The 115,343-nt window shown below is 52.5% G+C and carries 85 protein-coding genes, 3 tRNA genes and 1 pseudogene (2 of these 89 running past the window's edge); 40 read left to right on the top strand and 49 right to left on the bottom strand.

The features are described 5' to 3' along the window. A protein-coding gene (sbcD, locus tag EO763_RS05830) for an exonuclease subunit SbcD (protein ID WP_161528380.1) crosses the window boundary here: on the top strand, positions 1–323 show its 3' end. Its footprint begins 904 nt before the window's first position; 323 of the gene's 1,227 nt are visible here — the last part of the coding sequence; the start codon falls outside the window, past its left edge; it ends in the stop codon at positions 321–323. Further along, the gene (locus tag EO763_RS05825; protein WP_161528379.1) at positions 320–4,003 is read left to right on the top strand and encodes an AAA family ATPase; all 3,684 of its coding nucleotides are present in this window, start codon (positions 320–322) and stop codon (positions 4,001–4,003) included. Before sbcD ends, EO763_RS05825 begins: the two co-directional genes overlap by 4 nt. Before the next feature lie 3 nt (positions 4,004–4,006). On the opposite strand, the gene mak is transcribed toward EO763_RS05825, so the two are convergent. Continuing rightward, entirely contained in the window at positions 4,007–4,918 is a 912-nt protein-coding gene (mak, locus tag EO763_RS05820) for a fructokinase (protein WP_161528378.1), read from the bottom strand. Between the two features lie 351 nt (positions 4,919–5,269). On the opposite strand from mak, the gene rdgC reads away from it, so the two are divergent. Beyond that, positions 5,270–6,199, top strand: a complete 930-nt coding sequence (rdgC, locus tag EO763_RS05815) for a recombination-associated protein RdgC (protein ID WP_161528377.1) — start codon at positions 5,270–5,272, stop codon at positions 6,197–6,199. A 124-nt stretch (positions 6,200–6,323) separates the two neighbouring features. On the opposite strand, the gene EO763_RS05810 is transcribed toward rdgC, so the two are convergent. From EO763_RS05810 to EO763_RS05785, 6 genes and pseudogenes are all read right to left on the bottom strand, one after another. After that, complete coding sequence (locus EO763_RS05810; protein ID WP_161528376.1) at positions 6,324–8,114, bottom strand: methyl-accepting chemotaxis protein; 1,791 nt, start codon at positions 8,112–8,114, stop codon at positions 6,324–6,326. Between the two features lie 489 nt (positions 8,115–8,603). After that, positions 8,604–9,189, bottom strand: a pseudogene (locus EO763_RS05805) (MFS transporter); the annotation flags it as partial. Positions 9,190–9,381: 192 nt separating this feature from the next. Further along, positions 9,382–9,666 carry a pyrimidine/purine nucleoside phosphorylase gene (ppnP, locus tag EO763_RS05800; protein WP_005975968.1) on the bottom strand — a complete coding sequence of 95 codons (285 nt, stop codon included), beginning with the start codon at positions 9,664–9,666 and terminating at the stop codon, positions 9,382–9,384. Positions 9,667–9,805: 139 nt separating this feature from the next. Next, positions 9,806–10,327 carry a shikimate kinase AroL gene (gene aroL, locus EO763_RS05795; RefSeq protein ID WP_039490454.1) on the bottom strand — a complete coding sequence of 174 codons (522 nt, stop codon included), beginning with the start codon at positions 10,325–10,327 and terminating at the stop codon, positions 9,806–9,808. A 549-nt stretch (positions 10,328–10,876) separates the two neighbouring features. Beyond that, positions 10,877–11,926 carry a type II asparaginase gene (locus tag EO763_RS05790; RefSeq protein ID WP_161528375.1) on the bottom strand — a complete coding sequence of 350 codons (1,050 nt, stop codon included), beginning with the start codon at positions 11,924–11,926 and terminating at the stop codon, positions 10,877–10,879. A gap of 206 nt (positions 11,927–12,132) precedes the next feature. After that, positions 12,133–13,779: a multidrug ABC transporter permease/ATP-binding protein gene (locus EO763_RS05785; protein WP_161528374.1), complete on the bottom strand. Its 1,647-nt coding sequence runs from the start codon at positions 13,777–13,779 to the stop codon at positions 12,133–12,135. A gap of 728 nt (positions 13,780–14,507) precedes the next feature. Between EO763_RS05785 and EO763_RS05780 the strand changes: the two genes are divergently transcribed. The 4 genes from EO763_RS05780 (at position 14,508) to EO763_RS05765 (ending at position 34,043) form a co-directional block, all read left to right on the top strand. After that, a complete protein-coding gene (locus EO763_RS05780) occupies positions 14,508–29,102 on the top strand; it encodes an Ig-like domain-containing protein (protein WP_161528373.1) in 14,595 nt (4,864 codons plus the stop codon). A gap of 134 nt (positions 29,103–29,236) precedes the next feature. Then, the gene (locus EO763_RS05775; protein WP_161528372.1) at positions 29,237–30,685 is read left to right on the top strand and encodes a TolC family outer membrane protein; all 1,449 of its coding nucleotides are present in this window, start codon (positions 29,237–29,239) and stop codon (positions 30,683–30,685) included. 39 nt (positions 30,686–30,724) lie between these two features. Continuing rightward, positions 30,725–32,863 carry a type I secretion system permease/ATPase gene (locus EO763_RS05770; RefSeq protein WP_161528371.1) on the top strand — a complete coding sequence of 713 codons (2,139 nt, stop codon included), beginning with the start codon at positions 30,725–30,727 and terminating at the stop codon, positions 32,861–32,863. A 10-nt stretch (positions 32,864–32,873) separates the two neighbouring features. Next, a complete protein-coding gene (locus tag EO763_RS05765; protein WP_161528370.1) occupies positions 32,874–34,043 on the top strand; it encodes an HlyD family type I secretion periplasmic adaptor subunit in 1,170 nt (389 codons plus the stop codon). A 90-nt stretch (positions 34,044–34,133) separates the two neighbouring features. On the opposite strand, the gene EO763_RS05760 is transcribed toward EO763_RS05765, so the two are convergent. Further along, positions 34,134–35,342 carry a glycoside hydrolase family 28 protein gene (locus EO763_RS05760; protein WP_161528369.1) on the bottom strand — a complete coding sequence of 403 codons (1,209 nt, stop codon included), beginning with the start codon at positions 35,340–35,342 and terminating at the stop codon, positions 34,134–34,136. A 593-nt stretch (positions 35,343–35,935) separates the two neighbouring features. On the opposite strand from EO763_RS05760, the gene pelI reads away from it, so the two are divergent. After that, positions 35,936–36,979 (top strand): pectate lyase PelI, encoded by a 1,044-nt coding sequence (gene pelI, locus EO763_RS05755; RefSeq protein WP_161528368.1) that lies wholly within the window; start codon positions 35,936–35,938, stop codon positions 36,977–36,979. Between the two features lie 235 nt (positions 36,980–37,214). On the opposite strand, the gene uxuA is transcribed toward pelI, so the two are convergent. Together uxuA and EO763_RS05745 are read right to left on the bottom strand one after the other, a co-directional pair. Further along, positions 37,215–38,402: a mannonate dehydratase gene (gene uxuA, locus EO763_RS05750; RefSeq protein ID WP_161528367.1), complete on the bottom strand. Its 1,188-nt coding sequence runs from the start codon at positions 38,400–38,402 to the stop codon at positions 37,215–37,217. Positions 38,403–38,689: 287 nt separating this feature from the next. Further along, positions 38,690–39,424, bottom strand: a complete 735-nt coding sequence (locus EO763_RS05745; protein WP_161528366.1) for an FCD domain-containing protein — start codon at positions 39,422–39,424, stop codon at positions 38,690–38,692. A gap of 210 nt (positions 39,425–39,634) precedes the next feature. On the opposite strand from EO763_RS05745, the gene EO763_RS05740 reads away from it, so the two are divergent. The 6 genes from EO763_RS05740 (at position 39,635) to EO763_RS05715 (ending at position 44,972) form a co-directional block, all read left to right on the top strand. Further along, the gene (locus EO763_RS05740; RefSeq protein WP_161528365.1) at positions 39,635–40,828 is read left to right on the top strand and encodes an alpha/beta hydrolase; all 1,194 of its coding nucleotides are present in this window, start codon (positions 39,635–39,637) and stop codon (positions 40,826–40,828) included. Positions 40,829–41,038: 210 nt separating this feature from the next. Next, positions 41,039–42,283 carry a SpoIIE family protein phosphatase gene (locus EO763_RS05735; protein ID WP_161528364.1) on the top strand — a complete coding sequence of 415 codons (1,245 nt, stop codon included), beginning with the start codon at positions 41,039–41,041 and terminating at the stop codon, positions 42,281–42,283. Between the two features lie 13 nt (positions 42,284–42,296). Next, positions 42,297–42,851, top strand: coding sequence for a SiaB family protein kinase (locus EO763_RS05730; protein ID WP_080726780.1), 555 nt, complete (start codon positions 42,297–42,299; stop codon positions 42,849–42,851). A gap of 1 nt (position 42,852) precedes the next feature. Next, positions 42,853–43,305, top strand: coding sequence for a DUF1987 domain-containing protein (locus tag EO763_RS05725; RefSeq protein ID WP_161528363.1), 453 nt, complete (start codon positions 42,853–42,855; stop codon positions 43,303–43,305). Further along, on the top strand, positions 43,292–43,999 hold the full coding sequence (locus EO763_RS05720) for a GGDEF domain-containing protein (protein WP_161528362.1): 708 nt from the start codon (positions 43,292–43,294) through the stop codon (positions 43,997–43,999). The genes EO763_RS05725 and EO763_RS05720 overlap by 14 nt, the downstream gene beginning before the upstream one ends. Before the next feature lie 79 nt (positions 44,000–44,078). Beyond that, a complete protein-coding gene (locus tag EO763_RS05715) occupies positions 44,079–44,972 on the top strand; it encodes a LysR family transcriptional regulator (protein ID WP_161528361.1) in 894 nt (297 codons plus the stop codon). Here EO763_RS05715 and EO763_RS05710 read toward each other — a convergent pair. The 4 genes from EO763_RS05710 to EO763_RS05695 all read right to left on the bottom strand — a co-directional run bounded on the left by EO763_RS05710 (position 44,969) and on the right by EO763_RS05695 (position 49,491). Beyond that, on the bottom strand, positions 44,969–45,694 hold the full coding sequence (locus EO763_RS05710) for a sulfite exporter TauE/SafE family protein (protein WP_208851988.1): 726 nt from the start codon (positions 45,692–45,694) through the stop codon (positions 44,969–44,971). The genes EO763_RS05715 and EO763_RS05710 overlap by 4 nt on opposite strands. A gap of 489 nt (positions 45,695–46,183) precedes the next feature. Then, positions 46,184–47,269 carry a lytic murein transglycosylase B gene (gene mltB, locus EO763_RS05705; protein WP_161528360.1) on the bottom strand — a complete coding sequence of 362 codons (1,086 nt, stop codon included), beginning with the start codon at positions 47,267–47,269 and terminating at the stop codon, positions 46,184–46,186. A gap of 137 nt (positions 47,270–47,406) precedes the next feature. After that, complete coding sequence (locus EO763_RS05700) at positions 47,407–47,748, bottom strand: zinc ribbon domain-containing protein YjdM (RefSeq protein ID WP_010296489.1); 342 nt, start codon at positions 47,746–47,748, stop codon at positions 47,407–47,409. Positions 47,749–47,868: 120 nt separating this feature from the next. After that, the gene (locus EO763_RS05695) at positions 47,869–49,491 is read right to left on the bottom strand and encodes an EAL domain-containing protein (RefSeq protein ID WP_161528359.1); all 1,623 of its coding nucleotides are present in this window, start codon (positions 49,489–49,491) and stop codon (positions 47,869–47,871) included. Between the two features lie 376 nt (positions 49,492–49,867). Between EO763_RS05695 and EO763_RS05690 the strand changes: the two genes are divergently transcribed. From EO763_RS05690 to EO763_RS05680, 3 genes are all read left to right on the top strand, one after another. Next, positions 49,868–50,497: a glutathione S-transferase family protein gene (locus tag EO763_RS05690; RefSeq protein ID WP_161530347.1), complete on the top strand. Its 630-nt coding sequence runs from the start codon at positions 49,868–49,870 to the stop codon at positions 50,495–50,497. A gap of 400 nt (positions 50,498–50,897) precedes the next feature. Then, entirely contained in the window at positions 50,898–52,130 is a 1,233-nt protein-coding gene (locus EO763_RS05685) for a DUF711 family protein (RefSeq protein WP_161528358.1), read from the top strand. 747 nt (positions 52,131–52,877) lie between these two features. Beyond that, positions 52,878–53,357, top strand: coding sequence for an Hcp family type VI secretion system effector (locus EO763_RS05680; RefSeq protein WP_161528357.1), 480 nt, complete (start codon positions 52,878–52,880; stop codon positions 53,355–53,357). A 202-nt stretch (positions 53,358–53,559) separates the two neighbouring features. Here the strand turns inward: EO763_RS05680 and EO763_RS05675 are convergent, their stop codons facing one another. After that, positions 53,560–54,255 (bottom strand): hypothetical protein, encoded by a 696-nt coding sequence (locus EO763_RS05675; protein ID WP_161528356.1) that lies wholly within the window; start codon positions 54,253–54,255, stop codon positions 53,560–53,562. A 331-nt stretch (positions 54,256–54,586) separates the two neighbouring features. Continuing rightward, a complete protein-coding gene (locus tag EO763_RS05670; RefSeq protein ID WP_161528355.1) occupies positions 54,587–54,970 on the bottom strand; it encodes a hypothetical protein in 384 nt (127 codons plus the stop codon). Positions 54,971–55,389: 419 nt separating this feature from the next. Here EO763_RS05670 and mutS point away from each other — a divergent pair, with 419 nt between their 5' ends. Continuing rightward, positions 55,390–57,954: a DNA mismatch repair protein MutS gene (gene mutS, locus EO763_RS05665; protein WP_208851987.1), complete on the top strand. Its 2,565-nt coding sequence runs from the start codon at positions 55,390–55,392 to the stop codon at positions 57,952–57,954. 58 nt (positions 57,955–58,012) lie between these two features. Here the strand turns inward: mutS and nlpE are convergent, their stop codons facing one another. Both nlpE and EO763_RS05655 read right to left on the bottom strand, forming a co-directional pair. Continuing rightward, complete coding sequence (gene nlpE / locus EO763_RS05660) at positions 58,013–58,711, bottom strand: envelope stress response activation lipoprotein NlpE (protein WP_208852006.1); 699 nt, start codon at positions 58,709–58,711, stop codon at positions 58,013–58,015. A gap of 73 nt (positions 58,712–58,784) precedes the next feature. Further along, positions 58,785–59,339, bottom strand: a complete 555-nt coding sequence (locus tag EO763_RS05655) for a YaeQ family protein (RefSeq protein ID WP_039483887.1) — start codon at positions 59,337–59,339, stop codon at positions 58,785–58,787. Positions 59,340–59,579: 240 nt separating this feature from the next. On the opposite strand from EO763_RS05655, the gene EO763_RS05650 reads away from it, so the two are divergent. Beyond that, entirely contained in the window at positions 59,580–59,780 is a 201-nt protein-coding gene (locus EO763_RS05650; RefSeq protein ID WP_010285748.1) for a YaeP family protein, read from the top strand. Next, a complete protein-coding gene (gene rof, locus EO763_RS05645; RefSeq protein WP_161528353.1) occupies positions 59,767–60,027 on the top strand; it encodes a Rho-binding antiterminator in 261 nt (86 codons plus the stop codon). Before EO763_RS05650 ends, rof begins: the two co-directional genes overlap by 14 nt. A 105-nt stretch (positions 60,028–60,132) precedes the next feature. Here rof and tilS read toward each other — a convergent pair whose 3' ends face one another. From tilS to rpsB, 19 genes are all read right to left on the bottom strand, one after another. Beyond that, complete coding sequence (tilS, locus tag EO763_RS05640) at positions 60,133–61,491, bottom strand: tRNA lysidine(34) synthetase TilS (RefSeq protein WP_161528352.1); 1,359 nt, start codon at positions 61,489–61,491, stop codon at positions 60,133–60,135. After that, positions 61,481–61,870, bottom strand: coding sequence for a VOC family protein (locus EO763_RS05635; protein WP_039506377.1), 390 nt, complete (start codon positions 61,868–61,870; stop codon positions 61,481–61,483). The genes tilS and EO763_RS05635 overlap by 11 nt, the downstream gene beginning before the upstream one ends. Before the next feature lie 107 nt (positions 61,871–61,977). Beyond that, a complete protein-coding gene (accA, locus tag EO763_RS05630; RefSeq protein WP_039490410.1) occupies positions 61,978–62,937 on the bottom strand; it encodes an acetyl-CoA carboxylase carboxyl transferase subunit alpha in 960 nt (319 codons plus the stop codon). 12 nt (positions 62,938–62,949) lie between these two features. Further along, positions 62,950–66,432 (bottom strand): DNA polymerase III subunit alpha, encoded by a 3,483-nt coding sequence (dnaE, locus tag EO763_RS05625; RefSeq protein WP_039490409.1) that lies wholly within the window; start codon positions 66,430–66,432, stop codon positions 62,950–62,952. An 85-nt stretch (positions 66,433–66,517) separates the two neighbouring features. Then, a complete protein-coding gene (gene rnhB, locus EO763_RS05620; protein WP_010296431.1) occupies positions 66,518–67,114 on the bottom strand; it encodes a ribonuclease HII in 597 nt (198 codons plus the stop codon). 20 nt (positions 67,115–67,134) lie between these two features. Continuing rightward, positions 67,135–68,286: a lipid-A-disaccharide synthase gene (gene lpxB, locus EO763_RS05615; RefSeq protein WP_161528351.1), complete on the bottom strand. Its 1,152-nt coding sequence runs from the start codon at positions 68,284–68,286 to the stop codon at positions 67,135–67,137. A 3-nt stretch (positions 68,287–68,289) separates the two neighbouring features. Continuing rightward, a complete protein-coding gene (gene lpxA, locus EO763_RS05610; RefSeq protein WP_161528350.1) occupies positions 68,290–69,078 on the bottom strand; it encodes an acyl-ACP--UDP-N-acetylglucosamine O-acyltransferase in 789 nt (262 codons plus the stop codon). Positions 69,079–69,082: 4 nt separating this feature from the next. Then, entirely contained in the window at positions 69,083–69,556 is a 474-nt protein-coding gene (fabZ, locus tag EO763_RS05605; protein WP_170309992.1) for a 3-hydroxyacyl-ACP dehydratase FabZ, read from the bottom strand. Positions 69,557–69,640: 84 nt separating this feature from the next. After that, positions 69,641–70,663, bottom strand: a complete 1,023-nt coding sequence (lpxD, locus tag EO763_RS05600) for a UDP-3-O-(3-hydroxymyristoyl)glucosamine N-acyltransferase (protein ID WP_039490407.1) — start codon at positions 70,661–70,663, stop codon at positions 69,641–69,643. 3 nt (positions 70,664–70,666) lie between these two features. Continuing rightward, entirely contained in the window at positions 70,667–71,164 is a 498-nt protein-coding gene (gene skp, locus EO763_RS05595) for a molecular chaperone Skp (RefSeq protein ID WP_010296419.1), read from the bottom strand. Positions 71,165–71,375: 211 nt separating this feature from the next. Beyond that, on the bottom strand, positions 71,376–73,820 hold the full coding sequence (gene bamA / locus EO763_RS05590) for an outer membrane protein assembly factor BamA (RefSeq protein ID WP_161528349.1): 2,445 nt from the start codon (positions 73,818–73,820) through the stop codon (positions 71,376–71,378). A 35-nt stretch (positions 73,821–73,855) separates the two neighbouring features. Continuing rightward, positions 73,856–75,211 carry a sigma E protease regulator RseP gene (rseP, locus tag EO763_RS05585; RefSeq protein WP_161528348.1) on the bottom strand — a complete coding sequence of 452 codons (1,356 nt, stop codon included), beginning with the start codon at positions 75,209–75,211 and terminating at the stop codon, positions 73,856–73,858. 21 nt (positions 75,212–75,232) lie between these two features. Next, positions 75,233–76,090, bottom strand: a complete 858-nt coding sequence (cdsA, locus tag EO763_RS05580) for a phosphatidate cytidylyltransferase (RefSeq protein WP_161528347.1) — start codon at positions 76,088–76,090, stop codon at positions 75,233–75,235. Between the two features lie 9 nt (positions 76,091–76,099). Next, complete coding sequence (ispU, locus tag EO763_RS05575; protein ID WP_014914449.1) at positions 76,100–76,861, bottom strand: (2E,6E)-farnesyl-diphosphate-specific ditrans,polycis-undecaprenyl-diphosphate synthase; 762 nt, start codon at positions 76,859–76,861, stop codon at positions 76,100–76,102. Positions 76,862–77,059: 198 nt separating this feature from the next. Continuing rightward, positions 77,060–78,256, bottom strand: coding sequence for a 1-deoxy-D-xylulose-5-phosphate reductoisomerase (gene ispC, locus EO763_RS05570; protein WP_161528346.1), 1,197 nt, complete (start codon positions 78,254–78,256; stop codon positions 77,060–77,062). A gap of 139 nt (positions 78,257–78,395) precedes the next feature. Beyond that, positions 78,396–78,953, bottom strand: coding sequence for a ribosome recycling factor (gene frr / locus EO763_RS05565; RefSeq protein WP_039490400.1), 558 nt, complete (start codon positions 78,951–78,953; stop codon positions 78,396–78,398). A 135-nt stretch (positions 78,954–79,088) separates the two neighbouring features. Continuing rightward, positions 79,089–79,814 carry a UMP kinase gene (pyrH, locus tag EO763_RS05560; RefSeq protein ID WP_010296404.1) on the bottom strand — a complete coding sequence of 242 codons (726 nt, stop codon included), beginning with the start codon at positions 79,812–79,814 and terminating at the stop codon, positions 79,089–79,091. Positions 79,815–79,968: 154 nt separating this feature from the next. Then, positions 79,969–80,820 carry a translation elongation factor Ts gene (gene tsf, locus EO763_RS05555; protein ID WP_039490399.1) on the bottom strand — a complete coding sequence of 284 codons (852 nt, stop codon included), beginning with the start codon at positions 80,818–80,820 and terminating at the stop codon, positions 79,969–79,971. Positions 80,821–80,954: 134 nt separating this feature from the next. Beyond that, the gene (rpsB, locus tag EO763_RS05550) at positions 80,955–81,680 is read right to left on the bottom strand and encodes a 30S ribosomal protein S2 (protein WP_039490398.1); all 726 of its coding nucleotides are present in this window, start codon (positions 81,678–81,680) and stop codon (positions 80,955–80,957) included. Between the two features lie 344 nt (positions 81,681–82,024). Between rpsB and map the strand changes: the two genes are divergently transcribed. The 4 genes from map to EO763_RS05530 all read left to right on the top strand — a co-directional run bounded on the left by map (position 82,025) and on the right by EO763_RS05530 (position 87,047). Further along, positions 82,025–82,819 carry a type I methionyl aminopeptidase gene (gene map, locus EO763_RS05545; protein WP_103159959.1) on the top strand — a complete coding sequence of 265 codons (795 nt, stop codon included), beginning with the start codon at positions 82,025–82,027 and terminating at the stop codon, positions 82,817–82,819. Between the two features lie 232 nt (positions 82,820–83,051). Continuing rightward, the gene (glnD, locus tag EO763_RS05540) at positions 83,052–85,646 is read left to right on the top strand and encodes a bifunctional uridylyltransferase/uridylyl-removing protein GlnD (protein WP_244322082.1); all 2,595 of its coding nucleotides are present in this window, start codon (positions 83,052–83,054) and stop codon (positions 85,644–85,646) included. Positions 85,647–85,674: 28 nt separating this feature from the next. Then, entirely contained in the window at positions 85,675–86,502 is an 828-nt protein-coding gene (dapD, locus tag EO763_RS05535) for a 2,3,4,5-tetrahydropyridine-2,6-dicarboxylate N-succinyltransferase (protein WP_039490396.1), read from the top strand. A gap of 155 nt (positions 86,503–86,657) precedes the next feature. Further along, on the top strand, positions 86,658–87,047 hold the full coding sequence (locus EO763_RS05530) for a DUF3461 family protein (protein WP_010284811.1): 390 nt from the start codon (positions 86,658–86,660) through the stop codon (positions 87,045–87,047). A 73-nt stretch (positions 87,048–87,120) separates the two neighbouring features. Here EO763_RS05530 and EO763_RS05525 read toward each other — a convergent pair whose 3' ends face one another. From EO763_RS05525 to syd, 4 genes are all read right to left on the bottom strand, one after another. Continuing rightward, positions 87,121–87,576, bottom strand: a complete 456-nt coding sequence (locus EO763_RS05525; RefSeq protein ID WP_039510960.1) for a flavodoxin — start codon at positions 87,574–87,576, stop codon at positions 87,121–87,123. Positions 87,577–87,643: 67 nt separating this feature from the next. Further along, positions 87,644–88,432, bottom strand: a complete 789-nt coding sequence (gene truC / locus EO763_RS05520; protein ID WP_119880791.1) for a tRNA pseudouridine(65) synthase TruC — start codon at positions 88,430–88,432, stop codon at positions 87,644–87,646. Further along, a complete protein-coding gene (locus EO763_RS05515; RefSeq protein ID WP_161528344.1) occupies positions 88,425–88,775 on the bottom strand; it encodes a YqcC family protein in 351 nt (116 codons plus the stop codon). The genes truC and EO763_RS05515 overlap by 8 nt, the downstream gene beginning before the upstream one ends. Positions 88,776–89,523: 748 nt before the next feature. Further along, positions 89,524–90,072 (bottom strand): SecY-interacting protein, encoded by a 549-nt coding sequence (gene syd / locus EO763_RS05510; protein ID WP_161530345.1) that lies wholly within the window; start codon positions 90,070–90,072, stop codon positions 89,524–89,526. A gap of 70 nt (positions 90,073–90,142) precedes the next feature. Here syd and queF point away from each other — a divergent pair, with 70 nt between their 5' ends. The 3 genes from queF to xni all read left to right on the top strand — a co-directional run bounded on the left by queF (position 90,143) and on the right by xni (position 93,528). Continuing rightward, complete coding sequence (queF, locus tag EO763_RS05505; protein WP_161528343.1) at positions 90,143–90,991, top strand: NADPH-dependent 7-cyano-7-deazaguanine reductase QueF; 849 nt, start codon at positions 90,143–90,145, stop codon at positions 90,989–90,991. A gap of 318 nt (positions 90,992–91,309) precedes the next feature. Beyond that, a complete protein-coding gene (gene ppnN / locus EO763_RS05500) occupies positions 91,310–92,674 on the top strand; it encodes a nucleotide 5'-monophosphate nucleosidase PpnN (RefSeq protein ID WP_039490387.1) in 1,365 nt (454 codons plus the stop codon). Between the two features lie 71 nt (positions 92,675–92,745). Continuing rightward, positions 92,746–93,528 carry a flap endonuclease Xni gene (gene xni, locus EO763_RS05495; RefSeq protein WP_161528342.1) on the top strand — a complete coding sequence of 261 codons (783 nt, stop codon included), beginning with the start codon at positions 92,746–92,748 and terminating at the stop codon, positions 93,526–93,528. A gap of 53 nt (positions 93,529–93,581) precedes the next feature. On the opposite strand, the gene rlmM is transcribed toward xni, so the two are convergent. The 4 genes from rlmM to EO763_RS05475 form a co-directional block, all read right to left on the bottom strand. After that, entirely contained in the window at positions 93,582–94,682 is a 1,101-nt protein-coding gene (rlmM, locus tag EO763_RS05490; protein WP_103157900.1) for a 23S rRNA (cytidine(2498)-2'-O)-methyltransferase RlmM, read from the bottom strand. Then, entirely contained in the window at positions 94,675–95,070 is a 396-nt protein-coding gene (locus tag EO763_RS05485) for a DUF423 domain-containing protein (protein ID WP_010296354.1), read from the bottom strand. The genes rlmM and EO763_RS05485 overlap by 8 nt, the downstream gene beginning before the upstream one ends. A 255-nt stretch (positions 95,071–95,325) precedes the next feature. Then, on the bottom strand, positions 95,326–96,249 hold the full coding sequence (locus EO763_RS05480; protein ID WP_010296350.1) for a transcriptional regulator GcvA: 924 nt from the start codon (positions 96,247–96,249) through the stop codon (positions 95,326–95,328). Between the two features lie 786 nt (positions 96,250–97,035). Next, positions 97,036–97,257, bottom strand: coding sequence for a YgdI/YgdR family lipoprotein (locus EO763_RS05475; RefSeq protein ID WP_005975888.1), 222 nt, complete (start codon positions 97,255–97,257; stop codon positions 97,036–97,038). A gap of 183 nt (positions 97,258–97,440) precedes the next feature. Here EO763_RS05475 and csdA point away from each other — a divergent pair, with 183 nt between their 5' ends. Next, the gene (gene csdA, locus EO763_RS05470) at positions 97,441–98,646 is read left to right on the top strand and encodes a cysteine desulfurase CsdA (RefSeq protein ID WP_161528341.1); all 1,206 of its coding nucleotides are present in this window, start codon (positions 97,441–97,443) and stop codon (positions 98,644–98,646) included. A 3-nt stretch (positions 98,647–98,649) separates the two neighbouring features. Then, on the top strand, positions 98,650–99,105 hold the full coding sequence (gene csdE / locus EO763_RS05465; protein ID WP_039506354.1) for a cysteine desulfurase sulfur acceptor subunit CsdE: 456 nt from the start codon (positions 98,650–98,652) through the stop codon (positions 99,103–99,105). A gap of 15 nt (positions 99,106–99,120) precedes the next feature. Here the strand turns inward: csdE and tcdA are convergent, their stop codons facing one another. Both tcdA and EO763_RS05455 read right to left on the bottom strand, forming a co-directional pair. Beyond that, positions 99,121–99,939 (bottom strand): tRNA cyclic N6-threonylcarbamoyladenosine(37) synthase TcdA, encoded by an 819-nt coding sequence (gene tcdA, locus EO763_RS05460; RefSeq protein ID WP_044206328.1) that lies wholly within the window; start codon positions 99,937–99,939, stop codon positions 99,121–99,123. Between the two features lie 68 nt (positions 99,940–100,007). Beyond that, positions 100,008–102,266 carry a molybdopterin-dependent oxidoreductase gene (locus tag EO763_RS05455; RefSeq protein ID WP_161528340.1) on the bottom strand — a complete coding sequence of 753 codons (2,259 nt, stop codon included), beginning with the start codon at positions 102,264–102,266 and terminating at the stop codon, positions 100,008–100,010. A 414-nt stretch (positions 102,267–102,680) separates the two neighbouring features. Between EO763_RS05455 and EO763_RS05450 the strand changes: the two genes are divergently transcribed. The 7 genes from EO763_RS05450 (at position 102,681) to EO763_RS05420 (ending at position 110,954) form a co-directional block, all read left to right on the top strand. Continuing rightward, positions 102,681–104,267, top strand: coding sequence for an ABC transporter substrate-binding protein (locus EO763_RS05450; RefSeq protein WP_161528339.1), 1,587 nt, complete (start codon positions 102,681–102,683; stop codon positions 104,265–104,267). Positions 104,268–104,319: 52 nt separating this feature from the next. Continuing rightward, positions 104,320–105,306: an ABC transporter permease gene (locus EO763_RS05445; RefSeq protein ID WP_119888363.1), complete on the top strand. Its 987-nt coding sequence runs from the start codon at positions 104,320–104,322 to the stop codon at positions 105,304–105,306. Between the two features lies 1 nt (position 105,307). Further along, positions 105,308–106,243 carry an ABC transporter permease gene (locus tag EO763_RS05440; RefSeq protein WP_161528338.1) on the top strand — a complete coding sequence of 312 codons (936 nt, stop codon included), beginning with the start codon at positions 105,308–105,310 and terminating at the stop codon, positions 106,241–106,243. After that, the gene (locus EO763_RS05435; RefSeq protein WP_161528337.1) at positions 106,240–107,961 is read left to right on the top strand and encodes an ABC transporter ATP-binding protein; all 1,722 of its coding nucleotides are present in this window, start codon (positions 106,240–106,242) and stop codon (positions 107,959–107,961) included. Before EO763_RS05440 ends, EO763_RS05435 begins: the two co-directional genes overlap by 4 nt. Then, positions 107,954–109,207 carry a M20 aminoacylase family protein gene (locus EO763_RS05430; protein ID WP_208851986.1) on the top strand — a complete coding sequence of 418 codons (1,254 nt, stop codon included), beginning with the start codon at positions 107,954–107,956 and terminating at the stop codon, positions 109,205–109,207. Before EO763_RS05435 ends, EO763_RS05430 begins: the two co-directional genes overlap by 8 nt. Before the next feature lie 84 nt (positions 109,208–109,291). Next, entirely contained in the window at positions 109,292–109,993 is a 702-nt protein-coding gene (locus tag EO763_RS05425; protein WP_161528336.1) for a TetR/AcrR family transcriptional regulator, read from the top strand. A gap of 43 nt (positions 109,994–110,036) precedes the next feature. Then, a complete protein-coding gene (locus EO763_RS05420; protein ID WP_161528335.1) occupies positions 110,037–110,954 on the top strand; it encodes a 4-hydroxy-tetrahydrodipicolinate synthase family protein in 918 nt (305 codons plus the stop codon). Between the two features lie 88 nt (positions 110,955–111,042). Here EO763_RS05420 and mltA read toward each other — a convergent pair whose 3' ends face one another. Further along, positions 111,043–112,173 carry a murein transglycosylase A gene (gene mltA / locus EO763_RS05415; RefSeq protein ID WP_161528334.1) on the bottom strand — a complete coding sequence of 377 codons (1,131 nt, stop codon included), beginning with the start codon at positions 112,171–112,173 and terminating at the stop codon, positions 111,043–111,045. A 272-nt stretch (positions 112,174–112,445) separates the two neighbouring features. Here mltA and EO763_RS05410 point away from each other — a divergent pair. The 3 genes from EO763_RS05410 (at position 112,446) to EO763_RS05400 (ending at position 112,791) form a co-directional block, all read left to right on the top strand. Continuing rightward, positions 112,446–112,522, top strand: a tRNA-Met gene (locus EO763_RS05410). Between the two features lie 68 nt (positions 112,523–112,590). Beyond that, positions 112,591–112,667 (top strand) — tRNA-Met (locus EO763_RS05405). A gap of 47 nt (positions 112,668–112,714) precedes the next feature. Then, positions 112,715–112,791, top strand: a tRNA-Met gene (locus EO763_RS05400). A gap of 159 nt (positions 112,792–112,950) precedes the next feature. On the opposite strand, the gene amiC is transcribed toward EO763_RS05400, so the two are convergent. Next, positions 112,951–114,195, bottom strand: a complete 1,245-nt coding sequence (gene amiC / locus EO763_RS05395; protein ID WP_161528333.1) for an N-acetylmuramoyl-L-alanine amidase AmiC — start codon at positions 114,193–114,195, stop codon at positions 112,951–112,953. 259 nt (positions 114,196–114,454) lie between these two features. Between amiC and argA the strand changes: the two genes are divergently transcribed. Next, on the top strand, positions 114,455–115,343 hold the 5' portion of the coding sequence (argA, locus tag EO763_RS05390) for an amino-acid N-acetyltransferase (RefSeq protein ID WP_169743505.1). Its footprint extends 455 nt past the window's final position; only the first 889 of its 1,344 coding nucleotides appear in the window; the start codon lies at positions 114,455–114,457; its stop codon lies beyond the right edge, outside the window.

The following is a 115,343-nucleotide window of genomic DNA, read 5'->3' as shown; positions in this document are numbered from 1 at the left end:
TTCAGCACTATCAGGGCGATAAACCCGTGTGGCTGGATATTGAACTCAACACGCAGGATTATCTGAGCGACATGCAAAAACGCATTCAGGCGATGACCGAGCACCTGCCCGTTGAAGTACTGCTGCTGCGCCGCACGCGCGAACAGCGCCTGCAAGCGATTACCCAGCAGGACAAGGAAACGCTAAACGAATTAAGCGTGCATGACGTTTTTGAACGTCGTCTGGCAACGGAGACAGACATGGAAGACGGTCGCCAACAGCGTGTTCGCACGCTGTTTAATCAGGTTATTGATGAACTGGAAAATAGCGAGCCTGCCCAATGAAAATCCTCAGTCTGCGTTTAAAGAATCTCAACGCGCTGAAAGGCGAATGGAAAATCGACTTCACGCAGGAGCCGTTTTCCAGCAATGGCTTATTTGCCATTACCGGCCCGACCGGTGCGGGAAAAACCACGCTGCTGGATGCTATCTGTCTGGCGCTGTATCACGAAACGCCACGGCTTGGCCTGCTTTCCGCCAGCCAGAATGACCTGATGACGCGTAATACCGCAGAGTGCCTTGCCGAGGTCGAGTTTGAAGTTAAAGGCGTCGGATATCGCGCCTTCTGGAGCCAACGCCGGGCAAGAAACGCCCCAGACGGCAACTTACAGTCGCCCAAGGCCGAACTCGCGCTCATTGAAGACGGCAAAATTCTGTGTGAAAAACTCAATGATAAGAAAGAGATGATCACACAGCTCACGGGGCTGGATTTCGGCCGTTTTACGCGATCCATGATGCTGTCGCAGGGACAATTTGCCGCCTTCCTCAACGCAAAAGCAGACGACAGAGCGGAACTGCTGGAAGAACTAACTGGCACGGATATTTACGGCCTGATTTCCGAACGCGTCTATGACAAACACAAACAGGCAAGCGTCGTACTGAACACGCTACAGGCGCGCGCATCAGGCATTCAACTGTTAACTGATGAACAGCGCCAGCAGGTGGAAGAACAGCTTGCCGAACTGATCCAGCAGGAGCAACGGGGCAACGTCGAACGTGAGCAAGTGCTGACTACGCAGCGCTGGTTTGAGCAACTGACGCAGCAGCGCACGCAGCTAACCAACACGCAGGCGCAACATGAAAGTGCCGAATCCGCTATTCAGCAGGCTAAACCGCAGCTCGACAGGTTAACTCACAGCGAACCGGCAGAAAAACTGAGGCCGCTACATCAGGAACGCGAGCGCTATCGCCAGGAATCTCTTGTTCTGGCACAGCATATTGAACAACTGACCGGGAAACAGGCCGCCGAGCAGGTGACGTTAACCGCGTTACGCCAGCAGGAAGAAAAAGCAGAGCGGGATGTTAGTGAGCACAAACGGGTACGGCAGCAACAAGAGCAGGTGATCAACGAACAGGTTGTGCCACTTGACCATCGCATTACCACGCTGGTGCAGCAAAAAGTACAGCAACAGGACGAGCTGGCAAAAACGCAGGCTCATCTGCACGCGAATGAAAGTAAACAAACACAGACAGCGGCGGAACAGCAGCAGGCTAAACAACAGCTTGAACAGATCCAGTCTTACCGCCAACAATACGCACATCATCAGCAGTGGGGAGAACAACTTCCTCTGTGGCGCACCCAGTTTCGGCAGTTGCGCCAGCTTCAGGACGAGCAGCAGAAGCTGAAACAAAAACAGGCGCAGCATAGCGAACAGTCAGCAACGTTACAGCAAGAGGCAGTGACGCTGGCGGCACAGCGGCGTGAACAACAAGCGGCCGTTGATGCAACCCGTCAGCAGTTCCTACAACACGATGAGACACGGCAACATCAGGAGGCGCACCAGCCGCTTTCCGCCCTGCAACAGCAGTTTAATCAACGCATTGACCAGCGCACTGAACGCCAACAGCTCGCGACAATCAGCGACCAGTTCCAGCGTCTGCATATTCGCAAGCAGCAGTACCTCGCCAAACAGGGTGAGGTACAAGAGCATATCAGCCAGTCAGAAATTTTAAAGAAACAGCAGCAGTCTGAGCATGAGCAACGCAGCCAACATCTGGTCGATCTGGAGACGGTGTATCGACAGGAAGAACGGATCGTTAAGCTGGAAGCCGAACGGCAACGGCTACAGGCCGGAGACGCGTGTCCGCTATGTGGTTCAACCGAACATCCAGCCATCGAAAGTTATCAGGCACTACAGCCGTCTGAAACCCAACAGCGCCTGACGACGCTACAGCAGGAAGTGAATCGGTTAACAACGGCGCTGGCAAATACGACAGCACAATTGGCCGCACGAGAGCAACAGCGGGAACAGTTGCAACAGGACATCGCTCAGCTCGATAGCGAGCATCACGCCCTGCTGCAACAGTGGCAAGATGTCAGTAAGCACTTACAAGTTAACTACTCGCTTGAACAGCCAGACGAGGTCGCAGCTTGGCTTGCGCAAAATGAAGCAGAAGAACAGGACATTCGACAGCAGATTACTGCACGCGAACAATTGCAAAAACAGTGGCAGGAAAGTAAGGATTTACTGACTGCCGCAGAGGGATTGCAGCGGGAACTCGACCAGAGAATCGCACTCAACACCCAGCAACAAACTTCGCTAAACGTTACGCAGCAAGAGACCGAGCAGTCGCTGCAAAACGTGCAGCGGCTGCTCATGCAACACATTCAGGAAATCACGCAGGCGCTGGCAAATGTCGGGCTTCTGCTACCGGAGGCCGACGCACAGGATGGCTGGCTGGCGCAGCGCGAAAGCGAATGGCAAGACTGGAAAGCCAAAGAGCAGGAGCAATCTCGCTTAATTCCTCTGTTAGCCACGCTGGACAGCGATCTTCAACATCTGAATCGCAGCGTGACCGAGGCAAAGCAGCAATCACAGACGCAGCAACAGCGGTTGGAACAACACCTCGCGCTCCTCAACACAAGCCAGCAGGAACGACTGGCACTTTTCGGCGACAGGCAAATCGCTGCTGTGCGCGAACAGCTACAGCGAACCAGCCAACAGTATGACGATGTACTCCACCTAGCCCTGTCCGCTCGGCAGCAAACCGAAACAACGTTGAGCCGTCTGACAGGAGAGCTAGCGAGCACGCAACAGCAGTATGAACAGAGCACGCGCCAGCGTGAAAGTGCGACAGAGCGCTTTAGTCAGGCTTTACAGCAAAGCACTTTTACTGATGAAACGACGTTCCTCAATGCGCTGCTTGATGAGCAGGAACGTCAGGCGTTGCAGTCATGGAAGGAAAAACTGAACCAAAGCTTGCAGCAGGCGGCGGCACTTCACCAGCAGGCTGAGCGGGATCTGCTTGCCCATCAACAAAAGCGCCCCACCTCCCTAACGGAAGACGCTACACAAGAGGCGGCACAGCAGCAGTTGGCAGCGCTGGATGAAACGCTGAAAACCAACCTGCGGCAGCAAGGCGAGTTCCAGCATCAGTTAGCTGACGATCGACAACATCGCCAGAACCAGCAAAATTTACTTAATGAGATCGCCCAAAGCCAGCAAATGTATGACGACTGGAGCTGCCTTAATACGCTCATCGGCTCACAAAGCGGGCATAAATTCCGTAAGTTTGCTCAGGGGCTAACGTTGGATCATTTGGTTTATCTCGCCAATCTCCAGCTTTCTCGCCTGCACGGGCGCTATATGCTGAAACGGAAACCCGGCGACGAACTGGAGCTGCTGGTGATGGATACCTGGCAAGCAGACGCCGAGCGTGATACGCGTACGCTGTCTGGTGGCGAGAGCTTTCTGGTGAGTTTGTCGCTGGCGTTGGCGCTATCCGATTTGGTCAGCCACAAAGCCAGCATCGACTCGCTGTTTCTGGATGAAGGCTTCGGCACGCTGGATGCCGAGACGCTGGATATCGCGCTGGACGCGCTCGATAACCTGAACGCCTCCGGTAAAACCATCGGCGTCATTAGCCATGTTGAAGCCATGAAAGAGCGTATTCCGGTACAGATCAAAGTGCAGAAGGTTAACGGCTTAGGCGTCAGTCGGCTGGCGCCGCAGTACGCCGTTTAGCCATTATTCCGTCTTCGGCCAGAGCCAGGCGGCTCCGCGTACCCCGCTGGAGTCGCCGTGTATAGCCTGACGCACGGGCGTTTCGCACTCACCGCCGAAGATCCACTGTTTAATCTTTTCCGGCACAGTCTGATAAAGGCGAGAAACGTTGCTCATTCCGCCCCCCAGCACCACGACATCAGGGTCGAGCAGGTTAATCACATGCGCCAGCGATTTCGCCAGACGATGTTCATAGCGCTGTAACGCCAGTTCTGCGATGGGGTCGCCCTGCTCCGCTAAGGCAATGATTACCTCACCTTTGTGCGGCTGGCCGCTCAGGCGCTGGTAATCCTGCGCAAACCCCGTACCGGAAATAAAGGATTCAATGCAGCCAGATTTGCCGCAGTAGCAGGGAACCGTCTGCCGATAGCGTAGCTCATCATCATCCATCCAAGGCAGCGGATTATGTCCCCACTCGCCCGCAATACCGTTGCCGCCGACGTGAGCCTGACCGTTCAGCGCAATGCCCGACCCGCAGCCGGTTCCAATGATGACCGCGAAGACGCTCTGCTTCCCTGCCCCAGCACCGTCAACCGCTTCTGAAACCGCGAAACAGTTCGCGTCATTGGCAACCCGCACGGGCCGATTCAGCAGAGTGGCGAGATCGAGATCCAGCGCCTGACCGTTGAGCCAGGTGGAGTTGGCATTTTTTACCTTACCGGTAAACGGCGACAGCGTACCGGGGATCCCCACGCCAACGCTGCCACGGCTGCCAGTCGCTTTTTCAGCCATCTCTACCAGCGTAGCGATAGTCCGCAGCGTTTCCGGGTAGTCATTTCTTGGCGTCGGCATACGCTGCCGAAAACGTTCCTGCCCCTCATCATCCAGCGCAATGACTTCCGTTTTCGTCCCGCCTAGATCGATACCGATTCTCATGATGTCTCCCCGCGTGTTGTAAATAGGCCGAGTAAATTTGTCACCGACCTGAAACGTTCTTACTTATAGATAGATACCCTAAATAATTCGAATTGCAGGCAGGCGCCGACGCAGTAAATCTCCAGAAGCTTACATCAGTAAGCGACCGAGGTGAGCAAGTGTTGCCAACGCACATGCAGCTTGAAGTATGACGGGTATAACCAGAGAAACCAATCAGCTGCAACTCAAAGCGTGATAGGTATTCCTCTGAATCCCAGTATTTTATTCCACATAACCGCGTCGAATTCGTTATCATGCGCGCAACATTACAAACCCGCGTGCAAACCTGCGCGCCCAGTCAGGGATAACACCATGTTGTGGTTTAAGAACTTAATGATTTACCGCCTAAGCCGGGACAGCGTACTGTCCAAAGATAACGTTTTATCTGCGGATGAACTGGAAAAACGGCTCAGCGCTTTCGCGTTCACCCCGTGCGGCAGCCAGGATATGATGAAGACGGGTTGGGTATCGCCGATGGGATCCCATAGCGATGCATTAACGCACGTCGTTAATGGTCAAATCGTTATCTGCGTCCGCAAAGAAGAAAAAATCCTGCCGTCCCCGGTTATCAAGCAAACCCTTCAGGCCAAGATTGAACGTCTGGAAGCGGAACAGCACCGTAAGCTGAAAAAAACCGAAAAAGACTCGCTGAAAGACGAAGTGCTGCATAGCCTGTTACCGCGTGCATTCAGCCGTTTCAGTCAGGTTTGGCTGTGGATCGATACGGTTAACGGCCTGATTATGGTCGATGCCGCCAGCGCCAAAAAAGCGGAAGATACGCTGGCGTTGCTGCGTAAAACGCTGGGCTCGCTGCCTGTTGTGCCGCTGACGATGGAAAACCCCATCGAGCTGACGCTGACCGAGTGGGTTCGCTCCGGTGAACCGGCAGCAGGTTTCGTGCTACAGGATGAAGCAGAACTGAAAGCCATTCTGGAAGACGGTGGCGTTATCCGCTGTAAAAAACAGGATTTGGTCTGCGACGAAATCGCCGTACACATTGAAGCAGGCAAGCTGGTCACCAAGCTGGCGCTGGACTGGCAGGAACGGATTCAGTTGGTCTTGTCCGAGGACGGTTCGGTAAAACGGTTGAAGTTCTCTGATACGCTGCGGGAACAAAATGACGATATCGATCGGGAAGATTTTGCTCAGCGGTTTGATGCCGATTTTATTTTGATGACCAGCGAGCTGGCGGCATTGATTGCGAATCTGATTGAAGCGTTGGGCGGAGAAGCCCAACGTTAATGCTGTCGATTGTTAATACCATTGATTGTTAATGCCATCGATTGTTAATACTGCCGATTGTTAATGCAGTCGGTGATTGCCCGCCAATGTTCGGCGGGCAATACCTCTTCAGTATCTGACCCCGTTAGACTCGGAATGCCCCGACAACGGCGTTCAGTTCTTCAGCCTGTGACTGTAACGCACCCGACGCAGCGGCAGATTCCTGCACCAGCGCGGCGTTTTGCTGCACCATCGAATCCAACTGTGCGACCGCTTTGTTGATCTCGTTGATCCCACGCATTTGCTCATCTGCCGCATGCGTGATCTCAGACATCACCGAGCTTACCGTAGAGACGCCGCCGACAATTTCATTCATCGTGTCACTGGCCTGACGAACCTGCACGGAGCCAGAGGTCACGCTGGAGACCGTCGATTCAATCAGCTCTTTAATTTCTTTTGCAGCCTGTGCGCTACGCTGTGCCAGACTGCGCACTTCACCAGCAACAACGGCGAAACCACGGCCCTGTTCGCCTGCTCGCGCAGCTTCTACTGCGGCGTTAAGCGCCAGAATATTAGTCTGGAATGCAATGCCATCGATCACACCGATGATATCGCCGATTTTTCCAGACGCGACCACGATCTCTTCCATCGTGACAATGACATCGGACACCACTTTTCCGCCCGTACCGGCATCTTTCGACAGCAGCAACGCTTTCGCATTAACCTGCTGCGCCGATCCTGCCGACTGCGTCACCGCCGCAGAGATTTCTTCCAACGAGGCCGCGGTTTGCTGAATGCTCGATGCCGCAGATTCAGTACGCGCAGAGAGATCGTTGTTCCCCGCCGAGATTTCATCCGCCGCGACCTGAAGCGATGCGCTGATATCGCGAATCTGCATCATTACCTGACTGATTTTGTCGACAAAGATATTAAACGAGCGCGCAATTTGTGCCACTTCATCATGCCCTTCATCCGGCAGACGCTGCGTCAGATCGTTATTACCGTTGCTGATATCATCCATTGCGTCGCGGATTTGCAACAGACGCTTGAGTGCTGACGCGATGATGAAACCAATCACCAGCGTGCCCAACAGTGCAATAACGACCAGCGTGATCACAGAGGTAGACAGCAGAGAACGCATGCCCGCTGTCGCTTCGGCTTTATCCAACGCCACCAGCATGAACCAGTTCGTGCCAGCAATCGGTTTTGCCACCACGAGCTTTGTCGACCCAGAAAAATCCACATCGCGGGCGCTATCTGCTGAAAGAATGTCGTTCAGATCAATCCCAGGGGCAATGTCGGTGATATTTTTCAGCGTCAGTTTTTCATCTGGGTGAGCAATGATCAGACCGCTACGCTCGATAAGAACACCGAAACTATCTTTGGCTGGGTTAATCGCTTTGACGTTTTCAATCACGCTTTTCATCGTGACATCGCTACCGACTACGCCTCTGACCGTTCCGCCGTCCACCACGGAAGCAACGAAAGAAACCACCAGCGTATTCGTCACCGCATCAACGTAGGGGGCAGTGACCAGCGGTTTGCCCTCTTTCACCGCCTGCTGATACCAAGGTCGGACAGTTGGGTTGTAATCGGCAGGAATACCGCCAGAATCGGCAAACTTGGCCGTGCCGTTGGCATAGCCCATGTACACATTCAGGAGTCCACCGGATGCCGCAATCTGTTTAAACAGCGGAATCGGATCCTCATCAGTAATGACACGATCGTGCAATGCAGAGATCATCTGCGTTTTAGACGCCACCCAGTCGCTAATAGCGATACTATGGCTAGTGGCTACCGCATTCAGCGTATTCTGGATCGATTCCTTATTCGCGTTATTGGCGATGGTGTAGTTAAGAAAGGTATTAATAACAAGCGAAAGCACAACAATGGTCGAACAGGCCGCAAGAATGCGGGAGCGCGTCGTTTTTAGCATAAAAGACTCTTTGCGTAGAATAGTTATACTATCCATAACGGCACAGCAAAATAAAACTTGAATACGATCACATTCCACCGCAGCCATTTATCTTAAAACCCGAAAAAATATTTAATATGTTCAACCAAGTCGTGATGTAAAAGAAGACATCAAATAGAATTAAAGTTAACAAATCAACATAAGAAACCATAAAAAATAAAAACAAAAGAATAAAAAACTTATCATTTTCCATAAGTTAAAATTATCGATGAGCATCATAAGCTATTACATTTTAACAATTAAGGGATTATTCCTAATAATCTCATCATTGTTTTATACAGATAATTAATAAAAAACATTCAATAAAATAGCTCATATATGGAAGTAATGCGTGGAGTTACAAAAAAGCGGGAGATGCTTCGGCAGAGCATTATGCTGGAAATGATTTCATTTAATTTATTTTTATGCGGTGAGATAGCTGAACATTTTCAGTCTATGTTGGCTGGCAAGGATCAGAGAAGAATGGAACACGCGCATATGTACCGACGCTTTTTTATCAACATAGATATAGGCGGTCACATAGTAGAAGTCGTAACTCACGCCGTGCAGTAAAATGCCGAGGAACAGCAGTGCGTACGTGAAGTAATGATAAGCATCACCGTAGACGAAGAAGACATGACGGATAGCCGGCAGCGCCAGCATGACTTTAACATCCATCTTGCCGGTGCTTTTCGGTGGCGTATTGGGCAGGAAAAACGCAGACGATACCGAAGGCGATCCAGCCAATCGTTCCCAATACCCGAATGCGTGGGAAATTCCGTTCCACATCGGCCACATGCGTGAAGGCGATACTGTCAGTCAGTGCAATCGTCGGCGTGTAGGTTAACGAATAGGCCAACAGCAGCAGGAAGAAATACATAAATTCTGTTTGCTGAGCCGCGAAGTACATCAGTATCGCCCCAGCGAACATCAGCACCGCCAGCACTTTTTGCGCGGCAAAGAAGCGATCGGTGAGCGATCCCACCAGAATCGCGGCAATCGCAGTGCGGGCATACGACCAACCGATTTCACCCGCCGTAAATCCACTTTTGCTCAGATAAAGCTAAAGTGGAACGAACCAAGCTCCCCAGATAAACCATTCAACGAACATCATGAACGACAGCTTTGCTAAGGCGCTAACCGCGTTGGGGGAACAAGAGGAATGAATCAGGATGAACATAAAAAAACACCGCATTATGTAACACACAATGCGGCGAGAATGATCTACTCTACAGAGATAGAATAGAAATTACAGGTATTTACACAGATAAGAGGTCGGTTCGACCACCTGTAAGTTGAACTCACTTTTTCCCGGAACGAAAAACGTTTCTCCCGGTGTGAAAACCTGCCAATCCGGTGCGCCAGGCAGCAGGACTTTCAATGCTCCGGTGATCACCGTCATTTCTTCTGGCTGCCCAGTTCCAAAGGTGTATTCACCCGCATCCATGACGCCGACACTGGCGCGGCCAATGCTGTCGCCTTCAAAACCGATTGATTTGACCTTCCCTGCAAAATACTCATTTACATTCAGCATAGCGCGGCACCTATCATCGAAAAAATTCAGGAAATTCATCTTAAAAGGAGAGTTGAGCCACTGTCACGATCTATTCATTGAAAGTTGGTGTTCGGTAACACTGACTGGTGATTATTTTGCCAGTATCCGCCTCACCAACCTATGCAGCCGACGAGCGCAGCGCTTTCAACACGCTTGCCACAATCGCTTCCGGCGTCTGCGATGCATCAATAACGTGATGCGCGACACCGCGATAAAGCGCTTCACGCGCGGCTAATACATCAGCCATTTCCTCTGCGATAGGGCGACCCGTTAACGTCGGGCGCTGGTTATCCTGCGGATTTTCTTCCAGCCGCTGAGCCAGTAGCTCCGCATCCGCATGGAGGTAAATAACCGTGCCTTTCTCATGCATAAAACGCCGATTGGCTTCCGCCAACACCATACCGCCGCCTGTCGCGACGATGCAGCGGTTGGACGTCACCTGCTGAAGCGCCAGACTTTCACGCTGGCGGAACCCATGCCATCCTTCCTGCGCAACCACATCAGCCACCGTCATATTGGTGGTCTGCTGCATAAACAGGTCAGTATCGACAAAGTCATATCCTAACGCCTGTGCCAGTTGATGCCCAACGGTGGTCTTCCCACAGCCTCTGGCACCAACCATAAAAATGGGGTGTGTCATGTAATGACGTATCCTTCTTCTTTATTCACCCACTCCGTCATACTTCAAGCTGGACGCGCGTAGGCAGTCCCGCCACTCGAATTATTTCGGGTATCAAGATAAATAAGGGTGATTACCTGCTTTGTCGTGAGCTGAATCATACCGATAAAATCAACAGAGAGGGAAGTGACTTCTCAGTGGAAACGAAAAGTTGAATAACCAAAAGTCAAAATGGGATGACAGGAAATATACCCTAAATAATTCGAGTTGCAGGACAAAACGTTAGCGTTTTGAACAACGCAAAGCGTTGGCCCCGAAGGGGTGAGGCCATAAGGCCGAATAACGCGGCGAGCGAGGGCATCCCGATGAGCTTACTCAAGTAAGTGATTCGGGTGACTGACAAATCTGCCATAGGCAGGTTTGAACGCTGCTTGCAGCGGCCCCAACGGGGAGAGGCACACGTCAGCGTGCCGAGTAACGACGCCAACGCACATGCAGCTTGAAGTATGACGGGTATAAAAAGCCCCGCGTTTAAAGGCGGGGCTACCACACTACAAACCGATCGGACGATTAATACGCGTGGAAATAATCCTGAATCACCGCAGGATTCGTCGTTTTCGTCAGCGCCAGCATCAGCAGAATGCGTGATTTAGCTGGGCTCAGAGAATCGGCAACCAGACCAGGCTGGCCTGCATCCGGTGGCACGATGCCGCTGCCGGTACGGCTGGAACGTACGACAACAACGCCTTCGCTTTCCGCTTTACGGATGCCTGCATCGCTGCGTTTAGATACGGTGCCTGCACCCATGCCCGCATAGACAATCCCTTTCACGCCGTGTTTGATGGCTGCGTCATACATGTATTCAGGGTCATCCTGATAGCCATAAATAATGTCAACGGCTGGCAGTTTATCGACGTTGGTCACGTCAAATACGGAACGCGTGGTGTGAACTTTATCCAGACGCGTCTGGTAGTAAACTTTGTCACCGATAATCACGCCCAGATAGCCTTCTTCCGGCGCTTTAAAGGTATCCAGCGTAGAAGCGTTGGTTTTGCTGATGAAACGAGCAGAGCCAATACGGTCGTTCAGCACGACGAGAACGCCGCGGCCGCGAGAGTTTTTATCCGCAGCCACTTTTACTGCACCGTACAGGTTCATCGGGCCGTCGGCGCTGATGGCCGTTGCCGGGCGCATCGCGGCGGCAAAAACGACCGGCTTGTCACTTTTCACCGTCAGGTTTAGGAAGTAAGGCGATTCGTCGAGCGTATCCGTACCGTGCGTAATGACCACGCCATCAACATCGCTGCGTGCCAGCAGCTCGTTCACGCGCTTGCTCAGCTTCAGCAGCACGTCGCTGGTCATATTTTCACTGCCGATGCTGGCAACCTGCTCGCCTGAAATATTGGCAAGCGTTTTCAGCTCTGGCACTGCTTGAATCAGCGTCTCTACGCCCAGCGCACCGGCTTTATACCCCGTGGTTTGCGTATTGGCCGCAGCGGAACCGGCAATCGTACCGCCCGTGGCCAGAATGACAATGTTAGGCAGATTTTCTGCCGCATTTGCCAGAGACGAAAAACAAACAAAAACAACAACGAATAATGCGTTAAATATCCTTTTCATAACCGATACCAACTTATTGAGTTAAGTGGCAGACCAGATATGTCAGGCACCTGATCTGTAAGTAAAAAACGCCCACTCTGTTAGCAGCCTGCCAACATTGGCGCTTATTCTGCCCCAGAATTTAACGAATTAATATATGCCTGCCAGACTTCACGCTAACGGTGTGCCATGGCTCACAGCACAGCATTCAGGCACGCTAATCTGAACTAGCGGCTAATCTGCGCGACGGCATCCTGCGAGGCCTGTTCGCGCGCGTCGCCCGTCAGTTCTGACAGCGTTCCCTGATGCATTTCAAGCAGGCGATCGGCGTGTTCAAAGTAGTGATCGTCATGGCTGATCGCCACAATCGTTTTCCCCAATGCACGTAGCTGCGGTAACAGCTCAAGATAGAACACGCGGCGGAATTGCGGATCCTGATCGGCCGCCCATTCATCCAGCAGCAGAATGTCCCGCTGTTCGGCGACGGCCAACAGCAGCGCCACACGTTTACGCTGCCCTTGAGAAAGCTGTAAGTTCATCACCTGATGATTATCCAGCGTCAGCTTATGCCGCATGTTCAGACGATCCAGCCAGCTATCGACCAGCGCTGTATCCGGCTCCGTTCCCTGTGGCCCCATCATCTGCCCGAACAGGTGAAAATCGGTAAAAATGGCAGAAAATAGCTTTTGGTAATCCTCTCGCGCTTCCGCCGTAACGGGGCGGTTATCCAGCAGCAACGAGCCGGAAACCGGGGTATAGAGCCCTGTCAGCAGCATCGCCAGCGTAGATTTCCCACTCCCGTTGCCGCCAATCAGAAACACCAGTTCGCCACGCGTTATCACCAGATTGATCGGTCCGACTTCAAAGCCGGAGTCATCATAGCGAAACACCACGTCACGCAGTTCCAGCGTGTGCCAGCCAGCAGGGGCAGCCGCTGCGGAAAACGCTTCCTGATAATCCGCCAAATCGAAACATTTTAACTTATTAAACGCGACTTGCGCGCTCAGCAGTGTCGGCAGTGCGCCAACCGCCTGAAGCATCGGCGTGCGTAAAAACAGCAGCGTCAGTGAGTACGTTGCCGCCACGTTGGTATCCGCCCAGCCGAGATTGTTTGCCATGAAAAAGACCGCGCCAATCACACCCAGCATCATAATATTCGACCAGTTCACCGCGCTGAGGTGGAAGGTGTCGGCACGAATCACGTTCTGTCGGTAATCCTGCGCATTGGCCTGATAAACCTCTTCATACAGCTTCTGCGCCCGCTCACGATTGAGCGTCAGCTCTTTACGCCCGTTAATCACGGTTTCGTAATCTTTCTGGAGACGATCTTCCGCTTCCCTCACCTGAGTCAGGTGGCGATACACGCGGGAAACCAGCATAAAACCGCCCCAGAGCGTGACTGCAATCCAAACGGACGTCACGACCAGCATCTTAGGGGAGAGCCAAGCCAGATAAGCGGCCGAACCAATGGTGAGCACAATGCCCTGAATCAGCTCCGGCAGACGCACAAATGCAATCGTGATATTGCGGATATCGCTGGACAGGCTGGCAAGCAGTTGGGCACTGCCGATCTGTTCGATACGGGTAATGTTAGTGTCCAGAATACGCTTGATAAATTGCCCACGCAGGCGGTAAACGAAATGGTGCCCCAGCGTAGTCAGCGCCAGTTGCGACACCAGCGTCACGCCCATCAGGAGCAGCAGCAAGCCCAGAAATTGCGGCAATACGCTCAACGACTGATTGACCGTTTCAATCAATTGCAGGTTGATAAAGGCAATAAGCCCAATGCCCAGTGCGGCACTCAACAAACTTAGCAGGATAACGGCAAGAAAGGGCCAACGGTACTGCTGGTAAACAATGCGGAGCAACTCCATAACAACCTGGTCTCTCAGATGAAAACAATCGCCCGCAGTGTAATGGGGATGACCGTGATATCAAGAATAATTCTCATATCCAGCACTACGCCAGACGGCATCTATTCAAAAACCACGCTTGATATCGTCAATACAACGCATAAGAAAATATGATTAATCATCACACTTCGTTATCATTTTTCTGTCAACACATCCCGCTTAACGCTCACCTATTACCGCTAACAAAAATAAACACAAATTGATACAACAAATCCAGATAAAACCTCTCTCTTCACGATGAGCAACTCATAGCACCTCACTCAAGTGTGGACAAAGGCGCATTACCAAGCCACCAGATGCGCTAAGGAATGGTAATTTAACATTATAGTTAGTGTGGTAATAATTAAATAAGGAAAGTAATGCCGATAAGCCATTTAATACGTAAGAATATTGTCATATTTTTTATTTTCAAAACATTTCAAAAAAGTTGGATTTTTAGTTAAGCCACACCTATAAATATCAAGAATTGGGTGAATATGATCCCGATAACCTAATCCTCACGGAAGAGGGAACCACAGCAATATATTTAGCCATATTTGACTATTACTGCTTTTTTGTCTCTGAACCAGGTCGGCTTTAGCACCCCGCTTTTTGTTGGTGGTGCATATCCCCATACGTCTTCCGTTACGGCCCCGATCCGCCGGAAGAGGTATTAAGACAATGGTTGCAGATAAGCAAGAGGCTATTTCATGTCAGATATGAATGTTATTGCGGGAAATGCAAATATCCTGTCGCGTCAGGGTGGTCAATTTATCAGAGCTGTACCGGAAGGAACCACAAATGTCGAGCTGCTGGAAAGCAGCACCGTCAGAATCTATGGCACACCCGACGTGGTGTCTCGCTATGAGCGTGTCGGCAACGATCTTATCTTGCACATGAGCGACGGTACCACCGTCCGCTATGAAAGCTTCTTTACTCTGGATGCCGCGGGCTATCACAGCGAGCTGGTTTTTGACGATGGCACCCGACTCATCCATGCGCAGTTTTCCGGTGCGGCGGCAGCAGAAGGTGCGGCCCTCGCGGCGGAAGCCATTGCCCTTACACCCGAATACACCGCGCTGGGCGATATGACGTCATTGCTGATTGGCAGCACCACCACCAGCACGTTATCAGCAACCACGTTGGGGGGGATTCTGGGTGCAATCGCCATCGGCGGAGCAGCAATCGCCGTGGGTTCATCAAGCGACGACAATAAGCCCACAACACCTACAGCGCCAGAATCCTTAACCATTGATACTTTCGCTGGGGATAATATCCTGAATCGTGTGGAGATCGGTCAATCCCACATTCTCAGTGGGAAGACTGTCGGCGTCAGCGAGGGGCAGACGGTCACTATCACGTTGAACGGCGTGGTCTACACCACCACCATTGCAGCCGACGGTAGTTGGCGCTTTACGCTGCCAGCAGATGCGTTTACTGGGCTGCAGGACGGCATTTACACATTAAAAGTGAGCGTGCCGGGTGCTAATGGTGTTATCCATGAGAAAATCCTCGACCTCACCATTGATACCCTGCCTCCAAATCTAACCGTTGATAAATTTACGGGCGACAATTATCTCACCGTCGGAGAACTGGCAAACGGCCAGATCCTCAACGGAACCGGTGAAGTAGGCCAGCGCGTAACCATCACGCTCAATGGGAAAACCTATACTACGACCATTAATGCAGACGGTAACTGGACCCTGACCGTGCCCGCCGCAGACCTTCGTGCACTGAGCGAAGGTGAACACGCCTTGTCGTTCACGATCAGCGATAATGCTGGCAATATCACCGTGGTCAACCGCACCATTATTGTCGACACCACGCCACCGGAGCTGTCCCTGTCACCGTTTACCGGAGACAACAGACTCACAGCCGACGAGCTCCAGTCCTCACAAGTTGTCTCCGGTACGGCTTCCTTATCAGATGTCGGCCAGACCGTGACGATAACGTTTAACGGCACAACCTACACGACGACAGTGGGAAGCGACGGCGCCTGGAGCGTACTTATTCCTTCCGGTGATATCCAGGCGCTGACTAACGGCACCTACAATCTGGTGGCGTCATTAACGGATAAAGCCGGCAACACCACCACGCTGCCGCCACAAACCATCACGGTGGATACCAGCGCCGAAGCAGTCAACATCAGCATCGTCTCGACAGATGACCGTCTGAATGCCGTGGAAGCGGGGCAGCCGCTAACGATTGATGGCACAACGGCCAACGTTGCCGCTGGCCAAACCGTCACAGTCACATTGAATGGAAAACCCTATACCACTACAACAGGCGCAGACGGCAAATGGTCTTTGAACATCCCCAGCGCCGACCTGCTTCTGTTATCAGACGGCAGTAACACCATCAGTGCCAGCGTACAGGGAATCAGTGGTGATACCGTCACCGTCGACCACACGCTGGATGTACATATCAACACGCTCCCTTCCATTACGCTGACACCACCGTTCACTGACAGCGTATTAAACGCCGCCGAAGCCGCGCAGGATCAGGTCATCCGCGGGGAAACGGGGATTATCGGCAGGGGCCAAACCGTCAGCCTGACGATCGGCGGGTACTATGTGACAGGAACAGTGGATGCCAACGGGCACTGGACAGTCACTGTACCTAAAAGCGTGCTGCAAAATCTGCCATCAAACAGCATCAGCGTGCTGGAGATCGTCGTCCGCGATATTGCAGGCAACGAAGCGACCATAACGCAAAATATCACCGTGGATACAACGCCACCGACGCTCACCGTCTCCGCTATCGCTCAGGACGATGTCCTCAATGGCACAGAACTGGCCGTCAATCAGGTGGTCAGCGGGACAGCATCGCTTAGCGAAGCCGGACGCACAGTCACCGTTACGCTGAATGCCAAACCCTACACCGCCACCGTCGGCAGCGACGGAAACTGGAGCGTCACGCTGCCAACAACCGATCTGGTCGCTATCGCAGACGGTAATCATACCCTGACCGTTACGCTGACCGATGCCGCAGGCAATACCACAACGGTTACCCGCCCGCTGACCATTGACAGCGGTGCAACCACCGTGCCGACCATTACCATCAATAATTTCGCAGGCGATAATGTCATTGATGGCGCGGAAGCAAAAGTTAGTCAGCAGTTGAGCGGAACCACCACCAATGTCGAAGCGGGACAGGTTGTCATCATTAGTCTGAATGGAAAAACCTATCTTGCCACCGTGCAATCCGGCGGTGTCTGGAGCATCAACGTTTCAACCGCAGATATCGCCCTGCTGGCGGATGGCGCGCACAGCATTAGCGTTAATGTGAGTAACAAAGCGGGCAACGCCGCGAGCGGAAGCCAGAATATCAACGTCGATAAATCTGGCGACAGCATCGCCATCAACATTGTCGCCAGCGATAACTTGTTAAGCCGGGCAGAATCCCTGCAACCGCTGGCGATCAGCGGGAATACTGCCAATGTCCCTGCGGGGCAGACGGTGACCGTGACGCTGAACGGAAAGAACTACACCACGAACGTTGCCGCCGACGGCAGTTGGACGCTGCAAATCCCCAGTGCCGACCTCCAGTTGCTGTCTGATGGCAATGCCACCGTGACCGCCAGCGTGAATGTGGCGGGAAGCGGTGCCGTAACGGACAATCACACGCTCGGCGTTCACATTCATACCCTGCCGCAACCGACGATTGATACGCCATTCGGCAACGGTTCACTGAACGGTGCAGAGGCGCAGGTCAGCCAGACGATTACTGGCCACACCGGCATCAGCGGTGCGGGGCAGACCGTCATCCTGTCGCTCGGCGGGAAATCTTATACGGGAACGGTTGATACGGCAGGTAGCTGGAAAGTCACCGTCCCTGCGGCCGATCTCCAGCAGTTACCGGAAGGCAACAACACGCTGTTGGTGACCGCGCAGGATGCCGCGGGCAATCAGGCGGGCAAAACGTTTGTTAGCCCAACCGACTTTACGGCCCCTACCCTGACTATCGGCACTATTGCAGGCGATGACACCATCAATATGGTCGAATCGCAAAGCAACCAGACCGTCAACGGCACCGCCTCAGTCAGCGAAGCGGGTCGCACCGTCGTTATCACCTTCGATGGGCAGTTCTATACCGGCGTTGTTGGCACTAATGGCAACTGGAGTATCAATTTACCCACGGCGGCCCTGCGCGGCATGGCCGATGGCAGCTACACACTGTCTGCCTCGCTAACCGATGCAGTCGGCAATACCGTCAGCGTCGAAAAATCCATTGAGCTCAGTGCGGATCCCGCGTTCCAACCGACGATCTTCGTTAACCCTTTCGTCAATGAGAACAACGTCATCAGCGCGGCCGACCTCAAAGTCAGCCAGTGGCTAACGGGCACCAGCGCCAATGTGGAAACCGGTCAGATTGCGACCATTCTTCTCAACAAAAAATTCTACTTCGCCACTATCAGGAGTAGTGGGAACTGGAGCGTGGAAATCCCTGCTGAAGACATGGCACAACTCTCTGAAGGCACCGTGTCCATCAGTGCGCAGGTTTCAGATCAGGCAGGAAATGCGGGAAGCTATGAGAACTGGTCCAATGTTGATATGGACAATGACAGCATCTCCATCAGCATTGTCGCGATTGATAACCAGATCAACCGCCTCGAAGCCTCACAGCCGCTGACGATTTCGGGTTCGACGGTCAACGTCACCCCAGGAGAAAGTGTCACCGTTACGCTCAATGGCAAGGCCTATATCGGTACGATCGCCGCAAACGGGAGTTGGAGCGTTACGATCGGCAGCAGTGACATACTTGCCTTACCGGATGGCACAGCAACCATTACCGCCAGCGTCGCCAACCCCGGTGATGCCCCTGTCACCGCCAGCCGCGATGTTGATATCCATATTAACAACCTACCACAGCCAACGATTGACCAGCCTTTCGGCGACGGCATACTGAACATCATCGAATCAGCCAGCGGGCAGAACCTGACAGGGAAAACCGGGATTGCCGGAGGGGGCCAGAGCGTCATTGTCACGCTGAACGGCAAAACCTATACAGCAACCGTGGATAATCAGGGGAACTGGAGTGCCGCGCTTCCCGCCGCCGACCTGCAACTTCTGCCAACCGGCGTACAGACCATCCGCGTAGAAGCGACGGATACCGCGGGCAACAGCATACAGGGCATTCGCGATATTACCGTCGATATGGTTCGCCCTCTTCTAACGCTGAAACCACTGACCAGCGACGGCATCATCAACGCCGCCGAAAGCCTGAACGATCAGGTGATCTCCGGTAACGCGCTACAGTCAGAAGCCGGGCGCACCGTCACTGTCACGGTCAACAATAAAAATTATCAGGCGCAAATTCAGGTTGACGGTAGTTGGAGCACCACCATTCCCGCCGCCGACCTTCAGGCTCTGGCTGACGGCAATTACACGGTGACAGCATCATTGACTAGTGCATCAGGCAACAGCGCCACCAGCACAGGATCATTAACGCTGGATGCCAATCCGGCCAATTTGCCGCTGCTCACCGTCAATGCCATCGCGCTCAATAACATCATCGACGGGGGGGAAATCAACGTCGCGCAAATCATCAGCGGCAGCAGCCTGAATGTCGAGGCGGGGCAGCGCGTTACCGTGACGCTCGGCGACAACACCTACACCGCAACGGTTGACAGCAACGGCCAATGGCGCGTCAGCGTACCGTCTGTCGATCTCCTTCATCTGGCACAAGGCGCGCATACCGTCACGATTGGCGTCAACGACGTCAGCGGTAACCCCGCAACGCTTAGCCAGACAATTACGGTGAACACCTCCCTGAGCGGTATCGCCATCGATACCGTCGCGGGCGATGACAAACTGAATCAAGCCGAAGCCTCTCAAGATCTCACCGTCAACGGCAGCAGCCAGAACGTGGCAGCAGGCACCGCCGTCACGATTACGCTGAACGGGAAAAGCTATGCTGGCGTCGTACAACCGAACGGCACCTGGAGCATCACCGTATCAGCAGCGGATGTCAGCACGCTGGCCGACGGCACCTCAACCTTGACCGTCACGACGGTAGACAGTACAGGGAATGTGTTAAGCGGCAGCCGTACGATCGAGGTCTTCACCCACAGTAGCCCGACGCTGACGCTGAACACACCGTTCAGCGACGGCATACTCAATGCCGCAGAAGCGGGCGTGACTCAGACGCTCAGCGGCACAACCGGTATCGCCTCACCAGGGCAAACCGTCACCGCCACACTCGGCGGCGTGACGTACACCGGGATCGTGGATGCGGCAGGTAACTGGACGATTTCTCTGCCTGCAAATGGCCTGCAAAATCTGCCGAATGGCACCACCGCATTGCAGGTGAGCGTCAGTGACGCGGCCGGAAACAGCAGCACCCTAACCAGCAACATAACCGTGGCACGTACGCCGCCTACGTTGACAACCACCAGCGTTACGGCTGACAACATCCTGAATAGCACCGAGGTTCTGAGCAATCAGTTGCTAACCGGTACCGCCTCACCGTCCAGCGCGGGTCAAACCGTGACCGCCACGCTGAATGGGAAAACCTACAGCGGCACCGTCGGCAGTGACGGCACCTGGAACATCACCATTCCGTCAGCCGATCTGAGTAACCTGTCCGATGGCAATTACAGCATCGTGACACGTCTGACCGACGCCGCAGGTAATACCACCACCACCACGCAGACTATTAGCGTCGATGCCAGCCCGCTCAATGCACCGGTCGTTACAATTGGTACTTTCGCTGGCAACAACATTATCGACGGAGCAGAAGCGCGCGTCAGTCAGGTGATCAGCGGTACCAGTAAAAATGTTGAACAAGGCCAGACGGTAACGATTAGCTTCAATGGCAAAGCGTACACCGCACAGGTTCTGTCGAACGGGAGCTGGAGCACCACGATCTCAGATGCCGACATGGCACTGCTGGTTAACGGCAGCCAGACGATTACCGTCAGCGTGAGTGATGTCTCTGGCAATACCGCGACATCCAGCAGCACCGTCACGGTGAATACCAACGCGAGTGGGCTGTCTATTGCGCCAATTACCGGGGATAACCAGCTAAATGTGCAGGAAGCGGCAAGCGGCATTACGATTAACGGCGGTGCCGTCAACGTCGCTGCGGGCACGGACGTCAACGTCATACTTAACGGGAAAACCTATACCGTTCAGGTACAGCCAGACGGGACCTGGAGCGCCACCATTCAGCCAGCCGATCTGCAAGTGCTGGGGGATGGCATCATCACGGTTAACGTCACGGCGGTCGATCAGGCGGGTAATACCCTGTCAGGTACGCAACAACTGGGCGTCAGCATCAATAATCCACCAGTGGCATCGCTGCATATGCCATTCAGCAACGGTTACCTGAATCTCAGCGACGCACAGACCGGACAAACGCTTTCCGGTACGACGGGCCTGCGCGGCTCCGGGCAAACCGTCAGCATCACCATTGGCACCACGGTCTATTCCGGCATGGTTGACAGCAACGGTAACTGGAGCCTTCAACTGTCACCGAGCGTTCTGACTCCGCTGGCAGACGGACTACTCAATATTTCCGTTACCGTCAGCGATGCGGCAGGCAATACGTCCACCGTTCAGGGCAGCGCATTTGTTGACTTGACGCCGCCAGTGCTGACCATCAACCCGATTGGCATTGACGATATCATCAACATCGCGGAAAGCCTGCTGCCGCTGGAAATCACCGGCACATCGCCCCTCAACGACAGCGGCCGCCCCATCATTGTTAACGTCACTATCAATGGGCAGATCTATCAAGGGCTGGCGCAGGCCGATGGTACCTGGCACGTTACCGTGCCTGCCGGCGACTTGCAAAACATGCCGAACGGCATGACGGCAATCACCGCCACCTTGACCGATGTCGCCGGAAACACCGGTACGGTAAGCCATTCGATTACGCTGGATACCGATCCGGCTAAAGCACCGATCCTGACGATAGCCACACTGTCGACCGATGATTACCTCAATCTGGCCGAATCTGGCTTACCGTTGACCATCAGCGGCAGCAGCCAGAATGTGGAACAGGGCCAGCAAGTTACTATCACGCTCAACGGTGGAATTTACTTCGCCACCGTGGGGGCCGATGGCAGTTGGAGCGTACAGGTGCCCGCAACGGATGTCGGCAACATCCCTGATGGTAAACAAACCGTGAGTGCCAGCGTAACGGATGTGAGCGGCAACCCCGGTTCAGCGACGCATAGCATTACCGTCATCACCGATGCGACTAACCTGCCAGCCATCACCATCGCCACCCTATCTGGTAACGATGTCGTCAGCGCGCAGGATACGCAGTCTGACCTGCTCATCTCTGGTTCAACAACGAATGTTCAGGTGGGGCAGCGCGTCACGGTGACGCTGAATAGCAAAACGTATCTGGCGACCGTTGGCGCTGACGGTAGCTGGAACACGACCGTTCCCGCCAGCGATGTACAAAATCTGCCGCAGGGCAGCCAGGATGTGACCGCAACGGTCAGTGACATCGCGCAGAACCCAGCCACCGCAACGCATCCGTTTACGGTCGATACCGTTCCACCGCTGCTGTCTATCGACATGTTGGTTGACACCAGCGACATCGGTTTGGCGGACGCGCTAGCCGGACTACCGCTGAGCGGCAAGGCCGAAGCGAACCTTCTGGTCACGATAAAAGTCGGTACGGCAGTCTATAGCGCTGTCGCCGATAGCAACGGCGTTTGGCAAATCACCGTTGCGGCAAGCGATCTGCTGGCGTTGGGCGACGGTGTGAAAACGCTGCAAGCCAGCGTGACCGACGGCGCAGGCAATGCCAGCGCCGCCAGCATTGATATCACGCTAAAAACGCAATCACTCCCGACACTGACGCTGGATTCGCTCTATGACAACAACGTCCTGACTATCGCGGAGCTGGCGACGGCAACAACCATTGGCGGCAGTTACACCAACCTGCCCGTCGGGACAGTGATTCAGGTTACGATCGGGGCTTACACCACGACAGGTGTGACGCTCGCGGGCGGCCTGTGGAGCGCCACCATTCCGGCCAATGCGCTTAGCATTCTGGCAGATGGCAACGTACAGGTCAGCGCGACGGTCACAGACAGCGCGGGTAATACCGGCAGCGCGGGCGGTACGTTGGATGTCGTCATCCACACCAATTTCACCATCAGTATCGCCACACCGTTTGTTGACGGCGTACTCAATCAGGTAGAAAGCACGGCGGATCAGCTGCTGACGGGGACAACGGGGCTCATCGATCCAGGCCAGAGCGTGTCTGTCTCGATCACCAACGGCACGTTAACACACACCTACAGCGCCACCGTCGCCGCCAATGGTCAGTGGAATGTGACACTGCCATCTGCCGATTTGACTTCACTCGGTGACGGCACACACACCATCAACGTCACCGTCACTGACCACGCGGGCAACACGGGCACAGGAAACGGAACCTTCACCAGCGTGATTGCGGGGCTTCCCGTCGCCTCGCTGGATACGCCGTTCGGCGATGGCAAACTGAGCCTGGCTGATGCACAGCCGGGCGCGACGCTATCCGGGCAAACGGGGCTAACCAGCAACGTGGGACAAACCGTGTCGGTCAGCATTAACGGCACAAGCCTCCCAGCCACCGTGAATGCTAACGGTAGCTGGTCGTTATCACTGGATCGCCAGACGCTGATCGACCTGCCGGATGGCTCAGTGAATTTCACTGTCACCGTGACCGATGCTGCGGGCAACACCAGTACCACATCAGCCACAGCAAATGTGCTGACCACCACCATGCCAGTGGCAACGCTGGACCTGCCGTTTGGCGACGGTATCCTTAACACCACCGAAATTCAGGCCATCCAGACCTTAACGGGTAAAACCGGTATTACCAGCACAGGCCAGGAAGTCACGATTACCGTGACCAACAAAGCCACGCAGGCAGTCACCACCTTTACCGCCACCGCAGACGGGTTAGGCGGCTGGTCCAGAAATCTGAGCCCTGCCGATTTGGCGCTCTTTACCGAAGGCAATTACAGCATTAGCGTCAAGGTCACCGACTGGGTGGGCAATAGCAATACCAGCACGGCGCTCGATGTCAGTTCGGCGCAAACGCTGCCCGCCCCGATTGTCGATGTACAACCATTTGGCATCGATGGCATCCTGAGCAGCGCCGAAGCCGCATCTGCGCTGACCTTTTCGGGCCGCACGCAGATTGGCGGCAACGGGCAAAACGTTAAACTGGAGATCGACCTCAACGGCATTCGCTATACCGCGACAGTGGATAGTAACGGCAACTGGTCCGTTACACTCCCTCCGAATGCGTTGAATTCGCTGGTCGATGGTCAACATACCATCACGGTGACCGCCGTCGATGCAGCGGGCAACGTCGGTACGACTCCCATCACCTTTACCAGCGATCTCACGCCACCGGCTATCACCTTAACTACCCCGTTTGACGACGGCTACCTGAGTATCGTGGAAGCGGGCACTCTGCTGGGCAGAACGCTGAGTGGTAACGCGGGGGATGCCGTGAACGTAACGGTCACATTTGGTGGAGAAAACCTCTCCACAACGATTAGCGGAGGCGTATGGACAGCCACGCTGACCCCAACACAACTCAGCCAGCTTGCTGACGGAACACATAACATCGTCATCACGGCAACCGATGCTGTGGGCAACAGCACTACGTTGAATTCTCAGGCGATCCTTGCCGTACAAGCCTCACCAACACTGGCAATTACCGCGTTCGCTGGGCTGGATGGCCTCAACTACGCAGAAAGCCGCACCACGCAGACCATCAGCGGCACCTCCACTGGGTTAGAGGTGGGTCAAAACGTGACCGTCACGCTGAATAACGTCGAGTACACGGGAAAAATTCTCGCAGGCGGAACATGGAGCGTAACCATCTCATCAGCCGATTTGCAGGCTCTGGCAAATACGGCGTACACGATCACCGCCGATGCAACGGATAAAGCGGGTAATCCGGCGACACAAGCCAGCGTGGGATTCAACGTCAACCTGACACAACCTCCCATGGTGATGGTGATCGACCCGATAGCAGGCGACAACATCATTAACGCCAGCGAGATAAACGGTAATGTCACCATTTCCGGGCGTTCTATCGGCCCATCATCGGTGATGACCCCGGTATCGCTTAACATTGGAGGGACACCACTTGTCGTCATCACCGACGCCAATGGCTTCTGGAGTACCACCATTTCCGCCAGCCTCTATTTCACCACGCAAGGCAACGTCAATATCACCGCGACGTCGTTAGATGCGAGCCTCACGAGAACGGTGCTGGTCGATACGGTAGCGCCCACGCTGGATATCGTTACTTTTGCTGGTGATAACGTGCTGGGCGGCACAGAAGCCAGTACCGCACAGACGATTACGGGGACGGCATCCACCACGGAGGCCGGACAGTTCGTCAGCGTGGTGCTGAATGGAAAAACCTACAGCGCTCAGGTTTCCGTCACCGGCACCTGGAGTGTGAGTGTCCCTGCCGCCGATCTGGCAAAGTTGACCGATGGCTCCCACACCATTACGGCAACGCTCACGGACACAGCAGGAAATACCGCCACGGATATACAGGTCGTTACCGTCGATACGGGTATTCCACTGCTCAGCGTGACATTGTTCGATGACAATATCCTGACGCTGGCTGAAGCGGTAGCGGGCGCGGCGATTACCGGTACAGGCGAAGTAGGTGCCACGGTTACGTTAACCGCCGGACCGCTGACAGGCACGACAACCGTCGGTTCCGACGGCAACTGGACGATTCCGGTCCTGTCCGCCAATTTACAAAACCTGATCGACGGGCCGCAGGTCATCGGCGTGACGCTGACCGATACCTCAGGCAATAGCGCACACCTTGATGTCACGCTGGATGTCGCACTGAACAAGACGCTCGGCGCAGGCATTACCGATATCTTCGGTAACGATGGCATCCTCAATCTGGCCGAATCACTGTTAACACAAGTCATCAGCGGTAACGCGACTGGCAACTATCTGGGTGCGAAAGTACAGGTCACCGTGTTGGGCACCACAGTGGAAGGCACCGTCGGAGCCAACGGGGCCTGGAGCGTTGCCCTGCCCTCGAACGTGTTCACTGGCTTAAGCAATGGCGTGCTGGCGGTTAACGTCGACATCGTCGATTCACACGGCAATGTGAAGAATCAACTGGTCGATATTGACGTGTTGAAAACCCTACCAGTCATTGATTCTGTTGTGGCCTTCACGGATGGCGCACTGAATGCGGCGGATGTCGCGACCAGCCAGATTATCAGCGGCGTAGTCAGCAATGTGAATATCGGCGCTGGCGCAACGGTTGCCGTGACGTTGGGCACCAAGCTTTACACTGGGATTACCGTCGGTGCAGGCGGAGCCTGGAGCCTGTCCGTTCCTGCCCTTGACTTGCAGGCCTTGCAGGATGGCACGCTGGCGCTGGGCGTCGCGGTCACCGATCATGCGGGCAACACCGCCAGCCAGATCGTGAACGTCCCGGCAGTCATCAAGAATCTGCCGAGTATTACGCTCAATCCGGTCTTTGGCGATAGCCTGCTGAATCTGGGCGACCTGCTGGTCAACCAAACGCTTAGCGGCACAGCCACCGGTCTGGCAGGCAGAACCATTACACTCAGCATTTCAGGTTCACAAATCGCCACAGCCACCGTCGGCTCGGATGGCAAGTGGAGTGCTGCCGTCACCCCTAGCGTACTGGGTATTCTACAAGGGCTCGGCAGCGGTGATTTCACTGTGAGCGCCACCGCGACAGACAGCGTAGGCAATAGCAGCAGCGGCAGCGCTGGCATCAAGTTCGATTTCGCCCAGCCAGTGATTACGCTCAACCCGGTATTTGGCAACGATGGCTTCATCAATGCGGCAGAAGCGCTGGTGGCGCAAACGATCGGTGGCGTGGTCACCAATGCCAGCGCCGGATCGCAGGTTGCCGTTACCCTTGGTGGTAAAACCTTCCTGTCTACGGTTGGAGCGGGAGGCGCGTTCAGCCTGACGCTGCAACCGTCCGATCTCAGCACGCTGCTCGATGGCAGTACCACGCTGAATGTGTCGGTCACAAATGCTTCCGGCAATACCGGCACGGTCAATAACGCTATCAATATTATTGCCAAAAACCTGCCGACAATTAGCCTTGGCTCACTGTTTGGCGGTGACGGTTTCCTCAATGCCGCAGAAGCCGCGTTGACGCAGACGATTAGCGGCACCACCACTAACGCCGTCGCGGGATCGTCTGTCGTGATACGCATTGGCACCCTGACGCTAAATGCGACCGTCGGCAATGACGGCACCTGGAGCACCAGCGTCACGCCGCTGCAACTGTCCGGTCTGGCGAATGGTAACCTCACCGTCAGCGCAACGGTAACCGATCCGGCAGGCAACAGCACGGGTATCAGCACAGGCCTCAACATCGCCATATTGCCGCCGACCATCACCCTTAACCCGCTGTTCAACAACGGTGTCCTGGATCTCCCCAGCCTGTTGAGTACGCAGCTCATCGGCGGGACCACGGCCAATGTCCCCGCGGGCACGGCGATCAACGTCACGCTGGGCAGTAAAACCTACACCACAACGGTCGGTGCAAACGGCAGTTGGAGCCTGCCGGTCCCTAGCCTCGACTTGAAAGCCCTTGCGGATGGCGTCACTAACGTCGGCGTTCGTTTGGTTGATGCGGCGGGTAACGTGGGCACACAAACCAGTACCGTCAGCGTAGCGATTAGCGGCCAACCGACGCTGACCATCAGCCCACTCTTTGGCGGTGACGGCCTGCTCAATGCAGTCGAGGCAGCAGCGGGCCAGGTCATCAGCGGAACCAGTACCAATGCGATAGGTTCCACGATCCAGATTTCGCTGGGTACTAAGACTTACTCTGCCGTGGTGCAAAGCAACGGTAGCTGGTCAGTCAGCTTGCCTCCGCTCGATCTCAACAGTCTGACCGACGGCACGCTTTCCCTCAGCGCCTCTCTGACCAACGCCGCAGGGAAAACGACCAGCGCGGGCGCCTCAATCGGTGTGGGCGTTCATGCACTGCCAACGGTCAACCTCGGTTCCCTGTTTGGCGGAGACGGCTATCTGAATCTGGCCGAAGCGGGCATCAACCAGATCATCAGCGGAACCACAACCAACGCGGCAGGCGGTAACGTCACGCTGACCGTGGGCGGACTCGTACTCAACGCCGCTGTCGCCAGCAACGGTACCTGGAGCATCAGCGTCCCGAGCGCTAACCTGCTCAACATCGCCGATGGCAATTTATCCGTCGGTGTCAAAGTCACTGACCGCTATGGCAACACCAACAATACCAGCAGCAATGTGATCGTGAAAACGCACCAGTTGCCACAGTTGGGTATTGATGCGGTGGGATCGCTGATTGGTAACACGGTTGGCCTACTAGCGAACGGCATCACTGTCAGCGGAACATCGCGCTACGTGCAGCAAGGGGCCAAGGTAACCGTCACGCTGCTCGGCCAGACGCTACAGGGTACCGTCGGCTCCGATGGCAAATGGAGTGCGCAATTCAGCAGCTCGTTACTGGGTATCAACGTGTTCAACGTGGGCGCAATTTTGACCGCGCTGTTGGGAACGGCAGTTGAAGCCTCCGTCACCGATCAGGCGGGCAACTTCACCGGCGTATCCGCAGGATTAACTTCCGGTATCTCCCTCGGGTTACCGCTGATGAGCATGATGGCGCTGGATGTTGACGATAGCAGCGTCGCTCAGGTGTCTTCGCTGTCCAGCGAACAGAGTGACACTGGGGAAAGCGCCGATGTGCAACCCCTTCATGTCAGCTCGAAAATGGCGGCGGTCGCACTCAGCGAGACGCACACCATCGACAACAGCGCCAGTACCGACGTGGAAGAGAGCATTTATGCCATCGGCGGGGTCGTCATCAGTCTGGCCGACGGCAGTGTGCAAACAGGTACAGATGTCGAAGGCGGTGAAGGCGACGATCTCATTACGCTCTCAACGCTCGATTTCACCCAGATCGATGGCGGCAACGGCATTGATACGCTGGTTCTGGATGGTACCGAGCTCAATCTGGATCTCACCGCGCTGGGGCTGAAAATCGACAATGTGGAGATCTTCGATTTAGGCCAAAACGGCACCAATAGCATCACGCTGGATCTCGACCGCGCCCTGAATGTCACTGACCGACCAGAGGATGACCTGCTGATCGTCGGGGGCGAAGGCAATCAGGTGAACCTCATCCCAGGCGAAGGGGCGTGGAGCACGGTAGGACAGCGCGATATTGATGGTCAGCGTTTCGACGTCTACCACCATTCATCGTTAGATAACGCCAACAACTTGGGAGATGTACTGGTGCAGCAAGGTCTGCTCGTCAATATGGTGTAACGGTGTTAACACCTTCCCCCTGCCAAGGGGGGAAGATGTTGAAAGGAGGTCAGTTAGGGAAAACCACTGTTACCAACAGGCTGACCACCCTTTAAAGGAACTAAAACAAAGAGTGATGAAAACAGGGGTCATTGATGCACAAACCATTTTTTATCAGAATTTTTATCAGGGACAGGTTTTTTCCGCGCAATCGCGCTTTTTTGACTCGCACATTACGCCATCACACGCCGCATTGTGTGCTGACGACCGGGCTGGCGCTCGGGCTGGCCTGTGGCCTTCCTTTCCTCTATAGCCCGCCGACGTTCGCTCAGGCTGTCGCGTTTGACTGGTCTGCCGCACCGACAGAACAACAAGTCGAGAGTCTGGATCTCAAACAGGCTATTCTCCGCGCGTTCGCACGTAACCCACAAATCGCACAGGCCTCGGCGCAAATTCGCGTCGGTGAAGCCGATCTGCGCGTGGCGCAAAGCGCCTGGTTCCCGCAAATCGGCCTGAACGGCAACGTCGGCCGCTCAGATCAAAGTGATACTGGCGGTACGATGAGCAACAATTCCACCGCGGGTCTTACGCTGAAACAGCTCCTGTACGATTTCGGTAAGACCGGCGGCAGCATTGATGAGCAGCACAGCCTGTCAGACGCCTACCGCTATCAGCTCTACGGCACCATGACCACGGTCGGCCAGCAAACCTTGCTCACCTACCTGAAAATCAAACGCTATCAGGAACTGAGTCAGGCCGCAGAGCGCAATATCACGTCACTGAGTCTGGTAAAAGACACCGCGACACTCCGCGCCGAAGCCGGTCTCAGTACGCAATCCGACATCCTACAGGCGGAAACCCGCATCGCAGGTATGCGAGCGACGCTGGAACAATATCGGGCACTGGAACGTTCCTCGCTGGCACAGCTCAGCGTGTTGACCGGCGTTCTCCCCAGCGCCCTGCCCGATCTGCCCCGTGCGCTGCTGCAACAAAAGATTACGCTCAAGGCGCTCCCGTACCAGCAGAGTAATGCGGTGCTAAGCGCGCAGTCCAAGCAAGAGGCCTCGCGCCACCGCATTCGTCAGGCGGAAGCGCAACACTTTCCCACTATTGCCGTGCAGGCGGGCCGTACCCGCTATGAAACCGACAGGCGTAATTACTGGGATGACCAGCTACAGCTGGTGGTAGAAGCCCCGCTTTATCAGGGCGGGGCTGTCAGCGCACGCGTTGATGCCGCGTCAGGCACGCGCGAAGCGGCGCAGGCCGAAGTCGAAGCGGCGAAGCTGGATATGAATCAGAAAGCCTCCACGGCCTATGCCGATCTCATCGGTGCGCAGCAGCGTGAAAAAGCCAGCCAGCAGCAAATTACCAGCGCGACCTACACCCGCAACGTCTATCAGGATGAATATAAACTCAGCAAGCGCAGCCTGAACGATCTGCTCAGCGTTGAGCAAGACGTGTTGCAGGCCGAAACCTCACGCATCGGCGCGTTATACGACGGCTGGGAGGCGACAGTTAACTATGCCGCTGCCGTCGATAATCTGCTGGATATGCTGGGTATTGAACGTCATCAAGCTAGTGGCGAGACGCTACCGTCGCTGTAAGCCGGCTTGCCTGCCGGATAAGAATATGCAGGAATATCAATGACACAAGTCACCCAAACTGAAGTCTGGATTGCCGCGATGGCTCGCGCCGCCGCCCACTATGGACAGGTGGTGGATACCCAGTCGGTACGCCAGCAAATGCGCTGGTACGAACAGCAGCCGATTGCCCGCCAGTTAGAACAAATCAGCCACCTGATGGGATTGAGCATCAGCCTGCGACACACGGAGAAACTCCGCTGGCGTAACCAGATCTTACCGGTATTGGCGGAAACCGATGACGGCGGCGTCATCGTCATCGAATCATTGAATGATGAAGGCATTGCCACCTACTGGCTGAATGACGGCGGCGACCTTCAACGCGAAGCCGAACTGGCTGAGCTCATCAAACACAGTCAGGGGATTATCGTGCTGGTCGGCATCGCGGAACGCGGCCGCGATACCCGCATCGATGATTTCGTCAAACCATACCGTAAGCACTGGTTCTGGCAACACTTTCGCGGTGCCAAACGACAGATCGGGGAAATCTCTCTGGCGTCTATCGTGGGTAACGTTCTGGCGCTGGGGGGAATTCTGTTCTCCATGCAGGTATATGACCGCGTGATTCCGGCGCAGTCGATCCCCACCCTGTGGGTGCTGTTTTTCGGCGTGCTGCTGGCCGCCGCATTAGAGTACGCCATTCGTTTGTCACGCACCGTTGTCTCCGATTTGATGGGCAAAAGCATCGACCTGAACGTATCAGGCATGCTGTTCGCCCGCGCGCTGGCGATAAAAAATGAGGCTCGGCCAAAATCTACCGGCTCGTTTATTTCTCAGTTGCGGGAAATCGATCAGGTGCGTGAACTGCTGACCTCAACGACCGTCGGGGCAGCCGCTGACATGCCGTTCGTCTTGCTGTTTCTCGGCATCATGGCGATGATCGGCGGCCCGCTGGTGTTTATTCCCATGCTGGCGATCCCGCTGATTGTGATCCCCGGCCTGATGCTGCAATGGCCGATGGCGAAACTCGCCAAAGAAGGGATGCGTGAAAGCGCATTGCGCAATGCGGTGCTGGTCGAATCCATCGAAGGGATCGAAGATATCAAGGCGTTGCAGGCCGAACCCTACTTCCAACGCCAGTGGGAGCAAACTCACGAAGTCAGCGCCGCCATTGGGATGAAGCAGCGCGTGTGGGGAGCACGGCTCAGCGGCTGGGCATCGACTGTCCAACAGCTCACCTATGCTGGCATGCTGGTCTTCGGCTGCTATCTGGTGATGGCGGGCGATATCACCACCGGTACGCTCGTGGCCTGTAGCCTGCTTTCCTCACGCACCATCGCCCCGCTCATGCAGCTCACGATGGTGTTTTCCCGCTGGCAGCATGCGAAAACCGCGATGACTGGGTTGGATGACCTCCTGCAAAAACCGCTGGATCGGCCGGAAGACAGCAAAATGGCACACTGCCCGATCCTTCAGGGGCACTTCCAACTGCACAACGTGCAATACAGCTACGACCCCGAAAAAGGCGATACCGCCTTGCAGATCGGCAAACTGGAGATCAAACCGGGCGAAAAAGTGGCGCTGCTGGGTAAGGTCGGTGCGGGTAAATCCACCCTGCTCAAGCTGCTTGCCAATCAGGCGACCGCGACGCGCGGCAAGGTCATTATTGATGGCGTCGATATCAGCCAGATCGATCCGGCGGATGTCCGCCGCCAACTAGGCTTCCTGTCACAGGAATCACGCCTGTTCTTCGGCAGCCTGCGGCAAAACCTGATGCTCGGCAATCCACACGCCACCGAACAGGAGTTGTTGCAGGCACTGCGCATTAGCGGCGCGCTCAGCCTGATCCAACAGGATGCCTCCAGTCTGGATCGCATCATTCATGAAGGTGGCCGCGGTTTATCCGGCGGACAGCGGCAGATGATTCTGCTCAGCAGGATGCTGCTACGTAACCCCCAGATTGTACTGCTGGATGAACCCACCGCCTCGATGGATGAACAGTTGGAAAGCCACGTGATCCACCAATTAAGCAGTTGGCTCACGGGCCGCACGCTGGTGCTGGTGACACACCGTCCGGCGCTGCTCAAGCTCGTTGACCGCGTGGTCGTCATGGATGGGGGACGCATCGTGGCAGATGGCCCGCGTGACCAGATTTTGAAGGCGGTCAGCAAACCGGCAGATACCGCACAGAGCGTGGCGTAAGGGGAACACAATGAGTAGCATCACGATCCATGATGACCTGAAACGCCAGGGTCGACGCGTATCCGTTATTATCTGGCTCAGCCTACTGGGGCTGATCGTGTTTTTTATCTGGGCCACCTTCGCCGTGCTGGATGAGGTTTCCGTCGGGAGCGGCAAAGTCACGCCATCGACCCGCGCGCAGGTGATTGAAAGCCTCGATGGCGGGATTATCGGCCAGATCTATGTGCAACAAGGTAACGTCGTCGAGAAGGGGCAGGTGCTGGCGCAGTTGGACATCAACCGCTTCCAGTCCGTCTACGGCGAAGCTTTCTCCCGCGTGCAGACGCTGCGGGCGTCCGCCGAACGTCTGCACGCCGAGCTCAGCGGCGCACCGCTAACATTCAGCGCGGAAACCATGAAGGAACCCGCGCTGGCCGCACGCGAACGTCAGCTGTACGAATCACGCTTACGCAATCGCGATGAAACGGTCGCCAACCTGCAACAGTCTATGCGGCTGGTGGAACAAGAACTGCGGATGACGGAGCCGCTGGTACAGCGCGGTGCCGCCAGCGCCGTCGAGGTGATCCGGTTACGCCGCCAGATTAGCGAAATCCGCGGCAAAATCGACGAAGCCAACAACCAATACGCTGTACGGGCGCGGGAAGAACAGGTCAAAAACAACGCCGATCTAGAAGCGCAGATGGAAGTGGTCAGCGGGAAAGCCGATCAGCTCAAGCGCGCCACCATCACGTCACCGGTACGCGGGATTGTGAAAGACATTCAGGTAACAACCGTTGGCGGCGTGCTGCAACCGGGCGGCAAGTTGATGGAGATCGTGCCGCTGGAAGACCAATTGCTGATCGAAACGCGCATCAACCCACGCGATATTGCCTATATCCGGCCGGGTTTGCCCGCTACGGTAAAAATCACCGCCTATGATTCTTCCATCTACGGCAATTTAACGGGCGAAGTCGAAAGCGTGTCACCCGATACCCTTCAGGACGAAGTCAGGCGCGATCAGTTTTATTATCGAATCTATGTGCGCACCACGCAGGCGGAGCTGACCAACAAAGCCGGGGAAAAATTCCCCATCGTGCCCGGTATGGTCGCCAGCGTGGAGATAAAAACCGGCCAAAAAAGCGTGCTGGACTATCTGATTAAACCACTGAATAAGGTCAATGAAGCGCTGCGTGAGCGTTAAACTCTCGCACGTAACAACGAGTGCACAAACAGCAGCGCCGCACGGGATAACCGTGCGGCGCTGTCATGACAGAACGATTTCGTCACTGCGTTATTTCTTAACGTTGACGTTCTTGATTTGCCATGTGCTGTCGCTCGTCAGTTTGACGTTCTTCATCGTCACTTCTATCGGCTTTTTCGCATTCTCGCCGTTCAGCACCACCACACCTTTGGTTTGAGACGTAATATCCTTAAACGTAATATCGCTCCAGTCAGGAACATTACTTCCCTCTTTTTTCTCATATACCGTGTCAATCACGATCGGTTTCGCCACGTTCTTCATGACTACGTTGCTATACCGAACACCATTGACAACGCCGGCTGCTGATTTGTCGCTTTTAATACGTAAGCCATTCGTGGTGCCAGTCATAACCAGATCATCGACCGTCACGTTATAAACTCCCATCGTTTCGCTACCGATCGACATGCCATGTCCCGTTCCAAATTCATTATGCAAAATGGAAATATTGCGTGTCTCAGAACGCCCTTTATAGGCTTTGATCGCCACATTATCGTCGCCCGTCGAAATATTACTGTGGGCAATGGTGATGTTCTTTGACGACATCGGATCGATACCATCGGTGTTTCTGGCGGTGGACGGCGTTTTGATCGTGGTTTTCCATGCGGTAAAACCATCACCATCGCTGAACACGACGTGGAAATTCGGGGAGTTGATTAAGGAAACGTTATACAGCGTGAAGTTCTTGCTCTTATTAATCTGAATCAGCCGGGGGGTATTCTGTTTCAGCTTTTTCACTTTGGCATCGGCGGCCAGATCCCACCAGCTTACTTTTTTATCCTGAAGCTTCACGCCCCCCTGCCCATCAATGGTGCCCGGCCCATAGATTCCGCTATTCGTCGTGCTTATGGCGGTAATAAATGCATCGCAGCCTTTGCCATTCTTATCGACCACGCCACAGGATGAGGGCGCATTTTCAAAAGACTTGGCGTTATTCACAGCCCGCAGCGTCACCCCTTTGTCGATTAATAAGCTCACGCCAGAAGGTAGAGAAAGCGGACCGCTCAGAAAAATGGATGAACTCCCTGCGCTCAGCTTTACCGCTTTTCCTTGCCCGCAATTATTCAACGCTTTTTGAATTGTACTCGTGGCCGTACTACTGTCCGCTTTCAGTACCGTACAAGAAGACGGTGCTTTCGGTTCACTCACCGTTCGAGAATCAGAAGCAAATGCCGATGCGCTAAACAAACCGATAAGACCCAGTGATAATGATAAAACTCGCTTGCTTGATTGATATTCCATGTCAAACCTTACCTTATAAGCATCCACAATTTTTCCATCCCAAAAAGGCATTACGCTTTCATTTTTCTTAATAAGAAAAATAAAACGCCTTTATAGAAACTAAAAAATTGTCACACATGCCTATGTAGATTAATGAAAAGTCCATTTACATAAAATTATTCCAATGCTTATTCGGAAAGCATCCAACTTTACGCATGGTGAAAATATCACCAGGAAATTAAATGAAACATCAACGAAACGTGGAAACAAAACGAATCCAGTCATGCGCAGAGGCCAGCGGGTGGTAAGCTTTTCTCCTCTTCACAGCATTCATTCATTTTTCTTATTTTTAATAAGAAACCCCATAACATTTATCAATTTGATAAAAAATTATTAAATAAAAAATAATAAATAAATAATAAAATTAAATATAAAATAATCACAGGCTAAATTAAATAATCTGATTAACCTCAATAAAATCGCCGAATTATTATTCATTTCATATTCCCTGCTATTATTCTCTGCTATATAATCCTTCCCGATGCGCAAGGACTCCCTCTTTATTTGGAATAAATAAAGAGAAAAATATCCGTTTAATTTACAAGGAAAAACACATGTTTAAGTATTTAACACCGATATTTTTATGCACCGCTGTTATTTCTTTTCAGGCTCAGGCTGATGACACCATGCTGATGCTGCTGAAAAAAGATAATGCTACCTATTTAAGCTGGTCTACCGATGCAGGCAACGTTGTTCGCCAGGATGTGTATCGCAGCACTAGTAGTGCTCAGGCTGGCAGCGAAAAAATCGCAGAGCTCAACTCCACAGACAGAACCTTTACCGATTTAACCGCCAATCCACAGTCAGACTATTGGTATTGGGTGGATACCGTTAGCGGCAATAAGAGTGTCCTGAAATCTAATGCCGCCTCAACGGCACCAGCACCATTGCGTGCAGCGCCGCTTAAGGCAGCAAGCCCTGAATGTAAAGCCGGCGCGGTAATCAAAAACAAATCTGTCGACTGCGGTGGGATTACTCTGGGTCTGAGCTGTAGCGGTGACAGTGATAAGCAACCTCCTGTTATCACTCTGGAAAACGCGAGTATCAAGAACCTGCGCATCTCGGCAAAAGGCGGTTCTGATGGCATCCACTGCGCAAGCGGCGACTGCCGTATTGAAAACGTGATCTGGGAAGACATCTGTGAAGATGCAGCAACCAACAACGGCAAAACCATGACCATCGTCGGCGGTGTGGCACATAACACCACCAATGGCCCTGGCGGTAAGCCGGACAAAGTGCTGCAACAGAATGCCAAAAACAGCCACACGATCGTTCAAGGTAACTTCACCCTGACCGGTCAACACGGCAAACTGTGGCGTTCTTGCGGTGACTGCACCAACAACGGCGGCCCACGTAACCTCACCATCATCAGCGCAACCGTTAACGGTACCATCGACAGCATCGCTGGCGTAAACCGTAACTTTGGCGATGTCGCTGACATCCGCGATTTGCGTATTAAAGGCTACAAAGAAGGTAAACCGCCGGTATGTGAAGAGTTTAACGGTGTAGAAAAAGGGAAAGGAAAGTCCGATAAATACGGAGAATTCTGGGATACCAAGAACTGCAAAGTCAGCCGTTCAAACGTTAAAGCCCTGTAATTCTGCCAGCAGAATTCACACCTATCCTCTAAATAACTCGAGTTTCAGGCAGGCGGCAAGAGAAAGAATCCCGATGAGCTTACTCAAGTAAGTGATTCGGGTGACTGAACGCAGCCAACGCACATGCAACTTGAAGTATGACGAGTATAAATTAATACCTCCTCTGGGGTCCTGACGCATCCATCTTCAACAGACCGTGCTATCAAGCACGGTCTGTTTCATTTCATCATCCTTGCTACAATTCGGTAAACAGCATGCGCTTCAGCGCCAGCTCGACACCACGTAGTTCTGCCAGCCCTTTCAAGCGCCCGATTGCCGAGTAGCCGGGGTTGGTTTTCTTTTTCAGATCGTCCAGCATCTGATGCCCGTGATCTGGCCGCATCGGGATCGGACGGCGATCGCCCGCCTTCTGACGCCGCAATTCTTCCGCCAAAATGGCCTTGATAATCGCCACCATATCCACATCCCCCTGCAAATGCGCCCCTTCATGGAACGAGTTGGGATTGTCTTCCCGACAGGTGGCACGCAGGTGGGTGAAATGCACGCGATCGCCAAACGTTTCCAGCATCGTCACCAGATCGTTATCGGCACGTACCCCGTACGATCCTGTGCAGAAGGTAAAGCCGTTATGAAGGCTATCGACCGTCTGTTTCAGCCAGCGCATGTCGTCAATCGTGGACATCACGCGCGGCAGCCCAAGGATCGGACGCGGTGGATCGTCTGGGTGAATGGCAAGGCGAAGGCCGACAGCCTCCGCAACGGGCACAATCTCACGGAGGAAATGCCCAAGGTGCTCACGGAGTTTCGCATGGTCGATACCATCATATTCCGCCAGACGGCCACGGAATTGCTCCAGCGTATAGCCCTCTTCGGAGCCCGGCAGTCCGGCGATAATGTTGCCCGTCAGGCGCGCGATATCCTCTTCGCTCATCGCACGGAAGTAGTCGGCAGCCTGTGCCTGTTCATCCGCCGTATAATCTTTTTCAGCACCATGACGCTGTAAAATATGCAGTTCAAAGGCCGCAAAGGCGATATGATCGAAACGCAGCGCCTTTGCGCCATCCGGCAGTACATATTCCAGATCGGTTCGCGTCCAGTCCAGCACGGGCATGAAGTTATAGCACACCGTATCAATCCCGCACTGCGCCAGGTTACGCAGTGATTGCTGATAATTGGCAATATGCTGTTGATAATTCCCCGTCTGCGTTTTGATCTCTTCATGAACCGGCACGCTTTCTACTACCGACCACACCAGCCCTTTCGCCTTCAATTCGGCTTTGCGCTTTTCAATCTCTTCAATCGACCAGATTTCGCCATTCGGGATGTGGTGCAACGCCGTCACCACGCCGGTCGCACCTGCTTGCCGCACATCATCCAGTGAGACAGGATCGTTCGGGCCGTACCAACGCCAGGTTTGTTCCATACTGAGTTACCTTTTTTCGCCAAGTGAGGGAGTTGTTTTCGTCACTTTCTTTCATCAATAAATAAGGAAAAGCCTACCTCACCGACACAGGCTGTCAAACGAAACTCACGAATTGATTGACCAATTACACAAAAAACCCGAACTTTGGACTAACATCATGCGTAATCAGGCTGAAATCGTGAGGAGAAAAGTCAGAAACGGATTATTTGGTCTGATATCTTTTTTCTCCGTACACCAATGCGATGCCGGAGAGAAAAGTTACACAGGAAGGGAAACGCAGGGGGGAATCAGGATTCCAGACGCGAAGGAACGGACTCGAACAGGTAGCCGTCGAAGGCCGGATCGTCCACGTTCGAGATTTCCAGCAGTTTAATTTTTACGTTTTCCAGATGCTGCCACATTGCCTGACGCGCCATGTTCACATCACGACGAGACACGGCACGCAGGATTTTTTCATGATCGTCCAGCCACTGGCGCTGATAGCTGAAATCATCGGTATGGGAGTGAATGCCCTGCCACATTGGGCTGCGTTTACGCGCCTGCCACACCTCATACACCATATTGGCTAAGACGCTGTTTTGGGTAGACTGCGCTAGCAGGCAATGGAATTGTTCATCGGCGCTTTCATCCACGCTGCCGTTCTCAAGCGACGTCCGTTCTTGTTCAATGGCCTGCCGCATTTTCACGATGTCGCTCTTGGTCGCCTGCATCGCGGCAAACGCCGCGACTTCGCTTTCCAGCAGTTGGCGCGCCTGCATCAGCTCGAAGGGGCCATAGCCGCTGTCTACCACGCTGTCTTTTCCCTGTGCGGTCGGAAGCTGCATGACATAAACGCCAGAGCCTTTACGCACCTCAATCAGCTTTTCCAGCTCCAGCATGATCAGGGCTTCACGCACCACGCTACGGCTGACGTTGTAGGTTTCAGCAATATCACGCTCGGGAGGCAAGCGGTCGCCAATCTGATAGTTTCCCTTCAGAATTTCCGCGCGAAGATTGTCGCCAATCTGCTGATATAAACGCATACCGCCATCCCTTTATTCAACATCGGCCATCATAATATTGGCCTGACCAAAAGACAGAAAAAACGCCCAATTTGTCTGAAGTATACCATGAAGCCTTGTAACGCAGCACGTTGAGCAATCTGCATGATAAATAATTTCAGATATAGTGTTGTTGAAACGCCATATCCCATTAGCGATCAGACTGATGTTGCCAGCAGGCAAGGAGCATAAATGACAATAGACGTATTCCGGTTCGTTTCGTGGACAGGCTGGCAACGGGGAGTGGCAGGTTTTTTCGCCATCATCGGCGTATTTTTCATGGTGGGATGTAATAGCAATCCGCGCGACATCACGCCATTAGGGCAAACGTCATTCGAGCGTTACCAGCAAGACACCACGCGCTGGGTAGAACAGCATCGCGCCTTCCAGACCACGGATAAACAGTTGGAATTACGTTGGAATACGCCGAATGAAGCCCGCCCCATCGGCCAGCCACGTAAAGCGATTTTGCTGGTGCACGGGCTGGGTGACTCGCCGGGTTCATTCACCGACGTGACACCACAATTGGTCGAACAAGGCTTTCTGGTCAGAACCGTGTTGCTACCAGGTCATGGCACCCGCCCCTCCGATCTGTTGCACGTCACCGTCGACGACTGGCGCAACGTGGTTGCCGAGCAGGCTGCCATCCTCAGCAAAGAGGTCGATGAAGTTTACCTGGGCGGCTTTTCCACTGGGGGAAATCTGGTACTGGAATACGCCCTACAACACCCTGAAATCAAAGGGCTGGTACTGTTCTCCCCCGCGATTAAATCCAACGAAAAATACGCCTTCATGGCACCGGTATTATCCGTGTTTACCGACTGGCTGATGCCGCCGCGCCCCGGCTATCCCCAGCAGTTGGCAACCCGCTATATGCGAGTGCCGACCAACGGCTTCGCCCAATATTATTATTCCAGCAGCAGCGTGCGCTCACAGCTCGCCAAAAGGCCTTATGACAAGCCGGTGTTAATCGTGCTGGCGGAGCATGATTCCGTCGTTGATACGGATTATGTTGTCAACGCATTCGATAAGCAGTTTACCAACCCGCGCAGCCGCCTGATCTGGTATGGCGATCGCCCTGCCGGTATCCATTCTTCGCGCGTGTTGGTGCGGACAGGTTCACTACCCGACTGGCGTATCAGTCAGTTCTCGCACATGTCGCTCCTGTTTTCGCCAGAGAATAAGGAATACGGCAAAACCGGTGCGATCGTCATCTGTGCCAACGGCCAACCCCTGAACGACCTGAAGCTCTGTCAGGATCGCAGCACGCTGTGGTATTCCGACTGGGGATACGTGGAAAATGGCAAAACCCATGTACGCCTGACGTTTAACCCGTATTTCGACTGGCAAAATCAAATCATGGCCAACGTACTGAACGCGCAATAGCACGAGTCCCCTAAATAATTCGAGTGCAGGACAAAACGTTAACGTTTTGAATAACGCGAAGCGTTAGCCCTTTAGGGCGAGGCCCACGACGGGCCGAGTATTTAAGGGAAGCCAACGCACCTGCGGCTTGAAGTATGACGGGAGCTGTCATCATTTGGTCATCAAGGGCGGGTATTTTGACTTAAAGATAAATACGCCCAAAGATTAACCATGACCGCCATGCCTGTTCCTTGCGCCCGACCACTCCTCCGGGGTACACCGGTGGCGCGAGATCTTTGCATTCCCCTGCCGGATGTTTCTCCTAACACCGACAACGCCACCGTGTTGCAATTATTCAGTAAGAATAAAGAGTGGGTCAGCCTGCCTGTTGTGGAGGATGGACGCCCTTTCGGCTTAATCAACCGCCATATTTTTCTCTCGCAGATGTCCCGGCCTTTTTATCGCGAACTGTACGACAAAAAGAGCTGCATCGCGTTTATGGATAAAAACCCGCTGATTGTCGATGCGCTGTCGTCGTTGAACGACGTTGCCGATCAAACGGTGATTACTGGTGATAAATCGCTGACGGACGGCTTTATGATCACCGAGAACGGGCGTTATATCGGTATCGGATTAGGCATCGATCTGATCAAGGCCGTCTCCGATATGCACCTGCGCCAGCATCAACAAATCATGCAAAGCATCGAATATGCCAGCGTGATTCAGACAGCGATGCTGACGACGTCAACACAGGCGATGTCCCGAACGCTAGCCGACTGGTGTTTAGCCTGGGAACCGCGAGACTGTGTCGGCGGCGACTGTTATGCCTTTAAAACCTACCAGAACGGCTGGCTTGCCGCCGTCGCGGACTGTACTGGGCATGGTGTACCCGGCGCATTTATGACGCTGATTTTCTCTTCCGCGCTGGAACAGGCGCTGACACAGTACGGCCCGATGCTGCCAGCGCAGTTATTACAGGCAATCAACCGTCACATCAAAGATACGCTGGGGCAGCGTGACGAAGCGCGTCAGCTTTCCACCTCTAACGACGGCTGTGACGCGATGCTGGTGTTCTGCGATATGACGCGAAACACGCTGACGTTTTCCGGTGCGCGCATGCCCGCCTTCATGCTGCACCGCCAGACCGGACAGCTGACGCCACTCCAGTGCGATCGTATGGGAGTCGGCTATACCGAAACACCTTATGACTATCAGTGGTCGAGCTATGAATTGCCGCTTCATGATAACGATATGTTTTTCACCACCACGGATGGCTTGACGGATCAAATCGGTGGGGAACGCCGGATTATGTTTGGTAAACGTCGCCTACAGGAGTACCTCCAGCACCATCAACACCAGCCGATGCGCGAACTGGCTAACCAGCTCCTGTCGGCACACAAAATCTACCAGGGCGATCAGACCCGGCGAGACGATTTAACATTTTGGGGCTTCCGACATTGTTCGACTTTTGTTTAATCAGGCAGACAGAATGATGCCAAACATCAAATACACCGAGTTTTTTTTACCCTCACATCAGCATGACATCACGCTGTATTACGTGGGCTATTTTTCACAAAACATCATCAGTTCACTGGCCGAGACCATGCGGCTACAGCTGGAGAAAAAGCAGCTTCCTGCTGGCATTCGCCGCCGACTGTTCTCTACGTTCGTCGAAATGGTGCAGAACATTACTCGCTATTCCGCTGCACCGTTAACGGCTCTCGATCAGCCCGTCGAAGTCCGTCATGGCTCCGTGTGTCTGGGTTACGAAAATGGGAAATACTTCCTGTTGTGTGCCAACCCGATACACCCCGACGATGTCGAGACGCTGCGGGGACGTCTTGAACCGCTGCGCGGTATGACACTTGATGAAATCCGACTCGCCTACAAAGTCTCTCTGCGTGATGAAACCCCGTCATCAAGCAAAGGCGCGGATATGGGGCTATTGACCGTCGCGCGTGATGCCAGTGAGCCACTCCAGTTTACGTTTCGGGCCGATGCATCAACGGGGCTATCTACGTTTTATCTGAAGGCAATCATTTAACATGAAAAATATAACGACCCTAAGCAACCTCCATATTTCGGGGACATCCTGTACCCCGACGGTTGATTTTCACTTTGACACACACCGTCTTTATCTTTCTGGCGAATCTTATCCTGAGAATGCGGCAGCGTTTTATCGCCCACTGCTCACAGAGGTTCAGGCATATCTGCACGCGTTGACGACCCATGCCACATCGATACCGCCGGATGAGGCAGTGCCGAACATCGAAATACACGTCTCCCTGATTTACTTCAACAGCTCCAGTACCAAGATGCTGTTCAGTTTATTCAATCTGCTTAACCAGGCTGCGGAACAGGCGCTATCGATTGCGCTGTATTGGTATTACGACAAAGACGACGACATTGCGGAAGAATTTGGTGAAGAGCTTCACATCGATTTCCCCGCCCTGACCTTTCACAGCACGATTTTGAGTGATAACCATGAGCACAATTGAATTGTTTACACCGGAATACGACATTCTGCTCGCCGCGCGCAACATCGCTAATCAGCAGGAGAGGCCAGCAGAAGTCTATCGCGACACGCTGCTGGCGTTAACCGACCACTATCAGCGTCTGGTACGCGAGTCGCACCGTCTGATTTCACGCAGCGACCGGGCGGAGAAAGAGCTGAACCGTCTGAACGCGCAGCTCAATCAACTGGCGGTCGAGCTGGAGTACAAAGCCAGCCACGATCCGCTGACCAGTGTGTATAACCGCGGGGCGATTATTGAACGCATCAACCACGCGCTGGAACGCAATCAGGCGGCGCTCATCGTGCTGGATATCGATCATTTCAAGCAGGTGAATGATACCTATGGTCACCCGACGGGTGACGCCGTGATCTGCGATCTGGTGTCACGCGTGCAACAGGTTCTGAATACCACGAGCAGCATCGGTCGCGTCGGCGGTGAAGAGTTCACCATCCTGCTGGAAGAACATACGCTCATGCAGGCCGTCTCGCTCGCCAGCCGTCTTCATCAGGATCTCAACAAAATGCCGCTCAGCGTGCTGCCACAACAGCGCGTCACCGCCAGCTTTGGCGTCAGTTGGGCACCGCAGAAAACCCGTTTCGATGCCCTTTACGGTGCCGCAGATGCCGCGCTCTATCAGGCCAAGGAAAAAGGCAGAAATAGAGTGGAGTTTCAGTAAGTCGCCGCTCGGGCGATTGCCGTCGCCCTGACTCACGACCATAATAGTGGATATCGGCTCCTCCGAGACAAACTCCCCTATGCGATTCGATTTAACCGATCTCCGGCTGTTTCTCAATATTCAGAAATCAGGCAGTATTACCGGTGGCGCAGCGGCGTCCAGCCTGACGGTGCAGGCTGCCAGTGAGCGAATCCGAGGAATGGAAGATGAACTTGGCGTACCGCTGCTGCTGCGCTCAAGGGCGGGCGTCTCGCTCACCGATGCCGGCTTTTCGCTGGCGCACCATGCCCACATTATCCTGCGTCAGGTCGAACATATGCGCAGCGAATTACACCAGTACAGCAAAGGGCTGCGCGGCCATATTCCGCTGCTGTGCAACTCAGCGGCGCTGAATGAATATTTGCCTGCCCTGCTGGGTCGCTATCTGGTGGTCTGCCCGCAGATATCCGTCGCGGTAAATGAAAAACTCAGCCGCGATATCGTCAGCGCTGTCCGTAATCAAACTGCCGATCTCGGTATTGTGGCCGATTCCGTGCCGCTCGACGGGCTGGAAACGCGCCCGTTCCGCCGCGATGAGCTGGTCGTTGTGGTTCCCCGAACCAGCATGTGGTCTGACGCACAGCAGCTCAGCTTTTCCGCCATTGCCGATGCCGCATTTATCGGGCTTAGCGAAGGCGCGGCCTTGCAGGAACACATCGACGAGCACGCAAGAAGGCTGGGGAAACGCCTGAATTACCGCGTGCGCCTTGCCAGCTTCGATGCCGTCACGCAGGTGATTCACAGCGGTATCGGCATTGGCATTCTTCCGCGACATGCCGCACAGCGCATGATGGCGCAGTTGGCGATTCACACGATCCCGCTGTCAGACGACTGGGCGACACGCAATCTGGTCATCTGCGCCCGCCAGTTTTCCGCACTGCCCGGCTATGTTCAGGATTTCGTCGCTTTTATTGCAGAAGAGAATGCGGCTTAAAGCAGCCCGCGCGCAGCCATATACCCGCCCAGCGCCACCAGCCCGATGAAGAAACAGCGCCGAAAAACCGGTTCGCTAATCGCGTGGCGCAGGCGTTGCCCCATCATCATGCCCAGCAGCGCGGGAATCAGTGCCAGCATCGACTGCCAGAGATCGATGCCCTGTAGCCCGATTCCCTGCATCAGCTGTAGCGCCAACCCCAACGTAGAAACGGTAAACGCCAGCCCCAGCGCCTGCACCAGATCATTTTTATTGAGCCGCAGGCATTGCAGATAAGGCACGGCGGGAATCACAAAGACGCCCGTTGCCGCCGTGATAGCCCCCGTGATGTAACCCACCAGCGGCGACAGCCAGCTCTCATGACGGCCCGGCTGCGGCAACGTCGTCGCCATGATTCCCCACAGACCGTAAATCACCAAAATGCCGCCGAGCGCTGCGCTCGTCCATGACGATGACGAGGTGAGCGCTGGCAAACCATTCCAAAACGTCCCGATAATGATTCCGACAAACAGCGTCCAAAACCGTTTAATCAGGCTGAGAAAGGCGGGGCCGCAGGCGAGCTGCCAGATGTTGGTCACCAGCGAAGGAACTATCAAAAGCCCCGCCGCACTGGCGGCGGGCATCGCCAGCGTTAACAAGCCCATCGCGATCGTCGGCAATCCCAAGCCAATCACGCCTTTCACCACACCAGCCAGCAGGAACACCACCATCATCGTCGTCATTTATCGCCTCGGTTTGCTGCACCATAGGAAAACCCCTATGCAGGAATAGTCCAATGAGGTCGCTGCTGGTGTCTATGCGGATTGTATTGAGGGTGATTCAGGAAAAATTGGAGGCAAAGGGAAGGTTAGTCGAAGTGAGATTTCGCATCGCATGCGATGCGGCGACTGCTCATGGGGTTGTCGTTATCTGGCGTAAAAAATTATGCAGCGGTGGGCGTGACCGCCGAGTGAGCGACAGGACGTCGCGAAAGCCAGTGCCGCGTAGGGAACGCGTCACTGGCGGCTCGGTTAGCGGTCACGAATGCCGATGGCACCGCGCAGCGGCATAATTTATGCCAGAAGCCTGGGTTCGCAGGGCGGCGGCGACTGAGCGCCCTGCGTCGGGCGCGTATACGGTATAGCATATGAATAGCAGCGTTATGGCGCACGAAACTGTCTCTGCGTCTACATTGAAAATATGACGAAGAGACAGCCTGTAAAGGGAAAAGCTTAATAGCTCTGATTCTGTCGAGCGCGGCCTACAGCCTCACCCAGTTGCCATACAGCCATTGCGTAGTGCGTGCTGTGGTTGTAGCGCGTGATGGTGTAGAAGTTCGGCAGTCCGTACCAGTATTGGTAACCCGTGCCGATGTCCAGTCGCAGCAGGCTAGCTTCACTGTATCCCGCCAGAGAATGCTGTGGAGTCAGACCCGCAGCCTGTAGCTCAGTGAGCGAGTAGCGGGTATTAAAACCGTTCGGGAGCAGCGGCGCCTGACCGTTTGCCAGCACCGCGACAGGTGCACCCTTCACCCACCCGTGTGCTTTGAAATAATTGGCTACGCTGCCAATCGCATCCACTGGATCCCACAGGTTGGTATGTCCGTTACCATCAAAATCCACGGCGTAGTTCTTGAAGGATGACGGCATAAACTGCCCATAGCCCATCGCACCAGCGTAAGAGCCGCGCAGGCTAAGCGGATCGTTGCCTTCTTTACGCGCCATCAGCAGGAAGGTTTCCAGCTCGCCCGCAAAGTAATCGGCACGTCGCGGGTAGTCAAACGCCAGCGTTGCCAACGCATCAATGATGCGCGTTTTCCCCATGACCCTGCCCCAACGGGTTTCAACGCCAATAATGCCGACGATGATCTCAGGCGGGACACCGTAAATGTTCTGGGCGCGCTGTAGCGCATCCTGATATTGATTCCAGAACGCCACACCGTTCTGCACGTTGTCTGGCGTAATAAACTGATTACGGTAGCGGTTCCAGGCACCGTTCGGCCCTGAAGGCGGGCGCGATGTCGGGGCTTGTTTATCCATCAGACGGATCACCCAATCCAGACTTTTCGCCTGAACCAGCACATCATGCAGTTGCTGGCGATTAAAGCCGTGCTCCAGCACCATTTTATCGACAAACCGCGCGGTAGCCGGGTTGGTCGCAAAATCACCGCCTAGCGGATGGACATTGTGTGCGGGTTCAAGCAGGAAGCCACCTTTAAAAGGATTACCTGAAGGTGCATCTGCGGGAGGAAGGGCCGGCTGACTGCTACAGGCCGAGAGCAAAACGAGCAGAGGGAGAAAACGAACCAAATGACGCATCAGTATCCGTATAGCCAAGTAAGAAATTAATACAGACTATGGTAAAGGATTGTCTGATGTGAAAAAACCAGCCAGAGGTGAAAAAATGCAGCGCGCCGATCAAATAGAAGACCGACGCGTATGTCATCACACCCGAATCAGTTTTTCTTCACAAACTCGGACTTCAGCTTCATCGGGCCGAAACCGTCGATCTTACAATCAATATTGTGATCGCCTTCCACCAAACGAATGCCCTTCACACGGGTGCCGATTTTCAGCGGTGTCGAGCTGCCTTTGACTTTCAGGTCTTTAATGACCGTTACCGTATCGCCGTCCGCCAGCAGGTTGCCGTTGGCATCTTTCACCACTAAACCGTCATCCTGCGCTGGCGCATCGCCTGCTGCCGACCACTCATTTCCGCATTCAGGGCAGTTAAGCATCTCGCCTTCTTGCCAGGTATATTCAGAACTGCATTTCGGACAATGGGGTAACTGTTGCATGATAAACTCCTGAAAAATTCACAATAAAAAAGTAATAAATATCATTAGGTAACTCCCCTATTTTCGATATTTTACCCCTTTATGCACATTTTTGATAGTGAAGCCAAGTTTATCGTGACTTTACGGCCCTTCTGCCGCTGTTTCATCTCTTGCCGCCAGAAACGCTATTAATGCTTCTTGCGTTAGCGCTTTGGAATACAGCCAGCCCTGGGCATAGGCGACGCCAAGGCTTTTCAGATAGGCTTCCTGGGCAGGAGTCTCAATCCCTTCGGCAACGATATTCAGATTAAGGCAATGTGCCATGCTGACAATATGAGAAAGCACAATATCAGTCGGAGAATGGTCACTAATATTCCCAACAAAGGACTTGTCGATTTTAAGCTTATTGGCTTTTACCCGCTCAAGATACGATAGCCCGGAATAGCCGGTACCAAAATCATCAATGGCGACATCAATGCCTTTTTGTTGATATAACTCCACCATCGGTGCCGCTTTCTGGGGTTCAATCATGGATGATTCGGTTAATTCGACATTAACATTGGCACCCTCGAGTTCATATACAGCAACCTGCTCCACGAGATAATTGAAAACAGACATGTCCTCAAATTCGGCCGCCTCAAGATTGATGGAGACAAACATGTCAGGGTCACTTTCTTTCAGTACGCTGGCTGTTTGTAGCGCCTCATTAATGACGAACAAGGTTAACTCTTTCATCAACCCAACCTGACGAATCATGGGAATAAAAGAGTCTGGCGTAATCAGGTGACCATCCGAATGACGCCAGCGTATCAGCGCTTCACATCCCACGACCTGAGCGGTATCCAATTTAATAATCGGCTGATAATGCAATTCAAACTCTTTTTGCTCCAGCGCCTGATTGAGAACATAGCGCGGGCTTTGAATGGTCAGAAATTTTCTGGAGATAACCTCTGGCAGCATCAGGGAAATCAACATAAAAATAGGCAACGCAGAGAAAAAAATCGTTAGGTAGAATGAAAATTTCGCAGGTTTATCCGCCCTGACCACCAAAGCAAGATCGCTATTCGGTAGTGGTTCCAGGACATAATATTTATCGTCAATATAAAATCTATCGGGGTTATTTTCCCCAGTGGTCAAACGAGAATATATATTCCCACTCATCAAATCGGACAGAATAACCCGCCCATCCTGCTTATTTTTCTCCAGTAATGCGTATTGGATATTATAGCTATAGGAGGGAACATCCAGAAATGAACGTGGATTTAGCACCACAAGATGACGCGTTGCGCCGACATAAATCATCGGCTTATTTTTATTCAGCGGATTTTCAATTTTATACCAGATGTCATAGACGTCTTTATAGAGAAAATCGGGGACTGGAAGAAATATAGAATATATTTCACTCAGCATCGAAGAACAACGCGGCCGATTCCCATCGATATATATCACATCTTGGATATAATCATTGTCGTAAGCAATTTTACGCAATAAATCTAGATGCGGATTATCACAATAAGGTGGGAACTTTTTTTCTAAAATATCGAGTGCGGAGGTCGCCTGTAGAATGATTTTTCCGGCATGTTCAACCGTGACTGTAGAAAAATCATCCACTTCCCGTTCAAACTGCCTGAGCGAAAATGTCGAGTAAACCGTAAGCACTAAAGCAAAAAGCGCAACCAAAGTAAAAAACAGACTGGAGGATAATAAAAAAAAGCTTTTCTTAAAATAGAGCGTTTGAAAATAGGCTAGCAGGCTTTTTTTCATGGGAGCGACGCATCATCATTATGAGAAATCCAACATAGCACACAACACTTCCCAGTCATGTAGCATTACCTCAAATAATTCTGATGTTAAAGCATCGATAACTGTCAGATTATGCGCATCCTCTCAGGCAAAGATACACGTCGCCCCCGTATCAGGCCAGCCGATGCGCGTGGTGCGGTAGCCGCAGGTCATGTTTTTGTCCATCATTCATGGCCGCCATTATCTCATAAAAATATTTATGTCCCCTCAAAAATAGCCTTGTTGGCCGTGAACCACCGGAACCGCTACTCTGCCTGTATGACATGGAACCCATATAGGCGGAGGGAACCACATCATGGCGACTCGCACGATCCATCAGAATTTAAGGAAAAATAATATGGGATTAACATTGCATCATCTTAATAATTCACGGTCTATTCGTATCCTCTGGTTGCTTGAAGAAGCGGGGATACCTTATGAACTGGTCAGATACCAGCGGGATGAAAAAACGCATTTAGCACCAGCCTCATTAAGAACGATACACCCTTTGGGTAAATCGCCGTTGATTGAAGAAGATGGCAAGATCATCGCAGAATCCGGCGCTATCGTTGAATACCTGATCAATCGCCATGCCAAACATCTGGCTCCAGATGTAAGCGAGGCCGAATACATTGATTATCTTCAGTGGATACACTTTGCGGAAAGCTCCGCCATGCTGCCGGTGTTATTGAAGATCTTTGGCGAGTTTGAAAAGAATACAGGCACCACGCTGAATTTCCTTGAAGGCTACGCCGACAACGAATTCGAGAAAATCTTTTCATTTTTAGACGATATGCTGTCTGCAAAGGAATTTATCGTGGGCAATAAATTGAGCGGTGCGGATATTATGCTGGGCTTCGTTATTAATACCGTCGTAGAACGACTCGTTCCTAGAGAACGATTCCCGAACATTCAACGCTATTCAAAGTGCCTAAAAAACCTACCCAGTTGGCGGAAAGTTCAGGACATTGAATCACGCACAGAATAAATCCTCAGCGCGAGGCATCACTTATTTAATAGATAGACTTGCGAGCCGCCTCGCGCACTTAAGGCATTGTGAAAAAGTCGGATACGCATACTTTTCACCCCATCATCAGCCAAATTAAGAATAACTGACTTTATTTTTGATAACGTAATGGTGAGTACCCAACATGGGGGTTACCTCATGTTTTGTCTAAGGGCTCGCCCCCATATCAAAACTGGCAACATGCTATCTTTTAAGGTCATAAGTCAAACCCCGTCACGGCTAATACACATTAACGCGTAGTATAAGGAAGCAAGACATGTCACCATGTACATAAAATATCATTGTATTTGTCTTGCCACGCCGAGTAGGATGATACGACAGAACCACTCAATGTACGGCACTTTTTTCTGGGGAAAATCTTGTGGATTATAAAGAGAAAGCACTTTGTAAAATACGGACTGTAACAACATTTCTATCATTAAGTCGCGATAAAGAGGGTTGGCAGAAAGAAATTAATAAAGCCTCACAATTTTTATCAGATTTAACGGAGGAGTTTCAACATCACCACTACATGGTACAGTCCATTCGTATTGTTACCAATCCATTTGGGGAATATCTCGACCTAAGCAGTATAGAGAATGCCCGAGCTGATTTACACTATATTAGCAAATTACTGGCTCACAATAATCAGTCAGGAATAAGAGTAAGGTTTGCTATTGGTGAAGCAAAAACAGCAAAAGAAATTGAGATGCTTCCTGAACTCATCAATGAGTTTGGCGATTTGTGCAATGCCTGTGTTAATGTCCCCTTAGATGATTATGGTATTGTCGACAATGAGCTCATTAGAATTGCCGCCTCATGTGTAAAAAAAATCAGTGTGATAACTCCACGAGGAGAGGGGAATTTTAACTTCACAGTCAATTTCAATTGTAAACCGCTGATCCCTTACTTTCCGGCTGGATATCATAAAAAAGAATTAGGGGATTGCTTTGTTATTGGTCTTGAAACCCCCGACCTACTGGTTAATACATTAAAAACCTTCAATAAAGAGATAGATAAAAGAAAACATAATGAACTTTTCAGTAATTATTATACCGTACTGAGCACAGCCCTTCAGTACCATATCTCCGAAATTCAACACATTATTACCCATGCAAAAATAGATTTTCCATTTAAGTTTTCAGGTTTCGATAGTTCGGCAGCACCCTCTAAAAATTGTGCCAGTATGGCCGAAGTCTATGAACAGATGGGGGTCGAATACTTTGGTGCATCAGGCACTGTCGAAGTGTCGGGATTATTAACTAAGGTATTTAAATCAGTAAAAGAGACAGAGTTAGTGGGTTTTTCTGGGCTAATGCTTGCATTAACTGAAGACCAAGGTTTAGCAGATGGATCTGCGAAATCAAATTTTGATATTCGCGCATTGCTGACTTACAGCGCTGTTTGTGGAATTGGGTTGGATACAGTTCCTGTTCCCGGTGATGTATCTATTGATAAACTTTCTGCTTTAATGAGAGACACAGGGACGATGGCTTTTCGCTTAAATAAACCGCTGACTGTTCGAGTCTTCCCTGTTCCTGGTATGCAGGCGGGTGATATAACCAATTTTGAAAGTGATGACTTGTGTAATTGCGCGGTGTTGGCTGTGCCATAACGTTATAAAGATAATCTATTTGGCGGGCTTCAATACCGTCAAATAGATTGGTTAATTTAGCAGTAAGCGATCCAACACTAAGCTCAGCAGCATTGCTTGCTCCCAGATTGCATCCGACCTCCGCTTTATTGACTTAATCCTTCAGGAAAACTTGCGAGCCGCCTCGCGCGCTTAAGCAATAGTGGAAAAATCGGATACGCATCTCCGTTTCAGTCTGGTAACGTCGCTCTGACGCCAAATCGCAGCCATCAATGGTAAGATAGCGCACTCGCAGGTGATGTTTTTCATCTGCCAGCCAGTATACTTCTGGCATTCCATTTCAATGCTCAGGTGACGCGCCATCCGTAAGGTTTTTCATCAAACCCAGCGCCATCACCTGAACGAACAAAAGCGTTAAGACTGAGTAAAATCAATATGAATGAAGCCACAGAGAAGGACTTCACTGCCCATACACCAATGATGCAACAGTATTGATTTTTATATATTACTCATTGATAAATAATTAATAAATTTTTTATCACCGGTTTTTAGTATACCTATGGTCTACATTTTCGATGCATGCCTCACCAAAATAAACCCATTAATGTATAATTTTCACGATAATTATAATCAAAATAACCATTTAAAATCATACACATCGCACGATAACCGCTATTGACTCATTGATTAAAAAATGCAGAAATTCCCCCTCCCACAAGGAAAAAGGATTTATGGGGCAGGATTATGGACAACGTTAAGGAATAAATAATGGCAAATTTGATCTATCTGAAACTCACCGGCATCAAACAAGGTCTGATCTCTGCGGGCTGTTCAAGTGCAGATTCCATAGGCAATAAATATCAGGTTTCCCATGAAGATGAGATTTTTGTTTATGAGTTAATGAACCAGATAACAAGACAAGATAACGTTTCACTGTATCCAGTTGAAATAAGAAAACCAATAGATAAAGCGACCCCACTTATTGCACAGGCATTAAGCGATAACGAGAAATTAACCTGTGAATTCCTTTTTTACAGAACTTCTCAATCCGGTGGTAACGAACTCTATTTTAAACTGGTGCTGAGAGATGCAATTATCACGGGTATACAATTCCATTATCCGAATTCATTAACACATAATGAGGTTCAACCTCACGAAAGTGTCTCTTTCAAATTCGCATCTATAGAGTGGGAACATGTGGTAGCAAGAACTAATTCATACATTTTATGGGAAGCAGTAAAATATTAACATTTAACTGTGAAATATTCTAAACACTATCAATACCATTTAGAATATTTCACATATAAAAAAACAACTATAAATACCCATACAACGGTGAGATAAAATCCATAGTTCGGGAAAAAACTAACAAAAAAAATGCCCCCCAGAACGATGGCAATAACAGGTACAAGATAAAAAAAAGACTGACCAAGCCATTCTATAACCCATCTCATTTTTTTAAAACCTGATTTAATAAATAAACAACATCTTCTTCATTATAAGATCCTGAATTGGTCATATATATTATTTTTGACATTTCAGGCTCAATTAAAAAATACAGCAGTTCTATTTTTTCATTATATAACTCCCAATAATACTCTGGCTCTATATTCTTTAATCGTCTTGCTGCCATTACTGCTTTTTGTATTTTCCCATAAAAACTTCCCACCTGCACAACAGCCAGACTACTTTTATTAATAATTTTGGTATGGGAATCATTAAAATCCTTCGACATTCTTACTATTTTTGCCAGAACATAAGCAAGGGACAGTTTACTGAATTTAATCGAGGCATGTTCAGCAGATTTTTTTGCGACCTCCTGTAAAATATTGTTTTGCTTTTCCTCACTTATTCTTCTTAGCTTTTTCTTGAAAAAAATCTCGACCATATCAAGAATAACATCTTCTCTTAGATATACTTGCTTAACAGCAATAAGCATTCTGTAATCTTCTGTCATTAACTGCTTACAAACATCTTTATAATCATCGAAAAGGCAAGAGCCATACCAGCTTGCTCTTTCTACGCCAGAATATAATGTGTTCGCCGTATCCCTGAGGTCCTGATTAATTTCCACAAGCGCATTCTCGATTTTTAGAGCAATAATTCGGTCTGCTTGCATTTTTTGTTTCAGGTAAGCAATGTTCATCCTACACCTCATAAAAATTGACTTTAAAATCCCTTTACTTAAAATGGTACATCATATGGGTAGAAATAAGAAGAAGGGATAAAGTGAAAAAAATAATTTTATTTATAATAATTAGCATTATATACATAATAACTTTATTTGAGATAGTTTTTAAGCACTTGCCTGAAAAAACTTACTTATCTATTGCAAGGTTAACCAACCCATTTAACATAACGGAGTCATCTTTAGATTCATTAATTATTTCTCTTGTGGTAATAGCAGTATTTTTATCATGGTTAACAACTAAATTAATAGTTAAGAAAAAACATTAAAATAATACACAACAGATTATTTAAAATAAAAACACCATCAATCTAAATTTAATTAACTTTATAACCGTGATCAGACGTATGTTATAATAATTACTCTCAACCTTTAATACGAAAAAAAGAATTATAGAAAAAAGAACTAAAAACACTGTTATGCTTGCAACCACATTCCCATTTTTATAAAAATCATAAATAGAAAAAAATAGACTCATAAATACAGGGAGATACATTGCTTTCCAGCATAAACGAGTAACGATAAAAACATAGTCTGCAAAGGACTCGGCTTTCTTCGCTGGGGTATTAAATTTAAAACCATCACTTTTTACATAGACATAATTATTTTTCAGGCGAAGTAGCTCCCTGACAGTCAGCCCTGATTTTAAGGGTAGTGCTCTTTTATCCATCATCCATTCCCTTGATTGGTTGTTCTTTTACTACGGCAATCTTACCCTATGAATGACTGCAGCATTAGGCAAAATGTCACCCATTATAAGCTCAGCAGCATTGCTTGCTCCCAGATTGCATCCAACCTCCGCTTTATTGACTTAATCCTTCAGGAAAACTTGCGAGCCGCCTCGCGCGCTTAAGCAATAGTGGAAAAATCGGATACGCATCTCCGTTTCAGTCTGGTAACGTCGCTCTGACGCCAAATCGCAGCCATCAATGGTAAGATAACGCACTCGCAGGTGATGTTTTTCATCTGCCAGCCAGTATACTTCTGGCATTCCATTTCAATGCTCAGGTGATGAGCCATCCGTAAGGTTTTTCATCAAAACCAGCGCCATCCCCTGAACGAACAAAAGCGTTAAGACTGAGTAAAATCAATATGAATGAAGCCACAGAGAAGGACTTCACTGCCCATACGCCGATGATGCAACAGTACTTTAGGTTAAAGGCTGAACATCCGGAAATCCTGCTGTTTTACCGCATGGGCGATTTTTACGAGCTGTTCTATGACGATGCCAAGCGGGCTTCTCAACTACTGGATATCTCGCTGACGAAGCGCGGTGCCTCCGCAGGGGAACCGATACCAATGGCAGGCGTTCCTCACCATGCCGTTGAAAACTACCTTGCCAGGCTGGTGCAAATGGGCGAATCCGTCGCTATCTGCGAACAGATTGGCGATCCTGCCACCAGTAAAGGTCCGGTAGAACGCAAAGTTGTCCGTATCGTCACGCCGGGAACCATCAGCGACGAAGCGCTATTGCAGGAAAAACAGGATAACCTGCTGGCAGCGATTTGGCAGGACGGTCGGGGATTCGGTTATGCCACTCTGGACATCAGCTCTGGACGCTTTCGCGTAAGTGAACCCGCCGATCGTGAAACCATGGCGGCCGAATTGCAGCGCACTAACCCAGCGGAATTGCTCTACCCAGAATCCTTTGAGTCCATGGATTTGATCGAAAATCGCCATGGGCTTCGCCGTCGTCCGCTGTGGGAATTTGAACCTGATACGGCGCGTCAGCAGCTCAACCTGCAATTTGGCACCCGCGATCTGACCGGCTTTGGTGTAGAGCAGGCAAAACTCGCACTGCGAGCCGCCGGATGTTTGCTGCAATACGCGAAAGACACCCAGCGCACCTCACTGCCGCATATTCGCGGCATTACGATGGAACGCCAGCAAGACGGCATCATCATGGATGCAGCCACCCGCCGTAACCTTGAACTGACGCAGAATCTGTCTGGCGGAGTGGAAAATACGTTGGCCGCGGTGCTGGACTGCACCGTGACGGCAATGGGCAGCCGAATGCTGAAGCGCTGGATTCATATGCCCAGCCGCGATATGGAGGCGCTCAAACAGCGCCAGCAGGCTATCAGCGCGTTGCAGAACATCACACCCGACCTGCAACCCTATCTGCGCCAGGTTGGCGATCTGGAGCGTATTCTGGCGCGGCTCGCGTTACGCACGGCACGCCCGCGCGATCTGGCACGTATGCGCCACGCTTTCCAACAGTTTCCCGATATTCGTGAACAGCTTGCGCCGCTGGATACCGATTCCGTGCGCCGTCTGGTCAGCCTGATTGGGCAATTTGATGAGCTACGTGATTTATTGGAACGCGCGGTTGTCGAAGCACCGCCCGTGCTAGTACGCGACGGCGGTGTTATCGCAACGGGCTACCATGCAGAGCTGGATGAGTGGCGTGCACTGGCTGACGGTGCCAGCGATTATCTGGACCGTCTGGAAATTCGTGAACGTGAAAAGCTGGGACTTGATACGCTGAAAGTCGGCTTCAACGGCGTGCACGGTTATTACATTCAGGTCAGCCGTGGTCAAAGCCATCTGGTGCCGATTCACTATGTGCGCCGCCAGACGCTGAAAAATGCCGAACGCTATATCATTCCCGAGCTGAAAGAGTACGAAGACAAGGTTTTGACCTCGAAGGGCAAGGCGCTGGCGCTGGAAAAAGCGCTTTACGATGAGCTTTTCGACCTGCTGCTGCCTCATCTAGCCGAGCTTCAGCAAAGTGCAGCCGCGTTGGCCGAACTGGATGTTCTAACGAATCTGGCCGAACGCGCCGATACGCTGAATTACGTCTGCCCGACGCTGAGTGACAAACCCGGCATCAAAATCACGGGCGGTCGTCACCCTGTCGTCGAACAGGTGCTTCGTGAACCGTTTATCTCTAACCCTCTGTCGCTAGCACCACAGCGCCGTATGCTGATTATTACCGGCCCCAACATGGGCGGTAAAAGTACTTATATGCGTCAGGCCGCATTGATTGTGCTGATGGCCCACATCGGCTGCTTTGTGCCTGCGGATCAGGCAGTCATTGGCCCCGTCGACCGTATTTTCACTCGTGTGGGTGCGGCAGACGATCTGGCCTCTGGCCGCTCTACCTTCATGGTAGAAATGACGGAAACGGCGAATATCCTGCACAACGCCACGGAAAACAGTCTGGTACTGATGGACGAAATCGGCCGCGGAACCTCAACCTATGACGGCCTGTCGCTGGCATGGGCCTGCGCCGAGAATCTGGCGAACCGCATCAAAGCGATGACGCTGTTTGCAACGCACTACTTTGAACTGACTACCCTGCCGGAAAAAATGGAAGGGGTGGTGAATGTCCATTTAGATGCGCGCGAACACGGCGATACCATCGCCTTCATGCACAGCGTACAAGATGGCGCAGCCAGCAAAAGTTATGGCCTTGCCGTCGCCGCACTGGCTGGTGTCCCGAAAGAAGTGATTAAGCGCGCACGCCAGAAACTGAAAGAGCTGGAAACGTTATCGAATAATGCGTCATCCAGTCATATTGACGGCGCGCAGTTGGCGCTGCTGAGCAATGATGAGCCGTCACCAGCGATTGAAGCGCTGGAAGCCATCGATCCTGATGCACTCACGCCACGTCAGGCGCTGGACTGGCTGTATCAGTTAAAGAAAATGCTCTAGCGTAGAGTCGATACAAAAAAGGCACTGAAAATCAGTGCCTTTTCTTTTTTATGCTGCGTCAATTTATTTTAGAATTACAGTTTTCTCGCGCTCTCATAAGCATCTTATCGCCGCCCTCGTCAGGAATGACGGCTTTGACCATTTCCCCTTCTTCCATTGATGGAATAATGGCGAAATGGGCGGTTAAAACCAACAATACGGGCTCACCCGCGCTGGTTCTCACCCGAAAATATTGTCTTTCTAGCGCAACGTTATCCTCCATGACAAATGTTTTTCCCGTAGCACAATCAGAAAACGTCGCGACATCTGCCATGTAACGATATATTCCTTTCATCAACATCGGCGTATTTGGCAACGGCTGTTCAGTCACCGTCAGTTGGCGAGGGAGAGAAGAATTGATGGGCAATCCTTGTTGATCCAGCATTTCAAGGGAGTTATCAACTGGGCGGAAGTAACGTTTTTCGCCCGCGCTATCCGTCAACACCAGCTTGTCTGCGGTGCGTCGCCATTGCCCATAGGAAGCAAACGTGTTGTTGCCCTCTCGCGTCGTTTGATACTCTTCACGCAAAACAAAAGTCCCGTCTTTTTCCAAAAACAGTGACGTATCAATCCCTCCGCAGTCCGCGCAGGGTAAAACGCCACGATAACTTTGCGCCATTGGTTTAAGGGGTTTTTCCTGAACTTGTGAACGGGTATGACACCCGATCAACCCAGAAATTCCTGCAATCAACAGCACACCGATAGCCAGTTTTTTCATCATTATTTTCCTGCCGTCTCTGCCCTATTTTTATCGTTCTTACTCAACGATCTGGAATATATCCAATCTGCTATCATCCCTGAGTCTGAGGAATTTTCCACTCAGAAAATGCTATTTCAAGACTATTCTTATCGTCAGACAACCAGATCGTGCCTTCTTGTATCGTTGCCTGCAATGACATCGTGCGCTGAACCAGTCCGGCAAGCTGAGCCAGCTGATTATCATCCAAAAAGCGGATAGCCAGATTCTTGTACCCAGAGACTTTGCCGGATATTGCACTCCACCAAACCTGTGCCGCACGCTCGCTGTAAGCATACAACACGACGGAACGCGACTGGTTGCAGGCTTTCTTGAGCCGTTTTTCATCCGGCAGACCTAGCTCAATCCACAGTTCTAGCTCCATCGTATCGTTACGTCGCCAGATTTCCGGTTCGTCATCTGCGCTGAGTCCTTTAGTAAAGCGCAGGTTTTCATCAGCATGACAGATCCACGCTAAAAGCCGCAGCATCATGCGCTGCTCGGTTTCAGAAGGATGCTGCGCTATCGTCAGGTTCGCATCGTGAAAAAAATTCCGATCCATATCGGCAATATTGATTGCTGCTTTGTAAACTGTTGCTTTTAATGCCATCAGTGACCTCGTATTTATTCCCTCCTAGTTTACTTGAGTTAGCGCCATCCTCACAGTAAAGGTGATATCTGCCACGTAACCGATAGATTAGGCCTCTAAGGACTACTGATATCCTGTTAGTGCCTATGCTATAGTCGGTTTGATAAATAGAGTTTATCTTCGTAGGCTTACAACATCGCGCAATGCAGCTAGTGATGATGCATAAATATCTACCGAGCTAAGCTTTCAAGGGAGGATATAGTGCAAGAATACTGTGAATTAGTACGTCGCTTATACGCAGAGATCGCCAGTGGCGATCTGGGCTATATACCCGATTCGCTGGGTTGTGTTTTGAAAACCCTGGATGGCATTGCCGCGAATGATGCGTTGCCATCCTCCGTCAGGGAACAGGCCGCTTTTGCCGCCGCTAACTTATTGGTGAGTGATTATGTCAATGAGTAATGAATATCAACCCATCAACTGTGATGATTACGACAGCCTGGAAGCCACTTGTCAGCAGAATTTGACGCTGACGCTGGAACTACGTAATGGTGAAGTTGTGACCGGTAAAGCCAGTGACATGATCTCACGTAAGCAGGTTGAGTATCTGGTTATTGAAGCCTCTGGAACAACACGCGAACTGCGTCTCGATTACATCGTCAGTTTCAGTCACCCTGAAATCGGGAAGGTCGTCGTCAGCGAGTCCTGACAGACTTCTCCTTTCATTTAGCGGCAAACGCTGAATAAATGCTTCCAAAACGGACAACGCAGGTTGTCCGTTTTTATTCTGGGCCTGCCAACTTCAGTTTTTCCCTCAGGCTTTTTTTTCCCAAGTCATGTACCACGCCGGCTGGTTCTCTTTCGCCTGCCCTTCTCGCGTGACAAATCGCCCCACGGCCGCAATCAGTTGCTCGTTGTAAAACACCAACGGTGTACGGTCGCGCCACCAAGGCGGAACATTTAGCTCCTGCCAGAGTTTTTTGATTTGCCGTCCGTGGGCTCTGCCAACAATATGCACGGTTCCACTGGTCGAAAAGCGAATACTCACCACCTCACCGTTTTCCGGTGCGCGAATCGCCACTCCGCTATCGGCCAGCGACAGCGTGCCCAGATTATCGGGTAGCGACAACGAGCATGACGGCGATGGCCACGGGATAATGCGGTCTTTGAGTGACGGCATCAGCGGCAGCAGATAGAGATACTGCCGAAAACGGCGGACCTGCATCTGATTCAGTTGCAATACCGGTTCCGCATCCTGACGGCTCGTGGCGACTTCATCCCAGAGTCGCTGTAGCTGTTCACGCGCGGGCATCATCGCCCCTTGCTGCGCCAGCCAGCGCCGCAGTAGCGCAAAACGACGCACCGGGCTTAGCGGCGCCAGACCGTCAATGCTCAACGCACCATCCGTCTGGCATAGCGCCTGCAATGACTCCTCCAGCAGCTCATCGAGCAGTTGTTCCTGTTCGGCACAAAGCTGGGCACTACGTGCCACAGCGGAGGGGAAATGCGGCCAGCGCTGCGTCAATCGCGGTAAGATTTGGCGACGTAGGAAATTACGGTCGAAACGTTCATCCTGATTGCTGTCGTCTTCAATCCAGCCAAGCTGATGCCGCTGCGCATACGCTTCCAACTGCAAGCGAGAAATGCCTAACAGCGGACGCACAAGACGATGCTGACCGAGCGTTGTACTGTTACCGAGAAGAGTACTAGCCGCCATCGCAGATAATCCGGCAGGCCCACTGCCGCGTTTAAGCGCCAGTAAAAAAGTTTCGCTTTGATCATCAAGATGCTGCGCCGTCAACAAGGTTTCCCCGTCTTGCAGATGCGCTTGCAAAGCCTGATAACGTGCCGTTCTGGCCGCAGCTTCGATACCGCCGTTCTGCGCTTCAACCGTCACCGACAACGAGGTAAAGGGCACCTGCCAGCGTTCACACTGCTGACGACAATGTTCAGCCCAGCTATCGGCCAGCGGATTTAAACCATGATGAATATAAGCCGCACGAATGGGTAGCCCAGAACGCTGACGCAGAACCACCAGCAGATGCAATAGCACGCTAGAGTCCAGACCGCCGCTGTAAGCCAACAGGATCGACTCGCATCCGGCTGTTTGCGTCACGATCGTCTGGAGTAATCCATCATCAGATTCGGTGCAATCCACGGTATCAGATCTCATACAGTTCTAGAGGCAAGCCGTCAGGGTCGGAGAAAAAGGTGAAGCGCTGCTGCGTTTCAGGATCTATCCGGACAGGTTCACAGATAACGCCAGCCTGCTCCAGCGAGGCGACGGCTTGTTCAATGTCAGCCACCGCAAAAGCTAGGTGGCGTAGTCCACAGGCTTCCGGGCGGCTCACGCGCGCAGGTGGATGGGGGAAAGAAAAGAGCTCAATGGTATAACGCCCATTCAGCGAGAGATCCCCTTTCCACGACTGCCGTGCTTCACGGTAGACCTCGTTGTTCAACGTAAACCCTAGCACATCACAATAAAACGCCTTACTGCGTTCATAGTCAGAGGCAATAACCGCAATGTGATGGACATCGAGCAGCTTCAGCATGCTTCAAACCCTCATAGCAAAAAATCCGCTGTCATTTCTGACAACGGATTTTCAAGGTAACGCCAGAATCGACTGATTAATAATACATCAATCAGACAATCACCTTATCAGCAGTAACCATAATTCATCAAACGCTGATAACGGCGGTTCAACAGTTCTTCTTCAGTCAGGCCATCGAGATCAAGCAGATCGGCCAGCAACTGTGCTTTCAAAGACTCTGCCATCACCGGGACATTACGATGCGCAGAACCCAACGGCTCAGGGATCACGGTATCGATCAGTTTCAGCTCTTTCAGACGCGGCGCAATGATGCCCATCGCTTCCGCCGCCAGCGGCGCTTTATCTGCACTCTTCCACAAGATAGACGCACAGCCTTCCGGTGAAATAACCGAGTAGGTGCTGTACTGCAGCATGTTGACCTTGTCACCCACGCCGATAGCCAACGCACCACCGGAGCCACCCTCGCCGATAACGGTACAGATGATTGGCACACGCAACGTCGACATTTCACGCAGGTTGCGCGCGATAGCCTCAGACTGACCACGTTCTTCTGCGCCAACGCCCGGATAAGCGCCCGGCGTGTCGATGAAGGTGATGATCGGCATCTTGAAGCGATCGGCCATTTCCATCAGGCGCAGCGCTTTGCGATAGCCTTCCGGTGCAGGCATGCCGAAATTACGGCGAATCTTTTCTTTGGTTTCACGTCCTTTCTGATGACCAATGATCATCACCGGACGCCCATCCAGACGGGCAATCCCGCCGACAATGGCTTTATCATCAGCATAGGCACGATCGCCAGCCAATTCATCAAAGTCGGTAAAGATATGCTTAATATAATCAAGCGTATAAGGACGTTGCGGATGGCGCGCTAATTGCGCAACCTGCCAGGCACCCAAATCGGCGAAGATTTTGCGCGTCAGTTCAACGCTCTTCTCACGCAGGCGCTGGACTTCTTCGTCCAGATTAATATCTAATTTTTCGTCTTGACGGCTGACTGCGGTCAGCGAGTCAATTTTCGCTTCCAACTCTGCAATCGGCTGCTCAAAATCAAGAAAATTCAGACTCATAGTATTCCTATATTAGTCAAATTCCAGTTCCACCTGCTCATTACCCACTAATGTGCGCAGCTCGTTCAGTAGCGCATCGGCAGGCGTTACACGCCATGCTGCGCCGAAACGTAGTCGGGCGCGCGCATCTTCACGCTGGTAATAGAGATGCACTGGGATCGTCCCCGATCGATGGGGTTCCAACGATTGGCGGAGACGGTTTAATAGCTGGTCATCAATTTGCCTGTCAGTCAGCGAGATAGCAAGCCCGCGCGCGTATTTTTCCCGCGCTTCACTGATATCCATTAACTCTCGGACGGTCATTTTAAGCCCGCCGCTGAAGTCATCAAAGCTGACCTGTCCACTGGCGATAAGAATACGGTCTTTCTCAAGTAAATGCTGATATTTTTCCAATGCATCGGTAAACAGCATGATCTCAAGACGACCGGAACGATCGTCCAATGTACAGACACCAATACGGTTACCCCGTTTGGTGACCATGACGCGAGCCGCCAACACTAGCCCAACGGCAGTGGTCATTTTACCCCGATCCGTCGGGTGCATATCTTTCAAACGCACGCCACCGGCATAGCGTTCAATTTCCTTAATATATTGCGTGATCGGGTGGCCGGTCAGATACAGCCCCAGCGTTTCCCGTTCACCATCCAGCACCACCTGCTCCGGCCACGGCGGCACCGTACTGTAGGATTGCTCAACCTGTTCAGGCGCATCGGCCAGCACACCGAACATATCCACCTGACCAATGGCTTCCGCTTTCGCATGCTGATCGGCAGCCTTCAGCGCATCAGGCAATGAATTCATCAGCGCGGCGCGATGCGGCCCCAGACGGTCGAATGCCCCAGACATAATCAGCTTTTCCAGCACGCGGCGGTTCAGCTTTTTAATGTCGGTACGCGCACAGAGGTCAAACAGCTCTCTAAAATAGCCGCCCTGATTACGCGCTTCGATAATCGCCTCAATCGGGCCTTCCCCCACACCTTTAATCGCGCCGATGCCATAAACAATCTCGCCATCGTCGTTAACGTGGAAGTGATATAGCCCGCTGTTGATGTCCGGGGGCAGGATTTTTAACCCCATCCGCCAACATTCATCAACCAGACCGACCACTTTATCCGTGTTGTCCATATCGGCCGTCATCACCGCCGCCATGAATTCTGCCGGATAATGCGCTTTCAGCCACAGCGTTTGGTAAGACACCAGCGCATAAGCCGCGGAGTGAGATTTATTAAAGCCGTAACCGGCGAATTTTTCCACCAGGTCGAAAATCTTAACCGCCAGTTCACCGTTCACGCCGCGAGATTTGGCACCATCTTCGAAGCCACCACGTTGCTTCGCCATTTCGACTGGGTTCTTTTTCCCCATCGCACGACGCAGCATGTCCGCGCCGCCCAGCGTATAACCCGCCAGAACCTGCGCAATCTGCATGACCTGTTCCTGATACAGGATAATGCCGTAGGTCGGCTCCAGCACAGGTTTGAGTGACTCGTGCTGCCATTCGATATCAGGATACGAGATCGCTTCACGACCATGCTTACGGTCAATAAAGTTATCTACCATGCCGGATTGCAGCGGGCCGGGGCGGAACAGCGCCACCAGTGCGATCATATCTTCAAAACAGTCGGGCTTAAGACGTTTGATCAGGTCTTTCATGCCGCGCGATTCAAGCTGGAATACCGCGGTGGTTTCCGAGCGTTGCAGCATGTCGAAGCTTTTCTTATCTTCGAGCGGAATCGCCGCAATATCAATCGGCTCCTGCCCTTGCTTCGCGCGACGGGCGTTAATCATCCCCAGCGCCCAGTCGATGATGGTCAGCGTACGCAGGCCAAGGAAGTCGAACTTCACCAGCCCGGCATATTCCACGTCGTTCTTATCAAACTGGGTAACCGGATGGTTCCCTTCCGCATCGCAATACAGCGGTGCGAAATCGGTAATCTTGGTGGGGGATATCACCACCCCACCCGCATGTTTACCAGCGTTACGCGTTACCCCTTCGAGCTTGCGTGCCATATCGATGAGGGCCTTAACTTCCTCATCGGCTTCATAAATTTCCGGCAATTGCGGTTCGGCGGCAAACGCTTTTTCCAGCGTCATGCCCGGATCGGGCGGCACCAGTTTTGAAATGCGATCGACAAACCCATAAGGGTGCCCGAGCACGCGCCCTACGTCACGAATCACCGCTTTCGCCGCCATCGTACCGAAGGTGATAATCTGCGATACCGCATCACGCCCGTACATTTCCGCGACGTGGTCGATGACCTTGTCGCGTTTTTCCATGCAGAAATCGACGTCGAAGTCGGGCATGGAGACACGTTCAGGGTTGAGGAAACGTTCGAACAGCAGGTCGAATTCCAGCGGATCCAGATCGGTGATTTTCAGCGCGTAGGCTACTAACGAACCCGCACCGGAACCACGTCCCGGCCCAACAGGCACATCGTTATCCTTCGACCACTGGATAAATTCCATGACGATCAGGAAGTAGCCGGGGAACCCCATCTGGTTGATTACGCCCAGTTCAATGTCCAGACGCTCATCATATTCAGGCCGACGTTCAGCGCGTACTTCCGGATCGGGGAACAGAAATTCGAGACGCTCCTCCAGACCCTTTTTCGAGCACTGAACCAGAAAATCTTCCGTGCTCATGTCGCCCGTCGGGAACTGCGGCAGGAAATACTCACCCAGACGAATCGTTACGTTACAGCGCTTGGCAATTTCAACGCTGTTCGTCAGCGCTTCGGGGATATCCGCAAAGAGCTCGCACATTTCCTCTTCGGTGCGCATGTACTGCTGCGGGCTGTAATTACGCGGACGTTTAGGGTCATCAAGCGTGTAGCCGTCGTGAATCGCTACGCGGATTTCGTGAGCGTCAAAATCATCGGTGCTGATAAAGCACACTTCATTGGTTGCCACCACGGGAATCCCGTGCTTCGTCGCCAGCTCGACGGCCGCGTGCAAATAGCTTTCTTCATCGGGGCGGGACGTGCGGATCAGTTCCAGATAGTAACGCTGGGGGAAGTGTTCCTGATAGAAGGCCAGACACTGTTCGGCCTGCGTCTGGTTACCGCGCAGCAAAAACCGACCGACATCACCACGGCGACCGCCAGACAGTAAAATCAGCCCTTCCTGATGCTCAATCAGCCAATCCCGGTCAATCGTCGGCCCGGCTGCACCATAACCTCGCTGATAAGCGTGGGAAATCAGCAGCGTGAGATTCTGGTAGCCAGCATTATTCATTGCCAGAACGGTAAGATGCGCGAGCTCATCACCCAATTCGTCGCTTTCGACACAGAAATCTGCGCCGATAATGGGCTTGATTCCCGCGCCATGCGCGCCGCCATAGAATTTAACCAGCCCGCACAGGTTGGTAAAATCGGTAATCGCCAGCGCTGGCATGCCGAGTGCCGCCGCTTTTTTTACCAGCGGACCGACTTTGGCCAGCCCATCGATCATGGAATAGTCACTATGAACACGCAGGTGAACAAAACGTGGTTCGGCCATCTCCAGATCCCAGAATTTATCGATTAGTCAGCATGGCAACGACACGCTTACGCGCGCACGCCACACCGAGAGTTAATGATGATGTTTACGCCAGACCTAATGCACGTTTGACTGGCGCGAAGCTCCGACGGTGAAACTCAGTGGCACCCAGTGCGGCCAGTTTCTCCAGATGAAAAGCCGTTGGATAGCCTTTGTGTTGGGCAAAACCATAAGCGGGGAAGCGTTGATCCAACTCGACCATCTCACGATCGCGAGTGACTTTCGCCATAATCGAGGCCGCGCTGATTTCTGCCACACGGCTATCCCCTTTAACGACCGCCTGAGCGGACATCGGCAATGCCGGGCAACGGTTGCCGTCAATGAGAACAAAATCAGGCACGATAGCTAATCCAGCCACCGCACGCTGCATTGCCAACATCGTAGCATGCAGGATATTCAGTTGATCAATCTCTTCCGGTTCCGCACGACCAAGGCTCCACGCCAGCGCCTTCTCTTTGATTTCATCATAGAGCGACAGCCGACGTTTTTCACTCAGCTGTTTGGAATCCGCCAACCCGACAATTGGCCTAGTTGGATCAAGAATCACCGCAGCCGTTACGACTGCGCCAACCAGAGGGCCACGGCCCACTTCATCAACGCCAGCGATACAGGTCGCCTGCGGATAGATAAAAATTTCACTCATGGTTTTATTGGATGGTTTTACTAACATGGCTTTACTAATTCCAGTACCGCCTGAGCCGCCTGCTCATCCGCGTTACAGCGGATCTGCTGATGCAAATCCACAAACGTCGTGCGTAGCTCAGCCATTTCTTCCGTATCGGCAAACAGCGGCAGTAACGCAGCAGCCAGCTTATCCGGCGTACAATCGGTCTGTAGCAATTCCGTCACCAGTTCGCGCCCAGCCAGCAAATTCGGTAGCGACACCCACGGCGTTTTGACCAAGCGCTGCGCTAGCCAGAAGGTAAAAGGCTTCATGCGATAACCGACAACCATCGGGCATTTAGCCAGCATGCACTCCAGCGCTGCCGTGCCGGATGCCAATAGTGCTGCATCACTGGCAATCATGGCTTCACGCGCCTGCCCGTCCAGCAGATGCACACGCAGATCGGGCGCCACACTACTTTTTATCCGCTCGAACTGTTCACGCCGCTTGCTGTTGACCAGCGGAACCACGATTTCCAGATCGGGAAAATGCTGGCGCAGTAGCACAGCCGTATTGAGAAAATCAGCGCTAAGCATTTCAACTTCTGCACCGCGACTGCCCGGCAACAGCGCGAGACAATGCGCATCAGGCGCAATACCCAACGTCGCGCGTGCTGCCAGTTTATCGGGATGCAGCGGCATTGCATCGGCCATAGTATGACCGATAAAGCGACAGGGCACATTGAAACGATCGTAAAACGCTTTTTCAAAAGGCAAAAAAGCCAGCACCAGATTGGTCGCTTTACCTATTTTGAAAACGCGTTTTTGCCGCCATGCCCATACAGAAGGGCTGACGTAGTGAATAGTATTGATACCGCGCTGCTTGAGGTTACCCTCTAGCGTGATATTGAAATCAGGTGCATCAATGCCGACAAAAACATCAGGTTGAAGTTCGCTAAAGCGCTGGGTTAAATCCCGCCGAATTTTCAGCAGGCGAGGAAGCCGTTCAAGCACCTCAACAATGCCCATGACAGCCAGCTCTTCCATCTCGTACCAGGCTTCACAGCCTTCGGCCTGCATACGCGGCCCGGCAACGCCGACAAACCGCGCATCCGGCACCTTTTCTTTTAGCGCCCGGATCAAGCCTGCGCCAAGGATGTCGCCGGAAGTTTCTCCGGCGACCAGCCCAATAGTCAAAGGACGTGATGACATGGATTAACGAATGATGCCGCGAGTAGAACGGGCAAAGAAATCGGTAAACGCCTGCACAGCCGGGTGTTCAGCCGCCAGCGCTTCAATTTCCGGTTTCACTTCGTCTAGCGTTCTACCGCTGCGGTAGAGAAGCTTGTACGCATTACGAATCGCGTGCAGGGTATCTTTTTCGAATCCACGACGCTTCAGGCCTTCAATGTTCAGGCCGAACGGCGTAGCGTGGTTACCCTGAGCGATAACATACGGCGGCACGTCTTGCGCCACACCGGAACATCCGCCAACCATGACGTGGGCACCGATGATGCAGAATTGGTGCACCGCCGTCATCCCACCGATAATCGCAAAATCATCGACGGAAACGTGGCCGCCCAGTGTCGCGTTATTCGCCAGAATACAACGGCTACCCACTACGCAGTCATGTGCGATATGCGTGTTGATCATCAACAGGTTATCGCTACCGACTTTAGTCAACCCACCGCCCTGTGTTGTGCCACGGTGAATCGTGACGCTTTCACGGATGCGGTTACGATCGCCGATCTCAACGCGGGTCGGTTCCCCAGCATATTTGAGATCCTGATTCACTTCACCAATTGACGTGAACTGATAGATTTCGTTGTCGCGACCAATTTTAGTGACGCCATTGACGACGACATGTGATTTCAGCACCGTCCCCGCACCGATCTCAACCTGAGAACCGATATAGCAGAACGGGCCAATATGAACGCCAGCACCAATAATGGCACCGTCTTCAACAATCGAACTAGGGTGAATAAAGGCGGTTTGATCAATCACGTTATCAGGACTCCCGACGGCGAGCACACATCATTGACGCTTCACAGGCCACTTCGCCATCAACTTTGGCAACACCTTTAAAGCGCGCAACGCCGCGACGCTCTTTGATGAATTCAACTTCAAGGATCATTTGATCGCCTGGCTGTACTGGGCGCTTAAAGCGCGCTTCGTCAACAGCGGCGAAGTAATACAGCTCACCCGGTTCCAGTTTGCCTACGCTTTTAAACGCAAGAATACCGGTAGCCTGAGCCATGGCTTCCAGAATCAACACGCCGGGAAAAATCGGTTTACCCGGGAAATGCCCCTGAAAGAAGGGTTCGTTGAAAGAGACGTTTTTCACCGCCCGCAGAAACTTCCCTTCTTCAAAATCCAGTACCCGATCAACCAGCAAAAACGGGAAACGGTGCGGTAATAATTCTAAAATCTCTTCAATATTCAGAGTATGAGTGTCAGTAGTCAAAATACTCTTCCTGTCCATAAAAAACTGATGCCATCAACAACACGGCCTGCGCAGACCCTAAATTAGGTGTCTTCAGGCAGGCCGCAAATAAAACGCGAGTGATTAAACGTTATCGACTTTTCGTTCAACGGCTTTCAACCGTTTGCTTATCTCATCAATATTCATCACCAGCGCTGCAGTTTTGCGCCACACTTTGTTGGGTTGCAAAGGAATGCCCGAAGAGTATACCCCAGGTTCTGTGATTGGTCGCATGACCATCCCCATTCCCGTTACCGTCACTTTATCGCAGATCTCCATGTGCCCGTTAATCACGCTGGCACCACCGATCATGCAATAACGACCAATTTTCAAGCTCCCCGCCATAATGACGCCACCCGCGACCGCGGTATTGTCGCCAATCACGACGTTGTGCGCAATCTGACATTGGTTATCAATGATAACACCATTGCCAATGACCGTATCATCCAACGCACCACGATCGATGGTTGTGCTCGCACCAATCTCAACTCGATCGCCAATTCTGACCGTCCCCAACTGCGGGATCTTCACCCAGTTGCCACGATCGTTGGCATAGCCAAAGCCGTCAGAACCGATCACCGTTCCCGACTGGATCAGGCAATGCTCACCCAGCTCAACGCGGTGATAAATCGTGACATTTGCCCATAAGCGAGTACCGGCACCAATGCGTGCATCTTTGCCGATAAAGCAGCCGGGGCCAATGACAACGCCATCACCCAGCTGTGCACCAGATTCGATGACAGCATTTGCACCAACGGATACGTTCTGGCCCAGCGTCGCGTCTGGCGCAATAACCGCACTCGGCGCAATATCAGTTGCTGGCTGCGGCGTCGTATCCAGCAGTTGCGCCATACGCGCATAGGTAAGATAGGGATTCTTCACTACCAGCGCCGCAACCTGACAGTAAGGTAAATCCGCTTCCGTCAGCACGACCGCTGACGCTTGCGTCCCAGCCAGTTGCTCACGGTAACGACTGTCGGAAAGAAACGTAATTTGCCCAGTTTTTGCTGAATGCATAGAAGCAACACCGGTGATGACGATATCGCCATCACCGTGTAATTGTGCATCCAACTGTTGAGCTAACGCGTCCAGTCGAATTGAATACATGGTTTATTTAACCTGTTTCAGCACATCGGCAGTAATGTCTTTAGCATTGGCGACATACGCAACAGCGTTAGCGTCAATCACAACATCATAACCTTCTTTGGTTGCAACGGCTTTCACCGCATCCTGGATACGGCTCAGAATTTTGTTACGTTCTTCAGTCTGACGGCGGCGGTTATCCTGCTCAAAAGCCTGCGCTTTAGTAGAGAACTGCTCGCGCTGAGCCATGACGTCTTTTTCCATTTTGCTGCGATCGCTCGCTTTCATGGTAGAGCCATCACGCTGCAACTTCTGCATCTTGGTCTGTAAATCGTTTTCCATCGATTGCAGTTCAGAAGCACGGCCTTTGAACTCGTTTTCCAGCTGTTTGCCAACGGTTTCACGCTGCGGCAATTGTTGGAAGATGCTGGAAACATTAACAACGGCAATCTTATCAGCAGCCTGAACGCTGGCTGAAGCAGCCAATGCTAAACCGAGGCCTGCGGCACATAACCACTTTTTCACTATAAACTCCTCAACCTAACCTAATTTGTGTCTTAACACTTTAATTATGAGCATCGCGTCATGACATGAACGGCTTATGTTCAACCATTCATATCCATGAACTATTCATATCAACGAACTATTCATATCAACGAACTATTTATATCAACGAAAGGCTCGTCTCAACGAATCATGATGCGACATTCCCTGCATACGACCTATTGACGTCACACTACCAGGTTTTGCCAATGTTAAACTGGAATTGTTCCGACTTGTCTCCATCGTACTTTTTAACCGGCTGGGCATAGGAGAAGACCAATGGCCCAAGCGGAGACATCCATTGTAACGCGATACCGCTGGAAACACGGAAGTTGCTCGCCTTGCCATAATCCGGCACGCCAGCTTTTAGTGTTTCAGCTGTATTTTCCCAGTTGGTATCCCATACCGTACCGCCATCCACAAAGAAGGACGTACGTACGGAACTCGCGTATTTATCGCTGATAAACGGCGTCGGCACGATCAGTTCCGCACTCAGTACAACCATCGCGTTACCGCCCACGGCATCATCCAGATTGGTTGAATCAATCGGGCAAGCAGAATAAGAACCAAAGCCAGAACCTACAAGACTCGCTGGACACTTATAATACGCCGCTTTAGGCCCAATCGTATTCGACTGGAAGCCACGTACCGTACTGGAACCACCAGCATAGAAGTTGTCGTAGAACGGCACTTCTTTACTACCGATACCATCCGCAAAGCCTGCGCGCGTACGGCCCATCACCACCCAGTTACCACTGTCGCTCAACGGATAGTAGCTCGCCGAATCAAACGTCAGTTTGTAATATTCGTTGTCCGAACCCGGCACGGCAATCTTGGCATTCGCAGACGCACGCGTTCCTTTCGTCGGGAAGTAACCGCGATCCAGGTTGTTATACGACCATCCGGTATTCAGGAAGAAATCGTTCGCTTTGAAGTCAGCGCTGGATTTGACGTTCTCGCCAACAACAGATGGATTAACCCCCACGGAATCCAGATAACGCCACATCGCCACCTGCGGTCTCATATCCGACAGATCGTTATGTACATAATCCAGACCGACACGCAGTGAGTTATTCTCGTTAATCGGGAAGCCCAAGGTACTGCCAACACCGTAGCTCACGTTGGTGTAGTCAGACAGATCGGCGTCAGACGCCTCAAACTTGTTATAGAAGACACGCCCACCGAGGCTAACGCCATCAACGGTAAAGTACGGGTCAGTCAGTGACAGCTCGACATACGTCTGGTAGTCGTTTTTAGTCCCGCTGATACCAACGGAGTTACCCGTTCCCAGCCAGTTGTCCTGCTGAACCCCAGCCTGGAAGCTCACGCCACTTTCTGTACCGAAACCGACACCAAAGTTAAATGTACCCGTATTACGCTCTTTGACTTTATACGTAACATCAACCTGATCGGCCACGCCGGGAACACGCTGCGTTTCTACATCAACGCTTTCAAAGTATCCCAGCCGGTTTAAACGCTCTTTGCCCTGCTCAACCAGATCGTTGCCTAACCAGGCACCTTCCATCTGGCGCATTTCACGACGCAGAACGGAGTCTTTAGACGTGTCGTTACCGTCAAAGCGGATATGACGCACATAGAAACGGTTGCCCGCATCGACGTTGATGTTTAATCTCACCGTCTTGTCTACGTCATTAATTTCCGGCTGAGTGACCACGCGCGGATAGGCATAGCCATAACGACCCAGCAGCTTCTTGATGTCCTCTTCCATCCGGGTCACTTTCGTCCCGTTGTAGAGTTCACCTGGTTCAATCTTCGTCAATCCTTCGATTTCCGCAGAGTGACCAGCCAGATTACCTTTCACCGCTACGCCGGACAGCTTGTACTGCTCACCTTCCGTCATATTGATGGTGATGTAGATGCCTTTTTTATCTGGCGTCAGGCTCACCTGCGTGGAATCGATGTTGAAACGCGCATAGCCGCGATCCAGATAGAAACTCCGTAGGGTTTCCAGGTCACCAGACAGTTTTTGTTTCTGGTATTTACGATCGCCAACCACGTTCCACCACGGCACTTCATCACGCAGTTGGAAACGAGAGATCAATTCGTCGGAGCTGAACGCTTTGTTACCAACAATATTAATCTGCTGGATCTTGGCGGAAACGCCTTCCGTGAAGACCAGCTTCAGGTCTACGCGGTTACGCGGGAGTGGCGTGACAACGGCTTTAACCGACGCACTGTACTTGCCCACGCTGTAGTAGAAATCTTCCAGTCCTTTTTCGATGCTGGTGAGCGCAGTGCGGTCCAATGCTTCACCGACGCGCACGCCAGAGGCTTCCAGGTTTTCTTTCAGCATGTCGTCTTTGACTGACTTATTGCCGGAAAACGTGACGCTGGCGATGGTTGGACGTTCTTTCACCTGCACAATCAGCGTTTCGCCATCGCGCAAAACACGAACATCTTCGAAATTTCCGGTCGCAAACAAGGCACGGATGGTGTTACCGATATCATCGTCACCGATGGTATCACCAACGCGGACTGGCATACTGAGTAATGCCGCCCCGACGGCAACCCTTTGCAGGCCCTCGAAATGAATGTCCTTCACTACGAACCCGTCTGCACCGTATACGGTTGCGCTGCTAAACAGCAGCGACGCTATGAGCAACTTTTTGATCGCCATCGTTGTTATGCGTTTTTCCTAACCTAATCCCGCGCCTAGAGACGAGAGAAATCATTGAAAAGTGCGAGTCCCATTAACAACATCAGCAACACTGTACCAATGCGATAGCTAACGTCCTGCACACGCTCAGAAACCGGCCTGCCCTTCAACCTTTCAACCGCAAGAAAGAGCAGGTGTCCACCATCCAATACCGGCAGAGGGAATAGATTGATGATCCCCAAATTGACGCTGATTAAGGCCAAAAACATCAGGTAATAAATCAATCCATAATCTGCTGACATCCCAGCGCCCTGAGCAATCGAAATGGGACCACTCAGGTTGTTCAGCTTAACATCCCCCATTACCAGTTTCCCTAACATACTGACGGTCAATTTCATCAGTTGCCAGGTTTTATCTGTTGCCTGGTAGATAGCGCTGAACGGCCCATACTGGCGCACAGTCCTGTATTCTTCAGGCAGTGGCGTCACACTTGGCATTACGCCTGCCAGCCCTTCAACTCTGCCACTTCCCACAGATTTGCTGTATGGCGTTAACGTCAACGGGACTGTTGAACCGTTACGCTCCACCTCCAGAGCAATAGATTGTCCGGGGTTATCACGCACGGCGATGACAAAATCACGCCAGTGCGCTAGCACCTGCCCGTCGACTTTAACGATCCTATCTCCGACTTGCAAACCTGCTTTTTCCGCCGCCGACCCTGCCTGCACCTGATGCAGTACCGGCTCGATTTGCGGACCACGCGGAATAATCCCAAGTGAGGAAGCAGGATCTTGCTTATCAGGCTCAAACTGCCACTCACGTAAATCCAGCGTTTTCTGAACGACACGGTCAGAGCCTAAAGGTGCGGTTCCGATCACAACATCGCTATCGCCAATTTTACCGATCAGGGCCAGGCGCGCAGTATCCCAATCAGGCGTTTCGATACCGTCAACGGACTTTAGTTCCATTCCCGCCGACATTTCCGCCTGCGCCGCGATGGAGTTGGGCAGTATTTCACCCACGACCGGACGCACGCCCGGTACGCCGAGAATAAAAACCAGCCAGTAGGCCACAATGGCAAACAGGAAATTGGCAATGGGACCCGCGCTAACGATAGCCGCACGCTGCCAGACCGTTTTGCTATTAAATGATTGGTGACGAAATTCTGGCGCAACGGTGTCGACGCGCTCATCCAGCATCTTCACGTAGCCGCCAAGCGGGATCAGCGCAATCACGAATTCTGTACCAGTGCGATCGCGACGACGCCATAGCGCGCGTCCGAAACCGACAGAAAAGCGTTCGACCTTCACACCACAGCGGCGTGCTACCCAGAAATGCCCAAATTCATGGACAGTGACCAGCACACCCAGTGCAATGATAAACGCGGCAAGATTCCAGAGAAAACTCAGCATAAATAGCTCTACCGCTTTATTCTAAGCCACTTTAAACAGCAGCAGCATCAGGCAAGAAAACACAGGAACCGCAGCAGTCAGGCTGTCGATACGATCGAGCACGCCACCGTGCCCCGGAATCAAATGGCTACTGTCTTTGATGCCCGCCTCGCGTTTGAACATACTTTCCGTCAAATCACCCAGCACCGAGGCCAGCGCAGCAGCGATAGAACAAATCAACAACGTCGATGGCGCTACCGTTAATGGCGCATACAGGCTAAACAGCACGGAGATGAGCGCTGAAGTTGCCAGACCACCGAGAAAGCCTTCCCAGGTTTTGCCCGGCGAGACTTTTGGCGCAAGTTTACGCTTACCAAACAGTTTACCGAACATGTAGGCACCGCTGTCAGCGCCCCACACTAGCAGCATGACGTACAGCAGCCACCAGGCACCAGCGAATGGATTAATCGCGTAATTGTAATGGCGAAGCGCGACCATGCCCCAGAAAAACGGCACGATCGTCATGATACCGAACACCAGTCGCAATGTACGCGAATGACGCCAAAATGAGGCGGAAGCCGGATAGAACAGAACCAGAAACAGCGCCACACCCCACCACACCAGTGATGACCAGAGCGCGATGCTGATTTGCGGAATATGCACGGAATAATGGTAGGCCGGGAGTGATAACAGCATCAGCGCCAGCAAGAAACCACACAGGATCGCGAGCCATAAGCGTTGGCCATAAGAGGCAAACCCCGCCAGCTGACCCCATTCCCATGCCGCCAGCATACACACAGCCAGCGTAACAAGCGTGAATCCCAGAGGAGGCAGCAAGAAAAGTGCTGCAATAACAATCGGGATCAAAATAAAAGCAGTAATCAGGCGATACTTCAGCAAAAGTTCCCCCTAGGATGCATCAGCATCGATAGGTGTTGTTCCCCCGAAGCGGCGCTCGCGTTGTGCAAAAGCATTCAGCGCACCTTCAAAGACTTGTTCATCGAAATCAGGCCAGAGGACATCAGTAAAGTAAAGTTCAGCATAAGCAATTTGCCACAGAAGAAAATTACTGATGCGGTGTTCTCCACCGGTTCTGATCACCAAATCAACCGGAGCCAGATCATGCAGACAGATGTACTGACATAATGACGCTTCATTAATGCTATCAGGGCGCAGAATGCCTTCCTGCACCTGCTCTGCAAGTTGCCGTACTCCCTGAATAATATCCCAACGGCCGCCATAATTCGCGGCAATATTCAGTGTGAGCCCCTGATTCTTTTCCGTCAGTGCTTCTGAACGGCGGATTCGCTCTTGTAAACGCGGACTGAAGCGGCCGATATCGCCAATGACCCGCAAGCGAACATTGTGCTTGTGTAAGCTTTTCACTTCGCTGTCCAGCGCTCTAACAAACAGTTCCATGAGTGCGGAAACCTCCTGCGCCGGACGGTTCCAGTTTTCACTGCTAAATGCGTAAAGTGTCAGTGCGTCCAGCCCTTGGCTCACTGCAAAACTGACCGACCGTCGCACAGCCTTTACACCAGCCTGATGGCCAAAAATCCGCATTTTCCCCCGGCTTTTCGCCCAGCGACCATTGCCATCCATGATAATGGCAACATGCCGCGGCCCGGCGGGTGGTAGATCGTTAGTATTTTTTTGATTATCGGACGGCATAACGCGTACTTATTTCCTCAAGCAAGAAATACAACAGTTCTTCCGTAACATCAGATCCCGTTAGCGCAAAAAAAGCCGTGAACGATCACGGCTTAGCTTCACGGTCGATTAAACAACTTTCGCATAATCAACCATTGAGTGGCGCAGACTATACCACCTCCACCGCACATGAACAAATTGTGCCACGGCGTTATCCAGCTATCGCGCGTAATGTGTCAGGGTCTGTGTTGCGACCTGTCTGGCCCAGCGGTCGATAAACAGAACATCATCAACGCTGGCGGGTTCTGGCAATGTAAGTTGTTCAATAACAAGCCGATTTACCGCTGCAATATCCGTAAAACGGATTTGCGACTGCAAAAATGCCGCTACCGCAATTTCATTCGCGGCGTTCAGTGCCGTGGTGGCTGACTGACCATGATTACAGGCATCAATAGCGAGCTGTAAACAAGGATAGCGTGCATAGTCTGGGGCTAAAAATGTCAGCGCGCCAATCTGGCAAAAATCTAACGCTTTTGCACCTGATGTCACACGTTCAGGATACGCCATTGCATGAGCAATCGGCGTACGCATATCGGGCGATCCCAACTGCGCCAGAACGCTGCCATCACGGTAACGTACCATCGAGTGAATCACCGACTGCGGATGAATAATGACTTCCATCTGTTCGGCAGAAGCATTAAACAGCCAGCGCGCTTCGATATACTCCAAGCCCTTGTTCATCATCGTGGCAGAATCAACCGAAATTTTGCGCCCCATTGACCAGTTTGGATGCGCGCACGCCTGATCCGGCGTCATGTCCGCCAACGCCGTCACCGGAGTTTCACGAAACGGTCCACCGGATCCAGTCAGAACAATACGCTCGACCCCATGCTGCGACAATGAAGCGTAGCCTAATTGACGCTGAATTTGCTCAGGTAAACTCTGAAAAATCGCATTATGTTCGCTATCAATTGGTAAAAGCTGTGCACCGCTTTGCGCCACAGCGTCCATGAAAAGACGTCCGCAGGTAACCAGCGATTCTTTGTTCGCCAACAAAACCTGTTTTCCGGCATGGATTGCTGCCAGCGTCGGCAATAACCCCGCCGCCCCCACAATCGCGGCCATGACCTGATCGACACCCTCTAATGCAGCAAGTTCACACGCAGCCTGCTCGCCAGCCAACACTTCCGTTTTACAACCATATTCCGCCAACTGCTGGCGCAGGGCGGTTGCAGAGGCTTCATCAGCCATTGAGGCATAGGCGGGTTGGAAAGTGAGGCACTGCTCTAGCATCAACTTGACGTTGTACCCAGCGGATAACGCGCGTACGGCAAATTTATCGGGATTGGCTTTAATGACGGCCAGAGAACTGACGCCAATAGAGCCAGTGGAACCAAGAATTGTCAGTTGCTTCATTAAAAATGCTCTGAATAACCGGATTTGATGACAGGAAGGTACACGAGTCTGAGGCGATTACCATGATATAAAAATAAAGCGCCGCCGGAAAAAGGGGAAAACCCATAAATTCCCTGCGACGCACTATCCAACGGGCTGATTAGAACTCCATCAGCTCCGCTTCTTTTTCTGCCAGAGCGACGTCTACTTTCTTAATGAAGTTATCAGTCAGTTTCTGCACGTCGTCCTGAGCACGACGTTCTTCATCTTCACTGATCGCTTTATCTTTCAGCAGCGCTTTCAGTTTGTCGTTCGCATCACGGCGCACGTTACGTACGGAGATACGGCCCTGCTCTGCTTCGCCACGAACCACTTTGATCAGGTCTTTACGGCGCTCTTCCGTCAACGGTGGCAACGGAACACGGATTACGGTGCCTGCAGAAGACGGGTTCAGGCCGAGGTCGGAAGCCATGATCGCTTTCTCAACTGCCGGACCAAGTGAACGATCGAATACCGAAATCGCCAGCGTGCGGGAATCTTCTACGACAACGTTAGCAAGCTGACGCAGTGGCGTTGCGCTGCCATAATATTCAACCTGGATGCCATCGAGAATGCTAGGCGATGCACGGCCGGTACGGATTTTGCTGATCTGATTTTTAAACGCTTCAACACATTTGTCCATGCGCGTTTCAGCATCTTTTCTGATTTCATTAGTCACGTTGTGAACCCTTGAAAACTGGTTGCCTGGCAGGTCATGTCAGTACATGACCCGGTGAATAATTAATGCCAGCGCACGGCTGGCGTATAGAGCAATACTGAGAATATATTACCCTATAATCGGGATTAGCCGTTATTACTGACTAATCAACGTCCCTTCTTTTTCACCCATGACAACGCGACGCAGTGCGCCAGGCTTGTTCATGTTGAAAACACGGATCGGTAAATTATGGTCGCGTGCCAGCGTGAACGCCGCAAGATCCATGACTTTCAGCTCACGTTCTAACACGTCTTGATAAGTTAACGTTTCATACATCGTCGCTGTAGGATCTTTCACTGGATCGGCAGAATAGACGCCATCGACTTTTGTCGCTTTCAATACGACATCCGCTTCAATCTCAATGCCGCGCAGGCAAGCCGCTGAATCCGTGGTGAAGAAAGGGTTGCCTGTTCCAGCGGAGAAAATCACTACGCGGTTATTACGCAGCAGGCTAATCGCCTCTGCCCAGCTGTAGTTGTCACAGACACCATTCAGCGGAATAGCAGACATCAGGCGAGCGTTCACATAGGCACGGTGCAACGCATCACGCATTGCCAGACCATTCATGACAGTCGCCAGCATTCCCATGTGGTCGCCCACAACGCGGTTCATACCCGCTTTAGCCAGACCCGCGCCACGAAACAGGTTACCACCGCCGATAACTACACCGACCTGAATGCCTAACTCAACCAGTTCTTTCACTTCCTGAGCCATGCGATCCAGAATACTCGCATCGATACCAAAACCTTCAGTTCCCTGTAAAGCTTCGCCACTGAGCTTCAGCAGGATTCGTTGATAGACGGGTTTTGCATTGGTTGCCATGGTGTTCTTATCCTACAGGCTGTCGTCGTATTGGGGGGTTGTAAAAATCAAAACTGTTCCACTTGGTCTCTACCTGAATGCAGGAAACCAAGCGTACTAAAACTCTTTGGGCTGGATAAAAAGGAACCGCCAACTGGCGGCTCTTTTTTTGCTATTAAGATTGCTTGCTCATTGCTGCAACTTCAGCAGCAAAGTCAGTCTCAACTTTCTCAATACCTTCACCCACTTCGAAACGGATGAAGTTAGTCACGTCAGCGTTGTGCTCTTTCAGCAGTTGACCAACAGACTTGGCTGGATCCATAACGAAAGGCTGACCCGTCAGAGAAACTTCACCGGTGAATTTCTTCATACGGCCTTCAACCATTTTCTCTGCGATTTCTTTCGGCTTGCCAGACTGCATCGCGATTTCTAACTGAACCTGGTACTCTTTCTCTACCACTTCAGCAGACACGTCTTCTGGCTTAACGAATTCTGGCTTGCTTGCTGCAACGTGCATAGCCAGATGTTTAACCAGCTCTTCGTCAGCGCCTTTAGCGGCAACCAGAACACCGATGCGCGCACCGTGTTGGTAGCTACCCAGAACGTCGCCTTCCAGCGCAGAAACGCGGCGAATGTTGATGTTCTCACCAATTTTCGCAACCAGTGCAACACGCTCTTCTTCGAACTGTGCTTTCAGCACGTCAACATCAGTGATTTTACCTGCAACAGCAGCGTCCAGCACTTTGTCAGCAAATGCCTGGAAACCACCATCTTTAGCAACGAAGTCGGTCTGGCAGTTAACTTCCAGAATCACAGCGTAGTTACCGTCGATCTTAGTTTTGATTACGCCATCAGCAGCAACGTTACCTGCTTTCTTCGCCGCTTTAATCGCGCCAGATTTACGCATGTTTTCGATTGCCAGTTCGATGTCGCCGTTAGCTTCAACCAGCGCCTTCTTACATTCCATCATGCCCGCAGCGGTACGCTCACGCAGCTCTTTTACCAGGGATGCGGTAATTTCAGCCATTCTAAAATCCTCGGAAGATTTTTTCTGCCTGGTCGTCACGACCAAACAGCTTTAAAAGTGAAAAAGGGGCCATAAAAAGGCCCCTAACCAAACTAGTACTACCTGGTTAATAAGGGCTCAACGAGCCAGACTTATTATTCAGCTTCTACTAAGCCTTCTTCTGCCTGCACAGCCAGATCTTGAGAACGGCCTTCGCGGACAGCAGTAGCAACAGCGCTCAGGTACAGGTTAACTGCACGGATTGCGTCATCGTTACCAGGGATGATGAAGTCAACGCCATCTGGATCGGAGTTGGTATCAACCACTGAGAATACTGGAATACCCAGGTTGTTAGCTTCTTTGATTGCGATGTGCTCGTGATCGGCGTCGATAACGAACAACGCATCTGGCAGACCGCCCATATCCTTGATACCGCCCAGGCTGTTTTCCAGCTTGTCCAGTTCACGAGTGCGCATCAGCGCCTCTTTTTTGGTCAGCTTGTCAAACGTGCCGTCTTGAGATTGGATTTCCAGATCTTTCAAACGCTTGATGGACTGACGAACGGTTTTCCAGTTAGTCAGCATACCGCCCAACCAACGATGGTTCACGAAGAACTGATCGCAGTTGTTGGCTGCATCTTTTACCGCTTCGCTTGCTGCGCGCTTAGTACCAACGAACAGAATTTTGCCTTTGCGAGAAGCAATTTTGCTCAGTTCAGCCAGAGCGTCGTTGAACATTGGTACCGTTTTTTCAAGGTTGATGATGTGAACTTTGTTACGTGCACCGAAGATGAATGGCTTCATTTTCGGGTTCCAGTAACGGGTCTGGTGACCAAAGTGTACGCCAGCCTTGAGCATATCGCGCATGGAAACAGTTGCCATGATTACCTCTATTAATTAAGTATGGGGTTATGCCTCCACATGTCCCATTGCGCCGACCCCATCCGGTGAAACACCTCAGGAGCACCCCGGCGAACGTGCCGACATGTGTGTGTTATTTACACAAAGTGAGTTTAGTCGATGTGGTTGAGTACCGTATAACCGATATCCAGCCGGATCATCGGCGCGCTTTATACCATAAATCCCCCAGCGACACCAACATTTGTTATTCAATCGTCCACAAATCAGAATGATAGTTTGGCAAGCCAACGGCATGGCTGTTAACATAAGTTATTAGTTATCGCTCTTAATTTTTGTGCTTAACAGGCACCTGCGGACAATCATCAATGGCAATTTCAATTAAAACTCCTGAAGACATCGAAAAAATGCGCGTAGCTGGCCGTCTGGCTGCCGAAGTCCTGGAAATCATCGAACCCCACGTGGTTCCGGGCGTGAGTACTGCCGAATTAGACAGAATCTGCCACGATCATATCACCAACAAACAGCAGGCCATTTCTGCCAGCCTGGGCTACCATGGGTTCCCGAAATCCGTCTGCATTTCCGTCAATGAAGTGGTATGCCACGGTATTCCAAGCGACGACAAAATCCTCAAGGATGGCGATATCGTCAATATCGACGTCACCGTAATCAAAGACGGCTTCCACGGCGATACGTCAAAAATGTTTATCGCCGGCAAACCCACCATTTTGGGTGAGCGCCTCTGCCGCATCACGCAGGAAAGCCTCTATCTGGCACTGAAAATGGTTAAGCCGGGCATTCGCCTGCGCACGCTGGGTAAAGCGATCCAGCAGTTTGCGGAAGGGAATAACTTCTCCGTGGTGCGTGAATACTGCGGTCACGGCATCGGCAAGGGCTTCCACGAAGAGCCACAGGTTCTGCACTACGATGCTGACGATGGTGGCGTGGTGCTACAGGCGGGAATGGCATTTACGATCGAGCCTATGCTCAATGCTGGTGATTACCGTATTCGTACGATGAAAGACGGCTGGACGGTAAAAACCAAAGATCGCAGCTTGTCGGCACAGTACGAGCATACTATTGTGGTAACCGATAACGGCTGCGAAATAATGACGTTGCGAAAGGATGACACCATCCCCAACATCATCACGCATGAACAGTAAACACGAAGCCGGCAGATGCCGGCTTTTTTTATGGCGTGCAGAAAGCACGCCCCCTACGGGCCGTCGCAAGCGACGTTGAAAAACGCGCTCTGCGTTTTTTATGGGCTGCGCTATGACAGATAACCGCTTTTCGCCAGACAATACGCCACCTGACGCGTCCTCATCAAACAGCCCTATAGATCCCATTGCACCCGCGCAGTTGCCCGCGTCACCGCTGACCTACGCCGATGAAATGCTGAATTGTCAGACGTTAAAACAGCAGTTGGAACTGTTTCAGCTTTGGCTCGGTTCAGAATTCCGTTCCGGCGTCAGCGCAGAAAAGCTGATTGATGCCAGAACCTTGTTCATCGATCGCCTGTTGCAGCGGCTATGGTACTTCCACGGCTTTGAAAATATCGCCCAAACGTCACTCGTGGCAGTTGGCGGATATGGTCGAGGAGAGCTGCACCCGCTTTCCGATATCGATGTGCTGGTACTAAGCCAGACGGCGTTGAGCGAGGAGCATTCCCAGCGCGTCGGCCAATTCATCACCCTACTGTGGGATTTGAAGCTGGAAGTCGGCCATAGCGTCAGAACGCTGGAAGAGTGCTTACAGGAAGGACGCGCAGATATTTCTGTCGCGACCAACCTGATTGAATCCCGCATGATCTGTGGCGACGTCGCCCTGTTTCTTACGCTACAAAAACATGTGTTCAGCGATGAATTTTGGCCGTCCCCCGCATTTTTTCCAGCAAAAATCGCCGAACAGCAGGAGCGCCATCAGCGCTATCACAGTACCAGCTACAACCTAGAACCCGACATCAAGAGCAGCCCGGGCGGGCTACGCGATATTCACACGCTGCTGTGGGTCGCGAGACGCCACTTCGGCGCGACCTCGCTCAATGAAATGGTGGGTTTCGGCTTTCTAACCGAAGCGGAACGTAAAGAGCTGAACGAGTGCCAAAGCTTTTTGTGGCGCATCCGCTTCGCCCTGCATTTGATCCTGCCGCGTTACGACAACCGGCTGCTGTTTGACAGGCAGTTGAACGTCGCACAACTGCTGCAATATCAGGGCGAAGGCAACACGCCAGTAGAGCGCATGATGAAGGATTTCTACCGCATGACGCGTCGCGTCAGCGAGTTGAACCAGATGCTGTTGCAGCTCTTTGACGAAGCAATTCTGGCGTTGGATGCGAGTGAAAAGCCTCGTCCGATTGATGATGAATTCCAGCTACGCGGCAATCTGGTAGATCTGCGCGATGAAAACTTGTTCATCAAAAAGCCGGAAGCCATCATGCGCATGTTCTACCTGATGGTGCGTAACCGTGAGATCAACGGCATCTACTCCACCACATTGCGCCAACTGCGCCATGCACGCCGTCATCTCGCCAGCCCGCTCTGCACCATCCCAGAAGCGCGCCAGCTGTTTATGAATATTCTGCGCCATCCGCATGCGGTAAGCCGTGCGCTGCTGCCAATGCATCGCCACAGCGTGCTGTGGGCCTATATGCCGCTGTGGGGAAACATCGTCGGTCAGATGCAGTTCGATCTGTTTCACGCCTATACGGTGGATGAGCACACGATCCGCGTTCTGCTCAAGCTGGAAAGCTTCGCCGACGAGGATACGCGGCCCCAGCATCCGCTGTGTGTAGAGCTTTACCCTCGCCTGCCCCAGCCTGAATTATTGCTGCTGGCCGCGCTGTTCCACGATATCGCGAAAGGCCGTGGGGGCGATCACTCAGAACTGGGCGCGCAGGATGTGCTGGAGTTTGCGGCGCTACACGGGCTGAATTCGCGTGAAGCGCAGTTGGTTTCCTGGCTGGTGCGCTGCCACCTGCTGATGTCTGTTACCGCACAGCGTCGCGACATTCAGGATCCCACCGTCATTCAGCAATTTGCCACCGAAGTGCAGAGCGAAACCCGCTTACGCTATCTGGTCAGCCTGACGGTTGCGGACATCTGTGCCACCAATGAAACGCTGTGGAACAGCTGGAAACAGAGCCTGTTGCGTGAACTCTATTTCGCGACGGAGAAACAGCTGCGCCGCGGCATGCAAAATACCCCAGATTTGCGCGAACGCGTCCGGCATCACCGCTTGCAGGCACTAGCGCTGCTGCGTATGGACAACATTGACGAAGAGGCGCTGCACCATATCTGGAGTCGCTGTCGAGCCGATTATTTCCTGCGCCACTCGCCAAATCAGCTTGCCTGGCACGCGCGCCACTTGCTGGAGCATGATGTCAACAAACCGCTGGTGCTGATCAGCCATCAAGCCAGCCGTGGCGGTACAGAGATTTTTATCTGGAGCCCGGACAGACCTTATCTCTTCGCGGCGGTCGCCGGTGAGTTAGATCGACGCAACCTCAGCGTGCACGATGCGCAGATTTTTACCAGCCGCGACGGCATGGCGATGGATACGTTCATCGTGCTGGAACCGGATGGCAGCCCGCTGGCGCAGGATCGGCATGAAATGATACGCCATGCGCTGGAGCAGTCGCTGACGCACCGACATTACCAACACCCGCGCGTACGCCGACCGTCGCCCAAGCTGCGTCATTTCAGCGTACCAACGGAAGTCAACTTCCTGCCGACGCACACGGACAGACGCAGCTACATGGAGCTCAGCGCACTCGATCAACCAGGGCTGCTGGCACGGATTGGTGAAATTTTTGCCGATCTCAACCTGTCGCTGCACGGCGCACGAATTTCCACGATCGGCGAGCGGGTAGAGGATCTTTTCATTCTAGCCGACAGCGACAGACGGGCATTAAAGCCGGATTTACGCCTTAAATTGCAAGAACGGTTGACAGAAGCCCTTAACCCAAACGATAAAGTACCATTGAGTTAATTTTTACAATCAGGAAAGAGAAATCAGGATGCACCAACAATTACAGAACATCATTGAGACGGCTTTCGAGCGCCGCGCTGAAATCACTCCGGCAAACGCAGACACCGTCACGCGTGAAGCCGTCAATCAGGCTATCAACCTGCTGGACAGCGGCGCCCTGCGCGTTGCAGAGAAAATCGACGGCCAATGGGTTACCCATCAGTGGCTGAAGAAAGCCGTGCTGCTCTCTTTCCGTATTAACGATAACCAACTTATCGAAGGCGGAGAAACACGCTTTTTCGACAAAGTACCCATGAAATTCGCTGACTATGATGAAGCGCGTTTCCAGCGTGAAGGCGTGCGCGTAGCACCGCCGGCCAGCGTGCGTCGCGGTGCCTATATCGCACGTAACACCGTGCTGATGCCGTCTTACGTCAACATCGGTGCTTACGTTGATGAAGGCACGATGGTCGATACGTGGGTAACCGTAGGTTCTTGCGCTCAGATCGGTAAAAATGTTCACCTGTCCGGCGGTGTCGGCATCGGTGGTGTTCTGGAGCCGTTACAGGCTAACCCAACCATCATCGAAGATAACTGCTTCATCGGTGCGCGTTCTGAAGTCGTGGAAGGCGTTGTCGTTGAGGAAGGTTCCGTCATCTCCATGGGTGTGTTCATCAGCCAAAGCACCCGTATTTACGATCGTGAAACCGGTGAAATTCACTATGGTCGTGTCCCGGCGGGCTCCGTTGTGGTTTCCGGCAACCTGCCGTCCAAAGATGGCAGCCACAGCCTGTACTGCGCAATCATTGTGAAGAAAGTGGATGCGAAAACCCGCGCGAAAGTGGGAATCAATGAGTTATTACGCTCCATCGACTAAACTAGAAACGGCGGGTTAATCACCCGCCGTTTTTTTATGCTCGAACGATAAGTTATTTATATGTTCCCTAAATACTTCGGTATGGCGGGTATAAACAGCGTAGGTTCTCGCTGGCATGATAATCAGGACTATCTAAAAACCGAGAAGGTGACGCTATGTATGACAATCTAAAAAGCCTGGGCATTACCAATCCCGATGATATCGATCGCTATAGTCTGCGTCAGGAAGCGAATAACGACATCCTGAAGATCTATTTTCGCAAGGATAAAGGCGAATTTTTTGCTAAAAGCGTGAAATTTAAATATCCACGCCAGCGTAAAACCATCGTGGCCGACAACTCTGGTCAGGGCTACAAAGAGATCAACGAGATCAGCCCAAATCTGCGCTATGTGATTGATGAATTAGACAAGATCTGTCAGCAGGAACAGGTTGAAGTCGATCTGAAACGCAAAATCCTTGACGACCTGCGTCATCTGGAAAGCGTGGTTTCCAACAAAATTACCGAAATCGAAGCGGATTTAGAGAAGCTGACCAAGAATCGCTAAACGCGATTATCTCAACAGGCCGTAAACGAAAACGGGAGCACGACAGGCTCCCGTTTGTCATTTCAGCACGGCATCACTGCGCATCAACCAAATCAGCCCATGCTTCAACCCACGGGCATGAAATCACTTCTGGCTCTGGATGCTCGACGGCATCAACGTCCAAAACATCACCCAGACGCTTAGCACCGATTTCCTGCAATAACGCATCGAACAGATGACCACCCGCGCAGAAGTTCGGGTAACTGCTGTCACCCAGCGCAATCACGCCATAGCGCAGCGCGGGCTGGTAACCGCCTTTTTCACGCAGTGCGGCGTAAAGCGGAACAATAGAATCAGGCAGTTGGCCTTGTCCCGTCGTCGACGTGACAACTAAAACCGTCTGCTCGCGGTAGTCCAGCCAGGATTCCAGCGTCGCGTCTTCAAAGACCTTAACCTCATGGCCACGATCCTTGAGGATATTTTCGGCTTCTTCGGCCACCAGCAATGCATTCCCGTAGACTGTACCAACAAAAATACCAATCTGCGCCATGCTTCTGACTCCCTTTTTAATTCGATATGTTTGATATAAAAGTAATACGGCAGTAATAAGACAGAGATTACTGCTCGACGAAATGCTCGCTATCCTGACCTGAGTCGGCAGGAAACTCAACCCCTTCAAACTCAGGGAGAATCCCCTTCCAGCCAAACTGTGTCATCACGCCCTGCCAGGGTGCATCCCAACGCGCCTGCAACGTCAATGGCTGCCCGCTCACCGGATGATTCAACTGCAACTCGCTGGCATGCAGCATGAGCCTGCCGCAGGAGAAGTGCGACTCCATACCGCGATTGTGTCGCAGGTCGCCGTGTGCGGTATCGCCGATGATGGGATGGTGGATATGTGTCATATGGCGGCGGAGTTGGTGCTTGCGCCCGGTCTGTGGCTTCAACTCCATCAGACTGTAGCGTGCCGTGGGGTAGCGGCCGATGGCAACCGGCATCTCGACCTGCGCCAAAGAGCGGTAATGCGTGACGGCAGGCTGTGGCGCCTTATCAGGATTGGTAAATTTGTCGGCGATCTTGTCCAGCTCTTCGGTGAGCGCATAATCGATCACGCCGTCATCCAGCACATAGCCCCGCACAACGGCATGATACATTTTCTGCATCTGATGCGATTCAAACTGCTGGGATAACGCACGCGCGACCTCGCTGGACAGCGCGAGCAGCAACACGCCGGATGTCGGTCTGTCGAGACGATGAACGGTATACACGTGCTGACCGATCTGATCGCGCACGGTCTGCATCACCACGACTTTTTCTTTGCGATCCAGCCAGCTACGATGGACTAACCAGCCGCTGGGTTTATTGACGGCAACCAGATGCTCATCCTGATAAATAATCTCAAGCATCGTGCACTGCGCCATCCTGTACATCGGGGGTGAATAGCTCATCGAGCTGCTTGATACGCAACAAAACCGCCGCGGTCTCTTCTGGCGACCCTTCCAGCGCTTCTTCAAAATAAGGCAGTAAAGCCAGTTCAGCGGGCAGCGCCAGCTCGCTGTCCAATAAGGCATGCATGCGCGGCAAAAAGACCCACTGCAACCACTCTTCGGGTTTCATGGTATCGAGGCTGAAAGGCTCCGTGCTGTTAAACGCCTCCTCTTCCGGCGGGACAACCTGCCAGAAAGGACTTTCCCTCAATGCGCGCTCAATATCGAATAATGACTGACGAATCTGGTTCTCTCTGCTCATGCGGTTTCTCGCCCTTGACGCCAACAGTAATGGCGGCAAAGCATAGCACTGATATCAACCTGACCCAATCGCCGCATGTTGACCACAGGCTATCGGCGACAGCCTCAATCCCCAATGCTACAGGCAAAAAAATGGGGGTACTGATTGCTCAGTACCCCCGGTTCGTTTTATAGCCATCCCGCTACACATTTGCATCCCTGCTCATCCATGAAAACTTTTCCTTTTTGGTCATCCTGACCCACAATCCTTGCTGGCGTCCTACTTTCTTCCTGACGTTTCCATCCTGTATCTTCCATGATTCAATCCCTTTAGGCTCCTGCCCCACCGATATTCCTAATCGGCTCTCGGTCTCCTTCCTGGAGGTGTCCCTGATTTCATCCTGAAACCCTATTTCTTCCTGAAAACTGTACTTCTTCCTGAAAACAACGCTTCTTCCTGAAGCGACTGTTTCTTCCTGAAAACAACCCGAGTGCAGTAACGTTATTTTGTTACCTATAGTAACTGTTACACACACTGTAACCGGTTACTAACTTAAGTAATAAGATGTATTAATTGTCAGCTTTCAGCAAGGGGTAATTGACAATGTTTCTCAACATCTCCTAATTGACATGCCGAGATTTCATTATAATCCCCTAATTAATAATGAAAAAATTAAAATGAAACCTATTTTCAACATTAAAGATAAGACATTTCTTACAGCAAATGTAAGAGATCTCTCACAAAGCCGAAAGTGAAATTCGGTTAATCATTACACCGCTAACGGATTAAGCCCAGAAAGAAACACCGCCAGCGTTGGCGCTAAGATCTGACGCTTTTTCGTGCCGAATTCTTCCAGGATGATTTCCCCAGAAACATTACACAGCGACACCATTGTCAGCTCCGAATCGGTCGTCGCTAAAAACAGCGTGGGCGTGAGCTTAAGGCGTTTCTGCGTTAATAAATGACCAATCAGATTTTCCTGCATCCGAGTAAAATCCTCTTCGCTCCACACCTGCAAAAGCTGGCAAGATAGCGAATCAAACTGCGCCGCCATATCCCCAGCATACTGCGCGGTGTAAAAAGCATGAATATCGGGATGCAGACTGATTTCCAGCGCACGTTCCACACCATCCAATGCGGCTGAAGAAGAAAAAGGCTGTGGCAACCAGTAAACCGTATCTTCATGATTTTCGACAATACACGGGGAAGGTATACCGTAAAGTGCTTCACTGGCAGGCAAATGCCCCTTTTCCTGCTGCCAACAGGCAACATAGCGCTGCGTAAACGCCGCCAGTGCTGAAACAACCTCATGCTCCATAATTTTTCTCATCACTCTTTTAGTCAGGTTACACTATTCACCATCACGCTTATTACATCAAGGTAACAGCATGTCCGTCTATGACAAGCATCAGGCCCTGAGCGGGCTGACACTGGGCAAACCCACTCCCTATCACGACCGCTATGATGCCGCACTTCTGCAACCCGTGCCACGTAGCCTGAACCGCGATCCACTCGGTATTTATCCTGACAATCTGCCTTTTCATGGCGCGGATATCTGGACGCTCTATGAGCTTTCCTGGCTGAACAATCGCGGCGTGCCTCAGGTGGCCGTCGGTGAAATGCATCTCAATGCAGAAAGCCTGAATCTGATTGAATCAAAAAGTTTTAAGCTATATCTGAACAGCTTTAATCAGACGACATTCGACAGTTGGGAAAGCGTACGCGCAACGTTAGCCAAAGATCTGGCGCATTGTGCACAGGGAGATGTCAGCATCACGCTTTTCAAACTCAGTGAGCTTGAAGCCCAACCGATAGCAGGATTCACAGGCGAGTGCATCGACAACCAAGACATTCAGATCGACAGCTACGACTTCAACGCCGACTATCTGGCGATAAAAGAACAGAACGCGCCAGTCGTTGAAGAGACGCTGGTCAGCCACCTGCTGAAATCCAACTGTTTGATCACCCATCAGCCCGACTGGGGCTCGCTACAGATTCACTACCGAGGCAAGCGCATCAACCGTGAAGCGCTGCTGCGCTACATTGTCTCGTTTCGTCATCATAACGAATTTCACGAACAGTGTGTGGAACGAATTTTTAACGACATCACACGCTATTACCAGCCGGAAAAGCTCAGCGTGTATGCCCGCTATACCCGGCGCGGCGGGCTGGACATCAACCCGTGGCGCAGTAACACCGCGTTTAACGCGCCAAATGGACGCCTGCCACGCCAGTAACCGGCCGATAAATCTCAGGCTTGCACGGTAATATGCGTGGCGTCACGCAAGTTAGGCGAGAAGCAGTTGTCAACATTGGAAAAAATGATGGCAGCGCGTTAAGGTGGTGTGCCAGACAACAAAAGATCCATAACGTCTGAACGGTGCTCAAGTAGGTTTCATTTAGGCTCGCGGTATTTAACGCATACACGTTCCGCGTCGTGTCTTAAATGAATGACATTCGTGCCGTGCTGCTGAAACGTCGAGCGTGTAACAACGGAACGTGCTCTCGGCAGCCAGTATGGCATCGCGAATTATATTGCGTTTCAAGGAGCAAAATTGATTACACATATCAGCCCATTGGGATCGATGGATTTATTATCGCAGTTGGAAGTAGACATGCTGAAAAGCACAGCCAGCAGCGATCTCTACCGTTTGTTTCGCAACTGTTCCCTCGCCGTACTGAATTCCGGTAGCCAGACAGATAACAGCAAAGAGCTGCTGTCTCGTTATGAAGATTTTGATATCAACGTGCTGCGCCGCGAGCGCGGCGTCAAACTGGAATTGGTGAACCCGCCGGAAGACGCCTTCGTTGACGGCAACATCATTCGCGCCTTGCAGGCTAACCTGTTCGCCGTATTGCGCGACATTCTGTTCGTCAACGGCCAAATTGCCAGCGCAGGCCGCTATCAGAACCTGAATCTGGAAAATTCCGCCCATATCACCAATCTGGTGTTCTCTATCCTACGTAATGCCAGGGCGCTCCACGTTGGAGAAGAACCGAATATGGTGGTCTGCTGGGGCGGCCACTCGATTAATGAAATCGAATACCAGTATGCTCGCAAGGTGGGCAGCCAGCTCGGCCTGCGTGAACTGAATATCTGCACGGGCTGCGGTCCGGGTGCGATGGAAGCACCAATGAAAGGTGCCGCCGTCGGTCATGCGCAGCAGCGCTATAAAGAAGGACGCTTCATCGGCATGACCGAACCGTCCATCATTGCCGCCGAGCCGCCTAATCCGCTGGTCAATGAACTGATTATCATGCCAGATATCGAAAAGCGTCTGGAAGCCTTTGTCCGTATCGGACATGGCATCATCATTTTCCCCGGTGGAGTCGGAACGGCGGAAGAGTTCCTCTATCTGCTGGGCATTATGATGAACCCAGAGAACAGCGAGCAGGTGCTGCCGATTATCCTGACCGGGCCGGAAGAAAGCGCAGACTATTTCCGCGTGCTGGACGAATTCATTGTTAGCACGCTGGGTCGTCAGGCGCGCCGTTACTATTCGATCGTCATTAATGACGCCGCAGAAGTCGCCCGTCAGATGAAGAAAGCGATGCCACAGGTGAAAGAAAGCCGCCGCCACACGGGCGATGCTTACAGCTTTAACTGGTCACTGCGCATCGCACCCGACCTGCAACTACCCTTTGAGCCGACACATGAAAATATGGCCGACCTCAATCTGCATCCGAATCAGCCGGCTGAAGAGCTGGCTGCCGCGCTACGTCGGGCGTTCTCCGGTATTGTGGCCGGTAATGTGAAAGAAGTCGGTATTCAGGCAATTGAGCAACGTGGGCCGTACAAAATTCACGGCGACCCGCAGATGATGAAAAGCATGGATACGCTGCTACAGGGCTTTGTCGCACAGCAGCGCATGAAGCTGCCCGGCAGTGCCTATATTCCCTGCTACGAAATCTGCGCCTAACGGTTCAGCGCTCGGTCATACCTATGTGGGGAAGCTCTGCTTCCCCCTCTTATCACATCAGGAATTACGCGATGTCCGTCCATTTGCTGATTGTTGACGCGCTCAATCTGATACGTCGCATTCATGCGGTACAAGGTTCACCCTGTATCACGGCATGCCAACATGCGCTGCATCAACTCATACAAAACAGCCAGCCCACGCACGCGGTGGCCGTCTTTGATGATGAAGATCGCGATACCAGCTGGCGTCACCAGCTCCTGCCGGACTACAAGGCAGGACGCACGCCAATGCCGGAAAATCTGAAGCAGGAACTCCCGCAGATTAAAGCGGCCTTTGCCGCCGTTGGCGTAGCCAGTTGGCATAGCCCCGGCAATGAAGCCGACGATTTGGCGGCTACGCTGGCCGTCAAGCTGTCATCCGCAGGTCATCAGGCAACGATCGTGTCGACTGACAAAGGGTATTGCCAGCTACTGGCACCACACATTCAGATCCGGGATTACTTTCAGAAACGCTGGCTGGACCTGCCGTTTATCGAACAGGAATTTGGTGTTTCACCGCAGCAGTTGACAGACTATTGGGGGCTGGCAGGCATTAGCAGCAGCAAGATTCCGGGCGTCGCAGGCATCGGCCCTAAAAGTGCCGCACAGCTTTTACAACAGGCAGGGAGTCTGGAGGCGCTGTATCAACAGTTGGATGCCGTACAGGAAAAGTGGCGTAAGAAGCTGGAACAGCATAAAGAAATGGCGCTGATCAGTCGTCAAATTGCGACGCTGCGCACCGATTTAACGCTTAATGGCAATCTGCAGCAACTGAGGCTGCCAGTGCAGAATAGCGCCCCGCCGCATTCTCACTAGCGGATGAATACGGATGCGTACCTGAGTAACCTCAGATACGCACCAGCTCGATACTATCGCTCGTCGCGACGGCCAGGCACCGCGCTCCAGAAACGACGAACATGCACCGTGATTTCTTCACGGTCATGGTACAAATGCTTGGCATGCACTTCAGCATTAATTCCATTTTCGCTCAGGCGCTCACGTAGCACGGCCAGATTCTGCGACACTTCTTCATAGCGCTTCTTCATCGGCAGCTTCAGGTTGAATATTGCTTCACGACACCAGCCCTTGATTAGCCAATCGCTCATCAGGCTGGTGACTTTCGCCGGCTTCTCCACCATATCGCACACCAGCCAATACACGTTATTACGCGGCACTTCGAAGCGGAAGCCATCCGCCTGATGGTGCATCACCTGTCCGGTATCCATCAGGCTCGGTGCCATCGGGCCGTTGTCTACCGCATAAACCATCATGCTGCGTTTAACCAGTTGGTAAGTCCAGCCGCCGGGGCAGGCGCCTAAATCCACCGCGTACATGCCGCTGCCCAGACGCTCATCCCACTCGTCGGCAGGAATAAAGACATGAAACGCTTCTTCCAGCTTAAGTGTCGAACGGCTTGGTGCATCGGAAGGGAACTTGAGGCGTGGGATCCCCATATAAAACGGTGAATTGTTATTGCTATAAGAGTAACCGGCATAGCAGCAGCCGGGCGCAATGAACAACACATGCAGCACCGGGCGATCCGCTTTTTCATAGCCCAGCAGAATTTTATGCTCGCGTAATGCAGCACGCAGCGGCACGGTGAATTTGCGGCAGAACTTCATCAGCTCTTTGCTTTCATTGGTGTCGGGAACTTCGACGCGCAGCTCCCCCGCACGCTCAATGGCTCCCGTCAGCATACCCACGATTGGCGTGATGCGGTCTTCCGGCGGCAGATCGCGCAGCAGTTCACCGCTCAGGAACATCTGGCGGGCAAAAATCAGCTCATGAAACGGCAGCGTTTTTACCAGACGTTCGGCATCTTCATGCTGATAGCATTCAAACACAACGTAGCCACTGTTCTCTTTTACTCGCGCGAAGCCAAAGGCATTATGCTCCGTGGCTTTTTCCGTTATTTCCGCCGCACACTCTTTCTCAAACCCAGAACGGCAATACAAAATGACTTTATTCATGGCGTTTAGCCTTTCTCTTCAGACGCAGTGCGCCAATCAATATTAATATCCACCCCACCAGAAAACAGGCTCCGCCAATTGGCGTCACATAAACCCACAGTTTCAGGTGAGAAAGCGCCAGACAGTACAAACTTCCGCTGAAGAGTACCGTTCCCAACGCCAGAAAAACGCTGCTCCAGTAAAACCACAGATTGGTTCGCTGTTGCATCGCAACCGCTAGCGCCAGAATCGCCAGCGTGTGAAATGCCTGATATTCAAGGCCGGTATGTAGCCAGCCCAGCTCCGTTGCGCCCAGCGTTTTGCTGAGAACGTGAGAGCCAAACGCACCCAGCGCGACAAAAGTGAAGCCGCTGATAGCAGCAAACACCAGCATGAAACGACTATTCATCGTAGTTACCTATAATCGTTGTTACCTATAAACAAGGTTGCTGACAAAGACCGCCGAGCGGTAGTAACGGATAGATCGTAAAGTCGCTGTAAACACGTCCCTGTGCGCTCGGCTTGCGCCATCCATGGCGCAAACGCTTTACTCTTCCATTCCGTTACTACCGTTTTCATTCTGCAAATAGATCTATCATCAGTCTGAAACGTAGTTACCTGTGAGTTATTCGGTCATCAAACCTCGACAGCCCGCGACACGGCGTCAGCGCGTGCCGTTGTCATAGCGGAAGCGAAATTTTTCCTGTTCGCTGGCTGCCCGCGCCAGAATCCAATGGCGAAAGGCGGCTATTTTACCCAGTTCTGCCTGACTGTCATGACATACCAGATAAAAAGCATTCCGGCTGACCAGCACATCGTTAAACGGACACACCAGTCGCCCGGCTTCGATTTCCGTTTGTGCCATCACATTATTCGCCAGCGCCACGCCCTGCCCGTGAATCGCCGCCTGCAACACCATCGCACTGTGGCTGAAAATCGGCCCTTGCTGCACGTTAATCTGCACGCCAAGCTGGCGCGTATAGGACAGCCAGTCACGACGCGACGCATCGTGCAGCAGCGTATGTGCCACCAAATCATCCGGCGTTTTTAACGGGTGATTCCCCGTCAGTAATACGGGCGAGCAAACCGGCAGCAGATATTCGGCATACAGCTTTTCAACCCGCAGCCCCGGCCAGTTTCCCCGACCGTAGAAAATCGCGACATCCACATCATCCGCCAGACGATCTTCATCGCGATCCACGGCCTGAATACGCACATCAATCCCTGGATAGTCGGAATTAAAACTTGAAAGACGCGGCACCAGCCAATGAATAGCAAAGCTGGGCAGCAGGCTGACCGTTAACGCACCTTTGGCGCTGCGGGATTGCAACTTACGGGTTGCCTCATTCAAAGAGGAGAAGATCTCTTTGATATCAAGATAGTAACTTTGCCCCTCTTCCGTCAGTAGCAGGGAGCGATTACGACGGCGGAATAATTTAAGCCCCAGGAAATCTTCCAGTGACTTAATCTGGTGGCTGACGGCAGCCTGCGTAACAAACAGTTCTTCTGCTGCTTTGGTAAAACTTAAATGGCGAGCCGCCGCATCAAAAACGCGCAATGCGTTGAGCGGAGGGAGACGTTTTGACATGAATGAAATCTTTTGGTTTACGCTAAATCAGCGATTTATCAGGCACATTCGTACCCAATAACGCTTAAGGTGCAGAAAGACGGCAATCGGAAATCGCCCAGTCGCTCCGCTGTCTACACGATCAAAATAATCGACAGCGACCAACCTCTCCACAACGAAAAAATGATGGGTACATCAATACCCTAAATAATTCGAGTTGCAAGAAGGCGGCAACCGCACGAGTCCCCAGGAGCTTACATGAGTAAGTGACTGGGGTGAGTAAGGGAGGCCAACGCACATGCAGCTTGAAGTATGACGGGTATATTAGTTTTTGTAATCCGAGACATTATAATTTGTCCGTTGAGGATGTACCAGCAAATACCTATATTAGCGCAACTTCCTGGGCCGGAACGAAAAGTGCGGAGGGGTGACCTGAGGTGCTTTTGGCTTGTGGTTGTGATGTTGTGTTTGCTATTTGTTTGTCTGCCTTTTGCAGATGTGGTAGCGAGTCTACCCTATTCACTTCCTGTACATTTACCCTGTCTGTCCAAAGTGATTTTTTGTGTAGCACCGCAAATTGCGGTGCTTTTTTTTGCTTACGTTTCACACCTGAATGCCATGGCACGCTTGTCTAACATCTTGCACGGCTTAACAGGCAACGTGTGATGATATACCCGTCATACTTCAAGTTGCATGTGCGTTGGCTGCGTTCACTCACCCGAATCACTTACCTGAGTAAGCTCGTCGGGATTCCTTCTCTTGCCGCCTGCCTGAAACTCGAATTATTTAGGGTATGGGCAAACGGCACTATTTCCCTTTCGCCATTTCTTTCACATTATCACGGTTAATTTGCTGCTGCTGACCGTAGGCATCGGTATAGCTGATCATACCCGTCTCATCATCCACCTTCGGTTTCCCCTCTGCAACGATGGTACGACCGTCATTGGTATGCATGACGTAATTACTGGAACAGGCTGCCAGAGAAAACGCCATCACGATAGCGGCAAAAATAGAAATTTTATTCTTCATAGTTAACCCTCAATGAATTTAAATGTCTTCTAGTTAACCTTATTCATCAGGAAATCCTGAAAATTAACACTTTAAAGCGTAGCAATAGTTGCTTTTTTTTCCATAAAATCGCATTAGGCATAGTCCTAAACTTGTCTCTCTCGACAAAATGGGACAGGATCTGCCCTCCAAAAGAGGATGCTCATGACACCGTTTAACCCTGCCACCTTTCGCCAGCAGTTCCCCGCTCTCCAGCATTCGACTGTCTATCTTGATAGCGCCGCGACTGCGCTGAAACCACAGTCCGTCATTGATGCGGTGCAGGCGTTCTATGGCAGTGAGAGTGGTACGGTGCATCGCAGCCAGCATCGCGGCGCGCAGGCGTTAACCCAGCGTTTTGAAGGCGCTCGTGAGCAAGTCGCCACGTTACTCCACGCAGACGATCCGCGTTCCATTGTCTGGACCAGAGGCACGACGGAAGCGATCAATCTGGTCGCGCAGAGCTATGCACGCCCTCGCCTTCAACCGGGCGACGAGATCGTCGTTAGCGAAGCAGAACATCATGCGAACCTCATTCCGTGGCTGATGGTGGCGCAGCAAACTGGCGCGAAGATCGTGAAGTTGCCGATAGGCGCGGACTTGTTACCGGATATCGAACAGTTAGCCACATTGATCACGCCAAAAACCCGCCTGCTGGCGCTGGGACAGATGTCAAACGTGACAGGTGGCCAGCCCGATCTGGCGCGGGCGATTACACTGGCTCGCCGCTATGGTGCGGTAGTAATGGTTGACGGCGCGCAGGGCATCGTTCACTGCCCGCCCGATGTACAGGCGCTGGATATCGATTTCTACGCGTTTTCCGGCCACAAGCTTTATGCTCCAACCGGGATCGGCGTGCTGTACGGCAAAACCGCCTTACTGGAAAGCATGATGCCGTGGCAAGGCGGCGGGAAAATGATGACGCAGGTTTCCTTTGACGGCTTCACACCGCAGGCGATTCCACAGCGTTTTGAAGCAGGAACCCCCCACATTGCTGGCGTGCTTGGCCTGTCTGCGGCACTAGACTGGCTGACCACGCTGGATTGGCACGCCGCAGAGCAGCACAGCCAACAGTTAGCACAGCTTGCCGAAACGCATCTGGCGCAGTTCCCCGGCTTTCGCAGCTTCCGTAGCCCACAGTCCAGCGTGCTGTCCTTTGATATTGCCGATGTGCACCATAGCGATTTGGTTACGCTGTTAGCTGAAAACGGCATCGCACTGCGTGCTGGGCATCACTGTGCGCAACCATTAATGGACGCGCTCGGCGTCAGCGGCACGCTCCGCGCCTCGTTTGCCCCCTATAACAATCAACAGGATGTTGCTGCGCTGATCGCCGCAGTGGGCAGCGCCCTTGAATTATTGATCGACTAAACCATGACCCAGACAACTGACACCACGCATCCTTTTGGCCACCACACCACCGTCGCCGACCTGCTGGCGCGATTCGATGCCTGCCGCGCGTGGGAAGATCGCTATCGGCAGCTCATTTTGCTGGCAAAGGCGCTGCCAACGCTGCCCGACGTACTGAAAACCGAGGAAATTTCATTATCAGGCTGTGAAAATCGCGTCTGGCTGGGTTATCAACGTCAGGAAGACGGCAGGCTGCATTTTTACGGCGACAGCGACGGGCGCATTGTGCGGGGATTACTGGCAGTATTGTTAACCGCCGTTGAGGGAAAAACGCCAGAAGCGCTATTGCAGCACGATCCGCTGGCGCTATTCGATAGTCTGGGGCTACGCGCTCAGCTCAGCGCTTCACGCTCAAGCGGGCTGGCGGCGCTGGCCGCCAGAATCAAGGAAATTGCCGAACAAGAGGCTTCACTCAAGTAGAACCATTCAGGCTATTTATTTCTGCAACGCAGACGCTCTTTCCCTTTTCGCTATCATCTTCTTCAGCGCATGAGATACCGCAACAAACCCAAAGGTTGCGGTGACCATTGTCGCGGCACCAAAGCCTGACGCACAATCCATCCGCATCACCCCATCGGCCGTACTGCGAGACGCACAGACGGAGCCGTCAGGCTGCGGATAAACCAGCGGTTCGCTGGAAAATACGCAGTCGATACCCAGTTTCCCTTTACTGTTCTTCACCACGTTAAAATCGTGTTTGAGCCGTTCACGCAGCTTGGCGGCCAGCGGATCCTGAATGGTTTTCGCCAAATCGACCACCTCAATGCGGGTCGGATCGATCTGCCCACCCGCACCGCCAGTTGTCACCACTGGGATCTTATAGCGGCGACAGTAGGAGAGCAGCGCCGCCTTCGGGCGCACGCTGTCGATGGCGTCAATCACATAGCTGAAATTCTGGTCGAGTAGCTCGGCCACGTTTTCCGCGCTGATGAAATCATCCACGCAGGTGACGTGACATTCTGGGTTGATCGCCAAAATACGTTCAGCCATCACTTCCGTCTTCGACTGCCCAGTGTGCTGGCGCAGCGCGTGGATCTGCCGGTTGGTGTTACTGATACACACATCATCCATATCGATCAGCGTGATCGCGCCGATGCCGGTACGTGCCAGCGCCTCGGCCGCCCAGGAACCGACGCCACCAATGCCAATCACGCAAACGTGAGCCTGAGAAAACAGCGCCAGCGCCTGTTGACCATATAACCGCGCAGTGCCGCCGAAGCGTTGCAAATAGGCTTCGGATAATTGCGTACTCATTCAACCAACCTTACGAAAACAAAATCACAGGAAAATAAAACAGCGAGAAAAAGCGGTTCAGGATAGCGCTAAACCCGCACGACATCTACCAGACAGCTCATAGCATTCGGCCCCTGCGTCAGCGGCGACGTACCGATATCCAGCGTCAGTACATTTGCATTTCCTGATTGTTCAACCGGATGCCACGTTTTCTGGCCGAAGCCGGGTTCAAACCAGGCACCAGTGGACATAATCACCACGCCCGGCGTGACGCCATCGGTAATCTGTACGCCCGCCAGAATACGGCCACGCGCATTTCTGACTTCCACTTGCGAACGATCAACGATATCCCGTTTGGCGGCATCCTGCGGGTGCATGTACAGCGTCTCTTTTCCTGCGGTTTTATTCGCAGCAACCTGCGGCGTGGCAGCCAGCTGGCTGTGCAACCGGTCAGATGGCTGAATGGAAATAAAGTGCAGCGGCCATTCTTCCGAGCTTTTGGCTCCCAGCCATTCAACGGGAGGCTGCCACTCAGGATGCGGCGCAAAATCGGCATAGCCATAGCTGGCGATGGCAGAACTAAACAGTTCAATTTTACCGCTTGGCGTACTCAGCGCATGCTGCTGCGGATCGCGGCGGAAATCCTCAAAGAACACAAACGGCTTTTCATCCATCGGGATTTCTACATGTCCCTGCAGCCAGAATTCCTCAAATGACGGCCAGCGGTCAGCGGCATCCCGCTGCCTTGCTCGACATTCGTCATACAGGTGTTCCAGCCATTGCTGCTCGCTGCGGTTTTGCGTGAATGCGTCGCCATAGCCCAGACGTTCCGCCAGTTCGCTGAAAATATCCACGTCATTACGCGCCTGATGCTGCGGCGCAATCGCCTGATGCATGGCAAAGATAAAACGATCGCGAGACGACCCGCCGATGTCATTACGCTCCAGCGTGGTGGTGACGGGCAGCACGATATCCGCCATCTGCGCCGCGGACGTCCAGACGATATCCTGCACAATCACCGTATCCGGCTTACGCCAGCCGTCCACCAGACGGTTCAACTGCTGGTGATGATGGAACGGGTTACCGCCCGCCCAGTGAATCAGATGAATATCGGGATAAGTATGGGTTTCGCCCTGAAAGGTATAAGGCGTTCCCGGATGCAAAAGCATATCGGCAATACGCGCCACAGGGATCGCCTGCCCCGCGTTCGGGGTTGACGGAGATGCGGGCGCAGGCGTTGAAATACGCTCGTTGCCGACACTGTTCATCGAACCGTGGCCGAAGGAGAATCCACCGCCCGGTAACCCCACTTGTCCCAGCATGGAAGACAGCGCAATCATCATCCAGTAAGGCTGTTCACCACGGTGTGCGCGCTGCACGGAGTAAGAGCAGGTAATAAAGCTGCGTACACCAATCAACTGCTGCGCCAGACGTCGGATGCGATCGGCAGGAATACCCGTGATGTCGCTGGCCCATTCGGGGGTTTTCACCACGCCGTCGCCGCGACCATGCAAGTAGTCACTCAATTGCTCGTAGCCAACGCAGTAGCGTTGCAGGAAATCCTTATCGTCAGCGCCCAAGCGCTGAATTTCATAACCCAGTGCCAGCATCAGGGCGACATCAGTATTCGGGCGGATTGGAATCCACTCGGCATTCACAAATTCAGGGCAGTCATCGCGCATCGGGCTGATGTTGATGACCGGAATCCCTTTCGCCACCAGCGCTTCCAACGCGGGCTTAAGCGTATGGTGCCCGGCACCGCCGGAGGCCACCTGTGCATTTTTCAGCGACAGACCGCCAAACGCGAGGAAAATATCACAGTGCTCGGCGACGCTGCGCCATTCGGTTACCTTGCCCGTCAGCGGGTGGAAGGTGCCAATCACGTACGGCAGGAAGAACTGCGCCGCACCCCAGCTGTAATTGCCCTGTTGATCGACCGCGCCGCCGCCGGAAAAATAGAAGCGTCGTACCTGAGAACGCGCATGATGATAGCGCCCGGCTGATGACCAACCGTAGGAACCGGCAAACATGCCATCCGCACCGTAGCGATCGCGAATACGGCGATTCTCCTGCGCAACCAGATCGAGCGCGACGTCCCAATCTACCTCAACAAAATCCTCCCGGCCGCGCAGCGTTCTGTCGCTGTTTTCGCGTTTCTGAAGCCAGGAACGACGCACCGAAGGCCGACGGATACGCCGGTCGGAATACACCAGCGGTACGATGGAATCGAGCATGGCGGACGGTGCTGGATCGTCAGCAAACGGCTCGCATCGAATCAGTCTGCCATCTTCAACCACAGCGGTAAACGCGCCCCAGTGCGCAAGATGTGGATAACGTTTAATCGCCATGACAACCTCAGGATAAGTAATTAGCAGGGTGGATAATAACCTGAATTATCTACGCCCCCAACAGCAAGAAGAGTGAATAACTTATGCGTAATGTGACATTACTTATCCATATTAAAACGTTCGTTTAAAACACGCGTTAGGCTAGGGTTTAACCAGAAAATAAAGAGGTGGTTCAGGCCGTTTTATTATTTTTTCGTTATTCAAACCAGGAACGCAGCATGAAACCCATTACGCCACACAGCAACGGTAATGACGCTATTTCATTACTGCCCCGATGTTGACTTAATTCAGCCTTATTTCTCTTCTTCCTGAAGAGAACGGTTTTTTGTCACCTAAAACACATCATTCAAAACACGCCATTAAAAAAATAAAGGCGGAGCGCACAACGCTGCCCTCTGCATACGGATGGGAAATATGAAAAAAAATCTATTCTTATCAGCGTTGATTCTGACGTCTTCGTTATTCGGCCTTGCCGCACAGGCGGAAACCCTGACGCCCAAGCGCGGCGGCACACTGAATTTTTTGGCCGAGCCTGAACCGCCCGTGTTAACCAGCTTGGTTAGCACCAGCGGCGCAGTAATGAAGGTCAACGCCAAGGTCATTGAAGGCCTGTTGAATTACGATTTCGATATGAAACCGACCCCGCAGTTGGCGACCAGTTGGTCAGTTAGCCCGGACGGCAAACAATATACGTTCCATTTGCGTAAAGGCGTGAAATGGCATGATGGGCAAGACTTCACCTCTGCGGACGTCGCGTTTTCTATTCTGACCGTCAAAAAATACAACTCACGCGGTCAGGGCACATTTGCCAACGTCACCGAAGTGAAAACGCCCGATCCATATACCGCGATTCTTGAACTGTCAAAACCCGCACCTTATCTGCTGAGCGCGTTCTCCGCCAACGAAGCGCCTATCGTGCCGAAACACTTATATGAAGGCACAAACATTCTGTCGAATCCTCACAATACCGCACCGATTGGTACCGGTCCGTTCGTCTTCAAAGAATGGGTTCGTGGCAGCCATATCCTGTATGAACGTAACCCGAACTACTGGGATAGCCCCAAGCCTTACGTTGATAAACTGGTGGTGAAAATCATTCCCGATGCCGCCACTCGCACGATTGCGCTTGAAACCGGCGCGCTGGATCTGGGAAGCGACTCTCCCGTTCCGCTGAGTGAAATTGAACGCATCAAGAAAAACCCCAAGCTGGGCATTGAAACCAACGGCTACGGCTATAGCCCGACGCAAACCCGCATCGAGTTCAATCTGGATAACACTTACCTGAAGAACCTGAAAGTTCGCCAGGCCATTGCGCACAGCATCAATATTGATGTGTTGAAAAACGTGGTGTGGTACGGCTATGCGGTAAGTTCACCGACACCCATTACGCCGGAGCTGGCGCAGTTCCATGATGCGACACCGTCACCTTATGGCTTCGATATTGCCAAAGCGAACAAACTGCTGGATGAAGCTGGCTTCCCACGGCAGGCAAACGGTATCCGCTTCAAGCTGGTACATGACTTTATGCCCTATGGCGATAGCTTCAAACGCGTAGCGGAATACCTCAAATCGTCACTCGCCAAAGTCGGCATCGACGTCACCATTCGCTCGCAGGATTTCGCCACCTTCGTTAAGCGCGTTTATACCGACCGCGACTTTGACTTCAACAACGGTTCCATCTCGAACCTGTTCGATCCCGCCGTAGGCGTACAGCGCCTGTACTGGTCAAAAACCTATCAACCGGGCGTGCCTTTCGGCAACGGCTCACATTACAGCAACCCGGAAGTAGACCGTCTGCTTGAGCAAGCCTCGGTGGAAACCAATCCTGAAAAACGCGTGGAGTTGTACAAGCAGTTCCAACGCATCATCGCCACGGATATTCCCGATTTGAACCTGCTCCAAATTAAGCGCCAGACGATTTACAACAAGCGCGTGCACAACGTCGTCACGGATATTCAGGGCGTCAACGGCAGCCTGGCCGACGTGTGGCTGGATCAGTAATCGTAATACAGCATTCCCCTGCGCTGGCAGGGGAATCCCATGAAGGTATGTGATGAATAAAGTAGAACGAATCGGGCGCGTACTGTGGCGAACCCTGCTTCATGCGCTGCCAACGGCGATTGGCATTGTCATTCTGGTGTTTTTCCTGTTGCAGTTGGTACCGGGAGACGCCGTTGATGTGCTGGCCGGCGAGTCAGGCAATGCAACCGAAGCGACGATGGCACACCTGCGCGCTCAATTCGGTCTCGATCAACCCATACTGCAACAGCTCTCTGTTTATTTAGGCAATTTGGCGCAGTTCAGCCTCGGCTTTTCGCCTCGCTACAACGCGCCAGTAATGGATCTGATCCTATCACGGTTGCCGGGCACCCTATTCCTGATGCTGCTGTCGCAGGTTTTTGCCATCATCATCGGTATAACGCTGGGAACGATCATGGCGGTGTGGGCAGGTAAATGGCCCGACCGCTTGCTCTCCCTCATCGCGCTGCTGCTCTACTCCACGCCGGGATTCTGGATCGGCCTGATGACGCTGATTCTGTTTTCCGTACATCTGGACTGGCTGCCAAGCGGCGGCAATATCACCATCGGCGCGAGCCTGACCGGTTGGGCGTATTTCAAGGATATGTTGCAGCATGCCATCCTTCCAGTAGTGGCGCTGAGCAGCTTTTTTATTGCCATTTATGCCCGTCTGACTCGTGCGGCCATGTTGGAAATCGCCCAGCAGGATTTCGTGCGCACTGCACATGCCAAAGGGCTGTCGCCGCTGTGGGTCACCGTCAGGCACATTCTGCGCTGTGCGCTGCTGCCTATAACTACCGTGGCGGGGATGCACTTCGGCAATCTGCTGGGGGGAGCAGCCGTTGTCGAGACAGTCTTTAGCTGGCCGGGGCTGGGCCGCCTGGCGCTGGAAGCGGTGATGGCACGCGACTTCAACGTCTTATTAGGCGTCCTGCTGCTTTCCGCCTTCTTGGTCATTTTGGCTAACGTGCTGGTGGACTTACTGCAATCCTGGCTCGATCCCCGAATTAAGGCGCGTTGATATGAATCACCTTTCTCCTGAAAATTTCACCCCGAAGAAAGCCGCAGCGGACGGCGTTAGCGCAGCGGCAACTCGCCCGTTAAAAACGCCTTTCCGCCTGTCGCCGGAGGTGCGTGCATTTATCCGCAATCCCGCGGGGATGGCTGGCCTGCTGTTGCTGATTACGGTGTTTCTGATGGCCGCCTTCGCGCCGTTACTGTATCCCGGCGATCCGCTGGATATGGTCGCTCAGCCTTTCTTGTGGCCGGGTGAAAACCCTGATTTCCCCTTAGGAACCGATTCGATGGGCCGGGATGTCGCCGCCGGCATCGTCCACGGTTCACAGGTTTCCTTGCAGATCGGCTTCTCGGCAGTCATCGTCAGCCTGTTAATTGGCACCGTCGTCGGTGCACTGGCGGGCTATTTTGGCGGTCGGGTTGATGACCTGCTGGTTCATATCACCGAACTGTTCCAGACCTTCCCGACTTTTTTGCTGGTCGTGGTGCTGGTCGCCATCGGTTCACCGTCGGTTACGCTGATTTCACTGGCTATCGGGATTGCCTCGTGGCCAACGATTGCCCGTCTGGTTCGGGCCGAGTTTCGCTCCCTGCGTGAAAGCGATTTTGTGTTAGCTGCACGCAGTCAGGGATTTTCCAGTCTGCGAATCATCTTTCAGGAAATGCTGCCGAACGCGCTGCCGTCGATCATCGTCACGACATCCGTCATGGTTGCCTCGGCCATTTTGATTGAATCCGCTCTGTCCTTCTTAGGCTTTGGCGATCCGAACCGCGTGAGCTGGGGCAGCATGATCGGCGCAGGCCGGGAGTCGCTGCGTACCGCCTGGTTTCTCACCGCCCTGCCCGGTACAGCACTGGTCTTAACCGTACTGTCATTGAATCTGGTTGGCGACGCGTTGAACGATGCCCTGAACCCACGGTTACGGGGGAGAAGCGCATGAAGCCGCTGGTCGATATTCAAGATTTACACGTCGATTTTCCCGGTCATCAGGCCGTTCGAGGATTAAACCTGACGATTAACGCCGGAGAAACGCTGGCGCTGGTCGGCGAATCCGGCTGCGGTAAATCCGCGACGGCGCTGTCCCTGATGCGACTGGTCGCCGAACCGGGAAAAATCAGCGGTCGTATTCTGTTTGATGGACAGGATCTGCTGACCCTGCCGGATCGGCAGATGCGCCAACTGCGTGGCAATGCGCTGTCGATGATTTTTCAGGAACCGATGACCTCGCTCAATCCGGTGCTTTCCATCGGGCAGCAGATTAGCGAAACGCTGCGATTGCATGAAGCGTTGACGCCTGCACAGGCACGGACGCGCGCCATCGAACTACTGGATCTGGTCAAGATCCCAGAACCCGCCCGCCGGGTGGATGACTATCCACATAACCTGTCTGGCGGACAGCGTCAGCGCGTCATGATCGCTATGGCGGTGGCGTGCCGACCGCGTCTGCTGATTGCCGATGAGCCGACCACGGCGCTGGACGTTACCATTCAGGCACAGATTCTGGCGCTGCTGGATAACCTGCGTAGTGAATTCTCGATGAGCCTGCTGCTGATTACCCACGATCTTGGGCTGGTGGCGCAATGGGCTGACCGCGTGGCGGTGATGTATGCTGGGCAAAAGGTAGAAGAAGCACAGGCGGCCGACCTGTTTCAGTCATCCACACACCGCTTCTCTCCCAAGCACAGCTATACGCGCGGGCTGTTAGCGACATCGCTACACATGGATCAGGACAGGCACTACCGTACCCATCGGCTGGCGGAAATCCATCATGCGCCAACGGACGAAGGCTTTACGCTGCTGACGCCGCCCAGCTTGATTCACCGTGCCACCGATACAAACCAGCCGCCGCTGCTCTCGCTGAAAAATATTCATACCCGCTATTCAACAGCACAGGGCAAGGTACTGGCCGTTGACGATGTGTCACTGACTATTTTACCCGGAGAAACCCTCGGTCTGGTGGGCGAATCGGGCTGTGGTAAATCCACCCTGTCCAAAACCATTCTGCGCCTGCTACCGCCTTCACACGGGCAGATCGTGTTCGATGGGCAAGACATCACCACGCTAAAAGAATCACGGCTGAAAGCGTTACGTCAGCGGGTGCAGATGATTTTTCAGGATCCGTACGCTTCGCTGAACCCACGCCACAGCATTCAACATATTCTTGAAACGCCGCTGCTCGTACATGGCCTTGGCGATCGTTCTCAGCGACAGCAGGCAATCAAAAATATCATCGATCGTGTCGGCCTGCCGCAAAACAGCCTGAGTCGCTATCCCCATGAATTTTCCGGCGGGCAGCGCCAGCGTATCGGCATTGCCCGTGCGCTGGTGGTGCGTCCTTCTTTGGTAATTTGCGACGAGCCCGTATCCGCACTCGATGTCTCTATTCAGGCGCAGATCCTCAATCTGTTGGTTGAGTTAAAAAATGAAATGGGCCTGTCGCTGCTGTTTATTTCCCACGATCTCGCCGTGGTGCGTTATATCGCCGATCGGGTCATGGTCATGCAAAACGGACGCTGTGTGGAAAGTGGCGATCACCACAGCATCTGGCATCAGCCACAACACCCGTACACCCGCAAGCTGATCGATGCCGTCCCCGGCGGCGGGCAGCGTGATGCGCTTGTGTCTCCACAGCCGAGGAGCAGACAGGCGCATGGATAAGAACAGAGAACGCGTGATGAATACACCGACACCAACCGCTATTGACCAAACGGCGATGGAATCGGCCATTCAGGATTTTTTACCTGAGCTGATTGCGATTCGTCACCATATTCATCAACACCCAGAAATCGGCTTTGAAGAGTTTGCCACCGCGCAACTGGTAGCAGAAAAGCTCACGGCATGGGGGCTTGCCGTCACGACGGGCATCGGTGGAACGGGCGTAGTCGCCACACTACATGGTCGTTATCCCGGTGAAGACAGCATCGGCCTGCGGGCAGATATGGACGCGCTGTATATCAATGAGAAAACGGACCTGCCCTATGCCTCGGTGCATGCTGGGAAAATGCATGCCTGCGGACATGATGGACACACCACCATGCTGCTGGGTGCCGCACGTTATTTGTCTCAACACCCCAACTTTGCTGGCACGGTACATTTTATTTTCCAGCCAGCGGAAGAAGGGTTGGGCGGCGGGCTTGTCATGCTCAATGACGGCCTGCTGACCGCGTTCCCCTGCAACCGGCTCTTTGGTCTGCATAACAAACCCGGTATCGAAGTGGGCAAATTCGCGATTCGCAGCGGTCCAATGCTGGCAGCCTGCGATACCTGGCAGGTCACGTTTCACGGCACGGGCGGACACGGCGGTTCAGGCGTCCACCTTTCTATCGACCCGACGCTACCCGCCGCACAATTTATACTTGGCCTGCAAACCATCGTCAGCCGTAATGTTCCCGCGATGGACGCGGCGGTGCTCAGCATCGGTCACATTCAGGGCGGCGATATCCACGCCCCGAACGTTATCCCCGATAGCGTCATCCTTAAAGGAACCGGGCGGAGCTACTCGCCGAGCGTTCGCCACCTGCTGGAAACGCGCCTGCGAGAGCTGGCACACACCACCGCACAAGGCTTTGGTGCAACGGCCGACGTGCACTATGAACGGCAATATCCCGCGCTGGTCAACGATACGCACGCCACGCAGTTAGCCGTTAATGCCGCCGCGCAGGTGGTCGGACTCGAACAGGTTGACACCGCGATGACGCCGCTGCTGGGTGCAGAAGATTTTGCCTACATGCTGGAGCAGCGCCCCGGCGCATTCATGATGCTGGGTAACAGCGACAAAAATGCGCCCAACGTGCATCACCTGCATACCCCGCACTACGACTTTAATGACGCGCTGATCCCACTAGGCATCCGCTATTGGGCAACATTGGTTTATCAAGAGTTGGGTTTTCAAGAACTGACCTAGCGACAGCGCATTTTCCACGGCCTCACTATCACAACGCATGACGTCGGTGCCCCCGACGGCGAGCGTGAGCAAAAAGGATGAATCATGGTGGCGTTATTGAAAACCAAAGAGCAAAGCAAAGAAAAAGAGGCAGACATTAAACAGCGCATCCTGCGTGAAGCCATCACGATCTTTGCCTGCAAAGGCAGTGAGCTAACGACGATTCGCGAAATAACGGAAGCCACCAACGTGAATGTGGCGTCGGTGAATTATTACTTTGGCTCGAAAGAAGGATTACTGCGTGCCGTGTTGGACAACGTTCTCGGCCCGTTAAATGACGAAAGAACGCGTCTGCTGGATGAGGTGGAAAAGGCCAATCAGGGTGATGAACTGCCCGTTGCCGCGCTGCTGGATGCGCTATTGCGCCCGCTGGTTAAAACAGCTCGCACGCCCGACGGCGGACGTATTGTCGTTCGCCTATTACAGCATCTGCGGGCAACTCCGGGTCTGGAGGTAACCGCCCTGCTGTCGGCCCAGTTCGATCACGTCGCTCACCGTTTTATCGATGCCTTTTCTCGGGCGCTGCCAGCGTTATCGCGCGCGGAGGTTATCTGGCGCTATGAATTTGCCCGTGGTGCCGCCATGCACGTGTTAACCGATGCCGATCCGCGTTCTGGCCGTCTGGCGTTGCTTTCCAAAGGGCTGTGTGACAACCGCGATGACGATCGCGTGCTGTCGCATCTATTACGTTTTGTCGAGGCGGGTTTTACCGCCAAACCACTGACTGAGACATCACTTCAGTCCTGATTTTTAGTTATTCGCAACACGTTTACATTGACAGGAAACAGACATGAGCAGAGAAAAAATTGAAGGGTCATTCGTTGCCCTCATTACACCTTTTAATGACGATGGCAGCGTGGATTTCGGCGCATTTGAGGCGTTATTAAAATTTCAGGAAGACAACGGCACCGCGGCCGTTTTGATTATGGGCTCAACGGGGGAAGTGTCCATGCTGTCCCCAGATGAGAGAAAGGCGATCATCCGCCGAACCGCGCAATACAGCACCAGCAAAATGAAACTGTTCTACGGCTGTACCGGTAACAATACCGATACCACCATTGACTATGTTCGCTATGCACATGACAACGGCGCAGACGGTGCCATTATCGCCGCCCCCGCCTATATCTGTGCCAGCGAGAGCGATATCGAAAGCTACTTTCTGGAAATTGCCGACGCGACAGATTTGCCGTTGGGGATTTATAACAATCCACCGCGCGTGAAAACGGACCTGCACTGGACATCGCTGCTGCGTATTTTCCAACACCCGAACTACGTTATTCATAAAGAATCCACCACCCGCGTGGGTCAGGTGGCACAAGTTCTGGCAGGCAATCCCGATGTGTCGGTGATGTGCTGCGACTCGCCCAATCTGGGTCTGGTGGTGCCAACGATGTCGTTGGGAGGGCATGGGACGGCCAACATGACCGGCAATATTGCCCCAGCAGAACTGGCTGAAATTTCTCGTCCGTGGAAAAACGGTGAGGATGCAGAGCGCTTCCGTAAGGCCTATCAGCATTTGCTGCCGCTGCTGCATTACACCTATTCGGCAATCAATCCCGTGGCGGTGAAATCATTGATGACGGCGGTAGGTTTACCGGCAGGTAGCCTGCGCCGTCCGCTGCGAGGCTTGCAGGGCGAAGCGTTGGATTCAGGTATTCGTATCGTGAATGAATTAGGGCTGAGCAGAAAATACGGCTTTAACAGCTGATTCTGTTCTGGCGCGTGGAGAGCAAGCGTTTCATCTCAGAAGTGGCTCATCTTTACACCACTTCTGAGATTTCAAACGAAAGAGATGACTACTGTGGATTACTGACTAACAGCGGTCCTGAAGCATTCGTAGGGCTGCTTTGCGCGTTCCTCAAAACCCAGACCCGGCCATAGTGGTTATAGAAGCCAGCCGAGTGACCCGCATCCGGCCCAATGCCCTGATACATATCGAAGTGCTGGCCTTTAATCGCCCCACCGACATCCAGCGCAATCATCAGGCGCATTTCATACTTGCCAGTGAATTTACCTACGTTATCCAGCAGCGGCACTTCCATTAACAGAGCCGTACCAGCCGGGATCAGCGAACGGTCAGAGGCGACGGAGGCTTTCGCCACCAGCGGCACGGCGCTAGCCCCTTTGACGGGCGCAGACATCATGGGCTTAAAGAACACAAAGGAAGGATTCTGCTCAAACAGTTCACGCACTTCATATTCGGAATGCTGCTCCGCCCATTTGCGGATCGCCTGCATCGACATATCTTCACGCGCAACTTCACCACGATCGATCAGCACCTTACCAATACTGCGGTAGGCATGGCCGTTCTTGCCTGCGTAGCCGAAGAACGTCAGCGGGCGCCCATCGCCAAAATCAATATAGGCGCTGCCCTGCACTTCCATCATGAAGTTATCGACCAATGAATTGGTCCAGGCGAGAACCAGCCGCTCATCCAGCGCACCTGAATAAATGCCGGCACGATCCGGTAGCCGACGGTTATTTTTGCCCTTTGACGGCATGGCATATAAAGGATGGCGGAATTCCCCCTGACGGGTATGGCGCGCCTGCAGTACCGGCGTGTAATAACCGGTGAACTGCACGTTACCAAAGTTATCGACGCCTTCCATCTGCCAGGCATTCAGACCAAACTTGCTCAGCTCGCGGGTATCCGCGCCTGACATCATCCAGTTTTCAACCGCCTGAAAGGTCGTATTATTGCGCGAATACAGATTAGGTGACGCCGACCGGATTTCAGAAACCTGAGTCATAAAATCCCGTGCGTTGACTGGTTTCCCTTTGGCATTAGGTTCATTCACCAATTCCAGAGGCTGGTTGAGGTGACCATCTTTATATTGCTGCCCGCGATCGGTTGGCCTGGATTGGCACCCCGCCAGAATGACAATGACCACTGCGGTCAGCACGTATTTTCCCCACCGTCCCTTCATCTTTGCGCTCGCTTTTTACATCAAAAAATTTACCGTCGAACGATAACAAACGGCTATCGAGAAAGGAATGGGACAGCATACAAATCCACGGTTCAAGCGTGCTCCGTTCGGCGCACGGCGCAACAAAAGTCAGGGGAGTCTGCTTATCGCCATATTACGGTCATAAAACAACCTATCAGGTGGTAAATCAATCACCTGACAACCCAATGCCGCGCTTTTTATAGAAATAGGTTGCATCAATGCTCATGGAGAGTATAGTGCGCATCCACGGACGCGGGGTGGAGCAGCCTGGTAGCTCGTCGGGCTCATAACCCGAAGGTCGTCGGTTCGAATCCGGCCCCCGCAACCAATTGATGTGAGTCGTCCATCAAGAGAAGTGAAAGTAGTAAAAAAAGTAGATAGTAAAGTTAGTACGGACGCGGGGTGGAGCAGCCTGGTAGCTCGTCGGGCTCATAACCCGAAGGTCGTCGGTTCGAATCCGGCCCCCGCAACCAACTGATGTGAGTCGTCCATCAAGAGAAGTAAAAATAAGTCATACGGACGCGGGGTGGAGCAGCCTGGTAGCTCGTCGGGCTCATAACCCGAAGGTCGTCGGTTCGAATCCGGCCCCCGCAACCAACTAAGACTAAAACGATAAAGCACCTTAACGGGTGCTTTTTTGTTTTCTGCGTCATCTATTTTCCATGCAGTTCCTACACCACGCCCCAGACCTATTTATTCCCTCTGAACCGCGCCAGCAAGACGCGGTCACCGCACGTGCTACATCGACAACATCAACTACCGTTCGGCCTGACTGGCAAAGTAGGCTTTAATTCCTGCAAAAATGGATTCCGCAATTTGCTGCTGGAAATGGCTGGTGCGCAGCTTACGCTCTTCTTCCAGATTGCTGATAAATGCCGTCTCAACCAGAACAGACGGAATATCTGGCGCTTTCAGTACCGCAAATCCGGCCTGATCGACGCTGTTTTTATGCAGACGATTGACCCTACCCAGCCGGGTCAGGATCTCTTTACCAAACTTCAGGCTGTCGCTGATAGTCACGGTCTGCACCAGATCGAACATAGTGTGATCCAGATAGCGATCGCCGCTCATGCTCACGCCACCGATCAAATCCGATTCGTTCTGGGTCTCTGCCAGAAATCTGGCGGCGGTACTGGTTGCGCCTTTCTTCGACAGTGCAAAAACCGACGATCCCCTTGCCGATCGATTGGTAAACGCATCCGCATGAATCGAAATGAACAGATCGGCACGCTGCTTGCGCGCTTTCGCCACCCGCACGCGCAGCGGAATGAATACATCTTCATTACGCGTCATATACGCTTTCATGTTGGATTCATTATCGATCAGCTTGCGCAAACGGCGAGCGATTTGCAGCACGATGTCTTTCTCGCGCGTTTTATTCTTGCCAATCGCACCGGGATCTTCACCACCGTGACCGGGGTCGAGCATGATAATTAGCGGACGATCCCGCCCTGCTTTCCCGGCTTTCGGCGCTTCCGCTGGCAGCGTACGTTCCAGATCGCCTTTGTTGTAATCCGCCAGCAGCGCCAGCAGCGGATCGTCTTCGTTATCGTAGCGCCCTGCGGCAGGATACAAATCCAGCACCAGCCGGTGCTTGAATTCGGCCACTGGCCCCAGCGTAAAGACCTTGGTCGTCGCCTGCTGCTTGAGTTCCAACACCAAGCGCACCGTGGTTTTATCAAACTGTCCGATACGCGCTTCTTTAATCAGCGGATCGTTATCTGACGTAAACTGGCTGGCTATCTCCTTCAGCACGCTGTTCAGATGAACATTTTCGATATCCACCACGATGCGTTCAGGATTACTCAGACTAAACTGTTTATATTTCAGCGGGTGATTGGATTCCAGTGTGACGCGGGTATAGGCGGAGGACGGCCAGACGCGCACGGCAACGACCTGTGTCGTCGCCGCTATCCCTACACCACTTACGCTTAACAGCCAGGTTGCTGCTGCGGTTTGTAATAGACGCCGTCGAGTCAAATGATGATTCGAATGAGACATGCCACTCCGATCTGATTGCTGTGCGCTATCCTGCGTTGTTGTGTTGCCAATGCACTGGATAGGTCATTAAAAAATGAATAAAGGTAAAAATTGTCAAAAACTTTAACGAATCTATCCCACTCTGTCATGCAAAAATCCTGTGCAGGCCTTATAACAGGCGGATATCATAAATTTGAAGCATTAACCTCGCTTTTCTGGTTAATACTTCCTCTTGCCTTTTACGTCATAAAGAATAAAAATACAGAAATTACGAATAAAAATGCAAAGAGGGCTCGCAGTGAAGGAACGGAGTACAGAACTGGTTCAGGGCTTCCGCCATTCAGTTCCCTATATCAATGCCCACCGTGGCAAAACGTTTGTCATCATGTTAGGTGGCGAAGCCATTGAACATGCCAACTTCTCTAGCATCGTAAATGATATCGGGCTATTACACAGTCTGGGGATCAAGCTGGTGGTAGTTTATGGCGCTCGTCCCCAGATCGACGCCAATCTGACAACGCATCACTACGAGCCTCACTACCATAAAAACACCCGCATCACCGACAGCGCCACGCTGGAGCTGGTCAAGCAGGCGGCGGGAATGCTGCAACTAGACATCACCGCTCGGCTGTCGATGAGCCTGAACAATACACCGCTGCAAGGTGCCCACATTAATGTCGTCAGCGGTAACTTTATTATCGCGCAGCCGCTTGGCGTTGATGACGGTGTGGACTACTGCCACAGCGGCCGTATCCGCCGTATTGATGAAGAAGCCGTTCACCGTCAGTTGAATAGCGGTGCGATTGTGCTGCTCGGTCCGGTTGCAGTGTCAGTCACTGGTGAAAGTTTCAATTTAACCTCGGAAGAGGTCGCGACCCAGCTCGCCATTAAGCTGAAAGCGGAGAAGATGATCGGCTTCTGCTCCTCACAGGGCGTGACCAATGAAGAAGGCAACATCATTTCCGAGCTGTTTCCTGACGATGCACAACAGCGTATTGATGCACTGGAACAGGCTGGCGATTACCATTCGGGTACGGTTCGATTCCTGCGCGGCGCGGTCAAAGCCTGCCGTAGCGGCGTGCGCCGCAGTCACCTGATCAGCTATCAGGACGACGGCGCACTGTTGCAGGAACTGTTCTCACGCGACGGAATCGGTACACAGATCGTGA

It is taken from the genome of Pectobacterium odoriferum (assembly GCF_009931295.1).
In the GTDB taxonomy this organism is placed as follows: Bacteria; Pseudomonadota; Gammaproteobacteria; order Enterobacterales; family Enterobacteriaceae; genus Pectobacterium; species Pectobacterium odoriferum.
Note: the sequence above shows the minus strand (reverse complement) of the source record. Positions and strands in the feature narration are given on the sequence as shown.

Coding starts and splice junctions, on each gene's coding strand:
- syd (WP_161530345.1), bottom strand. CDS start 90,072: ATGGAGCATGAGGTTGTTTCAGCACTGGCGGCGTTTACGCAGCGCTAT.
- EO763_RS05745 (WP_161528366.1), bottom strand. CDS start 39,424: ATGCGTTTATATCAGCAGATTGGCGACAATCTTCGCGCGGAAATTCTG.
- dnaE (WP_039490409.1), bottom strand. CDS start 66,432: ATGGCCGAACCACGTTTTGTTCACCTGCGTGTTCATAGTGACTATTCC.
- EO763_RS05825 (WP_161528379.1), top strand. CDS start 320: ATGAAAATCCTCAGTCTGCGTTTAAAGAATCTCAACGCGCTGAAAGGC.
- tilS (WP_161528352.1), bottom strand. CDS start 61,491: ATGAGATCTGATACCGTGGATTGCACCGAATCTGATGATGGATTACTC.
- EO763_RS05440 (WP_161528338.1), top strand. CDS start 105,308: ATGAATCACCTTTCTCCTGAAAATTTCACCCCGAAGAAAGCCGCAGCG.
- EO763_RS05450 (WP_161528339.1), top strand. CDS start 102,681: ATGAAAAAAAATCTATTCTTATCAGCGTTGATTCTGACGTCTTCGTTA.
- EO763_RS05785 (WP_161528374.1), bottom strand. CDS start 13,779: ATGGAGTTGCTCCGCATTGTTTACCAGCAGTACCGTTGGCCCTTTCTT.
- bamA (WP_161528349.1), bottom strand. CDS start 73,820: ATGGCGATCAAAAAGTTGCTCATAGCGTCGCTGCTGTTTAGCAGCGCA.
- rpsB (WP_039490398.1), bottom strand. CDS start 81,680: ATGGCAACTGTTTCCATGCGCGATATGCTCAAGGCTGGCGTACACTTT.
- lpxB (WP_161528351.1), bottom strand. CDS start 68,286: ATGTCATCACGTCCTTTGACTATTGGGCTGGTCGCCGGAGAAACTTCC.
- EO763_RS05475 (WP_005975888.1), bottom strand. CDS start 97,257: ATGAAGAATAAAATTTCTATTTTTGCCGCTATCGTGATGGCGTTTTCT.
- EO763_RS05695 (WP_161528359.1), bottom strand. CDS start 49,491: ATGAAAAAAAGCCTGCTAGCCTATTTTCAAACGCTCTATTTTAAGAAA.
- mutS (WP_208851987.1), top strand. CDS start 55,390: ATGAATGAAGCCACAGAGAAGGACTTCACTGCCCATACGCCGATGATG.
- EO763_RS05760 (WP_161528369.1), bottom strand. CDS start 35,342: ATGGAATATCAATCAAGCAAGCGAGTTTTATCATTATCACTGGGTCTT.
- EO763_RS05740 (WP_161528365.1), top strand. CDS start 39,635: ATGACAATAGACGTATTCCGGTTCGTTTCGTGGACAGGCTGGCAACGG.
- tcdA (WP_044206328.1), bottom strand. CDS start 99,939: ATGAGTACGCAATTATCCGAAGCCTATTTGCAACGCTTCGGCGGCACT.
- mltA (WP_161528334.1), bottom strand. CDS start 112,173: ATGAAGGGACGGTGGGGAAAATACGTGCTGACCGCAGTGGTCATTGTC.
- EO763_RS05485 (WP_010296354.1), bottom strand. CDS start 95,070: ATGAATAGTCGTTTCATGCTGGTGTTTGCTGCTATCAGCGGCTTCACT.
- EO763_RS05480 (WP_010296350.1), bottom strand. CDS start 96,249: ATGTCAAAACGTCTCCCTCCGCTCAACGCATTGCGCGTTTTTGATGCG.
- EO763_RS05635 (WP_039506377.1), bottom strand. CDS start 61,870: ATGCTGAAGCTGCTCGATGTCCATCACATTGCGGTTATTGCCTCTGAC.
- rdgC (WP_161528377.1), top strand. CDS start 5,270: ATGTTGTGGTTTAAGAACTTAATGATTTACCGCCTAAGCCGGGACAGC.
- EO763_RS05525 (WP_039510960.1), bottom strand. CDS start 87,576: ATGGCGCAGATTGGTATTTTTGTTGGTACAGTCTACGGGAATGCATTG.
- rof (WP_161528353.1), top strand. CDS start 59,767: ATGTCAATGAGTAATGAATATCAACCCATCAACTGTGATGATTACGAC.
- EO763_RS05690 (WP_161530347.1), top strand. CDS start 49,868: ATGGGATTAACATTGCATCATCTTAATAATTCACGGTCTATTCGTATC.
- amiC (WP_161528333.1), bottom strand. CDS start 114,195: ATGTCTCATTCGAATCATCATTTGACTCGACGGCGTCTATTACAAACC.
- EO763_RS05670 (WP_161528355.1), bottom strand. CDS start 54,970: ATGATGGATAAAAGAGCACTACCCTTAAAATCAGGGCTGACTGTCAGG.
- pelI (WP_161528368.1), top strand. CDS start 35,936: ATGTTTAAGTATTTAACACCGATATTTTTATGCACCGCTGTTATTTCT.
- pyrH (WP_010296404.1), bottom strand. CDS start 79,814: ATGGCAACCAATGCAAAACCCGTCTATCAACGAATCCTGCTGAAGCTC.
- nlpE (WP_208852006.1), bottom strand. CDS start 58,711: ATGAAAAAACTGGCTATCGGTGTGCTGTTGATTGCAGGAATTTCTGGG.
- rseP (WP_161528348.1), bottom strand. CDS start 75,211: ATGCTGAGTTTTCTCTGGAATCTTGCCGCGTTTATCATTGCACTGGGT.
- EO763_RS05700 (WP_010296489.1), bottom strand. CDS start 47,748: ATGCAACAGTTACCCCATTGTCCGAAATGCAGTTCTGAATATACCTGG.
- rlmM (WP_103157900.1), bottom strand. CDS start 94,682: ATGAATAAAGTCATTTTGTATTGCCGTTCTGGGTTTGAGAAAGAGTGT.
- EO763_RS05430 (WP_208851986.1), top strand. CDS start 107,954: ATGGATAAGAACAGAGAACGCGTGATGAATACACCGACACCAACCGCT.
- map (WP_103159959.1), top strand. CDS start 82,025: ATGGCAATTTCAATTAAAACTCCTGAAGACATCGAAAAAATGCGCGTA.
- aroL (WP_039490454.1), bottom strand. CDS start 10,327: ATGACACACCCCATTTTTATGGTTGGTGCCAGAGGCTGTGGGAAGACC.
- queF (WP_161528343.1), top strand. CDS start 90,143: ATGTCCGTCTATGACAAGCATCAGGCCCTGAGCGGGCTGACACTGGGC.
- EO763_RS05790 (WP_161528375.1), bottom strand. CDS start 11,926: ATGAAAAGGATATTTAACGCATTATTCGTTGTTGTTTTTGTTTGTTTT.
- EO763_RS05710 (WP_208851988.1), bottom strand. CDS start 45,694: ATGACGACGATGATGGTGGTGTTCCTGCTGGCTGGTGTGGTGAAAGGC.
- ppnP (WP_005975968.1), bottom strand. CDS start 9,666: ATGCTGAATGTAAATGAGTATTTTGCAGGGAAGGTCAAATCAATCGGT.
- glnD (WP_244322082.1), top strand. CDS start 83,052: ATGCTGAATTGTCAGACGTTAAAACAGCAGTTGGAACTGTTTCAGCTT.
- EO763_RS05780 (WP_161528373.1), top strand. CDS start 14,508: ATGTCAGATATGAATGTTATTGCGGGAAATGCAAATATCCTGTCGCGT.
- EO763_RS05655 (WP_039483887.1), bottom strand. CDS start 59,339: ATGGCATTAAAAGCAACAGTTTACAAAGCAGCAATCAATATTGCCGAT.
- xni (WP_161528342.1), top strand. CDS start 92,746: ATGTCCGTCCATTTGCTGATTGTTGACGCGCTCAATCTGATACGTCGC.
- mak (WP_161528378.1), bottom strand. CDS start 4,918: ATGAGAATCGGTATCGATCTAGGCGGGACGAAAACGGAAGTCATTGCG.
- mltB (WP_161528360.1), bottom strand. CDS start 47,269: ATGCGTCATTTGGTTCGTTTTCTCCCTCTGCTCGTTTTGCTCTCGGCC.
- EO763_RS05735 (WP_161528364.1), top strand. CDS start 41,039: ATGACCGCCATGCCTGTTCCTTGCGCCCGACCACTCCTCCGGGGTACA.
- EO763_RS05810 (WP_161528376.1), bottom strand. CDS start 8,114: ATGCTAAAAACGACGCGCTCCCGCATTCTTGCGGCCTGTTCGACCATT.
- EO763_RS05680 (WP_161528357.1), top strand. CDS start 52,878: ATGGCAAATTTGATCTATCTGAAACTCACCGGCATCAAACAAGGTCTG.
- tsf (WP_039490399.1), bottom strand. CDS start 80,820: ATGGCTGAAATTACCGCATCCCTGGTAAAAGAGCTGCGTGAGCGTACC.
- fabZ (WP_170309992.1), bottom strand. CDS start 69,556: ATGGACAGGAAGAGTATTTTGACTACTGACACTCATACTCTGAATATT.
- csdE (WP_039506354.1), top strand. CDS start 98,650: ATGACCCAGACAACTGACACCACGCATCCTTTTGGCCACCACACCACC.
- EO763_RS05725 (WP_161528363.1), top strand. CDS start 42,853: ATGAAAAATATAACGACCCTAAGCAACCTCCATATTTCGGGGACATCC.
- ispC (WP_161528346.1), bottom strand. CDS start 78,256: ATGAAGCAACTGACAATTCTTGGTTCCACTGGCTCTATTGGCGTCAGT.
- lpxD (WP_039490407.1), bottom strand. CDS start 70,663: ATGTATTCAATTCGACTGGACGCGTTAGCTCAACAGTTGGATGCACAA.
- EO763_RS05515 (WP_161528344.1), bottom strand. CDS start 88,775: ATGAGCAGAGAGAACCAGATTCGTCAGTCATTATTCGATATTGAGCGC.
- EO763_RS05715 (WP_161528361.1), top strand. CDS start 44,079: ATGCGATTCGATTTAACCGATCTCCGGCTGTTTCTCAATATTCAGAAA.
- EO763_RS05720 (WP_161528362.1), top strand. CDS start 43,292: ATGAGCACAATTGAATTGTTTACACCGGAATACGACATTCTGCTCGCC.
- dapD (WP_039490396.1), top strand. CDS start 85,675: ATGCACCAACAATTACAGAACATCATTGAGACGGCTTTCGAGCGCCGC.
- EO763_RS05675 (WP_161528356.1), bottom strand. CDS start 54,255: ATGAACATTGCTTACCTGAAACAAAAAATGCAAGCAGACCGAATTATT.
- EO763_RS05420 (WP_161528335.1), top strand. CDS start 110,037: ATGAGCAGAGAAAAAATTGAAGGGTCATTCGTTGCCCTCATTACACCT.
- csdA (WP_161528341.1), top strand. CDS start 97,441: ATGACACCGTTTAACCCTGCCACCTTTCGCCAGCAGTTCCCCGCTCTC.
- EO763_RS05435 (WP_161528337.1), top strand. CDS start 106,240: ATGAAGCCGCTGGTCGATATTCAAGATTTACACGTCGATTTTCCCGGT.
- uxuA (WP_161528367.1), bottom strand. CDS start 38,402: ATGGAACAAACCTGGCGTTGGTACGGCCCGAACGATCCTGTCTCACTG.
- accA (WP_039490410.1), bottom strand. CDS start 62,937: ATGAGTCTGAATTTTCTTGATTTTGAGCAGCCGATTGCAGAGTTGGAA.
- EO763_RS05730 (WP_080726780.1), top strand. CDS start 42,297: ATGATGCCAAACATCAAATACACCGAGTTTTTTTTACCCTCACATCAG.
- EO763_RS05770 (WP_161528371.1), top strand. CDS start 30,725: ATGACACAAGTCACCCAAACTGAAGTCTGGATTGCCGCGATGGCTCGC.
- rnhB (WP_010296431.1), bottom strand. CDS start 67,114: ATGAGTGAAATTTTTATCTATCCGCAGGCGACCTGTATCGCTGGCGTT.
- EO763_RS05775 (WP_161528372.1), top strand. CDS start 29,237: ATGCACAAACCATTTTTTATCAGAATTTTTATCAGGGACAGGTTTTTT.
- truC (WP_119880791.1), bottom strand. CDS start 88,432: ATGCTTGAGATTATTTATCAGGATGAGCATCTGGTTGCCGTCAATAAA.
- EO763_RS05455 (WP_161528340.1), bottom strand. CDS start 102,266: ATGGCGATTAAACGTTATCCACATCTTGCGCACTGGGGCGCGTTTACC.
- EO763_RS05765 (WP_161528370.1), top strand. CDS start 32,874: ATGAGTAGCATCACGATCCATGATGACCTGAAACGCCAGGGTCGACGC.
- ispU (WP_014914449.1), bottom strand. CDS start 76,861: ATGCCGTCCGATAATCAAAAAAATACTAACGATCTACCACCCGCCGGG.
- EO763_RS05445 (WP_119888363.1), top strand. CDS start 104,320: ATGAATAAAGTAGAACGAATCGGGCGCGTACTGTGGCGAACCCTGCTT.
- EO763_RS05425 (WP_161528336.1), top strand. CDS start 109,292: ATGGTGGCGTTATTGAAAACCAAAGAGCAAAGCAAAGAAAAAGAGGCA.
- EO763_RS05530 (WP_010284811.1), top strand. CDS start 86,658: ATGTATGACAATCTAAAAAGCCTGGGCATTACCAATCCCGATGATATC.